87 protein-coding genes and 2 pseudogenes (2 of these 89 running past the window's edge) are annotated in these 115,343 nt (G+C 38.5%); 34 read left to right on the forward strand and 55 right to left on the reverse strand.

Annotation, left to right across the window (positions count from 1 at the left end; genetic code table 11):
* From N0B48_RS02615 to rpsA, 3 genes are all read right to left on the reverse strand, one after another.
* Positions 1-1,476: the 5' portion of a T9SS-dependent M36 family metallopeptidase gene (locus N0B48_RS02615; RefSeq protein ID WP_259836562.1), read on the reverse strand. The gene continues 1,122 nt to the left of window position 1, outside the view; only the first 1,476 of its 2,598 coding nucleotides appear in the window; the start codon lies at positions 1,474-1,476; the stop codon falls past the left edge of the window.
* Positions 1,477-1,658: 182 nt separating this feature from the next.
* Positions 1,659-3,083, reverse strand: coding sequence for a T9SS type A sorting domain-containing protein (locus N0B48_RS02620; RefSeq protein WP_259836564.1), 1,425 nt, complete (start codon positions 3,081-3,083; stop codon positions 1,659-1,661).
* 160 nt (positions 3,084-3,243) lie between these two features.
* On the reverse strand, positions 3,244-5,034 hold the full coding sequence (gene rpsA / locus N0B48_RS02625) for a 30S ribosomal protein S1 (RefSeq protein ID WP_259836565.1): 1,791 nt from the start codon (positions 5,032-5,034) through the stop codon (positions 3,244-3,246).
* Positions 5,035-5,462: 428 nt separating this feature from the next.
* On the opposite strand from rpsA, the gene N0B48_RS02630 reads away from it, so the two are divergent.
* A complete protein-coding gene (locus N0B48_RS02630) occupies positions 5,463-6,731 on the forward strand; it encodes a C45 family peptidase (RefSeq protein ID WP_259836566.1) in 1,269 nt (422 codons plus the stop codon).
* Positions 6,732-6,941: 210 nt separating this feature from the next.
* On the forward strand, positions 6,942-8,249 hold the full coding sequence (locus tag N0B48_RS02635; RefSeq protein WP_259836567.1) for a DEAD/DEAH box helicase: 1,308 nt from the start codon (positions 6,942-6,944) through the stop codon (positions 8,247-8,249).
* A gap of 77 nt (positions 8,250-8,326) precedes the next feature.
* Here the strand turns inward: N0B48_RS02635 and N0B48_RS02640 are convergent, their stop codons facing one another.
* From N0B48_RS02640 to N0B48_RS22905, 3 genes are all read right to left on the reverse strand, one after another.
* The gene (locus tag N0B48_RS02640; RefSeq protein ID WP_259836568.1) at positions 8,327-11,002 is read right to left on the reverse strand and encodes a reprolysin-like metallopeptidase; all 2,676 of its coding nucleotides are present in this window, start codon (positions 11,000-11,002) and stop codon (positions 8,327-8,329) included.
* A 410-nt stretch (positions 11,003-11,412) separates the two neighbouring features.
* Positions 11,413-12,306: an SMP-30/gluconolactonase/LRE family protein gene (locus tag N0B48_RS02645; protein ID WP_259836570.1), complete on the reverse strand. Its 894-nt coding sequence runs from the start codon at positions 12,304-12,306 to the stop codon at positions 11,413-11,415.
* Positions 12,307-12,378: 72 nt separating this feature from the next.
* Entirely contained in the window at positions 12,379-13,791 is a 1,413-nt protein-coding gene (locus N0B48_RS22905) for a S41 family peptidase (RefSeq protein ID WP_259836572.1), read from the reverse strand.
* Between the two features lie 350 nt (positions 13,792-14,141).
* On the opposite strand from N0B48_RS22905, the gene ccoG reads away from it, so the two are divergent.
* Complete coding sequence (ccoG, locus tag N0B48_RS02655) at positions 14,142-15,584, forward strand: cytochrome c oxidase accessory protein CcoG (protein ID WP_259836574.1); 1,443 nt, start codon at positions 14,142-14,144, stop codon at positions 15,582-15,584.
* Positions 15,585-15,700: 116 nt separating this feature from the next.
* On the opposite strand, the gene N0B48_RS02660 is transcribed toward ccoG, so the two are convergent.
* The gene (locus N0B48_RS02660; protein ID WP_259836575.1) at positions 15,701-16,582 is read right to left on the reverse strand and encodes an AraC family transcriptional regulator; all 882 of its coding nucleotides are present in this window, start codon (positions 16,580-16,582) and stop codon (positions 15,701-15,703) included.
* A gap of 120 nt (positions 16,583-16,702) precedes the next feature.
* Complete coding sequence (locus N0B48_RS02665; protein ID WP_259836576.1) at positions 16,703-19,360, reverse strand: reprolysin-like metallopeptidase; 2,658 nt, start codon at positions 19,358-19,360, stop codon at positions 16,703-16,705.
* 287 nt (positions 19,361-19,647) lie between these two features.
* On the opposite strand from N0B48_RS02665, the gene N0B48_RS02670 reads away from it, so the two are divergent.
* Together N0B48_RS02670 and N0B48_RS02675 are read left to right on the forward strand one after the other, a co-directional pair.
* Positions 19,648-19,992 carry a MerR family transcriptional regulator gene (locus N0B48_RS02670; protein WP_259836577.1) on the forward strand — a complete coding sequence of 115 codons (345 nt, stop codon included), beginning with the start codon at positions 19,648-19,650 and terminating at the stop codon, positions 19,990-19,992.
* 614 nt (positions 19,993-20,606) lie between these two features.
* On the forward strand, positions 20,607-21,875 hold the full coding sequence (locus N0B48_RS02675) for a ComEA family DNA-binding protein (RefSeq protein ID WP_349644518.1): 1,269 nt from the start codon (positions 20,607-20,609) through the stop codon (positions 21,873-21,875).
* Between the two features lie 435 nt (positions 21,876-22,310).
* Here the strand turns inward: N0B48_RS02675 and N0B48_RS02680 are convergent, their stop codons facing one another.
* The 8 genes from N0B48_RS02680 to N0B48_RS02715 form a co-directional block, all read right to left on the reverse strand.
* A complete protein-coding gene (locus N0B48_RS02680) occupies positions 22,311-23,531 on the reverse strand; it encodes a YncE family protein (RefSeq protein ID WP_259836579.1) in 1,221 nt (406 codons plus the stop codon).
* A 239-nt stretch (positions 23,532-23,770) separates the two neighbouring features.
* Positions 23,771-24,493, reverse strand: a complete 723-nt coding sequence (gene rluF, locus N0B48_RS02685; protein ID WP_259836581.1) for a 23S rRNA pseudouridine(2604) synthase RluF — start codon at positions 24,491-24,493, stop codon at positions 23,771-23,773.
* On the reverse strand, positions 24,493-25,071 hold the full coding sequence (locus tag N0B48_RS02690) for a hypothetical protein (RefSeq protein WP_259836582.1): 579 nt from the start codon (positions 25,069-25,071) through the stop codon (positions 24,493-24,495). Before N0B48_RS02690 ends, rluF begins: the two co-directional genes overlap by 1 nt.
* A complete protein-coding gene (gene truB, locus N0B48_RS02695; RefSeq protein WP_259836583.1) occupies positions 25,068-25,766 on the reverse strand; it encodes a tRNA pseudouridine(55) synthase TruB in 699 nt (232 codons plus the stop codon). The genes N0B48_RS02690 and truB overlap by 4 nt, the downstream gene beginning before the upstream one ends.
* A complete protein-coding gene (locus tag N0B48_RS02700; RefSeq protein WP_259836584.1) occupies positions 25,766-26,218 on the reverse strand; it encodes a hypothetical protein in 453 nt (150 codons plus the stop codon). The genes truB and N0B48_RS02700 overlap by 1 nt, the downstream gene beginning before the upstream one ends.
* Positions 26,219-26,222: 4 nt before the next feature.
* Entirely contained in the window at positions 26,223-27,041 is an 819-nt protein-coding gene (locus tag N0B48_RS02705) for an undecaprenyl-diphosphate phosphatase (RefSeq protein ID WP_259836585.1), read from the reverse strand.
* Positions 27,042-27,130: 89 nt separating this feature from the next.
* Positions 27,131-27,427 (reverse strand): DUF3098 domain-containing protein, encoded by a 297-nt coding sequence (locus N0B48_RS02710; protein WP_259836586.1) that lies wholly within the window; start codon positions 27,425-27,427, stop codon positions 27,131-27,133.
* Positions 27,428-27,429: 2 nt separating this feature from the next.
* Positions 27,430-28,329 (reverse strand): cell division protein FtsX, encoded by a 900-nt coding sequence (locus N0B48_RS02715; protein ID WP_259836587.1) that lies wholly within the window; start codon positions 28,327-28,329, stop codon positions 27,430-27,432.
* A gap of 91 nt (positions 28,330-28,420) precedes the next feature.
* Here N0B48_RS02715 and rsmA point away from each other — a divergent pair, with 91 nt between their 5' ends.
* Positions 28,421-29,191: a 16S rRNA (adenine(1518)-N(6)/adenine(1519)-N(6))-dimethyltransferase RsmA gene (gene rsmA, locus N0B48_RS02720; protein WP_259836588.1), complete on the forward strand. Its 771-nt coding sequence runs from the start codon at positions 28,421-28,423 to the stop codon at positions 29,189-29,191.
* Positions 29,192-29,273: 82 nt separating this feature from the next.
* On the opposite strand, the gene N0B48_RS02725 is transcribed toward rsmA, so the two are convergent.
* The 8 genes from N0B48_RS02725 to N0B48_RS02760 form a co-directional block, all read right to left on the reverse strand.
* Positions 29,274-31,640 carry a choice-of-anchor L domain-containing protein gene (locus tag N0B48_RS02725; protein WP_259836589.1) on the reverse strand — a complete coding sequence of 789 codons (2,367 nt, stop codon included), beginning with the start codon at positions 31,638-31,640 and terminating at the stop codon, positions 29,274-29,276.
* A 108-nt stretch (positions 31,641-31,748) separates the two neighbouring features.
* Positions 31,749-35,354: a choice-of-anchor L domain-containing protein gene (locus N0B48_RS02730; protein WP_259836590.1), complete on the reverse strand. Its 3,606-nt coding sequence runs from the start codon at positions 35,352-35,354 to the stop codon at positions 31,749-31,751.
* Positions 35,355-35,526: 172 nt separating this feature from the next.
* On the reverse strand, positions 35,527-37,893 hold the full coding sequence (locus N0B48_RS02735; RefSeq protein ID WP_259836591.1) for a choice-of-anchor L domain-containing protein: 2,367 nt from the start codon (positions 37,891-37,893) through the stop codon (positions 35,527-35,529).
* A gap of 248 nt (positions 37,894-38,141) precedes the next feature.
* The gene (locus N0B48_RS02740) at positions 38,142-38,705 is read right to left on the reverse strand and encodes a DUF1003 domain-containing protein (RefSeq protein ID WP_259836592.1); all 564 of its coding nucleotides are present in this window, start codon (positions 38,703-38,705) and stop codon (positions 38,142-38,144) included.
* Positions 38,706-38,717: 12 nt separating this feature from the next.
* A complete protein-coding gene (locus N0B48_RS02745) occupies positions 38,718-39,488 on the reverse strand; it encodes a TIGR02757 family protein (RefSeq protein ID WP_259836593.1) in 771 nt (256 codons plus the stop codon).
* Positions 39,489-39,494: 6 nt separating this feature from the next.
* The gene (locus N0B48_RS02750) at positions 39,495-40,409 is read right to left on the reverse strand and encodes a ribonuclease Z (protein WP_259836594.1); all 915 of its coding nucleotides are present in this window, start codon (positions 40,407-40,409) and stop codon (positions 39,495-39,497) included.
* 55 nt (positions 40,410-40,464) lie between these two features.
* Positions 40,465-41,040 carry an RdgB/HAM1 family non-canonical purine NTP pyrophosphatase gene (rdgB, locus tag N0B48_RS02755; protein WP_283950681.1) on the reverse strand — a complete coding sequence of 192 codons (576 nt, stop codon included), beginning with the start codon at positions 41,038-41,040 and terminating at the stop codon, positions 40,465-40,467.
* Positions 41,041-41,109: 69 nt separating this feature from the next.
* Positions 41,110-41,940: a CPBP family intramembrane glutamic endopeptidase gene (locus tag N0B48_RS02760; RefSeq protein ID WP_259836595.1), complete on the reverse strand. Its 831-nt coding sequence runs from the start codon at positions 41,938-41,940 to the stop codon at positions 41,110-41,112.
* Positions 41,941-42,049: 109 nt separating this feature from the next.
* On the opposite strand from N0B48_RS02760, the gene N0B48_RS02765 reads away from it, so the two are divergent.
* Both N0B48_RS02765 and N0B48_RS02770 read left to right on the forward strand, forming a co-directional pair.
* Positions 42,050-42,742, forward strand: coding sequence for a hypothetical protein (locus N0B48_RS02765; RefSeq protein WP_259836596.1), 693 nt, complete (start codon positions 42,050-42,052; stop codon positions 42,740-42,742).
* 163 nt (positions 42,743-42,905) lie between these two features.
* Positions 42,906-44,501 (forward strand): peptide chain release factor 3, encoded by a 1,596-nt coding sequence (locus N0B48_RS02770; RefSeq protein WP_259836597.1) that lies wholly within the window; start codon positions 42,906-42,908, stop codon positions 44,499-44,501.
* Positions 44,502-44,570: 69 nt separating this feature from the next.
* Here the strand turns inward: N0B48_RS02770 and N0B48_RS02775 are convergent, their stop codons facing one another.
* Positions 44,571-46,892 (reverse strand): reprolysin-like metallopeptidase, encoded by a 2,322-nt coding sequence (locus tag N0B48_RS02775; protein ID WP_259836598.1) that lies wholly within the window; start codon positions 46,890-46,892, stop codon positions 44,571-44,573.
* 18 nt (positions 46,893-46,910) lie between these two features.
* Positions 46,911-47,405: a hypothetical protein gene (locus tag N0B48_RS02780; RefSeq protein WP_259836599.1), complete on the reverse strand. Its 495-nt coding sequence runs from the start codon at positions 47,403-47,405 to the stop codon at positions 46,911-46,913.
* 474 nt (positions 47,406-47,879) lie between these two features.
* On the opposite strand from N0B48_RS02780, the gene N0B48_RS02785 reads away from it, so the two are divergent.
* On the forward strand, positions 47,880-48,836 hold the full coding sequence (locus tag N0B48_RS02785) for a DUF4349 domain-containing protein (RefSeq protein WP_259836600.1): 957 nt from the start codon (positions 47,880-47,882) through the stop codon (positions 48,834-48,836).
* Between the two features lie 236 nt (positions 48,837-49,072).
* Here N0B48_RS02785 and N0B48_RS02790 read toward each other — a convergent pair whose 3' ends face one another.
* Both N0B48_RS02790 and N0B48_RS02795 read right to left on the reverse strand, forming a co-directional pair.
* Positions 49,073-49,438 (reverse strand): hypothetical protein, encoded by a 366-nt coding sequence (locus N0B48_RS02790; protein WP_259836601.1) that lies wholly within the window; start codon positions 49,436-49,438, stop codon positions 49,073-49,075.
* A 21-nt stretch (positions 49,439-49,459) separates the two neighbouring features.
* Positions 49,460-50,599, reverse strand: coding sequence for an acyl-CoA dehydrogenase (locus tag N0B48_RS02795; protein ID WP_259836602.1), 1,140 nt, complete (start codon positions 50,597-50,599; stop codon positions 49,460-49,462).
* Between the two features lie 299 nt (positions 50,600-50,898).
* Here N0B48_RS02795 and N0B48_RS02800 point away from each other — a divergent pair, with 299 nt between their 5' ends.
* Positions 50,899-52,677 (forward strand): AMP-dependent synthetase/ligase, encoded by a 1,779-nt coding sequence (locus tag N0B48_RS02800; RefSeq protein WP_259836603.1) that lies wholly within the window; start codon positions 50,899-50,901, stop codon positions 52,675-52,677.
* A gap of 594 nt (positions 52,678-53,271) precedes the next feature.
* On the opposite strand, the gene N0B48_RS02805 is transcribed toward N0B48_RS02800, so the two are convergent.
* Complete coding sequence (locus N0B48_RS02805) at positions 53,272-54,048, reverse strand: zinc ribbon domain-containing protein (protein ID WP_259836604.1); 777 nt, start codon at positions 54,046-54,048, stop codon at positions 53,272-53,274.
* Positions 54,049-54,050: 2 nt separating this feature from the next.
* The gene (locus N0B48_RS02810) at positions 54,051-55,148 is read right to left on the reverse strand and encodes a Nif3-like dinuclear metal center hexameric protein (RefSeq protein WP_259836605.1); all 1,098 of its coding nucleotides are present in this window, start codon (positions 55,146-55,148) and stop codon (positions 54,051-54,053) included.
* 61 nt (positions 55,149-55,209) lie between these two features.
* Between N0B48_RS02810 and N0B48_RS02815 the strand changes: the two genes are divergently transcribed.
* Positions 55,210-56,037, forward strand: coding sequence for an ion transporter (locus tag N0B48_RS02815; RefSeq protein WP_259836607.1), 828 nt, complete (start codon positions 55,210-55,212; stop codon positions 56,035-56,037).
* 45 nt (positions 56,038-56,082) lie between these two features.
* Positions 56,083-56,241 carry a hypothetical protein gene (locus N0B48_RS02820; protein ID WP_259836608.1) on the forward strand — a complete coding sequence of 53 codons (159 nt, stop codon included), beginning with the start codon at positions 56,083-56,085 and terminating at the stop codon, positions 56,239-56,241.
* 196 nt (positions 56,242-56,437) lie between these two features.
* On the opposite strand, the gene N0B48_RS02825 is transcribed toward N0B48_RS02820, so the two are convergent.
* The 6 genes from N0B48_RS02825 to dnaE form a co-directional block, all read right to left on the reverse strand.
* Positions 56,438-58,030, reverse strand: a complete 1,593-nt coding sequence (locus tag N0B48_RS02825; RefSeq protein ID WP_259836611.1) for a GEVED domain-containing protein — start codon at positions 58,028-58,030, stop codon at positions 56,438-56,440.
* A 252-nt stretch (positions 58,031-58,282) separates the two neighbouring features.
* Positions 58,283-60,175, reverse strand: coding sequence for a T9SS-dependent choice-of-anchor J family protein (locus N0B48_RS02830; RefSeq protein ID WP_259836613.1), 1,893 nt, complete (start codon positions 60,173-60,175; stop codon positions 58,283-58,285).
* A gap of 294 nt (positions 60,176-60,469) precedes the next feature.
* On the reverse strand, positions 60,470-62,356 hold the full coding sequence (locus N0B48_RS02835; protein ID WP_259836614.1) for a T9SS-dependent choice-of-anchor J family protein: 1,887 nt from the start codon (positions 62,354-62,356) through the stop codon (positions 60,470-60,472).
* 291 nt (positions 62,357-62,647) lie between these two features.
* Positions 62,648-64,537: a T9SS-dependent choice-of-anchor J family protein gene (locus N0B48_RS02840; protein WP_259836616.1), complete on the reverse strand. Its 1,890-nt coding sequence runs from the start codon at positions 64,535-64,537 to the stop codon at positions 62,648-62,650.
* A 291-nt stretch (positions 64,538-64,828) separates the two neighbouring features.
* Positions 64,829-68,380 (reverse strand): T9SS type A sorting domain-containing protein, encoded by a 3,552-nt coding sequence (locus N0B48_RS02845; protein ID WP_259836617.1) that lies wholly within the window; start codon positions 68,378-68,380, stop codon positions 64,829-64,831.
* Between the two features lie 331 nt (positions 68,381-68,711).
* Entirely contained in the window at positions 68,712-73,379 is a 4,668-nt protein-coding gene (gene dnaE / locus N0B48_RS02850) for a DNA polymerase III subunit alpha (RefSeq protein WP_259836618.1), read from the reverse strand.
* Positions 73,380-73,955: 576 nt separating this feature from the next.
* On the opposite strand from dnaE, the gene N0B48_RS02855 reads away from it, so the two are divergent.
* Positions 73,956-76,028, forward strand: coding sequence for an alpha-ketoacid dehydrogenase subunit alpha/beta (locus tag N0B48_RS02855; RefSeq protein ID WP_259836619.1), 2,073 nt, complete (start codon positions 73,956-73,958; stop codon positions 76,026-76,028).
* 128 nt (positions 76,029-76,156) lie between these two features.
* Entirely contained in the window at positions 76,157-77,182 is a 1,026-nt protein-coding gene (locus N0B48_RS02860; protein ID WP_259836620.1) for a bestrophin family protein, read from the forward strand.
* A 1-nt stretch (position 77,183) separates the two neighbouring features.
* Here the strand turns inward: N0B48_RS02860 and N0B48_RS02865 are convergent, their stop codons facing one another.
* Positions 77,184-77,642, reverse strand: a complete 459-nt coding sequence (locus tag N0B48_RS02865) for an Lrp/AsnC family transcriptional regulator (protein WP_259836621.1) — start codon at positions 77,640-77,642, stop codon at positions 77,184-77,186.
* 158 nt (positions 77,643-77,800) lie between these two features.
* On the opposite strand from N0B48_RS02865, the gene N0B48_RS02870 reads away from it, so the two are divergent.
* Positions 77,801-79,027 carry an aminotransferase class I/II-fold pyridoxal phosphate-dependent enzyme gene (locus N0B48_RS02870; RefSeq protein WP_259836622.1) on the forward strand — a complete coding sequence of 409 codons (1,227 nt, stop codon included), beginning with the start codon at positions 77,801-77,803 and terminating at the stop codon, positions 79,025-79,027.
* A 431-nt stretch (positions 79,028-79,458) separates the two neighbouring features.
* On the opposite strand, the gene N0B48_RS02875 is transcribed toward N0B48_RS02870, so the two are convergent.
* Positions 79,459-80,463, reverse strand: a complete 1,005-nt coding sequence (locus N0B48_RS02875; protein WP_259836623.1) for a glycosyltransferase family 2 protein — start codon at positions 80,461-80,463, stop codon at positions 79,459-79,461.
* 188 nt (positions 80,464-80,651) lie between these two features.
* Here N0B48_RS02875 and N0B48_RS02880 point away from each other — a divergent pair, with 188 nt between their 5' ends.
* From N0B48_RS02880 to N0B48_RS02890, 3 genes are all read left to right on the forward strand, one after another.
* On the forward strand, positions 80,652-81,665 hold the full coding sequence (locus tag N0B48_RS02880) for an SDR family NAD(P)-dependent oxidoreductase (protein WP_259836624.1): 1,014 nt from the start codon (positions 80,652-80,654) through the stop codon (positions 81,663-81,665).
* Positions 81,666-81,704: 39 nt separating this feature from the next.
* On the forward strand, positions 81,705-82,520 hold the full coding sequence (locus tag N0B48_RS02885; protein ID WP_259836625.1) for an AraC family transcriptional regulator: 816 nt from the start codon (positions 81,705-81,707) through the stop codon (positions 82,518-82,520).
* Positions 82,521-82,678: 158 nt separating this feature from the next.
* On the forward strand, positions 82,679-83,602 hold the full coding sequence (locus N0B48_RS02890; protein WP_259836626.1) for a phage tail-like protein: 924 nt from the start codon (positions 82,679-82,681) through the stop codon (positions 83,600-83,602).
* Positions 83,603-83,891: 289 nt separating this feature from the next.
* Here N0B48_RS02890 and N0B48_RS02895 read toward each other — a convergent pair whose 3' ends face one another.
* On the reverse strand, positions 83,892-84,290 hold the full coding sequence (locus N0B48_RS02895; RefSeq protein ID WP_259836627.1) for a branched-chain amino acid ABC transporter substrate-binding protein: 399 nt from the start codon (positions 84,288-84,290) through the stop codon (positions 83,892-83,894).
* Positions 84,291-84,484: 194 nt separating this feature from the next.
* Positions 84,485-85,648: a THUMP domain-containing class I SAM-dependent RNA methyltransferase gene (locus N0B48_RS02900; RefSeq protein WP_259836628.1), complete on the reverse strand. Its 1,164-nt coding sequence runs from the start codon at positions 85,646-85,648 to the stop codon at positions 84,485-84,487.
* Positions 85,649-85,783: 135 nt separating this feature from the next.
* On the opposite strand from N0B48_RS02900, the gene N0B48_RS02905 reads away from it, so the two are divergent.
* Positions 85,784-86,512, forward strand: coding sequence for a class I SAM-dependent DNA methyltransferase (locus N0B48_RS02905; RefSeq protein WP_259836630.1), 729 nt, complete (start codon positions 85,784-85,786; stop codon positions 86,510-86,512).
* Positions 86,509-87,231 carry a ZIP family metal transporter gene (locus N0B48_RS02910; protein WP_259836632.1) on the forward strand — a complete coding sequence of 241 codons (723 nt, stop codon included), beginning with the start codon at positions 86,509-86,511 and terminating at the stop codon, positions 87,229-87,231. The genes N0B48_RS02905 and N0B48_RS02910 overlap by 4 nt, the downstream gene beginning before the upstream one ends.
* Before the next feature lie 91 nt (positions 87,232-87,322).
* Here N0B48_RS02910 and N0B48_RS02915 read toward each other — a convergent pair whose 3' ends face one another.
* Both N0B48_RS02915 and N0B48_RS02920 read right to left on the reverse strand, forming a co-directional pair.
* Positions 87,323-88,702: an OmpP1/FadL family transporter gene (locus N0B48_RS02915; protein ID WP_259836634.1), complete on the reverse strand. Its 1,380-nt coding sequence runs from the start codon at positions 88,700-88,702 to the stop codon at positions 87,323-87,325.
* Between the two features lie 53 nt (positions 88,703-88,755).
* Positions 88,756-89,883 (reverse strand): prolyl-tRNA synthetase, encoded by a 1,128-nt coding sequence (locus tag N0B48_RS02920; protein WP_259836636.1) that lies wholly within the window; start codon positions 89,881-89,883, stop codon positions 88,756-88,758.
* Positions 89,884-90,027: 144 nt separating this feature from the next.
* On the opposite strand from N0B48_RS02920, the gene proS reads away from it, so the two are divergent.
* From proS to N0B48_RS22985, 7 genes and pseudogenes are all read left to right on the forward strand, one after another.
* Positions 90,028-91,503, forward strand: a complete 1,476-nt coding sequence (gene proS, locus N0B48_RS02925) for a proline--tRNA ligase (RefSeq protein ID WP_259836638.1) — start codon at positions 90,028-90,030, stop codon at positions 91,501-91,503.
* A gap of 119 nt (positions 91,504-91,622) precedes the next feature.
* Positions 91,623-92,915, forward strand: a complete 1,293-nt coding sequence (locus N0B48_RS02930; protein ID WP_259836639.1) for an OmpA family protein — start codon at positions 91,623-91,625, stop codon at positions 92,913-92,915.
* Between the two features lie 112 nt (positions 92,916-93,027).
* Positions 93,028-94,356 carry an Nramp family divalent metal transporter gene (locus tag N0B48_RS02935; RefSeq protein WP_259836641.1) on the forward strand — a complete coding sequence of 443 codons (1,329 nt, stop codon included), beginning with the start codon at positions 93,028-93,030 and terminating at the stop codon, positions 94,354-94,356.
* A 398-nt stretch (positions 94,357-94,754) separates the two neighbouring features.
* A complete protein-coding gene (locus N0B48_RS02940) occupies positions 94,755-95,291 on the forward strand; it encodes a nucleotide exchange factor GrpE (protein WP_283950682.1) in 537 nt (178 codons plus the stop codon).
* A gap of 80 nt (positions 95,292-95,371) precedes the next feature.
* Positions 95,372-96,493: a molecular chaperone DnaJ gene (gene dnaJ, locus N0B48_RS02945; RefSeq protein ID WP_259836642.1), complete on the forward strand. Its 1,122-nt coding sequence runs from the start codon at positions 95,372-95,374 to the stop codon at positions 96,491-96,493.
* 258 nt (positions 96,494-96,751) lie between these two features.
* Positions 96,752-97,510: pseudogene (locus N0B48_RS02950) on the forward strand (alpha/beta fold hydrolase); the annotation flags it as partial.
* Positions 97,511-97,536: 26 nt separating this feature from the next.
* Positions 97,537-97,605, forward strand: a pseudogene (locus tag N0B48_RS22985) (hypothetical protein); the annotation flags it as partial.
* A 100-nt stretch (positions 97,606-97,705) separates the two neighbouring features.
* Here N0B48_RS22985 and N0B48_RS02955 read toward each other — a convergent pair.
* Positions 97,706-98,605 (reverse strand): DUF808 domain-containing protein, encoded by a 900-nt coding sequence (locus N0B48_RS02955; protein WP_259836643.1) that lies wholly within the window; start codon positions 98,603-98,605, stop codon positions 97,706-97,708.
* Between the two features lie 163 nt (positions 98,606-98,768).
* Between N0B48_RS02955 and N0B48_RS02960 the strand changes: the two genes are divergently transcribed.
* On the forward strand, positions 98,769-100,157 hold the full coding sequence (locus N0B48_RS02960; RefSeq protein WP_259836644.1) for a serine hydrolase: 1,389 nt from the start codon (positions 98,769-98,771) through the stop codon (positions 100,155-100,157).
* Positions 100,158-100,415: 258 nt separating this feature from the next.
* Positions 100,416-101,285 (forward strand): alpha/beta hydrolase, encoded by an 870-nt coding sequence (locus N0B48_RS02965; RefSeq protein WP_259836645.1) that lies wholly within the window; start codon positions 100,416-100,418, stop codon positions 101,283-101,285.
* A 41-nt stretch (positions 101,286-101,326) separates the two neighbouring features.
* Here the strand turns inward: N0B48_RS02965 and N0B48_RS02970 are convergent, their stop codons facing one another.
* Entirely contained in the window at positions 101,327-102,022 is a 696-nt protein-coding gene (locus tag N0B48_RS02970; RefSeq protein ID WP_034726522.1) for a DedA family protein, read from the reverse strand.
* Positions 102,023-102,109: 87 nt separating this feature from the next.
* Positions 102,110-103,222: a peptide chain release factor 2 gene (gene prfB / locus N0B48_RS02975; protein WP_259836646.1), complete on the reverse strand. Its 1,113-nt coding sequence runs from the start codon at positions 103,220-103,222 to the stop codon at positions 102,110-102,112.
* A 251-nt stretch (positions 103,223-103,473) separates the two neighbouring features.
* Between prfB and N0B48_RS02980 the strand changes: the two genes are divergently transcribed.
* Positions 103,474-103,755: a hypothetical protein gene (locus N0B48_RS02980; RefSeq protein WP_259836647.1), complete on the forward strand. Its 282-nt coding sequence runs from the start codon at positions 103,474-103,476 to the stop codon at positions 103,753-103,755.
* On the opposite strand, the gene N0B48_RS02985 is transcribed toward N0B48_RS02980, so the two are convergent.
* The 5 genes from N0B48_RS02985 to N0B48_RS03005 all read right to left on the reverse strand — a co-directional run bounded on the left by N0B48_RS02985 (position 103,756) and on the right by N0B48_RS03005 (position 108,665).
* Positions 103,756-104,061, reverse strand: coding sequence for a hypothetical protein (locus N0B48_RS02985; protein ID WP_259836649.1), 306 nt, complete (start codon positions 104,059-104,061; stop codon positions 103,756-103,758).
* A 142-nt stretch (positions 104,062-104,203) separates the two neighbouring features.
* On the reverse strand, positions 104,204-104,686 hold the full coding sequence (locus tag N0B48_RS02990) for a hypothetical protein (protein WP_259836650.1): 483 nt from the start codon (positions 104,684-104,686) through the stop codon (positions 104,204-104,206).
* 17 nt (positions 104,687-104,703) lie between these two features.
* Positions 104,704-105,807: an NAD(P)/FAD-dependent oxidoreductase gene (locus tag N0B48_RS02995; protein ID WP_259836652.1), complete on the reverse strand. Its 1,104-nt coding sequence runs from the start codon at positions 105,805-105,807 to the stop codon at positions 104,704-104,706.
* Between the two features lie 234 nt (positions 105,808-106,041).
* The gene (locus N0B48_RS03000) at positions 106,042-107,406 is read right to left on the reverse strand and encodes an AAA family ATPase (protein ID WP_259836654.1); all 1,365 of its coding nucleotides are present in this window, start codon (positions 107,404-107,406) and stop codon (positions 106,042-106,044) included.
* A 266-nt stretch (positions 107,407-107,672) separates the two neighbouring features.
* Positions 107,673-108,665: an alpha/beta hydrolase gene (locus N0B48_RS03005; RefSeq protein ID WP_259836656.1), complete on the reverse strand. Its 993-nt coding sequence runs from the start codon at positions 108,663-108,665 to the stop codon at positions 107,673-107,675.
* Positions 108,666-108,861: 196 nt separating this feature from the next.
* On the opposite strand from N0B48_RS03005, the gene N0B48_RS03010 reads away from it, so the two are divergent.
* From N0B48_RS03010 to N0B48_RS03025, 4 genes are all read left to right on the forward strand, one after another.
* Complete coding sequence (locus tag N0B48_RS03010; RefSeq protein WP_259836658.1) at positions 108,862-109,773, forward strand: ABC transporter ATP-binding protein; 912 nt, start codon at positions 108,862-108,864, stop codon at positions 109,771-109,773.
* The gene (locus N0B48_RS03015) at positions 109,766-110,611 is read left to right on the forward strand and encodes an ABC transporter permease (RefSeq protein WP_259836660.1); all 846 of its coding nucleotides are present in this window, start codon (positions 109,766-109,768) and stop codon (positions 110,609-110,611) included. The genes N0B48_RS03010 and N0B48_RS03015 overlap by 8 nt, the downstream gene beginning before the upstream one ends.
* A 161-nt stretch (positions 110,612-110,772) precedes the next feature.
* Positions 110,773-111,417, forward strand: coding sequence for a hypothetical protein (locus N0B48_RS03020; RefSeq protein ID WP_259836662.1), 645 nt, complete (start codon positions 110,773-110,775; stop codon positions 111,415-111,417).
* 76 nt (positions 111,418-111,493) lie between these two features.
* The gene (locus N0B48_RS03025) at positions 111,494-112,048 is read left to right on the forward strand and encodes a hypothetical protein (protein ID WP_259836663.1); all 555 of its coding nucleotides are present in this window, start codon (positions 111,494-111,496) and stop codon (positions 112,046-112,048) included.
* Between the two features lie 371 nt (positions 112,049-112,419).
* On the opposite strand, the gene msrB is transcribed toward N0B48_RS03025, so the two are convergent.
* The 5 genes from msrB to N0B48_RS03050 all read right to left on the reverse strand — a co-directional run.
* Positions 112,420-113,523, reverse strand: coding sequence for a peptide-methionine (R)-S-oxide reductase MsrB (gene msrB / locus N0B48_RS03030; RefSeq protein WP_371830615.1), 1,104 nt, complete (start codon positions 113,521-113,523; stop codon positions 112,420-112,422).
* 17 nt (positions 113,524-113,540) lie between these two features.
* Positions 113,541-113,990: a DUF417 family protein gene (locus N0B48_RS03035; RefSeq protein ID WP_259836665.1), complete on the reverse strand. Its 450-nt coding sequence runs from the start codon at positions 113,988-113,990 to the stop codon at positions 113,541-113,543.
* Positions 113,991-114,072: 82 nt separating this feature from the next.
* Positions 114,073-114,345 (reverse strand): hypothetical protein, encoded by a 273-nt coding sequence (locus N0B48_RS03040; protein WP_259836666.1) that lies wholly within the window; start codon positions 114,343-114,345, stop codon positions 114,073-114,075.
* 14 nt (positions 114,346-114,359) lie between these two features.
* The gene (locus N0B48_RS03045; protein ID WP_259836667.1) at positions 114,360-114,914 is read right to left on the reverse strand and encodes a sigma-70 family RNA polymerase sigma factor; all 555 of its coding nucleotides are present in this window, start codon (positions 114,912-114,914) and stop codon (positions 114,360-114,362) included.
* 77 nt (positions 114,915-114,991) lie between these two features.
* Positions 114,992-115,343, reverse strand: partial view of a gliding motility protein GldB-related protein gene (locus N0B48_RS03050; protein WP_259836668.1) — the final stretch only. It continues 569 nt past the right edge of the window; only the last 352 of its 921 coding nucleotides appear in the window; the start codon falls outside the window, past its right edge; the stop codon is at positions 114,992-114,994.

Consider the following 115,343-nt stretch of genomic DNA (forward strand, 5'->3'; position numbering starts at 1 on the left):
GATAATTGTTCCTATGGCGCCTGCATTCTGTGCATTTTTTGTTTTTACACTAAAACCGCATGTTCCACCTCTTTCAACCAAACCAATTTTTCCGGCCAATTCTCCGGCAGGTAAAGCTGTACAGCCGTCAATAACACTGGCAAGTTTAACATCTCCGCTTACTGCTATATCATTCACAGGACGACCGAACTGAGCTACTCCTGCATTCACAATACGGTTTACTGCATCAGATGGTGCATTGTAGAACAATTTACGGTTTGAAACCAACCACAGATACATCTGCATAACGGGGTTGTAATTATCCGGGCCAGAGGCAAAATTGGCATTATTGAAGCCACCTCCGTCTTGTGACTGTGCAAAGACCTCATCATCATCCAGACCTCCGTTTCCAAAATTATTGCTCTGGAAGTTTCTGGCAGATTCAGTAAATCCGAATTTATAGAAAATATCATGTACCATATTACTTATATAGAATAAGTTTGTGGTGGCTGCTGATAAATTAGTATAAGTGAAAGCTGTTGAGCTATAAGGAAAATCGAAGTTTCTGGCTGCTCCTCCATCCGGAGACACACCGAAAGTCTGTTCGTTGTTATCTTTATCATCATAAGCGTACACATTATTTCCTCTTGTGGTTGTATAATGGGTAGTTACATTAGAATGCCATCCTTCCGGTGAGGAAGCAAGAATCCATGGATTGTTTACAACGGCTCTGGATCCGAATGTTGGTGATTCTACAGGTAAAGGAAAAACATTATAAGAAGCATTGTCCGGCGCCAAAGTAACCAGGTTGCCGGTATTGAAACGATAAGCATTTTCAACCTGCGGTAATGAAGCCATTGTATTTTCGTCATGAGCATACGCTTCATTATGGAAATTACATGAAAGGTTTAAATTAAGCTTGCTTAAAATTTTTCCTGTATTGGCATCAACAAGTATATTCCAGTGGTTTGTAGTTTTCGGCTCGTGTAAAATGTATTCGTACGCAAGTCTAAGATTCTGGCTCTCATCTGTTGTATATACCAGTCTCTGCTTTGCTGCAGTAAGTTTATTAGCTCCTTTTTCGAAAAAAGCCATAATCGGCAGCTCCGAAATATTCTCAGTCCCCAAATCGGCAGCTATTTTCTGTAGTGCATCTTCTTTTGTAATTCCTGCTGCTACAGACGTAGATACCTTATAATCTTTCAGAAAGTTATCAGAATAATAAACGACTTTATTATCTTTAACCAACACTGTTCCTGCAGAACCGTAAACAGGTATTCCGTTGTAGGTTTGCTGGAACTTTACAACATTTCCGTTCATTGACTTTGAAGCATCAATATTGTCAATGACGAAATTGGTAAGATCGTTCTTTTTATATTCTCTGATCTTGTTTTGAGAAATATAATCCTTAACTAGCTTCTCGTTATCTTGTGAAAATAAAGTAGAAGGAAATACTGCGAATGCAGCAAATAAAAGAGGTAGAGTTGTCTTTTTCATTTTTACTAATAAAGGCGCTAATTTACAAATAATTCACAATTAACATCATTTTTTAATAAATTATTTTAAAAAATAAAATGTTTTAAGAAAAAGAATCTCACCACAGGGATTTTTATTAATTCTACAATGAAGTGATAGCAGGCTATACAAAAAAAGCTGCCTCGAAAGACAGCTTAATTTTTTTATTTTTTGATTATTTTCTCTGAATAGATTTCGTTCTTATCACTTATAACATTAACAATATAAACTCCTTCTTTTCGGGAACTGATATCAATGTCTATTTCTTTTTCATTACGCAATACTTTATTGTACACTGCATTTCCACTCAAATCTCTGATTTCCAATCTTCCTGATTCAAGTTTGTTTTTCAGGATCACCTTAAACAATCCGTTAGTAGGATTTGGTGTCAGTTTGAAGATCTTTTCTCCTGCCAATGGCTTCGCAGCTCTCGGCACATGGCAATCCATGTTGATATCATAATCAAAATATGGATAGTTATTCCAGCTGTAAGCAATCTTATATGATCCATTTTGAAGATACACCATACTCAATCTGAACTTCTGCTCTCCTGTTGCTCCATTACTTACCGGATAATTAAAATCCGACGGCTGAAAATAATAATTGAAAAAATTACCGGCTCCAAAGGAAGGATTAAATATTATTGGAAATACAGTTCCATCCTGTACACTTACGAGCTCCAGTTTAAAATTCACCAAAGTAGCTCCGGCAGGAAGGTTGTAATACCCACCAATACCAGATGTACTCTCTATACATTCTCCCGGTTCATATCTGAAATTCACAGTCGCTAAGTTACCCGGGTCACAAATATTGGTAGCCAACTCCTTCCAGTAATCTACTTCCGTCTGTCCTATAGAAAAGCCATTGGGTCTGTTATAATACAGTCTTGGCAAAACACCATTATCAGGATCTGCAATATTGGTTTCCAATGGTCCATTATATAAGCCGCCTGCACTGGAAATAGATGCTGCAGCCTGTAATGCCTGAGTATTTGTATTGGCATGAATCATTGTAAACTGTGCCTGATGGCCAATTTTAAACTTCACCACATTCTCAAATGCCAAAGGGCTATTTAAGCCTGTATTATTATAATTGACAAGATATGAATCGTGAGGGGTTCCTGAGTTCCTTTCTGCATCTGTAAACACGACAATCTTTAGAGGCTGCCCAAGATTTAAAGTATTCTGACTGCTTACAATATCCGGGGTAAAAGCTCCGTTGAAAGCAGTTCCAATCAGATCCAAGGATTCATTAAAATAATCCCCAAAATCCAGACGTCTTTTAAAGTTTTGTGCGGTGAAACTATCATTGGTAAAATCACTTTCAATATAAATTAAGGCTTTATTTACTCCGGCCGGATTTCCGTATATTCCTGCTCCGTATTGTACAACAGCCACTCTGTTTCTGGGATTGCAGGCTAAAAGTTGCTCTATTAGTTTAACTGCGCCGCGTTTCATGTGAGCATAGCTATCATTAGTCGTAGATCCTCCATTATCGAGCATGATAACATAATCTGAGGATTGCTGGGCATTAAGATTACTCAATGACATTATACATGCCACGATGAAAAATAAGAATGTTTTTTTCATGGTTAAAATTTATTCATTAGTTAGGCTAAAAATAGTATAATTTTCATTAACCAGTGAAATAATTAACATAAATCCTATTTATTCATGAGAAATTCTAAATGGCAGGCCACAAAAAAAGCCGCTCTTACGAGCGGCTTCATATATTCAAATGGGTTAAAGATTATTTACCTTCTTCCATTTTTCTTTTCAATTCTGCTAATGCATCGATATCTCCAAGAGTTGATCTTTCTTCGTTGTTTGAAGAAGAAGATACGTTTCTAGAAGAAGAGTCTTTCATATTTTTCTTCTCTTCGTCTCTGAAGATTCCAGTATGAGAAACTACTACTCTTTTGAACTCTTTGTTGAATTCGATTACTTTGAACTGAGCATCTTCACCTTTCTTGATTTTAGATCCATCTTCTTTCTCTAATAATCTTGATGGGCAGAAAGCTTCTACTTCTACGTCTTCGAACTGTACAGAAGCTCCTTTATCGTGAACTTCTACAGCTTTACCAGCGTGGATAGTACCTTCAGCATATTTCGTTTCGAATTTATCCCAAGGGTTTTCAGTTAACTGCTTGTGACCTAGAGATAATCTTCTAGCTTGGATATCCAATTCTAGAACGATAACGTCTAATTTATCACCTACTGCACAGAACTCAGATGGGTGCTTGATTTTCTTAGTCCAAGAAAGATCAGAGATGTAGATTAATCCGTCGATACCTTCTTCTAACTCTACGAATACACCAAAGTTAGTGAAGTTTCTTACAGTTCCTACATGCTTAGATCCTACCGGATACTTAGTTTCGATATTTTCCCATGGATCTTTAGACAATTGCTTGATACCAAGAGAGATTTTTCTGTCTTCTCTATCTAAAGTTAATACTTCAGCTTCAACTTCATCACCTACTTTCACGAAATCTCCTGCAGATCTTAAGTGAGTAGACCAAGACATTTCAGAAACGTGGATTAATCCTTCTACACCTGGAGCGATTTCTACGAATGCACCATAGTCAGCAAGAACTACTACTTTTCCTTTTACTTTATCTCCAACTTTCATGTCAGCAGAAAGAGCATCCCAAGGATGAGCTTCTAATTGCTTCATACCTAACTGGATTCTTGTTTTCTCATCATCGAAATCAAGGATAACAACTTTCACAGTCTGTCCGTCCTCAAGAATTTCAGATGGGTGGTTCACTCTAGACCAAGAAAGGTCTGTAATGTGGATCAATCCATCTACACCTCCTAAGTCAATGAATACACCGTAAGAAGTAATATTCTTAACAGTACCTTCAAGAACCTGACCTTTTTCAAGCTGAGCGATGATTTCTTTTTTCTGACCTTCGATATCTGCTTCGATCAATGCTTTGTGAGATACAACTACGTTTTTGAACTCAGGGTTGATTTTCACAACTTTGAACTCCATAGTTTTACCTACGAACTGATCGTAATCTTTGATTGGCTTAACATCAATCTGAGAACCTGGTAAGAATGCTTCGATTCCGTGTACATCAACGATCATACCTCCTTTAGTTCTAGACTTAACAAAACCGTTAACGATTTCTCCAGTTTCGTGAAGTTCGTTTACTCTATCCCAAGCTTTAAGCGTTCTGGCTTTTCTGTGAGATAACTGTAACTGTCCAGTTTTGTCTTCTCTTCTGTCTACCATTACTTCCACATCATCACCTACTTTTAGGCCTGGGTTGTAACGGAATTCGTTAAGAGAAATAACACCTTCAGATTTGAAATCGATATCAACGATAGCTTCTTTATCCGTTAATCTTACAACTTTACCAGTGATAACATCGTTATCGTTCAAGCTGCTAAGAGATCCGTTATAGATTTCTTCTAAATCGCTTTTTTCTTTTCTCGCATCTGCATCAAGACCTGATTCGAATGAATCCCAATCAAATTGTTCTGGTGCTACGTTTTGGTTTAATAAAACCTCTGCTGAATTTGTCTCTTTTGACATTTTCTAATAAAATTTGTATTCCTTCTTTTTTAGTGGTCTGAATAAATGTGGATCTAAAAAATACGGAAGTAATTAATTTTTAATATTTTACCTTTTCAAACCTTTCACACAAAAGTGGGTGCAAAGATATGAATTTTATTTTATATTAACAATGGATTTTATATGCGATTCGGGATTCAAGTATGAGTGTTGTAGTGTTGTAGTGTTGTAGTGTTGTAGTGTTGAAGTGTTGAAGTGTTGAAAATACAAATCTCCTTTTTAATCTCTCTCAATCTTTACTTCTTTCTAAAGTTAAAGTCTGAAATCTGATGTCCGATGTCTGGCATCTTGGCTCCTTATCCCAAACTCAGATAAATATATTTCCAAAAAAGACTTTAACAAAATCATTTTTTTGTAATCAAAACACCAACATTCCTAAAAACTAACCAATGTATAGATATTTCCTTTTCATTTTTATCAGCCTGATTTCGTCCGGTATGACCACGATAAAAGCCTGTACTATATTTTCATGTTCAAGAGGTGGAGAAACATTCGCTGCGGCTAATGAAGATGATATGACTCCTTTTACAAGAATCTGGTATAATCCTGCCACAAAAGACCGCTTTGGATCCATCAGCTTCGGAGCTCCGGATATGCAGACCGCCGCTGCCATGAACGAATACGGTCTGTTCTATGATTTTGCAGCAGCCAATTACGATCTGAGTAAACTGAACCTTAAAAATCCTTACCAGGGAGATCTGATGTGGGAAATATTAGGAAAATGCAAAACCGTAAAAGAAGCCATGGTCTTTTTAAAGAAATATGACTATGCCATCTCTGCCAAAGTTCTGCTAGCTGATAAAGAAGGAAATTCTATCGTGATCACACCCGGAAAAATCATAGAAAAGACCGGCGACTTTCAGGTGAATTCCAACTGCAATATGATCAATGGAAAACTGTCTTGCAGAAGACCGGACATCGCCAACGAAATGCTTGCCGCTTCTAAGGAAAATAATATCGGGTTTTTGAAAACCATTTTAGATAAGACCCATCAGGAAGGCGAACTGAACACTTTATATTCTACCATCTGCGATCTCAAAAAAGGGATTATCTACGTCTATCTTTTTCACGACTACAATACCGTCTATAAAATTGATTTAAAATCAGAACTCAAAAAAGGCTACCGTATAGAAAACCTGGCAGATCATTTTCCTGCTTCATTTGCTTATGAAAACTTCTACAAAAACCATTCTTTATATCTTAAAGAATCCATTTTCAAAGAAATACAAGATAAAGGCGCAGACATCACCATCGACCGTTATATCGCAGAAAGCGAAAAATCAGATCCCAAAAATAAAAATCTGGACCCAGCTCTTCTCGAAGTGGCTTTACAACTGATTAAATACTCATGGAACGAGCACAATAACGGCGCTATGTGGGATTATTGGTTCAGCAAACCTAACGGATATGACATCAAACCCTATAAAGACACCCGTCTGAATTCTGCTGAAAAACTTTTAAAATACCTCTCCACCAAAGAAGAAAAAGATCTCAAGCTCCGCAATTTTATGTACGAAATGTCAGGCTTCATCAATTTCACCCAGGGAAACGCCAGTATCGCCAAGGAATTTTACGAAAAGGCCATTTCCAAACCGGAGGAAGCTTATCCTGTTACTTTATTGAGGGGGAAAGAGATGTTGAGCAGGTTGGCGAGATAGATGCAAGAGCCAAGATGGAGCCATTAGATTTCAGACATCAGATTTCAGATTTCAGACTAAGGTTGAGGTAAAGGTTTAGACTGAGATTAAGAATATTATTGACTCCACATGTAACCCAAACCCTTCAACTCTAAAACCCGAATCCCGCACCCCGTAACTCTAAAACTTCCCCACTCCAAACTTGCCCTCTAAATTTACTACCTTTGCAAAATGGAATTAGAATCAATTTATCAAAAACTGCAGATTCAGGATATGAATCAGATGCAGAAATCTACATATAAGACTACTGAAAACAATACGGATGTTGTTTTGTTATCTCCTACAGGTTCAGGGAAAACGCTGGCATTTTTATTTCCGGTTCTTCGAAACCTTAAAAAAGATGTTCAGGGAATTCAGGCTTTGATCCTGGTTCCGGCAAGGGAACTGGCCTTGCAGATTGAGCAGGTTTTCAAATCCATGGGAACTGATTTTAAAGTTTCGGTGTGTTATGGTGGTCATGATAAAAAAATTGAGGTCAATAATTTAATTGAAGCTCCGGCAGTTTTGATTGGAACTCCCGGAAGAGTCACTTACCATTTAAGAAATAACAATTTTGATCCTAAAACGATTAAAACTTTGGTTCTGGATGAGTTTGACAAGGCTTTGGAACTCGGCTTTCATGAGGACATGGAATATATTTCAGGTTCACTGAGTGGTCTTTCCCAAAGAATTTTAACCTCAGCAACAGCGATGGATGAAATTCCAGCGTTTACAGGTTTAAACAATGAAAAGATTATTGATTTTCTAAAATTAAGCGAGGTAAAACCGGATATTCAGTTGAGAAAAGTGATGACTATTTCTGAAGAGAAACTGGATACGCTGTTTAATTTAATCTGTAAAATCGGAAATAAAAGAACATTAATTTTCTGTAATCACCGTGAGGCTGTAGACCGTATTTCGGATCTTCTGGCTGAAAAAGGAATCGACAGGGAAACTTTCCATGGCGGTATGGAGCAGGATGAAAGAGAACGTGCCCTTCTGAAATTCAGAAATGATTCTGCAAGGATCTTAATCACTACAGATCTGGCTTCCCGCGGTCTGGATGTTCCTGAAGTGGAATCTATCGTTCATTACCAGCTTCCTCCGAAGGAAGATGCTTTCATCCACAGAAACGGGCGTACAGCCAGAATGAATGCAAAAGGTTTTGCCTACCTGATCATGACTGAAGATGAAAACTTCCCGTTCATTAAAAACAATACACCGGAAGAAAGTGTAAAAGATTTTAATACAGTTCCGGAGAAAACTCCTTTCCAGACTATTTATATCAGTGCCGGAAAAAAAGATAAGGTCAATAAAGTGGATATTGTGGGCTATCTTATCAAAAAAGGAGAACTGCAGAAAGAAGACATCGGAATCATTGAAGTGAAAGACACCACTTCTTACGTCGCAGTTTCCAGAAATAAAGTCAGCTTTGTTTTAAAGAAATTAAATACTGAAAAGCTGAAGGGCAAGAAAGTAAAAATGGAGGTTGCTTATTAATCGAATTCAAACATTTGAAATAAAAATAGAGGTCAGTATTTTACTGGCCTCTATTCGTGTTATACTACTAAAATAATTTATTTAATGATAAGTTTCTGGTTGTATACCCCTTTTGGTGAGTTGATATTGATCATATAGACCCCTTTAGAAACATTTAAATTAAATTCTTTGGTGTGATCGCCATTGCTTTGGTAGAAATCGGATGAGATCAGTCTGCCTGCAGTATCAAACAGGGTCACCTTCATTTCTCCGTTAAAATTTCTTGATTTAATAAAGAACTTACCATCACTAGGGTTAGGATAAATTTTAATATCATCTGCCCCCGGGGAAGAGATTTCTTTAGTGCCCAGCAGCTGTGTCCTCTGTGTACATACTTCAAGAGACCATCCTGTAATGGTTCCGATGCTTCCCAGGGAATTGTCAGTTGCAAAAAGTTTCCATTCTCCCTGAGCTTTATGCCCCTTAAAAATAGCTAAAGATTCAAATGATTTAGTCTCACCCTGGACTGGTGAAGCACATACTACGGCATTTCCGGTATCACTGAATGAGGCTGTAATTCCTGAGCTGTTCGAGCAGCTTCTGCTCCATATTAAAGCCGAAGAACCTACCGGACTCTGGATACCAACCGCAAGATGTCTTATGTTAGGATGGGTGATGGATGGGGTAACTTTAACCCGGGTAATAGTTCCTGTATTATTAACCATTAAAGGAGCTTTAACTATAGGTGCAGAAACACTTCCCCCTCCAGGTCCGTCCGTAATGGCTACGGGACTTCCGCTGTAAGTATAGGTTGTACAGGCTTCATCATTTACAGCATAATCAATCACAAAACTAGGACTCACAGCATAGTAAATATTACCTACAGCTTCGATCATAATAAAAGCGTTTGTTGAAGAAGATCCTGCAGGAACTGTTATCTGTTCACTTCCGTCATTAGGGGTATTGGCGGCAATTGTGGTAAATGTCTGGCCTCCGTCTGTAGACAGTTTAATATTGACATTAGCTGTACTAATAGGTGCTGCATTGGTAGCAGCCACATCCCAGGTTACATTAAATGCTCCCCCTGAAGCCAATGACTGTCCGAATATAGGAGATGTCACCTGAAAAGGTCCAGTGGCAGCATCTACTGTAACCACCATTGCATCTTTACTCGTTTGTGGATCAACCGGATTATTCGTTCTGAGGGTAACCGTGAAATTAAGACTTCTGGCTACGCTGGATACAGACTCCCATCTGGTGGTTAAAACTCCGGCAAGCACTTTATTAAAGTCCGGAAAATAACGTCCCGGAACACTTACAGGCATTAAAGATCTGAAGTTAGGTCCTGCAGATTTTGTAAGGAAAGCTATAGAATTCGCACCTGTATCAGAGTTCCCTGCAAGATCCATCTGTTCCCATATGTAAGTATAAGAAGCGGCATTGGCATCTGTTGTCGATGCTTTTAACACAAATGGAGTAGATTTGGGAATGGTATAATCCAAACCTGCATTCACAACAGGTGCAGGATTTGCAAAAGGGGTATTTGCACCACAGGCCACAGTGTTTATTTTGGTCTTGATTTCCGCAACATTAACAGTATGAAAATAGTCATCGGAATTGAACTGAACATCGTAGCTACCCCCTATAATTCCTGTATAAGCCATAATCGTGGTCCCGCTGCCAGGCTCTACCTCAGTAGCCCCCGATCCGTTAAGACTCACAGAGTAGCTGTGATTAGCCCCAAGCTGATGCCCCATTTCATGAGCCACATAGTCGATGTCAAAAGTATCTCCTTCAGGAAAATTAGATGCAGTCCATCCTCTTGACTTTGTGTTATCAATACAAATATCGCCGGGTGCATATCCGTTTGCGTTTTCTTTGTCAAAAATATGTCCCATATCATAATTCGCGGAGCCGATGATATTTGTTATTGCTGTTTGCGCTTGTGTATCTTGCTCATCCAATGGATCATATGGATCATTGGCAGTATCTACATAAATTACGGCGTCATTATTGGCTACAAGGTTAAAATGAAGCGAAAGATCTTTCTCAAAAACGGCATTTAAGCGGGTCAAAGATGCATTAATGGCAGCAAGAATCACTGCTTTTTTCTGTGCTTCCGTTGCTGTTGCGGGAGTTCCGGCAGCATTAAGATGATATTCGGCATATTCTCCTGTACAGGTAATAGCTAGTCTGAAAACATTAAAACCAGCCGTTTTTTTACTGGCAGCTTCGTTTTTTTTTCCGGAATTCTTTACCCCTGGTTTTTCGGGAGTAGTACATTCAAAATACTCCTTCTCCTGACCTCTTTTTGCTTTTGAATCAAAGACTGCATAAACCGTTCTGTCTTCAGAATAAGGTTCAATAAATTCGGAAAGCCCCGACCTTGTGATCATGGATGAAAATCCTACCGGTGACAGGCTAAATCTTAAGTATACGGAAGGATCGTTCAGACTGGTTCCCACATATGATTTGATATCCGGATATTTTTTCTGAAGTTCCGGATCCATATTGGAAGATTCCCAGACCTGAAATTTTTCAATCTTTCCCAAGGCTGTAGGAAGGAAGATGATCACTCCTTTGGATCCTGAAAAACGTTCCGGAACATCTTTAAGTAAAATTCTGAGCTGATAAGCATCTAAATAATATAAAGCCGCATATTCCAGCTTCTCCTGAGATTTCTTAACTTTTTGAGCTCTCAGTTCTGTTCTTGTCCATTGTGATGATCCAAAAAACGGAATCATTACTATAGCAATAAGTAAATAAAATTTCATATCTGTATTTTTAAAGGTGGTTTATACATTTTAATGAAAGCATCTTTTGGTAATTTAAGTTTAGCATTGACTGGAGATCTTAAACACTTTCACTTGTTACAAAAAAATAAAAAAATTCAATACAAAACACACATTATCAATAATATACAACAAGGTTTACGAAGATTTTTATAATTAACATAAATCATTCATAATAAATGTAAATAGCTTGTTGATTATCAATCAATTTAATCACATACAGGAATGACATTCTCAACTACTTAAAACCGAAATATCTGTATCTGATTTCAAAAATAATTGATCATTTCAGGGGTTTAAAAATGGTAAAACAAAAGGAGGCTATTATTCATAGTCTCCTTTATTGTATAGTCCTGTATCAATTTTCAGGACGGAATTAAATGGTAAAAAAATTATCTGGTTCCTCTCACTTTAGTGGGTAAAGTGTATACCGATTTTGAAGCGGTAATAAATAAAACATCATTGTTTTGTCCCCCAAAAGTGACATTGGACGTCCAGTCTTCTGCGATGGGAATATGGTACAATTTCTTTCCGTGACGGTTAAAGATATGCACTCCTTTTCCTGTTAAATAGAGATTTCCATGCTTATCCAGAGTCATACCGTCTGAACCCATCTCGCAAAACAGCTTTCTTTCAGACAATTTCCCTTCTCCAAGGATATCGTACACATAGGTTTTTCCTGCATCAATATCTGAAATATATAACTTTTTAAATATCTCGCTCCCTACGATTCCGTTTGGCTGCACAAAGGTTTCCAGCTTAATGGTCTTTCCGTCCTTTGTTCTGTAATAAAGACTTTTATGGGCTATTTCCTGCTTAAAATCTATCCAGTAATCCCTTTTATACAAGGGATCTGTAAAATACATTCCGCCGGACGCATCATTCCAGACATCATTGGGCCCGTTGAGTCTTTTCCCTTCAAAACCTTTCAGGATGACTTCTACTTTTTTATCTTTTGAAATTTTCCAGATCTCTCCCTGATCGTCAGAACACGTGATGAGGTTTCCGTCTTTATCGAAGTGAGTTCCGTTGGCCCTACCCGTTTTTCCTAAAAATTCTATAACCTTATTGGTTTTCCAGTCCCAGTAGTAGATCTTGTCATTAGGCTGGTCGGTGAAATAAACATTTCCATGTTGATCCGAAGACGGTCCTTCTGTAAAACTAAATTGATCCGAAACCTTCTTCGGCTGTACATCTTCATAAAACATGGTGTTGTAATTTACTGATTGACAGCTTAACAATGCGAAAACCAAACCAATCATACTTATTCTGCATATATTTTCCATTCTTCTTTTTTAAGGCCTTCAAATTTACATTTTGTAAAGTAAGATATCCTTTGTTAGACGGTAAAAATGACCCTACTTTTTCACATTTGCTTTTAAATGGTTAATTCCAGCTTCAAGCTGAGAATCAAACTTCGCAGGATATAAGGTATCATTCAGATTTCTTTCTACAACAATATGCGGCTTAATTCCGACTCCTATAAATTCTTCACCATCCGGCAGGGTCACTTTTTTGGTACAGATGATGGCAGAGCCATTTCCCGGCAATTCTATCTGAAGAGGCTGGCCAGTACTTCCATTGGAATAGCCACCCACTCTGGTTATATTTTTCTGATTGTAGAGATAAATCAAAAAGTCTTCTGCAGCTGAAGCCGTTAAAACACTTGTCAGCACAACGGTAGGAACCCTCAGCTTTTCTACAGGCTCTATAACCTGAGGTTTGTACTCAAATTCATGAAACTTGCTTCCTAAATAGGCTTTAAACAAATCAGTGGTCTCCTGTTTTGAAAGACCCCATTCAGATTTTCCACTGATCGTATCTTTTGGTGTAAGAAAGGAACCAAGAGCTCTTTCCGTCGGAATGATCTTCCTGCTGTAGTTTTTTGCCCCGTAAATGGTATCTCCTTTGACAAAATATTTTGCAATATTTTTTGAATTTTTCGAACTGCCGCCGCCGTTATTTCTGATATCTAAAATAATTCCTTTTGCATTCTTAAGTTCAGGCAGCCTGGATTCAAAGTCTTTTACAACGGAGGAATTTTCAAAGCTACTGATCTTTACATACGCCATATTATCTTTCAGCCATTTGAATTCAAAAACCGACTGATTGGGCAATGCTTCGGGGTTTACAGCTGTTTCCGCTGTTTTTGAATGGGTAAGATGCAGCTTTTTCACTTCTCCTTTTGGAGTTTTGATTTCGACGTCGTAAGTATCTCCATTGACTCCTTCCAACAGATTCACACCCGCTTTAAAATTGAGATAACTCACAGTAGAAGAAGAAATATAAGGTTTAACGAATTTATCCTGATAATCCGCTGTAGACAGCCCGTTCACTTTTATGATCTCACTTCCCAACGGGATCTCTTTTTCTTTGCTTTTATTGGTCCCGATCACATAAATCTTTCCCTGTACATTCATCAGGAAAAGCCTGTATTCTCCAAACATAGAAACCATGATCTGATTCTGGATATCCTCAGGAAAATAAACCTGTGTATGTCCATCTTTTAAAACAGCACATAATTTTTGAAGTTCTTTATAATACTGGTAATCATTTTCTGTTTTCTGAATGTTTATAATGGCTTCCCTGTATGTCTTGTCCCATTTTAATTGGTCCGTTTTGTACATGTAAACAAAATTGTAATCCACATCGCTCCAGAATTTAGATAATCCGTAGATTTTCTCATTAAGCGTCAATTTATTTGGAATCTGGGCCGATAATGATGAACAAATGACCAACAGAAGGCATAGAATAGAAATTATATTTTTCACGGATATCTTTTTTAGTAAAACCCGCCAAAGTGGAAAAGATGTATAGAAAACACTATGTAAATCTGTCTTTCCGCGGGTACGCTAAACTACAAAAAAAAATTGAAAACCCTGTATTTCAACCACTTCTAAAATCAAAACAATTTCCAGAGCAGCTGTCTCTACAATAGAACACAATGTCCCAATTGTCCTATTTTTGAAGCAGATGGTATTAGTTAAAAAACAGTTTTATCCGGACCTTTGCCACGGTAAGATCAACACTCCTTTTTCCTTGGTAAAACTGACTGAAAAAACAGCTTGATCGGGTCTTCAATATGACCTTAATACTTTTTTAACTTAACAAAAGTACCGCAATGAGTGCAGAATCAGGCAACAGCCAATTTGTAGAAATAGAAAACGATACGTTCAGGAATTCGGTGGGAACCATGGACGAAATGGGAAAAAGAAAATGGGTCTTTCCACGAAAACCAAAAGGAAAATATACCAACTACAGGAATTACGCAAGTTACATCATGCTTGCTATATTTTTCGGACTGCCGTTTGTAAAGATCAATGGTAATCCATTTCTTCTGATCAATGTGATCGACAGGAGGTTTTTCATTCTGGGGCAGCCTTTCTATCTTCAGGATTTCTTTATCCTGGCGCTGGGAGCAGTCACCTCCGTGATCTTCGTAATGCTTTTCACCGTCGTTTTTGGAAGAATATTCTGCGGATGGTTATGTCCTCAGACCCTTTTTATGGAAATGGTATTCCGGAAAATTGAATATTTGATCGAAGGTGACCGAAACAAGCAGATGAAGCTGGACAGACAGGAATGGGATGCTGAAAAAATCAGAAAAAGACTCATAAAATGGTCTGTTTTTGCATTCATTTCAATGATTATAGCTCATTTCATGTTCATGTATATTGTAGGATATGAGGAATTATTCAGGATTATGAGTGAAGGCCCGCAGGAGCACCCTTTGAAATTCATTACCATGATATTTTTCACCATGACCTTCTACTTTGTTTTCGCATGGCTCCGCGAGCAGGTTTGCACACTGGTATGCCCATACGGAAGACTTCAGGGCGTACTGATCGACAAACAGACGATCAACGTATATTATGATTTTAAAAGAGGAGAAGGCCGTTCAAAATGGAGAAATAACGAAGACCGCAAAGCGGCAGGTAAAGGAGACTGTATCGACTGTCATCAGTGTGTCGTAGTCTGCCCAACCGGTATTGACATCAGAAACGGACAGCAGCTGGAATGCGTCAACTGTACAGCCTGTATAGATGCCTGTGATGAAGTAATGGAAAAAGTAGGACTTCCAAAAGGACTGGTCCGCTATGCTACAGAAGCAGAAATTGAAAACCAGGACAGTTTCAAATTCACCTCAAGAATGAAAGTTACGACGGTATTTTTAGCCCTGTTAATAGGATTTTTAGGCTTCTTAATGTATGACCGCGGATCTATGGAAGCAAAATTCATTAAACCGGCAGGTTCTACGTTCTTTATTAAAGACGGTAAGATTACCAATACGTTTATCTATACTCTTTTAAATAAATCCAACGAGAAAAAGACCCTGACCATTAAAGTAATGACTCCTGCCCATGCAGAAATCTCCTATTTCGGTTCTGAAAAGATCATTCTGAAAGGAGATCAAATTCTGAAAGGGAACATCAATATTACCTTCCCTGAAGAAGACATTAAACTCTCCAAACAGAATATGGTCATTGGTGTATTTGATGAAAAGGGAGAAATGCTGGATTCATTTGAGACAACGTTTGAGGGGCCATTTAAGCTTTTGCTATAGATGTCAGACGTCAGATTTCAGATGGCATATGTTAGACTGGAGATGTGAGATAAAGGATGAGTGAGCACATATCTTGTGTCTTATATCTGAAATCTGACGTCTAAAATCTAGCATTTTTAAACCTTGTATTTTCTCATAAACTGAGTAGGAGTCATTCCGGAGCTTTTCCGGAATACTCTTACAAAGTAGGAATATTCTTCATATCCGAGTCTGAACGCAATGTCCACAAGATTTTCATCAAGGTACATAAGCATTCTTTTGGCTTCCAGCACTACCCTTTCGGTAATGACATCGGTTGCCGTTTTCTGAACAACGGTTTGCGCAATCCTGTTCAGGTGCTTTGGCGTAATTCCCAATAAGGATGCATAATGAGATATCGATTTCTGAGCTGTAAAATGCTGCTCTATCAGATTTTCAAAATCCTGATAATGCTTAAAATAAGAAAGACTGGCGGATGAAGAACGCATATCAATATCTTTTGAAAACAGTCTTGTCGCATTGATGAAAACTTGTGACATCAGCGAAAGAATGAATCCTTCTTTCATCACAGACTGAGATTGATGCTCTTTTCCCAGCTCCTGAAATAAACAGTCAGTTTTCGTTAATTCTACTGCATCAAGCTGCAATTTTCTGGGAAATGATACGGAACCAAAAAAAGGAAAATTTCTCAGCTTCTGACTTACATAATGCATTTCGTAAAACTCCTGTGAGCAGAAAAATATATACCCGTCAATATCTTCTGAAAGTTCCCAGCTGTGGATCTGTCCCGGAGACAGGAAGAAAAGACTTCCTTCAGACACGTCATACTTCTGAAAATCGATTTCATGAGTTCCTTTTCCTTTGGTAAAGAGAACAGCCGCATAGAAGTCATGGCGGTGCGGCTTTTCAATATGGCGATGCCCCACAACCAGATGTTCTTTCATGGTATTGAAATAAAAATCTGAAGTATTCCTGCCGGACTGGAAAAGCTCGATATGAAGGACAGAGATAGAATTCATTACTGATAATAAGCGGATCGTTGTTATGGTATAAAAGTACAGCAAAAAGAGAGATAACGCAAATCTGCATAAAAAAAGGACCGGTTTTCACCAGTCCTTCATTCAGAAATTATCATTCTGTTATTTGATCACAAGCTTCGTATTATAAGCTCCTTTTGAAGAATTAATGCTGATTACATAAACCCCTTTCGGAACATTAACATTGAACTCTTTTGTACTGTTGCCTTCGCTCTTATAGGCAGATGAGTATACCAGTCTTCCGCTGGCGTCAAACATACCTACCTTTACTTCTCCTTTTAAGTTTCTGGATTTGATAAAGAAATTACCATCACTTGGATTAGGATAAATCTTGATATCATCTGCCAATGGAGAAGAAACGTCATGAGTTCCCAAAGTCTGGGTTTCTCTTGTACACACTTCCAGAGACCATGCTGTCACAGTTCCTGCACTTCCAGGGTTATTGTCTGTGGCAAAAAGTTTCCATTCTCCCTGAGCTTTATGCCCTTTAAATATAGCTAAGGATTCATTTGATTTCGTTTCTCCTGCAAGAGGTGATGCACACGCTACAGCATTACCCGCTTCACTGAATGACGCTGTAATTCCTGACTGCCCTGAGCATTGTCTGTTCCAGAACAGGGCTGAAGATCCTACAGGACTTTCAATTCCTATGGCCAGCTGGCTGATGTTCGGATGGGTAACGGATGGCGTCACTTTTATTTTAGTAATGGTTCCTGTATTGTTGACCATTAAAGGAATATTGATTCTAGGTGCTGAGATACCTCCGCCGCCAGGACTGTCTGTAATGGCTACAGCCGGTCCATTGTAAGTATACGTATTACAAGCTTCACCTGTTACGTTATAATCTATCACAAAACTTGGACTTACCGCATAATACACATTTCCTACTGCTTCTACTAAAATATAGGCATTGGCAGAGATAGATCCTGCCGGAATTGTTACCTGCTCACTTCCGTCATTAGCGGTATTGGCAGCTATTGTGGTAAAGGTCTGTCCACCGTCTTTAGATAATTTAATATTAACATTGGCTGTGCTTACAGGAGCCTGATTGGTATTGGCAACATCCCAGGTCACATTAATGGTTCCTCCTGAAGCTAATGACTGACCGAATATCGGAGCCGTCACCTGAAAAGGACCGGACGCTGCATCTACTGTTAACACTGTGGCATCTTTGGAAACCTGTGGTTGCGCCGGACTGTTGTTTCTTACCGTAGCTGCAAAATTAAGACTTCTTGCTACACTTGAAACCGATTCCCAACGGGTTGATAAAACACCCGCCAATACTTTATTGAAATCAGGAAAATATCTTACCGAAGAAGTTATCGGGGTAAAAGATCTGAAAGTAGGTCCCGTAGGTTTTGCAGGATAAGCTGACGAAATATCACCAGCCCCGATCTGAGCTGCCGCAGCCTGATCTGCCTGTTCCCATGTATAGGTATAAGAAGCTGTATTGGCATCAGATGAGGTCGCTTTTAAAACAAACGGGGTAGATTTTGGAATTGTATAATCCGCACCGGCATTGACATCAGGAGCAGGGTTTGCAAAAGGTGCATTAACACCACAAACAATACTGTTTATTTTATTTTTAATCTGGGTAACACTGTTGGCATGAAAATAATCATTGGAATTGAACTGAACATCAGAAGCCGTTGTAATCCCTGTGTATGCCATTATTGTGCTGCCACTTCCCGGCTCCACTCTCTGATCCGCTTGTGCAGATCTGTAGGTATAAGAGTGTCCTGCACCCAGCTGGTGCCCCATTTCATGAGCTACATAATCTATATCGAATTTATCTCCTTCCGGAAAATTATGGGCAGTCCATCCTGCTCCTTTTGAGTTGTTGTTGCAGATGACACCTACGCCAGCAGATCCGTTACCTCCTTTTTTATCAATTAAATGACCCATATCATAATCCTCAGCAGCGATTCTTGCGGAAATCTGGGCATGAGCCTCGTTCGGGCCACCGTTTGTATAAGGATCTCCAGCCGGATCTAAAAATATAATCGTTTCATTGTTGGCGATAAGGTTAAAATGAAAAGAAAGATCTTTTTCAAAAACACCGTTCAGCCTGGTTAATGAGGCATTCATAGCAGCAAGAATCACTGCTTTTTTCTCTGCGTCAGTTGCTGTGGCCGGAGTACCTGCAGCTGTTAAATGGTATTGTGCATATTCTCCCGTACAGGATAAGGCAAGTCTGAAAATATTGAAACCTGCTGTTTTCTTACTTACGCTTTCGCTTTTTTTTTCTGCATCCTCTATGACAGAGCACTCAAAAGGTTCTTTATCCTGGCCTCTTCTGGCATTGGAGTCAAAAACGGCATATACTGTTCTGTCTTCGCTGTAAGGTTCAATGAATTCTGAGAGACCGGATCTGGTGATCATGGATGAAAATCCTACCGGCGACATGCTGAATCTTAAATAAACGGAAGGGTCATCTACACCGCTTCCTACATAGGATTTGATATCCGGATATTTTTTCTGAAGGGCTGGATCCATATTGGAAGATTCCCAAACCTGAAATCTTTCGATCTTTCCACCTGCTGTAGGAAGTGATACAATCACTCCTTTTGATCCTGAAAAACGCTCGGGAGCATCTTTTAATGAAAGCTTAAGCTGATTGGTATCTAAGGAATACAGACCTGCATATTCCAGTTTCTCCTGAGAAGGCTTCACTTTCTGCGCCCTTAAGGAGGTTTTGGTCCATTGTGCATGTCCTAAGAAAGGAAGCAACATCATGGAAAGAAAGAAATAGTTTTTCATAGAATAATATATTTTTTAGTGTAGGCTAATTTAACAAAAAACAATAACATAAAAAGCTCATTTCATGACTATTATAAATCAAATCCTCAAAAAAACGCTTCCATTAATCATAATATTAAATTTTATAAAAAAAATACATACAATATTCACAATTAGAGAAATTAATACTTCAATTACTCAGCTTCATCTATTTTATGTAAAAAAATATTCCAGCTATAACTATTTACTCACGCATATTTGCATCAGAGTTTAAAAAATATTTATCTTTGGCTTTTAGGATTCATACAATGAAGATAAATTTACCTGACAAACTGTATTATTCAATAGGAGAAGTGGCAAAGGCTTTTGATGTAAACACCTCACTAATACGGTATTGGGAACAGGAATTCCCCATCATCAAGCCTAAAAAGAACAAAAAAGGGAACCGTTACTTCACTCCGGAAGACATTAAGAATCTTCAAATGATCTATCATCTGGTAAAAGAAAAAGGCTATACACTGGATGGCGCAAGAATCGCTCTGACGACCAACAGTAAGATTTCCGAAACGGTAACTATCATTGACCGTCTTGAATTTATAAAGGCTGAGCTTCAGAAACTGAAAGCTTCCCTAGCAGACCAAGATTCTGAATAAACATTATAGCATCATAAAAAGCATCTTTTTAAAGGATGCTTTTGTTTTTTACTGCCCTATCCAGGATCACGTTCAAAACTTATGGGTTTATTTTTCTAACGCAAAGAAAAGCAAAGAATTGTTTCAAATTCTTTAAAATAAGATAAACAAAGGCGTTTCACTTATTTCCGAAATACAGGGTTTTCACTGAAAATCGGAACCTCTGAATTTGTGAGGCTTTATAGTGTTTTTTTGTTTTACTCTTTTTAAATGAAATGCCTTTGTTTATCTTTATTAAAATTGTTTCATTTTCAAAAAACTTTGTTTGCCCTTGCGATTATTAAACGTTTGAAACGATATCAAAGTATCAACGTGAATCCTATCTTTTTCCAATGACACATATTTTTACTTTTGTTCACCTGCTCTATCTACATGATCTGCGAGAGCAATTAATTTTTATTGAGTCCACAACTTATGCGCCTCATCTCCCAACTTCTTCTTCATTTCTTCAAATAATTCTATCTGAAAAGCATTCAAATGTAAATTAGAAATCATTTGAAAGTATTTGCTGTACAAAACAATTCATTATGCTTTTTCCCATTGCCCCGATTTGTTTTTATTGATAAGTTTACGGGATGATGAGAAAAAATGATTACCGGAAACTGGCATTCATGGGAATCCTGATGATTGTCCTGCTTGCGTTTCAGACTTATACAGGCAGGGGAAAAGAAGATTTCCCTGCAGTTACATTTATTACAGAGAGCTTAGCTTCTCTGAACCTGACAGACTTTGATCCTAATGAACTGGATGCAAAACAGTGGAAACTTTTAGGATTTTCTGAAAAACAGGTTTCTACCCTTCTCAATTATAAAAAAATTGTGGGAGGTCAGTTTACTTCGAAAGCACAATTTAAAAAGTGCTACGCCGTTTCCACTGAAAAATTCACTGAACTTGAATCTTACCTGCTGCTTCCTGAAACGGGCAAAGACCATTCTTCCAGAAAGTTTAAAGGCTATGAAAAGAAAGAGATTATCATTTCCGGAAAGTTCAATCCGGACAAACTTTCTGCTGCTCAATGGGTGAAGATGGGTTTCAGTGAAAGGCAAGCCGAAGCCATTGTAAAATATAAAAATTATTTGGGTGGAAGCTTTGTCAGCAAAGAAAAATTCAAAGAATGCTTTATCATCTCTTCGGAGAATTACAGCAAAATGGAACCTTATTTACTGCTCCCGGCAAAAACACCAGACGATTTTAAAAATTCAACTAAAAATTATGTTGTAAAATCCAGAATTGAGTACCGCAATTTTGATCCGAATATAACGGATTTAGAAGGTTGGAAGGCTTTAGGATTTTCAGAAAGACAGGCTCAGACGATTGTCAACTATCGAGACAGAAATCTAAGAGGAAGCTTTAAAACACCGGAAGATCTGCAGAAGTGTTTTGTGATCTCTCCTGAGAAATTCCAGGAATTAAAACCATATATCAAACTCAATCCTACTGTAGACAAAAAACAGGAAACTGATTTTTCAAAAATTGATTTAAATATGATTACATTCAAGCAGTTGCAGGAATTTGGCCTGGATGAAAGAAGTGCCGGATCGATGATTGGCTTTAGAAAAAAACTGAGAGGTTTTGTCAATAAACAGCAAATTTTAGACACCTATAATATTGATAAAGATTTGGTTCAAAAATTAATTTCTATTGCTCCACTGGATGTTTCAAATGTTCCTAAATATACTTTAACGGAAGCTCCTGAAGAATGGCTGAAAGATCATCCCTACTTCAAATATTCTGCTGACAAAATTATATTCTACCGGACTACTTATCATGATGATAAGAAAATTCTGAAGCTTTTAAAATTAAAGCCCGAATATGAGGAAAGAATGAAATTATATTTAAAATAACCTGAGAGCGGGTTTTAGAGAGTTATGAGTTTTGAATTATGAATTATGAGATTTAGGGTGAGTTTGGTTTCGGGGTGCGAGTTTCGAGTTTGAGAGTTTGAGGGTTTGAGAGTTTCAGTTGCTAGTTTATAGATATATCATGTTTCGCATCTGTTTGTCTGAAATCTGATGTCGATGTCTAATATCTGATGTTTGGAATCTTGTTTCTTAGCTCTTTACTGAAATCAAAAGACCATAATTTCAACCTACAGCACAATCCCTACAACCTGCGACCTAATATCTGCCACCTAAAACTCACCATTCACTTGCGAAGCAAAATTCACCATTGACATTTTTATTCCCAGTTGAAAGTCTGATGTCTGATGTCCAATGTCTGATGTCTGATGTCTGATGTCTAAAAAAATATCTTATCCCGAACTCAGGCTATTTTACATTTTAGTGGTGCATATAACTGCCGGGACCATTGGTACCTTCAATTGATTCAGGCAATATTCCGTATTTTGTTCGTAAATCGACTGTCCCTAAAGTTTTCCCCGTCTGGATTTCAATGACACTAATGGTGCCGGAATTTAAGTTAGGAATATCCAACAGGTTATTTTGTACGGCTACCACTTCTTTTCCTTTTTTGGTTGTAAAGAAAACCATATGATGTGCTCCTTTATCTGCAGTAAGGGTTTTTAAAAGCTTTAGTTGAGGAAGATTACTTATATCAAAGACCAAAACTTTTCCAGGATCTGCAAAACTTACGTAGAGCTTGCTGTTATCATCAATGTACATTTCGAGTGCCCAGCCTAATCCCTGTGTGCTTCCGTCAAATATTTTACTAAAAGCATCATATTTCTTGGTTGCAGCATTGTATGGAGCAATCCAGATATCACCGCCCAGCATTGTCGTTGCAAGGGCATATTGTGGGAATTTTCCACGGAGTAACAGAACCTCGACAGGACTGGAAAGATCCGTTTGTGAGTCTGCTACCAGATAGGTCTCTTTTAATTCATAAGTATTCATATCTAATAAAGTACAAGTGTTTCCCATTCCGGTAGTAAGATCCGGGTGAATGGTTGAGGTGACCATCATTATTCCTTTTTCCTCATTAACAGAAATACCATGCGGATACATAATAAATTGATTGGGATTGGCTTGAATCGGAGCTTTAATAGTTTTGATAAGCTGGTTATTATTGGCATTAAAAACACCTACACTCCCATCCTTCGGTCCTCCTGCTCCTCCCATAAAAGTCATAAAATATCTTCCGTCATTGGTGAAAAATAAATTTTCGCCTACCGTATTCTCCCCTGTATTAATAGGTGTTGCACTAACTAGTTTTGGCTGTCCATTTTTGTCTTTTTCCGTTTTTATCTGGTAAAGATAGCTTCCTCCTAAAGCAGTCGTGTATAATTTGTTCGCACCCTGATTATAATAAAGATGATGAGGCAGGACACCAACGCCTAATTCAAGTTTGCTGCTGATATGTCCAAAATTCGGAGCTTCAGGATCGAGCTCAATGACAGCGACTCCATCCTGTAATCCTTTCAAGCTTCTGTAATCAATGTAAAATGAAGAATCGTGCGGAAGATCCGGATTATGGTTATCATTTTGACAATTTGAAAATGCCAACAAAATAACAAAGGAAAGTGGAATAAATTTTAATTTCATAGTTTTTAGTTCTTTAATAGTTACTATTATAAATATAACAGATTTTCACTAACGAACTAAAAATATTACACCAATGTGTGAATTTTATTAAAATACAACACTTTATGTATCTTTTCTATTGCTTTTATTCAGATAGATTATCTGGAGAAAGAAGTTCTAATTTGCCTGACCAAAAAGCAGGAATAAAAAAAAGCAGGAGAATATCCCCTGCTTACCATCTTATTATTTATGATATAATCTTAATCGATTGTTTTGGCAGAATCAGAAAGAAGGTTGTTAAGCGAACCAAGTTCTTCTTCTGTAAGCTCACGCCATTTTCCCACCGGAAGATCCAGTTTAATATTCATGATGCGGATACGCTTCAGCTTTTTTACGTCATAGCCGAGATATTCGCACATTCTTCGGATCTGTCTGTTTAGCCCCTGGGTAAGAATGATACGGAAAGTCATGTCATCGATTCTTTCCACGTCACATTTTTTAGTGACTGTATCCAGGATCGGAACTCCATTCCTCATTTTATCAAGGAATTTGGGTGACATAGGCTTATCAAGACGTACAATATATTCTTTTTCGTGGTTGTTTCTTGCTCTAAGAATTTTGTTGACGATATCGCCATCGCTGGTCAACAGGATCAGACCTTCACTCGGTTTGTCCAGTCTTCCGATCGGGAAAATTCTTTTCGGATAGTTGATGTAGTCTACGATATTGTTTTTTTCACGTTTGGTGTCTGTTGTGCAGACAATCCCCACGGGTTTGTTAAAAGCGATATAAACAGGCTTATCCTGCGGCTCACGGACAGGTCGGCCATCTACTTCCACAAGATCTTCATCAGAAACTTTTGTCCCCATCTCAGGAACCTTTCCATTAATTGTAATTCTTCCTTCCTCCAAAAGTTTATCTGCGGCTCTTCTTGAACAGTAACCTACTTCTGATAAATATTTATTGATGCGCGTTTTTTCCATTAGTCTTCTCCGTAACCTGTATAATTTTTATTGCTGAAAATGGTAATTCCATAGCTTAAGCCAATGAAAAAGCCATTTGATTTCCCGTTGAGCTGATGTCCTTCAAAAGTAATTCCACCTTCCTGGCTCAGCCTTTTTGAATAGGAAACCATCATTCCAAGCCTTGCTCCCCAAAATTCAGAATCTGAAATTGCTGAATGATTAAGCTGCTTCCCGTAATTTAAATCGATATAAAAAGGACGGTCGCCCGGGCTGAATATGATCTTCGGCTGGATCATCCAGTAAACCAGGTGATAATTGTCTTCTATAAAGCTGTATTTAAATCCGGTTCCGAGTGCAAAGTTAGGAAGAAAATTGTAACCTCCAATGGCTGTGATACCATATGTCATTTTACCCACCCGTTTCGGCTCAATATACTGTGAATTGCTGAACTGATTATCTTTAGTCTGAAGATTCAGGCCTATATTCAATGAAGGGTTCACATAGAAACCCATTTTTTCTTTCTTTGCCTCTGTTTCCTGCGAAAAAAATATTGCAAAAGATAAGAGTCCTAAAACAAGGAGGAAATTTTTTATCATAAGCCTTCAAATCTGTATTCGTTTTCCAGAAAATCAGTTGTTGCATTCTCAATGGTATAATCCCCGATCTTTGTCCGTCTGAGCTGGGTCAGATATGCGCCTACTCCCAATTCCTGTCCGATATCATGAGCCAGACTTCTGATATAAGTTCCCTTTGAACATCCTACTGTAAAACTGACCAAAGGAAGATCAATCTTAATATCATTGATATAGAAAATCGTTGTTTTTCTGGATTTCATTTCTACTTCTTCCCCTGCTCTTGCCAGATTGTAGGCTCTCTGTCCGTCTATCTTTATCGCTGAATACACGGGAGGTTTCTGCTCGATTTCTCCAACGAATTTCCCCAGTGCCTCATTGATCTGCTCTTCTGTAATGTGAGCAAAATCCTGCTGAAGGATCTCAGGTTTTTCCGTATCATAGGATTCTGTCTGAACGCCTATTTTGATCTCTGTCCAGTATTCTTTGGGAGCATCCTGGATTTCCGGAATTTTCTTGGTGAATTTTCCGCAGCAGACAATGAGAAGTCCCGTAGCTCTGGGATCCAGAGTTCCTGCGTGACCTATTTTAAATTTCTTGGGAAGATTAAACTCTCTTTTGAGCTTATATTTCATTTTATTGACAGCCTGGAAAGAAGTCCAGTCCAAAGGTTTATCCAATAAAAATACATATCCTGATTGCAGTTCTTCAGCTGTCATTATTCTGTAATTTCTGTGATACTTACTAAGCTCGGAAGCTTATTGACCCTTTGTTTGCAGTCGGGACCGTTTTCCACATTCACAAAGCATTTTTTGTCTCCCATGAAGTAGTAGATGTTATGAAACGGATATACAGAATTATTCGGAACAATATTTACGGTGTAATTTTCCGGTAAATTAAATTTATAGCTGGTCTTATTAATCGCTGTAATTTTCTGACTGTAGCATTTTCCTTCTTTGGAATATTCCATAAAAGCTTTGTGATCCAGTTTTTCGTCCGGAACAAGCTCTTTACAGATCAGTAAATCCTGGGCTGTAGTAATCTTCTCTTTAAGTTCAACAACAAATTCTATTCTTTCCTTCGTATTATTTTTTACGAACAGCGTATGGGCCGGAGCGCATGAAACGATTAAGCCTGAAAAAGCCAGTATTTTTAGAATATTAGTCTTCATATGCTTATTTAAAGAAATAAAAATAAATCAACAGAGCGATTCCTACGAAAATACGGTACCAGCCCCAAGGTTTGAAACCATATTTGTTCAGCACCCCAATGAATGCCTTGATAGCGATCAATGCAACAATAAATGCAACAATATTTCCAATCACAAAGATCATAATGTGATCCTGAGACGCCATGATCATTTCATATCCTTTCTGAGGATGAGCCGTTTCTTTACCCCATGTTTTCAGGAAAACGGAATAAACCGTCACTGCAAGCATGGTTGGAACCGCTAAAAAGAATGAGAATTCTGCCGCAGCCTTTCTCGTGAGCCCCTGTGACATTCCTCCGATGATGGAAGCTGCACTACGGCTGGTTCCCGGCATCATCGCAAGACACTGCCAGAAGCCAATGGTAATGGCACTTCTTATCGTAATCCCTTTTTCATCGTCAATTTTAGGATTCTTAAACCATTTGTCGGCAAAAAGTAGAATGACTCCTCCCAGTACCAGTACTGAGGAAATAGCGATCTGATTTCCGAGAATAGCTTCAATTTTATCATCAAATAAATATCCCAAAACCAATGCAGGAACAACGGCAAAAGCAAGTTTGTAATAGAACTGAATATTTTTAAGATCAAAGAACTTCTTCCAATAGGCCACCACCACAGACAAAATGGCTCCAAACTGAATGGAAACCTGAAACATTTTCAGAAATTCATCATCCTGCAGGCCCAAAAGATTAGCCGCAAATCCCATGTGTGCCGTTGAAGAGATAGGAAGATACTCTGTAAGTCCTTCAATAATAGCAATAATGATTGCTTTAATTAAATCCATAATATTGTAAAAATTAAAAGATTAAGAGATTTTGAAATTCAGATGTTTCCGAATTTCTTAATCTCTTAATCCTTAAATAAAGTTTATATTTATTTTCTTTTTAAAATAGCATACACTTCTATGACGAAGCCTATCACTATAAACAGTGGTGCAATTCTGATCCTGCGGATGGAAAAAATATCATCATTCCATGAATTAGGATCAAATTTACCGTCTACTGTGTTTGCATCCGGCCCCATCATCAGCAGGAATCCCACTACGATAAATGCCAGCCCTATCAGCATCCACTTGAAGTTCTGCTGCCCGAAGTAAAAGGTACTTTCCTGTGGTACTTCGGTTTCTTTGCCAAACTCTGAAGCGGCCAGTTTATTTATTTTTTTGCTCATTATTAAGAGTAATATAGATCGTCAACGTTTGATTTTAAGAATCTCCATGTAGCGAAGATCGTACTTAAGACGGAAATAAATACGCCTACTCCAAGTACTAAAATAACTAACCAGAAATACTGATTATTGTCCTGTACGAAAGCGGAACCAATCTGACTTGTGAAATAATACCATACGCCACCAAGCGCCAGAAGTCCAATTGCAGAACCGATAGCACCTAAAATTACAGCTTCGATGATAAACGGCTTAAGGATAAACCTTCTTTTTGCCCCTACCAGCTGCATGGTTTTGATGATAAATCTTTTAGAGAAGATTTTCAGTCTGATGGAGTTGTTGATCAATACAACAGCCAGGATCAGGAAGAGAACAGAGAATCCTAAGATCCACTTTAAAATCCTGCTCAGGTTGTTGTAAACATCCACCATCAGCGTACTGTCATTTTTCACATCCACAATACCCGGAACGGACTTGATTATTTTAATCGCACCGTCAATTTTTGCAGGGTCTACATATTCAGGCTTCAGTGCTATTTCGATAGATGAAGGGAAAATATTTTCTTCAAAAAGCGCATCGCTGTCTATCCCCATCGTTTTCTTGGCTTCTTTAGCTGCCATCTCTCTTGAGATATAGGTCGCTTTTTTTACAGGAGCTAAGGTCTGTACCTTTTTAAAAGTTTCTTCCTCCAGTTTTGCAATTTTTACAGAATCTTTCGCGTCATAGTTTTCATCAAAATAAGCATTCACTACCAGCTGTTCTTTGATATAGTCAGAATATTTTTGGGCATTGATTAAAATAAGCCCCATTAATCCTAACAAAAATAACACTAAGGCAATACTTATTACTACTGTAATATTGCTAGACCGAAGCCTTTTCTTATTAAACTCATCTACAGATTTAGCCATTAATATTAAAATTTTTGGCTAAATTAGAAAAAAACTTCCGAAATTTGGGGAGAAATAAAGAAAATCATTGTTAATAAAATCATAAAAAACTTTGAGTGTAAAAGCAAAAAAACATCTTGGACAGCACTTTCTGACAGATGAAAATATCGCGAGAAAAATCGTGGAAGGTCTTAGTTTTGAAGACTATAAAAACATCATGGAAGTAGGTCCCGGAATGGGAGTCCTCACCAAATATCTGCTCGAGAAGGATCAGACCATCTACCTTGCCGAGATCGATACAGAATCTATTGAATACCTGAAAAAGAACTATTCAAAGGTCACAGAAAATACTTTTGTAGGAGATTTTCTGAAACAGGACTTTAATTTTATCAATGGGGAGCAGATCGCTATTATTGGTAATTTCCCGTACAACATTTCTTCACAGATTCTGTTTAAAATTGTTGACTACTATGGGCAGGTTCCTGAAATGGTAGGAATGTTCCAGAAGGAAGTCGCACAAAGAACGGCCGCCGTACCCAGAACTAAAGAGTACGGTATCCTGTCTGTCCTGATTCAGGCGTATTATGATGTGACCTACCTGTTCACCGTGCATGAAAACGTATTCAATCCGCCTCCGAAAGTAAAATCAGGGGTGATCAGACTTACAAGAAATCCAAAAGAAGGTCTGGCTGGAAACGAGATTCTTTTTAAGCAGATCGTGAAAGCAGGATTTAATCAGAGACGAAAGAAATTATCAAATTCCCTGAAAATACTGAATATTCCAGAGGCTTTAAAAACCCATGAATTCTTAGACAAAAGAGCGGAAGAGCTCAGCATTCTGGATTTTATAGGCTTTGCCAATCTCTGGAAGCAGAATCAATAAGGGGTTTCAAAAAAACAAAAAAGCCTTTCAAGTTTTCTTGAAAGGCTTTTTCTGTATGCTTTATCTTCTGTATGTTGATCTCTTATTCTCTGTTCTTAAGCATGATCCATCCGGACCAGTTCATCTGAACTTTAGACTTAGGATATTCGAAATTAAACTTATACCAGTACGTAGCTGTAGAGAGTTTTTTACCTCCTACAGTTCCATCCCATACCGGTTTTTCTTTGGAGAATCTGAACATTTCCACCCCATATCTGTCGAAGACGGATCCTGTGAAATTATTGAATCCTACAAGTGCTTTAAGATCCAGTACATCATTGACTCCATCGTCATTAGGGGTAATGATATTGTTGATCTGCAAGGTGTAGAAATCAAATGTTCCTACACAATGAGTCCCTACTCTTCTCACCTGTACCGTATAATTCGTGTTGTCTAAAAGATTGGTAAAAACATTAGAGTCCTGCCATGAAATCCCATTGTTTATAGAATACTCTAAAGTGCTTGGAGTATTGTTCATCAAAGGGTTTTCAGCAATAATCGTCACTGTTTTTTTAGCACTTTCATAACTGATTGCTGTTACGAACGGCGTCGCTGCACCCCCTACTTTCGCAGTGAATATTTTTTTACAGAATCCGTTATCTATTTCTACCGTATAAACTCCCCAGCTGTCCACCGTTATAGTCTGTGTGGCAGCTCCCGTACTCCACAAATATTTATAATTTGGTCCTGCGCCGGCATCTAAAACGACACGGTCACCCAGACACATTTCTACATCTTTCAGAGGAGAGGTAAGCTCCGGTGTAACCTCTACTCTTATGGTAGCAGGGTTTAATGAACGGCATCCTTTTGCTCCCACCGCATAAACAGTGAATGTTGTGGTCTGATACAAAGTTACAGTTTGTGTATTCCCTGTTCCCGGGAAGTTGGACCATTGATAGGTTACCCCACCTTCGGCAGTCAGTGTAACGGCTTCTCCCGGACATATTTTTATTCTGGAAGATTTCACACCTGCTATTGGCGTGGTTTCTTTAAGCAATTTTAATTCTATAAGCCTACTACAGAAACCTCCGTTTGAAACTACGGTGTAAAGGATCTGACCGTCTGTACCATTATAATTTAAAATATTCTGGATATTATTGGTATTCTGAGCGATTGCATCGGCCTGATTAACATAGAATTTAAATACAGCACCTGGTGTCGGGCTGATGGACGGCATCGCATTCGTAAGGTCAAAAGTAGTGATATCAGGAGTTGCACAAAGCAGCAATGTGGCATCCTGTGCCTGCGGAGTAGTTCCCCCGTGGATTACTATAGTTGCTTTCCCCGGACAAGGATTTCCCGGAACACTTACTTCAATGGTATAGGTTCCCGGCTGTACGGCTGTCACAGTGTTTGTGGTAGCACCCGGGATAGCAACTCCATTCAGGAACCATTTGTATAATAAGTTAGGATCGCTTACTGAAGCTGTGATCACCTGCGGTACATTATCACAGACATTGATATCTGAAGGTAAGGTAGCTCCGCTTGGATCTAAAAGCTCTACGCCGATATTAAATGATCCTCCCTCCAGAAATACAGCAGAATCATACACGTGATCCGGAAAAGAATAAGGGGTATAATCTGCAATCACCATCTTAAAGTGATATTCCTGGCCTGCCACTACAGTAGCTGTAGCAGTAAGAGGAACCGTTCTTCCTTCAAAATTGGTTTCGATATTGGTCGTATTGTATCCTCCGAAATATTGTTCATTAACGGCCCCGCAGGTTGTCCCAATCGCAGGGTGGATATTGGTAACACTTACAGGTCCGGCACCTCCAGGGAGTATAGCCATATTCTGGTAAGGCCCACCCGATGTAGGTCTAAGGAGGATAGCAAAAGCATCAGCATATTGGCAAGGAAATGAGCTGTAATATTCTTCTGATGCCAGTATATAATTAAATTTAATCTGAGAGGTTGTAGGGACAAAGTCAAATTCAAGAAGGACAGCATCAGCAAGTGTTCCTGTACCCCCAATCACCTGGGCAAGATCTGAATCTGTTCCTCCACCGTTATCATCACCTAAGTTTGTTTCAGCGTTATTCCCTGCTCTCTTGGCTTGCCCGGTAGAAAGGATAATACCATCTTTAAAAGGAAAATTGGTAGTTCCTTTATGAAAATACCCCCAAGATCTGTCAGCATTGGTGACTGCATGGTTGGGTGTTATCTTTACATTGGTCACACTGGGAGTCACACAGGTATTGGTTCCTGAAGATATAAGAACATCCTTTACCAATTGTGTAATAGAATATCCGGATTCCGGATATGGTGGAACATTGACATCGATAAAAGCTCCGGCTTTACTTGTAGAAGGAATGGTTTCCTTGTGCGGAATCCTGGGCTTACCATTTTGTGAATATAAAAGAGTCGAGGCGACTAAAAAAAATAAAAAAATTAGGAGATTTCTTCGCATAATACTTTTGTTTCAACAAATTTAATTTATTTTCAAACATATCGTATATTTTTTACTTTTTTTTTAATACAAAAAAAACAAACCTTCCAAATATGGAAGGTTTGTCTGTTAGTTCCTATTTTTTAACAATATCCAACCCGAACGCTGTTCAAGTTTTTTACTGGCTGGGTTTTCCCATTGTACTTTATACCAGTAGGTCCCTGTAGCGAGGTTCATACCTTTCAGTGATCCTCTCCAGATAGCATCGGTTTTTGTTGCTCTGAACAATTCTGCCCCATAGCGGTCAAAAACTGATGCTGCAAAATTATTATAACCACTGATTCCAGAGAAGTTTATCGTATCATTGATACCATCCATATTCGGTGTAATGGCGTTGCTGATCACAAATGTGAAGTAATCCAATGATGTACTGCATTTAGCATCTTTTTCCCTTACCATCAGATGATAATTTGTATTATCCAGAACATTATTGAAAATATTGGACGTCTGCCAAACCACACCTCCGTCTATCGAAAACTCTAAAACAGCTCCCGTAGGATTGCTGGCCGTAAGCGTGAGCACATGATTTTCATATACAATATTCGTAAACTTAGGCAGCTCCGGATTTAACAGTTTCCCTGTGAAAACCTTAGAACACACCCCGTTGCTGATGGTAACAGTATATGTTCCCGGAACGTTGGTTGATATCGTTTGGGTAGTTGCTCCCGTGCTCCATAAATACGTGTAATTAGGACCTGCACCAGCATCTAAGATTCCGGTATCTCCTGCACAGACGTACACATCTTTTAAGGTAGAAACAATGGCAGGTACTACTTCAATCGTCACTTTCGCAGGAAGCAAAGAGCTACACCCATTCCCTCCAAGTGCAAAAACTGAGTATTCTGTAGTCACTGTCGGAGTAACTACCTGCGTGTTTCCGTTTCCTGGAAGTCCTACCCAATTATAGGTAAATCCTCCGGTAGCGGTAAGGGTTACAGATTCTCCGGCACATATTTTTAATTTGGATGCAGAGACACCGGCAGTTGGCGGGCCTACAACAACAGTAACCGTGGCTGGAGTTGCAGAAATACATCCGTTAGCTGCTACTGCGAATACTGTATATACAGTGGTCACCGTTGGAGAAACCACCTGGGTATTTCCATTTCCTGGAAGTCCTACCCAATTATAAGTCACCCCACCAGAAGCAGTCAATATTACAGATTCTCCCAAACATATTCTTGGTTGTGAAGACACTACTGAAGCTGTTGGCAGTGTTGTATTTTGTGTTACAGTCACCGAGGCCGTGTACGTACAGCTTAAATTACCCGGTTGAGAAATATTCGTAACGGTAAGCGTATACACTCCACCTGCATTCACTACAGGATTAAGGGTATTTGCTCCCGATACAATATTTCCACCTCCCGTCGCTGTCCACGTAATGGTAGATCCTGCAGGCACTACGGATGCCGAAGCGTTTAATGTCGTCTGAGGGGTTGTACAGGTAATTTCCTGTGGTGCCGCTATCGTCAGTGTTGTTTCAGCGGTTCTCAATAATTGAAGCTCAACCACATAATGGCATCCTCCGTTTTTCACTAAAACATATATTGTTTGATTTCCTGGTGGCGCATACGCTGCAGGTGTTGCAATAAAATTGGTATTACCTGCGAGAGCATCAGCCTGGAGGATATAATAAGTAAATGTTACTCCACCTCCTGCAGTGGTGATCTGGCTCTGAGCAGTGGTAAGATCATAAGTCAGTCCCGGAGCGTAGCATTTATGCAATATGGCATTTTGTACCGTGATCGGTTGTGAAACCTCAATCGTGATTGTAGCAGGGTTTTGAGATACACATCCATTAGCCCCAACAGCAGTCACCGTATAGGTAGTGGTAGTGGTAGGTGTTACTGTTTGTGTATTTCCGGTTCCCGGAAGTGCGGTCCAGTTGTATGTTACACCTCCTGATGCAGTTAAAGTAACAGATTCACCGTTACAGATCTGTATTTTGCTTGCTGTAAGTCCTGTTACGGGTGGCGCACTGTCTCCTGTAACGGTCATGTTGGCTACTCCTGTACACACTACATTGCCCGGCTGAAAGGTATTTGATATCGTTAAGGTGTAAGTTCCCGGCGCGTTGATAACCGGAGTTAATGTATTCCCTCCTGAAACTATATTTCCTCCTGTCGTAGCCCAGCTGAAAACAGATCCGGCCGGATATACCGAAGCCGAAGCATCTAAAGTAGTCTGCGAACTGGCACAAGTTAATACTGCCGGAGGTAAAACTGAAGGGGCTATCTCCTGAGCTTTTATCAGCTGAAGTTCAGCTACTTTGGCACAGAATCCGGTTTTGACTCTGACATATACTGTTTGTGCTCCAGGGCTTGAATAGGTGGCAGGACTTGGAATGGTGCTTGCATTTCCGGCAAGTGCATCGGCCTGATTCACATAGTAATCAAATGTTGCTCCAGGGGTTGTGCTTATAGAAGCCTGTGCTGAAGGTAAATTAAAAATTGCGTTTCCGGCAGCATAACAGGCTGTCAGTACTGCATTCTGAACGGTAGGAGATGCTCCTCCCACTACGGTAATAGTTGCCGTTCCCGGACAGCTATTTCCCTGAATCAATACCTGTACACTGTAGACACCCGGTTGTGTGGCAGTATAGCTGGGACCTGTTGCATTGGTAATAGGATTATTATTAAAAAACCACTGATAAGTAACATTCGGGGCTTGTACAGAAGCTGTAAATGTTTGTGGTGTATTGTCACACATAGTGATTGTAGCAGGAAGCTGTACTCCGGCAGGATCCAGGATTTTTACCCCGATATCGAATGATCCCGCTTCAAGAAAAACGCCTGAATCGAAATTGGAATCCGAGTAATCCGCTAAAACCATTTTAAAATGATAGGTCTGACCCGGAACAACGGTTGCTTTTGCAATTAATGGTACCGTACGTCCGTCAAAGTTGGTCTCAATCATAGGGTTATTATTGATCCCTGCAAAATATTGCTGATTTACAGGACCACAACCCGCTGAGCCTCCGGAAATTGTCGGGTGAATATTAGTCACACTTACCGGGCCTGCTCCGTTGGGAAGTACCGCGAGATTCGTATAGTTAGGATCCGTGGATTTCTTTAACAGTAAAGCAAATCCGTCTGATATGTTACAGGCAAACTGATGGGCTGTATCGTATTCTTTGGAAGCGAATAAATATCTGAATGTAATTTCGGTAGAAGTAGGAATAAAATCGAATTCAATATAGGTGGCGTCTCTAAGTGAAGTGTTGCTTACATTCAATGCTGCAGCAAGATCTACATCTCCGGCAGAAGGAAGAGGATCACTTAATGACGTCTCGAGGCTATTCCCCGCTTTTCTTGCAAATCCTGTTGTAAGAACAATTCCTTTCGCAAACGGGAAAGCAGTAGTTCCTTTGTTAAAAAATCCCCAGCTGCGGTTCGGATCATTCACAGATAAATTAGGAGAAACGTTAACGTTGCTTACGTTTGCCGTGGAACAGGCTCCTCCGGATATCAGTACATCTTTCACCAGCTGTGTAATGCTGTAATTGGATTCCGGATAATTGGGCGTATTGACATCTATAAAAGCGCCGGCTTTCATGGAAGCTGGGTGTATCTTTTTTTTAGTTACTGCTGTTCTGTCTCTGTTTTGAGCAAAAACAGAACTTCCCAAGAGTACAAAAAATAAGGCCAAAAATAAACTTCCAATCCTCCTATTTAACATTTTATAGTATTTGAAACAAAAATACTATTTTTTTTGATTGAAATTCAATTTAAGGCAATTTACATTATTACTAATACAAGTTTATTTATTTTACAATATAGACTTACTTTAATTAAAAATAATAAAAAAGACTGGCAAAAATACCAGTCTTTGTACATATTGTATAAAAAAATTATTCCATATTTTTAAGAAGGATCCATCCTGTTTTCACAGCCATCTCTTTACTGGCAGGGTCCTCATAGGTCACCTGATACCAATAAGATGAAGTAGGAAGGCGTTTTCCCTGGAAATACCCATCCCAGTAAGGTCTGGTTTTAGCCGCTTTAAACACTTCTCTTCCATAGCGGTCGAAAACAAGACCTTTAAAGTCTTTATAACTGCTTACTCCACTGAAATCAATGATATCATTTACTTTGTCTCCGTTGGGTGTGATGACATTCTTCATAACGAATGTAAAATATTCAAGAAATCCTACACAACTGGTATTCTTCACTTTGACACGGATCGAAATGATCGTATTTTTAGGAACATTGGAGAATACATTGGATGACTGCCATGTGAAACCGTTATCTACAGAATATTCTAATGTTCCGTTACTCGGGTTACTTGCGGTAAGAACCATCGTCCCGTTAACGCTATAATCTACTTTTATAATTTGAGGAACCACAGCACGGATCACCTGAGTTTTAAATTCCTGAGAACAGACACCATTGCTGATCTTTACAGTATATTCTCCCGGAGTTCCCACGGTAATAGCCTGAGTAGTCTCACCGGTATTCCATTCGTAGGTATATCCAGGTCCTGATCCGGCATCTAAAAGAATCATATCACCTACGCAAATCTGGCCTCCTTTCAGAGAAGATACAATGGCAGGAACAACATCAATCGTAATGGTAGCCGGCTGCAGAGATCTGCATCCCTGCGCACCTATAGCATATACCGTATAGGTTGTCGTTTGAGTCGGGCTCACGGTTCTCACGCCTCCATTAGTTGAAGTATCACTCCATTGGTAGGTTACCCCACCGGAAGCGGTTATGATCAGAGATTCACCGGCACAGATTCTCATTCTTGGAGCAGTGACCTGAGCAATTGGGGTTTCTTCTCTTCTTAATGTCAGAGTAACAATTTTGCTACAGAAGGCTCCGTTGGAAACCAGGACATAAATAACCTGATTGTCTGTACCGTTATAGGCAGTAGTGTTGGTAATAAAATTGTTATTTTGTGCCTGCGCGTCAGTCTGACTGGCGTAGAAGCGGAATACAGCTCCCGGAGTGGTACTGATCTGAGGTTTTGTACTGTCCAGATTAAAAGTACTTAAAGCCGGAGTCGCACAAAGTTTGAGTGTTGCACTCTGAGCAGTAGGAGAAGTTCCTCCAATGATCGTAATGCTTGCTTTCTGACATTCCGTTCCGCCCACAAAAGTTTTCACTTCATATACTCCCGGAGCAGTGGCTATATATATTGCATTCGTTGCAAAAGGAATTAATACTCCGTCTTTGTACCATTTGTAAGTCATTCCGGGAACGGCTGTTACCTGTGCTTTTAAAACCTGTGGAGTATTGTCACACATATTCAATGTTTCTCCCAGAGGGTTTCCATTATTGTCAACAATAGTCATTCCGATATCAAAAGATCCACCCTGTAAAAATACAGCGGAATCATAACTATTGTCTATAGCATCTCCTAAAACCATTTTAAAATGATAAGTCTGGCCCGGAATAACAGTGGCAACTGCTTTAAGAGGTATAGTTCTTCCTATAAAATTGGTTTCTATATTCAGCGTATTCAATCCTCCGAAATACTGTTCGTTTTTAATTTCTGCGGCGCTACACCCTACTCCTGCCGGAACGATATTCGTTACGCTCACAGGCCCGTCTCCGTTAGGTAGAATAGCCAGATTTTCATAGGTAGGATCTCCAACTTTTTTAAGAAGAAGCGCAAAACCGTCTGCAAAATCACCACATGGATACCCGCTGGTATACTCTTCCGAAGCAAATAAATAATTAAACTTCACCTGATTACTGTTCGGCACAAAATCAAATTCCAGGGACACTATGTCTTTAAGGTTACCCGGTGGATTAATGGCTGCCACAAGATCTGGATCATTCATACCGGCACCCGGCACGACATCACTTAATGCTCCAGGTCCTTCCAGGCCGTTTCCGGCTCTTCTCGCTTTTCCTGTTACCAGAAGAAGTCCGTCAGTAAAAGGGAAACTGGTCGTTCCTTTGTTGAAATATCCCCAGGCTCTTTCTGTATCCGTTGAAAGCTGATTGGGAGATATGGTTACATTGCTCACATTGGGTGCTGCGCAGACAGATCCTCCGGAAATCAGCACTTTTTTTACAAGATCTTCTATTGTATAGCCGGAAGGCAGGTAAGTGGGTACATTTACATCTATGAATGCACCTGCTTTCTTACTTGCTGCACTAAACTTTTCAGGCTTTGGCTTTCTGTCTGCTCTTTGGGAAAATACCAAAACAGAAGCCATCAGAAACAGGGTAACTAAAAAGTATTTGTTCAATCTATAACTTAACATTTTATTATTGTTTGTTCAAATGTAGCAAAAATATCAATCAAAAACACCCCTTTTTAGTATGTTATCATAATTCACCATAGGTATTCGTAATAAATTTATTTTATAATTATATATTCCACAAAATTAGTAGAGTTGCATTTTTAATTTAAAAATCAACATAAAAAAAGCAGACCGGATCATGTATAGCGGTCTGCTTTTGTATTTTTGAGGATCATTTAACTTTCTTCTGTTTTTAGATCCGATTTCTTTTATTTTTTCAACTGCTCGATTTCATCTTTAAGCTGACTGATGATATCTTTTAGCGCTTTAATTTCATTTTTGTTGGAGCTTACATTGCTTTTAAGAATTACATTCTTAGCTCTTTCGTTGTGATCTTCATCATCTTCATCCTCGTTGATCTCTTCAATATCTTCCTGGATATCTTCAATGTCTTCATTGATCTCCTCAATATCTTCACTGATCTCTTCAATGTCTTCGCTGATCTCTTCAATATCTTCCTGAATATCTTCAATATCTTCACTGATCTCCTCGATGTCCTCCTGAATATCTTCAATTTTCTCGTGACTTTTATTCACTGACATCTGAATGAAAATAGCCAGATAAATCGCTTCCAGAGAAACTACCGTAGTAAGAATCAAAAGCATTTTGTCGAACTCAACCAGATTGAGCATCGGTAAAAGAAATGAAGTGACAAAGAATAAGGTATGAACGATGAGTGACGGAATAGAACCGACCCACCACGTAATACCATTGGCTATTTTTTCTAAGATTTCCGTTTTTTCGATTTCTGTTTTTTCGGTTTCTTTTTTCATCCTTTCCTAATGTTATAAGAGTTCTTTGGTCACACCCAGTCCAAATAAGGCAAAATCATATTTAGCAGGATCGTTCTCATCAAATTTTCTGATAGCAATATCCAGTTCTTCCACCGTCTTCCAGTCATTCTGCGTTCTGGAAACCAAACCGAGCTTTCTCGACATATTTCCCGTATGAACATCTAACGGAATAGACAGGTGTTTCTGATCTATATTTTTCCAAATACCGAAATCCACCCCATGTTTATCTTTTCTCACCATCCAGCGCAGGAACATAATGATCCTTTTGGAGGAAGAATTTTTATACGGCGAGCTGACATGTTTATGACTTCTGTGCTTCTCCGTTTCCAGAAAACGGCTTCTGAATCTTTCAATAGCATGAAGAAAATTGGTTTCCTGATCTTTTACCAAGAATAAATTCTCAATGCTTTCATTTTCCCGGTAAATTTTATTGAATTGCCTGATAAAGTAAGCAAAATCCTGGCCGTTAAAAGTCCTGTGAATACTTTTGTCCTGAAGGGCTTCCAGATCTTTTTCGGAATAATTCAGTACAAAATCATACGGGGAATTTCCCATGACGTCAAGCATTTTCTCTGCGGATTTAATAATCGATTTCCGGTTTCCCCAGGAAATAGTTGCCGCCAGAAAACCTGCAATTTCCACGTCCTGCTTTAAAGAAAAACGGTGTGGAATCTGTATCGGGTCATCTTCAATAAAATCAAGGCTGTTGTACTGGTCTGCTTTTTCGTTCAAAAAGCTTTTTAATTCTTCAAAATTAAGCATACAGGTTTAAATTTTTACACTTTCCAGCGCTTTTGGAAGGAAGGTATTAGGAAAAATAGTTCTGGCCTCATCCGTAAATACCGTAAGGTCTCCATATCGGTTTGAAAAATGTCCCAGGATAAGTTTCCCCACTTCAGCTTTCTGAGCAATTGTTGCTGCTTCCAAAGCCGTTGAATGTCCGGTATAATCCGCCATCTCTTTCAGATCATGAAGGAAAGTAGATTCATGATATAGAACGGTTACATTTTTAATAATCGGCAACACCGTTTCAAGATAACGGGTATCACTGCAAAACGCATAAGAAACCGGAGGTGCCGGATCCAGGGTCAGTATTTCATTTTTAAGAACGTATCCGTCGCTCAGTACAAAGTCTTTTCCTGCTTTTATATTGTGGTAATCACAGCTTTCTATTTCGCTGTATTTGGCGATTTCCTTCATATTGAGATGTCTGTCTTTCGGTTTTTCTTTAAATAGATAACCGTTACAGTATATTCTGTGATCCAAAGGAATGGTATATACTTCTACCCTGCTGTCTTCATAGATCTTTTCGGAAGAGTCTTTATCCAGCTCGTGATAAATAACGTCAAAACCGCGATGCGTTTCTGTAATCGTAAAGATGGTTTCCAGCATTTTTTTAATGCCTTTCGGACCATAAACATGAATAGGAGTATCCCTTCCAAGCAAACGGAAAGACGCAATAAGCCCCGGCAAACCGAAACAATGGTCGCCGTGCAGGTGTGATATAAAGATATGATTGATCTTTGAAAATCTTGCTTTCGCTTTTCTCAGCTGTACCTGTGTTCCCTCTCCACAATCGATCAGGAAGTGTCTTTCTTCTATTTCCAGCAGCTGGGCTGTGGGTGAAGAATTGATGGTCGGAATAGCTGAGTTAAAGCCCAGTATCGTTAAATAAGTACTCAAATCAATAGTTTATTGAAACAAATGTACGAATGAAAATCTAAACATAGGTTTAGAATTAATCTTTTACTTTCAGAAACTCCAGGAACAGATCCAATGCCTGTTTACGGTGGCTGATTCTGTTTTTATCTTCCGGATTCATTTCCGCAAAAGTCATGTCATAACTTTCAGGAACGAAGATCGGATCATAGCCGAATCCTTTATGGCCTTTATTTTCCGTCAATAAATTTCCATGAGCTTTGCCCTCAAAATAGCGGGCTCCGTTTTCATCATAATAACATAAAACAGTAATGAAATAGGCTTTCCTGTTGTTTTCACCTTTCAATTCGCTTAAAACTTTTTCGATGTTTTTAGCAAAATCGTGGTCTCCGGCATAACGGGCGGAAAAAATTCCGGGTCTGCCGTCTAAAGCTTCCACTACAAGTCCGCTGTCGTCCCCCAAGCTGGGAATTCCGGTTTTCTCAAAACAGTACTTTGCTTTGATCAGGGCATTGGCATTGAAAGAATCGCCATCTTCTACGATTTCTTCGTGAATATTATAATCTGTAAGGCTTTTTACTGTAAAATCATTTCCCAGAATCTGCTGGATCTCTTCTTTTTTGTGTACGTTGTGCGTAGCAACCAATAATTCCATATCTATATTCATTTTTGCTCAATTCGTTTGTCCGTATGTTAGTTACGGCTCATTTACTCTTGTTATCCATTAAATTTCAGCGTAATGCACTTTATTCTTCTTCATAAAAAGGTAGTAGAATAATGAAAAAAGAACAATTCCGACGGCTAAAATAACCCATTCGGAAATTTTCAAAGCATCTGCAAAACTTTCGCTTTTGGTGTAAGTCACCAGCATTGAAGAACACAGGTTGTTAAATCCGTGCAGCAGCATCGGCAGCAACAGGGATTTTGTTTTATAATAGACTAATCCCAAAACACCGCCCAATAATACTGCCCCTACAAACTGCCATGGATTTCCGTGGATCACCCCAAAGATAACGGATGCATAAAAAATCGCTCTTTTAGGATCTACACCTTTATTCATTAAACCTTTCTGGATAATTCCTCTGAAAATAATCTCTTCAAAAATCGGGGCCATAATCACCGTCATGATGATCATAATGACAGGTTCAAAAGTAAGTTGCTCCATCAGCTGGGCAAAATATTCATAATACTTTCCCCAAAACGGTCCTGTGATAGGAATAAGTGAGGTGATAAATTCTGAGATAAACATCATCCCGAGCATCATAGGAAATATCAGGAGATAGGTGTAAAAATTGGTAGGCGAAAAGTTGAAATTCAGTTTTTTTCCTGTGCTTGGTCTCACAATAAAAAAATCAAAAAAAGCAATTGCTGTCAAAAAACCAACAGCGTTTGTCAGCATTAAAAACCAGTCTTTCAGTTCAAGGTTTTCTCTGAAAGCAATTTTCCAGAAACTCCCAAAAAAGGTAACAGCCATTGTTCCTATGAATAATCCTGCCACCAGGACAAGCCCACCGATCCATGTGAACGTAAACTTCGGATACCTGCTATTTTCCATGCTTTTCTCTGTAAAAAATTTATGAAAACAAAGATAATTTTTTTGAAAGCCTTAAGCAACTAAAAAAGGAAATACTTATTTTCGCCTATTCATCACAATCACAGCCAGAATGAACTCAGAAAAGTTTTTCCAAAGTTTAGAATCTAAAATCAGCACATTTCCGACATTCATACTTCAGACACTTCTTTATGGCGTATTGCTTTTCGGTTGTGGTTTTCTTATCCTTCTTCCCGCGTATGGAATTTACAAAAGAGGTATTGAAGTGATGCTTATTCCGGCATTAATCTGTTTCCCTATAGGATTTGGCATTTTAATTCCTTCTGTAAAGCATTATATCATCAAAAGAAATCTTACAGCAAGTAAAATTATCATTAATGAAACCGGAATTCTTTATTGTAATTCAAAAAATGAAGCTGTAAAAAAAATACTGTACGCCGATCTTGTTGCTTCCGGAAAAGAATTTGACATTTCATCACACAACACCCGAAATTCGGGAATCATTCCGCTGCTCGAAGTGTTCATAAAATCTGAAAAAGAAGCCCCAAATTCTTTATATGTTGAAATGGCTCTTCCACTCCATGTCATCAAAGACCGTTATACACTGTACGCTCGTTTTCTACAAGGAATCAGTATTTTCCGACCGGATCTGAAAATTGCTCCTCAGGTTTTTCATAGCTATTTCATTGACCCGGAAACATGGAAAATAGATCGAAAAAGTGAAGGTTTTACACTTCTGTTCGTTATATTAGCAGCCTTTTCAATCTGTGGACTTATACTCTGGCTGGTATTTTATTTTACTTAAAAAGAGAAGCCAAACTGAGGTTGAGACTAAGGTTTAGACAGTAGCTAAATATGTAAACCCTGAAACTCTAAAACTCGAATCCCGTACCCCCTCACCCATTTATTCAGTAAATTATTTGAAAACCTCGCAAAAAATCCCGATTTTTGCAACTTCAAAATACACTATGTCAGACTTAATCAAAGAAATACAAAAAAGAAAGACTTTCGGGATCATTTCCCACCCGGATGCCGGAAAAACAACCCTTACGGAAAAATTACTTCTTTTCGGGGGTGCTATTCAGGAAGCCGGTGCGGTAAAGTCCAACAAAATAAAAAAAGGAGCTACCTCCGACTTTATGGAAATCGAAAGACAGAGAGGGATCTCTGTAGCGACTTCCGTATTGGCTTTTGAATATAAAGACCACAAAATAAACATCCTGGATACACCGGGTCACAAAGATTTTGCTGAAGATACTTACAGAACTTTAACTGCCGTAGATTCCGTTATCGTTGTTATCGACGTTGCAAAAGGGGTTGAGGAACAGACTGAAAAATTGGTGAAGGTCTGCAGAATGAGAAACATCCCTATGCTTGTTTTCATTAATAAGCTTGACCGTGAAGGTAAGGATGCCTTTGATCTTTTGGATGAGGTGGAGCAGAAATTAGGATTAAGAGTGGTTCCATTATCCATTCCGATTGGGATGGGAAGTGACTTCCAGGGAATTTATAATATCTGGGAAAATAATATCCAGCTTTTCCTTGAAGAAAAGAAACAGAAAGTAGGTGAAACGATTAAGTTTGACGATATCAATGATCCTTCAATTGACGAGGTGATCGGAGAAAAAGCTGCTCAGAATCTAAGAGAAGAACTGGAACTTGTACAGTCTGTATATCCTGAGTTCAGCCGTGATGATTATATGGCAGGCGATCTGCAGCCGGTATTTTTCGGTTCTGCTTTGAATAATTTCGGAGTACGTGAGTTATTGGATGCATTTATTGAAATTGCCCCAATGCCTCAGCCTAAAGAAAGTGATACGCGTCTTGTAAAGCCTGAAGAAAGTACTTTTACAGGATTCGTTTTCAAGATCCACGCGAATATGGATCCGAAACATAGAGACCGATTGGCCTTTGTGAAAATTGTTTCGGGAACATTCAAAAGAAATGAAAATTATTTATTGGTAAGAGAAGGTAAAAAAATGAAGTTCTCTTCCCCGAATGCCTTCTTCGCCGACAAAAAGGAGGTTGTGGACGAAAGTTTCCCGGGAGATATTGTAGGCCTTCATGATACCGGAAGTTTCAGAATCGGTGATACCCTGACAGGAGGTGAAAAATTGAGCTTTAAAGGGGTTCCAAGCTTCTCTCCGGAGCATTTCCGTTATATCAACAACAGTGATCCACTTAAAGCTAAGCAACTGGCAAAAGGTATTGATCAGCTGATGGATGAGGGGGTTGCCCAGTTATTTACCCTGGAAATGAACAACAGAAAGATCATAGGAACAGTAGGTGCGCTTCAATACGAGGTTATTCAATACCGTCTGGAGCATGAGTACGGTGCAAAATGTACCTACGAACCTCTTTCCATGCATAAGGCATGTTGGGTGGAAGCTGATGAGAAATCTGATGAATTTAGAGAGTTTGCAAGACTGAAGCAGCGTTTCCTTGCCAGAGATAAATACGATCAGCTGGTATTCCTGGCAGATTCTTCATTTACAATTCATATGACACAGGAAAAATTCCCGAATGTGAAGCTGCATTTTATCAGTGAATTTAATAATGAGTAATATTAAACCCATAAAAAAGAAAAAACCGTTCATATGAACGGTTTTTTTTATTGAATCTATTGAGATGATTTACTTTGGTACCATCATTAATTTCTTGACAATTTTTTCTCCATCTACCTTAACATGAATCATGTAGGATTCGGTAGGTAAATGTTTTAAGTTAATCTGTTCCAGATCCTGGTCAAATATATATTTGGTCTTTTTAGGAACAACCAGTTTTCCATCCATTGAAAATATTTCGTAAGAAATAACATAAGGACGCAATGGAGCCTGTCTAGGGAAATCTGCTTTAATATAAACATAACCATCGTTGGAAGGCACAGGATATATCATCAGTCCCTGGTAAATTCTTGTAGGTATTATCGGATTTGTCGGATTTGGACCCGGATCTACTATAACAGCTGAATTAATTGTAAAATTTTGTGAATTAACATTTAAAAATACATTATCCACAGCTTTCACCATAATTCTGGCATTGTTCGAAACTGTTCCAAGACCGGCCGGAACAGTATAATTATAAGTTCCACTGTTAGGAGTACTTGCCACCAAAACAGTTGGGAAAGTAAGACCTCCGTCTTTTGACAACAGGATCGTTACATTAGGTGTGCTTACAGGTGCAGCTGTTGTATTGGCAACATCCCATGTAATGGCATATGACTGACCTTGAGTCCAAACAACTCCCGCAGCGTTTTGTGAAGTAACCACGAAAGGTCCCGCCGCATTGACAACGGTAAGTTTCACATCATCACGTCCTGTCTGCCCTCCCAGAGGATTATTATCTCTTACAAGAACTGAAAAATTAAGATCTCTTCCTGCGGAGGCAAGCTTCTCCCATGCTCTCACATCTGTAGGAGTTACAATGGCAGGGTTATAGCCGGAAACAATGGTTGACAGTCTGGGAAAGTATCTTGAAGGCGACGCTGTTGGCATTACAGACCTGAAAAGAGGTCCTACTGCATTGGTCGGTTGAGGCGGCTGAGTCGCAACCCCAAAATCAGTTTGTTCCCAGGTATAGGTAAGCGCATCATTATCTGCATCTGTAGCAGTTGCCGTTAACATGAACGGTGTACTCTTCGGTATACTTTTGTCCAAGCCAGCATTGGCAATGGGCTCTGTATTGGCAATAGGCGTTTTTACACCACAGTTAGAGGTTGTTCCTGAAGTTAATCTGTTATACATTTCTGCGATGCTTACTGCGTGAAAATAAGCATCACTATGAGGCTGTACATTGGGAGCACAAATACCCGCGTATCCCATAATAGAGCTGGCACTTCCCGGCTCTATGGATGTAGGTGTATTTCTGTTACAACCATTATTTTGCGTATGGTTGGCTCCAAACTGATGTCCCATTTCATGGGCTACGTAGTCTATTACAAAAGGATCTCCTACCGGAACCGCAGAACCTGTAACTCCACCCGCCTTGCTATTTCCACAAATTGAAGGAGTAGCTGCTAAGCCATTATCATTTCCTGCATTTGCCTGAAAGAACAAGTGTCCTATATCGTAGTTGGCAGCACCAATAATAGTATTGGTAACTGTGATATTTTCATTTAACATCTGGCCGGCATCCAGGGTATTAAAAGTATCTGTACTGATAAAGAATAAAGAATCTGTATTCGGAATAAGCTGCAATCTTACTGAAATATCTTTTTCAAAAACTTCATTTAATCTTGTTACAGCCAGGTTAACAGCCGCAAGAACTGCTGTTTTTTTCTGAGCATCCGTTCCTGAACCTACACCAGCCTGTCCTGCAATATAAGCCGTATATTCTGTTGTCGTTGTAATGGCCAGCCTGTACTTCCTGAGTAATCCATCAATAACTGTTTTCTGAACATTTAAAGCTGATTCATTCCGTTCATTATTTTCATTAAAAAGACATTCAAACTGATTGGGAGATGAAGCCTTTTTTCTGTCATAAAGTTTATAAACGTTATTATCTTTTGTATAGGAATCGATATAATAAATTCCCTGATTATTTCTGATCATACCATTAAATCCAAAATAAGGATCTATAGTAAACTTTAAAACTGCTGATTGGTCACCTTTTTTAAATCCAGTATAAGAACGGATCTCAGAATATCTGTTCTGAAGGTCTGGATGCATCGTTGATGATTCGAAAACCTCGTAGGTATCAAAGCCCCCTTCAAGGTTTGGAAAATTCAACAGCACTCCTTTTTGAGACAGATGGAGGTCACTGTCCGGCAAGTTTTTAAGTTGATTTTGAATCTCACTGACATTAAGTTTAAACAAAGTGAAATCAGTAATCTTTACATTACTTTCACGAATTTCACTGTTGCTCTTTGAGTCAGGTTTTTTCCAATAATTTTTTTGAGCAAACCCTACTGCTGAAAACATGAGTAAGGTTCCCAAAACCAGTAATTTTTTCTTCATCTATTTATTTTGTTTAAATTAAGAGGTTATTAGCTTAACACCTGAAGGAGTTTTCCCTTCTATTTTAAGAATCAGTATGGGATTCTTTTCTTTGTTCAATAAATATTCTTCGTTATTAATTTCTTTGTAATAAACATTTAAAACAGATTTCTCTACTTCTATCTTCTCTATTTCAATATCTCCGTATGGCTGTGTTTTCAATTTGGGTTTCAACACAAGCAGAAACTCACCTTCAGATAATGTCGGAATTGGCGCCGACCGGGAAAACCTCTTATCTTCCATTAAACGGTATAGTTTTATGGTTTCCTCAAAAGACTGTAAAATGGTATACTCTTTTAATGGTATATCTCTATTCAGTCTTCTTACTTCTGAAAATTGGAGTTCATTAGTATTTCTACTCATTACTGATTCTGTTTTAACCATGTTTTTTGTAGCAGAAACATTTGTACAACCTAACCCGCTACCAAATCCAAACAGAAGCAACAAAAAGATCAACAAAAATACTCTTTTCATTATCAAAATATTAATACACAAATGTAAATATTCAAAAGGTAAATTATAAATATTTTTGAAAAAACTATCAAATAACTATTAAATTAACCAAAAAATACAATAATGAGTTGTTAAAATTATACAATTATTTGAAAATAACTAATAATTTAAATAATAAAAGCAAATACCAACCTCGTACTTTTATAAAAATGCATCTGTAAACAGCTTGTTATACATATACCATATTGGTTAAAGACGAGCAGAAATCTATTCATCCGTTAAAAAGCATGCAATCCATTAAACTTTCCCATAGATTTTCTTATTTCTAACTGAAAACACACATGAGTTCACCTTCAAATTCTTTGTAAATCTTTTGTAAAATCAAAACAAAACACTGACAACAAGCTAATTACGATTTTACCAGCACAATACTTTTCATTTACAAAAGTTTGGGGCTTTTCACCGCTAATTTTACTTCATCAAAAAAATAACGTTATGAAAAAGTTCATATTACTCGTGGTGGTATCAGGCAGTTTTATTATGTGTAAAAAAGCAGAAGGTACCCAATCAAAAATAGAAGATACCTTACATGCAGCGGACAGTGCGACTGCGGCTGTAAATGAAACCGTTAATTCTATTAATAATACAGCAGATAAAGTTCTGGATTCAGCGAATGTCCGAATAAAGGATTTTGAAGATGCTAAAGGTGAAATTCAGCAGAAAATAGAAAACACTTCAAAAATAGTAGATTCATTGTCTGATAAAATTACATCTACGAAACTGGAATCTAAAATTGAGAAAAAAGATTCAGCAGAGAAAAAAAATGAAAAGATCGTTGTGAATGTTCCGGCTCCGAAGGTGATCAAAGAAACCAAAATCATATACAAGGACAAGCCGAAAAACGACAGCTACGAACTCAATGCGAAAAACAGAATGGTAAAAACCGGATTGCTATCAGTAAAGGCCGATAATGCCGATACCGTGAAAGAATTGGTGAGGGAAGAAACCGTAAGAAACAACGGGTACGTAAAAAGTGAAGAGCTTACCTATATTACCGCAGAGCCTGTCAGAAGGGAATCTTCCTACACGGAAAACACTCAGAGGGTATATTATATGGATATAAAAGTTCCGATTCAGAATTTCGACGGTTTAATGAATGATCTTAGTGATATCGGTGATATTGAAACCAAGAACATACAGGTGACCGGAAATAACTACGCAGACAATACCCTATGCACGATAACGGTAACACTTACCGATAAATCTGACATTGAAAAAGAACCTAAAACTTTCGGTGGAAAATCACTGGCAGCCATTTCATCCGGCTGGGGAGTAATCACATCTGCCTTTCTTTTCCTTCTGCCTCTATGGCCACTATTCATAATTGGCGGGATAGGATACTATTTCTACAAGAAGAAAAACAAAAAAACTACCGACGACCATCCTCAATAAAACAGAATCCATCGAAAGGTGGATTTTTTTAATATTTTTTTAATGAATAAAAAATTTAAACTCATTACTTCTTCCTATATTTATATTTACTAAGATAAGCATAGTAATATCCGGATATGAGATGTACATTCCGGTATAAATCAGGAAAAATAAGAATAATATCGCTTGAAAGAGCGCTTATATATTATTAAAGTAAGTGGTTTGTAAATGAAAGGCTCCCATATGGGAGCCTTTCGCTATTTCATGTTCACTACTTTGTCTACAACAAACTTTGTGTTTCCTCTCCACGGAAGTGATCCGTTGTATTCTTTGTAATGAAGATCAAAAGTTTTACCGCTGTTGGTTTCCAACTGTTTAAAAATCTCAGAATCTTCTACAGAAAATTCAAACTCGTAGCTTGTAATGGTTCCTGTTTTCCCTTTTCCAAAACCTTCCTGGATCAATTTTCCTTCATAGGTTTTGAAGACATAGCCTTTTTTCATGGCATAATTCAGGTAGCCGGACTTTACGCCCTCTCCAAAAACGAAAAAGTACTTGTACCATACAAAAACGCTTACCAGAAGAAGGACTACGCCCAGACTGATCCACAAAGTTTTTTTCATAAGCAGTGTGTTTTATATTTATTATTTTGCGATGCTTCTTGAAATCACAATTTTCTGGATTTCAGAAGTACCTTCGTAGATTTGCGTGATCTTCGCATCTCTCATCATTCTTTCTACGTGGTATTCTTTCACGTATCCGTATCCACCGTGGATCTGTACCGCTTCAATAGTGGTATCCATTGCTACCTGAGAAGCGTATAGTTTTGCCATAGCTCCACTTTCAGAAATATCTTTACCTGCATCTTTCTCACATGCAGCTTTGAAACATAACATTCTTGCAGCCGTGATCTGAGTAGCCATATCTGCTAGTTTAAACGCGATCGCCTGGTGATTGATGATCTCCGTTTTGAAAGCTTTTCTTGTTTTAGCATATTTTAAAGCCAATTCGTAAGCTCCTGAAGCAATTCCTAAAGCCTGAGAAGCAATACCTATTCTTCCTCCGTTCAATACTGCCATTGCAAAATTGAAGCCGAAACCGTCTTCCCCGATTCTGTTTTCTTTAGGCACTTTTACATTATTGAAGATCAAAGAGTGTGTATCACTTCCTCTGATTCCCAATTTGTCTTCTTTTACTCCTACTTCAAAACCTTCCCATCCTCTTTCTACGATGAAAGCGTTGATTCCTTTATGTTTTTTCTCAGGATCCGTTTGTGCAATTACAATATAGTAAGAAGCTGTTCCACCGTTAGTGATCCAGTTTTTAATACCGTTTAAAAGGTAGTAATCTCCTTTATCTTCTGCTGTTGTTTTTTGAGAAGTAGCATCAGAACCCGCTTCAGGCTCAGATAATGCGAAAGCTCCAATTACCTTTCCGCTTGCAAGAGGTGTAAGGTATTTCACTTTCTGTTCTTCGGAAGCAAATTTTTCAAGACCTGCACATACCAATGAGTTGTTTACAGACATTACCACAGCTGCAGAAGCATCTATTTTTGCGATCTCCTCCATTGCCAGGACGTAAGAAACACTGTCCATACCGGCACCTCCGTATTTAGGATCCACCATCATTCCTAAAAGTCCCATCTCTCCCATTTTCTTTACTTGCTCTGTAGGGAATTTCTGGTCGCGGTCTCTTTCGATAACTTCAGGAAATAGTTCATTTTGTGCAAAATCTCTTGCAGCCTGCTGAATCATCAGCTGTTCTTCCGATAAATTAAAGTCCATAAAAAATAATAATTAGATAGCCGTAAATTTACACTTTTTAACGAAATCTGAAAATAGAATTAGAAATTAGGGAGCAGGTGGCAGGGATTGGATAGCAGGGATCAGAGACAGAAGATAATACAAACCAAAATTAAGGGTAAGGTTAAATGATATATAGCATCGGTATTTTTTATATAATGATCATGAATTCTTTGTTTGTTATGGCAGGCATTCAATTAATTTTCAATTGGTGATTTCTGATTACTACAATTAAAAAAAATGCTTATATTTAAAATTCTTTAAAAATTGCTTAAAAAATCATGACGATCAAAAGATTATTCGATATTCCACACTACGCTTTAGAAAAATTTCCTAAAACGGATATGTTTGTTACCAAATATCAGGGCGAATGGAAAAAAACTTCAACGTTAGAGTTTATCAATCAAGGAAATAAAATATCCAGAGGCCTTTTGAAACTGGGTATAAAACCGGGAGATAAGATTGCTCTGATCACTACCAATTCACGTACAGAATGGGCGGTAATGGATTTCGGACTATCTCAGATCGGTGTAGTTTCTGTGCCTGTATATCCGAGTATTTCTGCTGAAGATTATGAATTTATCTTTAATAATGCTGAAATACAATATTGCTTTGTTTCTGATAAAGAACTTCTGACGAAAGTGATGAAGGTAAAACATAATATTCCCTCTTTACAGGGTATTTTCACTTTCGATGTAATAAGCGGAGCTGCTAACTGGCGGGAAATTCTGGATCTTGGAGAAGATGATTCTACCCAAATTGAAGTGGAAGATCTTTCCAATGCTATCAATTCTGAGGATCTGGCTACGATTATTTATACTTCAGGAACAACGGGAAGACCAAAAGGAGTTATGTTGACCCATCATAATATCGTTTCCAACGTTCTGGGTTCAATTCCAAGAATTCCTAAGCGAAAAAGCCTGGATTACAAGGATTCCAGAGCATTGAGCTTCCTTCCGATCTGTCATATTTTCGAAAGAATGCTTTTCTATCTGTATCAGTACAATGGATTCTCGATCTATTTCGCTGAAAGCATCGATAAAATGGGGGAAAACATCAAAGAAGTGAAACCTCACTATATGACTGTGGTGCCAAGACTGGTAGAAAAAGTATACGATAAAATCTACAATACAGGTTCTTCTGCGGGCGGGCTGAAATCTAAAATATTCTTTTGGGCATTAAATCTGATCAGCAAAAAGAAAACCATTTCGAAACCATCCGGATTGCAGGAAATCATTGCCGATAAGTTGGTATTTTCCAAGTGGAGAGAAGGTATGGGAGGCGAAATCATTACACTGGTTTCCGGTTCTGCTGCTTTGTCCACAAGACTAAATATGATGTTCCAGAATGCCGGAATTCCTATTCTGGAAGGCTACGGACTGACAGAAACTTCACCGGTAATAGCTGTCAACAGTTTTGAAAAAATGAAGGTTGGAACCGTGGGTGTACCTTTGGACAACTTACAGGTGAAGATCCAAGAAGATGGTGAAATTACAGTAAAAGGACCTTCTATTTTTAAAGGCTATTTTAAAGCTGAAGAAATGACCAGAGAAGCTTTTACAGAAGACGGATTCTTTAAAACAGGAGACATCGGGCATATTGATGCGGAAGGATTCCTTCAGATCACCGACCGTAAAAAAGAAATGTTCAAGACCTCAGGAGGGAAATACATCGCTCCACAAACTATTGAAAACCAAGCGAAAGCTTCAAAATTCATAGAGCAGATCATGGTGGTAGGTGATGGAGAAAAAATGCCGTGTGCTCTGGTACAGCCTGATTTTGAATTTGCTAAAAACTGGGCCATGAGAAACAACCTGAATATCGGTTCTACTCCGGCAGAAATTGCCAAAAGCCCTGAATTAAAAGAAAGAATTGAAAAAGAAATAGAAGGCATCAACGAGCATCTCGGAAACTGGGAAAAGATCAAAAGAATTGAGCTTACCCCGGAAGTCTGGGCCATCGAGACAGGACTTCTGACGCCTACTTTAAAGTTGAAAAGAAAAGCGGTCAAAGAGAAATTCATGGATCTGTACAATAAAATGTACGAGCATCACGATTAAAAATACGATGAGCTGTTTCAAATGAAGCAGCTTTTTTTATGTTTTGGCTAAAGCCTGGGATAAGGTATTAAATTGATGGAGGTAAACATGAACGGGCTAAAGCCCGTTCCTATTGAATTTTTGTAATGATTAAGCATTTATAAGGCTGTCGAAATAAATGGAAATTGTTTCTTTTTTCTGGGGTCATACAACGGGCTAAAGCCCGTTTCTATTGAATTTTTGTAATGATTTAGCGTTTATAAGGCTGTCGAAATAAATGGAATTTGCTTCGTCCCGTGATAAGACAACGGGCTAAAGCCCGTTCCTATTGAATTTTTGTAATGATTAAGCGTTTATAAGGTTGTCGAAATAAATGGAATTTGCTTCGTTTTGGGATGAGACAACGGGCTAAAGCCCATTTCTATTGAATTTTTGTAATGATTAAGCATTTATAAGGCTGCCGAAATAAATGGAATTTGCTTCGTCCCGTGATAAGACAACGGGCTAAAGCCCGTTTCTATTGAATATCTACCGTAATTCAATATTTCAAAGCATCCTATTAAACAAAAAAAGTGCTTCATTGCTGAAGCACTTTTTATATGGTTTGAATTGTAATTAAAATTTAATTACCGATTTCATTCTGTCGTTTTCTTCCATTACCAATTCGTCATCAACCAGGATTTTTCCTGAATGCTCATCGATAATAATTTTCTTTCTCTGAGCGATTTCCATCTGCTTCTGAGGAGGAATCGTGAAGAATGACCCTTTCGGTGCTCCTCTTTCCAATCCTACTACCGCAAGTCCGTTGATAGAGCTCTTTCTGATTCTGGTATATGAAGCCAACAATCTTTCGTCGATCTTACCTGCATACTCTTTAGACTGCTCTATTAAGTACTCTTCTTCTTTTTGAGTTTCAGATACAAGACCATCCAATTCTTCTTTTTTGAATTTTAAATGGTTTTTAAGATCATCTATTTTTCCGTTAAGTTCGCTTAAAGTTTCATTTTTGTGAGCAATTTTAACTCCAAATTCTTTAATTCTTTTTTCAGCAAGCTGAATTTCCAGATCCTGGAATTCCATTTCTTTTCCTAATGCTTCAAACTCTTTATTGTTTCTTACATTATCCTGCTGAGATTTGTATTTTTCAATTAAAGTTTTTGCATGGTTGATCACTTCATGCTTAGTTTTGATCTGGTCGTCCTGATCTTTGATGTCTGCATGAAATTTTTCAGCTCTTTTTTCAAGTCCTTCAATCTCAATTTCAAGATCTTCAACTTCAATTGGCAATTCTCCTCTGGTATTTCGGATTTCATCCAATCTTGAATCAATGATCTGCAAATCGTATAAAGCTCTTAATTTTTCTTCAACTGAAATATCGTTGGTTTTTGCCATATTTAAATGAAATAATTTACTGGGTTTGTTTTTTCAATAGATTTTGAAATTGCAAATGTACTAAATTTTTGTGATAAAATTTCAAATAATTGTTGAGTTACAAATTGTTCTGATTCATAATGGCCTATGTCACAAATCATCATTTTGGATTCTGCCAGAAAATAGTCGTGGTATTTAATATCTCCGGTAAGGTAAGCATCACATTTTTGGGATAATGCAGCCTTGATTCCACTTGCTCCTGATCCACCAAGAACGCCTACTCTTTTGATTTTTTTATTGGTAAAATCAGAATGTTTGATCAGTTCCAGTCCGAATTTTTCTTTCACGAATCTTAAAAAATCCTGTTCATCCATTCCTTCCTCCAAATCACCATACATTCCCAAACCTATATGCTGGTTCTCGTTCTCCAGCTGATACACCTGATAAGCCACTTCTTCATATGGATGCGCTGCCTTCAAAGCTGAAATAATTCTACCCTGTTTGTAGCTTTCAAAAATTACGGAAATCATATCTTCATCTGCATTTTCACGAACATCTTGCTGCCCTGAGAATGGATTGGAACCTTCTGTGGGTCTGAATGTCCCGTTTCCATTGAGCGTGAAGCTGCATTCGTCGTAAAACCCTATATTTCCTGCTCCTGCAGAGAAAAGAGCTTCTTTTACCTGTTCAGAATGATCTTTCGGGACAAAGACCGTCAGCTGTTTTAAATTATTTTTTTTAGGCTGAAGAATTTTCAGATTCTTTAATCCCAGCTGGCTGCAGATTCCATGATTTACACCAAAGAAATCGTTATCAAATGCAGTATGGATGGCGTAGATTGCAATTTTATTCTCAATCGCTTTTAGTACGGCTCTTTCCACATAATTCTTTCCGGTCAGCGATTTTAATCCTGAAAAAATAATGGGATGAAAACATACGATCAGATTGCAGTTTTTCTGAATAGCCTCATCCACAACATTCTCCAATGCATCGTGGCAGACCAGTATCCCGCTAACATTTCGATCCGGAGATCCGCACAGCAATCCTACATTGTCAAAATCTTCTGCCTGCTGCAGCGGAATACGGTGCTCTATTTTTGAAATTACTTCGCTTATTGTCATTTTATTCTGTATGTTTGCTACGAAAATAACGATAATTTGTTAATTTTAAAAAACATTAAAAATGGAAAGAGAACACAATCTTGTTCCTGAAGACAAGCTTTGGAAAAGGTTTCTTTACAGGGTCATTTACCGTGCCGACACCAAACTCGGGAAGTTATTTGACATTACATTATTATCTCTGATCCTTATAAGTACCGCCATTATTATGATGGAAAGCGTACCTCAACTCGATAAAAGGTTTCACAGAACCTTTCTGATCCTGGAATGGATTATTTCCATTTTCTTTACCGCCGAATACTGGATGCGTATCAGTGTAGTAAAGAATAAGAAAAACTATATTTTTAGTTTCTTCGGAATCATTGATTTTCTGGCATTGGTTCCTTTTTTCCTCAGCTTTTTCTTTCCCGTGACCAAATATTTCCTGATTTTCAGAATGCTGAGAATGCTGAGAGTTTTCAGAATTTTCAATCTTCTGGATTTTATGAATGACGGTTACCTCATCGTAAGAGCCTTAAAGCACAGTTCCAGAAAGATCTATATTTTCCTTTTATTTCTGATTATTTTCTCTGTGATCGTGGGCTCCCTGATGTTTATGGTGGAAGGCGGAAGGCCTGGTTTTGAAACCATTCCACAATCTATTTACTGGGCCGTGGTTACGGTAACGACTGTTGGTTACGGAGATGTCTCTCCTATTACACCGATGGGCAAGTTTTTTGCCGTTATTCTTATGCTTGCCGGTTATTCCATCATCGCAGTTCCTACTGGAATTGTGACTGCCGAAATGAGAAATAAAAGACAGAATCTGGAAAAGATCTGCGAGCAGTGCGGTAATGAAGATATCGATGACGACGCAAGATACTGCAAACAGTGTGGCAAGAAATTAGCTTAGTATTTGGTATTGATATGAATCTATTAACCAAATACCACAAAAATCATGGAACCACAAAAGAAAAATAAACCCAATAGTCTGGTCATTATCCTTTTTTCCTTAATTGTATTAATGATCGTCATCTATTTTATCCTTGTTCTGTTTTTCCCTACGATCTTTGAGCATATGAATACGGGAGATATACAGCCGGTACCCAATAAGTGATGAGTGATAAATGATGGGCAATGAGTGATATAAAAAGACGGCTGGTGCCGTCTTTTTTTTAGAGTGATGATTTTTTCTTTTTATTTCAGTTAATTATACCATACATGATCTAAAATTCCATTTTTCTATAAAAATATTTCTCACAAAAAAAAGACGGATAAAAATATCCGTCTTTACAATTTTCTATAATTTTAATTTATTTCTTAATGGCTTTAATGCTTTGCTTGGAACCGTCTTTCATATTCAATGTCACGAAATACAATCCCTGTTTCAGATCTCCCAGATGAAGTGCTGAAGAAGGATTATCGATGGTTTTCACCAATCTTCCTGATACATCGGAAACAGAAACTGATTTTACAAGATCTGCTTTTGAAATGTTCAATACATCTGTGAACGGATTCGGATATGCTTTAATCGTTTCTTTTACTCCTGCAACTTCAGATGTTGCCAGCGATGAAGATTCTACTTTGAAATTATCCACGAAGAACTGGTAGTCTTCCGGATCATTTACCGTTCCGTCAGAAGCATAGAATGCAAAAACCGTATTCGCTCCTGTGTAAGAAGTCAGATTATAAGAATAGGTAGTCGAAGTATTGGATGGTGCGTTTGCCGCATCCCATGTTTGCAGAACAGTCCAGGTAGTTCCTCCATCCCCGGATACAAGAAACTGAATGATATCATCAGATCCCATACCGGATGCAGTGGTGTCCAGAAACTCTGTAACTCCGTAATCAAATTTAACCTGATATCCACCTGCTGAAAGATTGAAAGGTACCGTCTTCAGCCATGCTGCGGTACCGGTGAAATAAAGATTAATCTTAGCAGAATTGTTACCATCTCCTGCATTCAGGAAGTCTCCGTCATTCCAAAATTCTTCTGTATCATTAGGTCCTGTGGAAGCATCTCCACCTGAAGCCTGTTCCCAGCAATTGCCCGGGAATGTTGTAAAATCATTGGTGTAAGTTACCGTAGGTACAATAACGGCACATTCGGTTGTAAATGATGTTCCTACAGACCATGCACTTTTATCGGTAGCGCTGCATACGGATCTTACCCATACATAATAATTAGTGGCGGGAGAAAGTGAAGATAATGATGCCGTAAGAGCAGATGCTCCTACACTTCCGGTGGCGGCAGTAGTACTTGTTGGTCCTGTACTTGTGTCAGAGTAATAATATTCATATCCTACGCCAACGGTGCTTGTAGGGGCTGTCCACGAAATAGAAGCTGAATTTGAAGTAATGGTACTTGAAGATAAATTCCCCGGTGAAAGGCAACTTGGAGCAGCTCCGATAGCTACAGTATAATCATGTGCTTCTCCGTACCCTGACGTATTACAAGGCTCTGGCTGACTGGAATAGCGATCTCCCACTCGCATTCTGTAAGTTCCGGGTGTAGCTGTTAAAGGAATACTGATGGTCCCGTTTGTCACCGAACTTGTGTCTGATCCGGTGCTGCTTGCTTCGGTCACCAACTCGGGTGCTACATCATCAAAGGTTCCGTTATTATCAAAATCAATCCAGACCCTAATATTCTGATTTTCATAACCATGGGTAATAGAAAAGGCGTAATTAACACCGGCATTCATGGTAATGGTCTGAGTGGTGTAATCTCCGTAAGCTCCCTGAGAACATCCTGTATCCAGGTGACTAAATCCGGCTGCCGGAATCGTAAAGCTGTTAATCACATCTCCTCCGGCGCACCCACTCGAAAATTCAGGGATACAATAGGTTTGCGCAAATGCTGACGCGCTAATCATTAACAGATTCGCAAGTAAAATCTTTTTCATGTAATATTATTTTATGGTATGGGCTAATTTAATAAAAAAAATACAACAATATGATTTTTTAAATTAAAAAATCATGGCTTTCATTCGTCCATTATTATGATCTGAATGATCGTTATTTTTGATAGCCCATTCGAAACAACGATTACTCCTATTTTCAAAATTTCTGAAACAGTAAATCTATGTCTGAGCCTACTAAATAAAAAAAACAGCAACTTTTCAGCTGCTGTTCTGTATTATATGGTTAATAAAATTTTATTTCTTAATGGCTTTAATGGTCTGTTTGGATCCGTCTTTCATGTTGAGGGTGACCAAATACATTCCTTGTTTCAAATCTCCTAACTGAAGGGCTGAAGAAGGATTATCTATGGTTTTTACCGCTCTCCCGGCCGGGTCAGTAATTGATACTGATTTCACTTTAGAAACATCAGAAATATGCAGTGTATCTTCAAAAGGATTCGGATAGATTGTAAGGCTGTTCTCTTTTTTAACGTCAGAAGTCCCCATTGTAACGCAATCCTGTGTCACAGAAATCGTATATCTTCCAAATTGAGCCGCAAAATAACCTGACAATAATACGTAATATGTGGTGCCCGCTGTAGCATTGAACGTTACAGTAGATGCATCATGAAGATTGGCACCAGCACATCCGCTGTCGGCATATCCAACTCCTGAAACGTTGCTTACACACGTCAGACCTGAACAGCTGCCTGAATACACTCTTAAATAACTGTCAAATTCAGACCCACAAGCATTTATAGTAACAGGCCCTGTTGCATTGGCTGTTACAGTATACCATACCCCTTTCAGATTTGCTGAACTGCTACCACAAGCACTGCCAGGTAAAGTGTCACTGGCAGCAAGCGCATTGTTACCTTCTACTGTTCCACCACATGGAATTGCTATTGCCGTATCACAGGTATCGTTAGCAGGGACTACCGGTGTTGTGACACAGATGCTGAAATTCGAAGTTGTCGTCGCTGTGTCTGTTTCAGAGTAAACTCTTACATAGTACACCTCGCCTACTGCTAAATTCTGTAATAAAACATTTGAATTGCCAGACCCTCCATATTTACACTCTACCGCTGTCAAACTTCCACAAGATCCTGAATACACCTGTACCGCTGTAGCATTATCCGTATAATTTATCGTTACCAAATGAGTTGTCGCAGTAGCTGTAAACGAATACCAGACATCATCATTAATTCCATAAGAAGCACATGTAGGAGCAGTTTCTGTACTTTGAGTAGCTCCGTTGGTTATACCATTTAAAGGATTCGTACAAACTTCTGTACTGCTTACTGGTAATGAAACTGCATTAGCACACTCATCATTAGCAGGTAACTGAGCCGTTGTAAAGGAAATTTCTGTACATCCCGAAGCCTCACCGATGGCATTATACGGAGTAACAGTCGCATAATAAGTAGTCGCTGCATTGAGTACTCCCGGTATATTAAAGGTAGCCACGTCTCCTGCATCACTGTTATTGACAATATCCGTTCCTCCGCTGGTTGTGCCTACTTTAATTTTATACCCTGTAGCGGAAGATAGGAGGTTCCAATTCAGCATACCATCTGAATTTACTCCTGTAGCTCCATTTGCAGGTTCGGTAATTGATGTACAGGGAGGTGGTATGGTAGGATATGCATCTACAGTAAAACTATCCGCCAAAATATAAAACTGGTTGGTGTCTGTTGCATGTATGGCAACATAAACGGTTTGTCCGGTATAGGTCAGTAAATTGAATGTTTTTTTGGTCCACTCGCCCGGTGCTTTTTCAGTGGTCTGAAGCACGGTGGTGAATGCACTCTGCGTTTGGTCTGTTGTTGAAAGCAGTACCTCATAATCTTCCAAAAACAAGTCAGATTTTATATAAAAAGAAATTTTTTCACTAATCCCTGCCTGGACATTAATAGCCTTGGTAATCAAATAATCATCATGGGCTGTATTATTATACGTAAGTCCGGCTACATTTGTCCCTGAATGCGCGGTACTAAAAAGGGGTACACGGACATCCCAGCCATTGCTGCTCCCGTTGTTGATGACTGCCCAGTCTACGGGAAGTGTAGTCCCTGAATCAAAATTCTCTGTCCACTGTCCAAAAATAAAAACAGGGAATACTATCATAAAGAATAAGAGTTTTCTCATAAGTAATTTTTTAAAATTAATGACATTAAAATACAAAATATCTTACCATTAATTTAACAAACAAAATCATTACATGAAAAATAACCAATCAGTTTATTTTTTATTACAAATATCACAATACCATTTTATAATTTAACGAGTATTTACAATTCTCCAAATTAAAAAACTGATCAAAACGTACTGCCACTAAAAATTTTTCCTCTATTATAAAAGGTCAGAAACGTAAAAATATCATCATTAAAAAAAACAGCAACTGAAAAGCTGCTGTTCTGTATGATAAGGATCAATAAAAATTTATTTTTTAATGGCCTTAATGATCTGTTTGGATCCGTCTTTCATATTCAAAGTGACCAGATACATTCCCTGTTTCAGATCTCCCAGCTGAAGAACTGAAGAAGGATGATCTATCATTTTTACTACCCTTCCTGCAGCATCAAGCACAGATACTGACTTCACTTTAGAAATATCCGAAATATTCAGTACGTCTTCAAAAGGATTTGGATGTGCCTTCAGACTGTTTTCTTTATTACTATCAGATGTGCCCATTGTAGAACAATACTGTGTCACAGAGATCGTATATTTTCCGAACTGTCCCGCCTCACGACCATTAAAAAACACATAATAAACAGTACCGGCAGTTGCATTAAAAGTTAGAGATGGAGCACTGGCAACATCTCCACATCCATCATTAGCATATCCGACTCCTGAGACATTACTTATACAAGTCAGACCTGAGCAGCTTCCAGTATACACTCTCAAATAACCGTCAAATTCAGATCCACATGCTGCTACCGTAATGGGCCCGGTAGCACCGGCTGTCACGGTATACCACACCCCTTTAAAGTTGGCTAAACCACCACAATTACCAGATAAAGTGTCATTGGCAGCAAGTGCATTATTTCCTTCTACGGTTCCACCGCAAGGAATTGCTATTGCAGTATCACACGTGTCATTAACAGGAACTACCGGTGTCGTGACACAGATGCTGAAATCTGAAGTTGTGGTTGGTGCAAGTGTTCTGGAGTAAATTCTGACATAATACACTTGACCAACTGCTAAATTCTTTAATAAAACATTTGAATTGCCATTTGATCCTGCATAACATATGATCGCCGTTAGAGCACTGCATGATCCGGAATATACTTGGGTTGCTGTAGCGCCGATACTACTATAATTCACTGTTACCAGATGATTCGCTGCCGTAGCTGTAAAAGAATACCACACATCATCATTGATGCCGGAAGGAGAACAGGTAGCAGCTGCTCCTGTACTTTGAGTTGCTCCATTGGTTGTCCCATTTTCAGGATATGAACAAAATTCTGTACTGCTTACGGCTAAAGAAATGGCATTAGCACAGTCATCATTAGGAGGTGACTGAGCTGTTGTAAAGGACATTTCTGTACACCCGGCTGCATTGCCAATGGCATTGTACGGAATAACAGTAGCATAATAAGTGGTTCCAGCATTGAGTAATCCCGGTATATTGTAGATAGACACATCTCCTGCATCAATATTATCCGCAATATCAGTTCCTCCACTGGTTGTCCCTACTTTAATCTTATATCCTGTAGCTGAAGATATCGTATTCCAACTCAGAACACCATCTGTGTTTACTCCTGTTCCTCCGTTTGCAGGTGAAGTTATGGCCGTGCAGGCCGGCACTGTAGAAGGGACCGTATCTACGCTAAAGCTATCCGCGTAAAGATAAGACTGGTTAGTGTCTGTTGCATGGATAGCCACATACACTGTTTGCCCGACATAGGCTGATAAACTGAATGTTTTTCTCGCCCATGTTTCTGGTGCGTTTTCAGTAGCCTGAAGAACGGTAGTGAATGCGCCCTGTGTTTGATTTGTTGATGAAAGTAATACCTCATAGTCTTCCAAAAGAAATGAATACTCGGATCTTATATAGAAAGAAATCCTATCACTAATCCCTGCCTGTACATAAATAGCTTTTGTAATCAGATAATCATTGTGAGCTGTATTATTATACGTAAGCCCAGCTATATTTGTACCAGAGTGCGCAACTGAATTTGTGACACGAATATTCCAACCATCTGGTCCCCCACTGTTGATGACCGCCCAACCCGCCGGAAGCGCAGTGCCGGAATCAAAATTTTCTGTCCACTGTCCAAAAATAAAAACAGGGAGTATCGTCATAAAAAATAAGAGTTTTTTCATAAGGGTGATATTTAAAATTAATGACAGAAAAATATAAAATATTCTACCATTAAATCAAAAAACAAAACAATTACATGAGAAATAAGCAACCAGTTTATTATTTAATATGAATACCATAATTCCCTTTCATCTTTTAACAAATATCTATAATTCCCCAAACTAAAAAAATCGGAGAAAACGTGTTGCATATCAAAATTCATCACATTTACACAAAACTGAAACGTAAAGAAGATAAATACAAAAAAAACAGCAGCTTTTCAGCTACTGTTCTGCAAAATATGGCACAAAAACTTATTTTTTGATAGCCTTAATGGTCTGCGTAGATCCATCTTTCATATTCAAATTCACCAAATACATTCCTTGTTTCAAGTCTCCTAACTGAAGGGCTGAAGAAGGGTTCTCTATGGTTTTTACCACTCTTCCTGTAGCATCAAGCACCGATACTGATTTCACTTTAGAAATTTCAGAAATATTCAGAATATCCTCAAAAGGATTTGGATGTGCCTTTAGACTGTTTTCTTTATTAATATCAGAGGTACCCATTGATGAACAATTCTGTGTTACCGAGATCTTATATTTCCCAAACTGTGCCACGTCACGGCTGGTCAGAAGCACATAATAAACAGAACCGGCCGCTGCATTAAAACTAACAGACGGAGCACTGGCAATATCTCCGCATCCGTCATTAGCATATCCAACTCCTGAAACGTTAAATACACAGGTCAGACCTGAGCAACCTCCGGTATACACTCTTAGATATCCGTCAAATTCAGAACCGCATGCAGCTATTGTAATAAACCCGGCAGTACCGGTGGTCACGGTATACCATACTCCTTTGAAATTTGATGAATTGCCACCACAAGCACTACCCGGTAAAGTATCATTGGCAGCGAGTGCATTGTTACCTTCTACGGTTCCACCGCAAGGAATAGGTATCGCAGTAGTACAGGTATCGTTAGCAGGAGCTGAAGGTGTAGTAATACAGATGCTGAAATCCGAATTTGTCGTTGATACAGCCGCTCTGGAGTAAACTCTTACATAATATACCTGACCAATTGCTAAATTCTGCAATAAAACATTTGAATTGCTATATGTTCCTGAATAACATGTGACTGCCGTAAGAGTCCCGCACGATCCTGAATACACCTGTGTTACTGTAGGAGCATTCGTATAATTCACCGTTACCAGATGAGTCGCTGCAGTAGCCGTAAAGGAATACCAGACGTCATCATTGATTCCGCCTGCACCACAAGTCGGGGTTGTTCCCGTACTTTGAGTTGCTCCATTGGTTGTCCCATTGACAGGAGTCGTACAAACATCTGTACTGCTTACAGCTAAAGAAATGGCATTAGCACAGTCATCATTAGCAGGTATCTCAGCTATTCTAAAGGAAATTTCTGTACATCCGGCAGCATCACCAAATGTATTATATGGAATAAGTGTCGCATAATACGTGGTTCCTGCAGTGAGTACTCCCGGTATATTGTAGGTAGCCAAATCTCCAATATCAACATTATTTACAATATCCGTTCCTCCGCTGGCTGTCCCTACTTTAATCTTATATCCTGTAGCTGAGGATATCGCATTCCAGTTGAGAATACCATCCGAATTTACTCCTGTTGCTCCGTTTACAGGTGAAGTAATGGCTGTACAAACCGGCACTGCAACAGGGGCTGTATCAACGCTGAAGCTATCCGCAAAAAGGTAAAGCTGGTCAGCGTCTGTTGCATGAATTGCCACATAAACCGTTTGCCCAACATAGGCTGATAAACTGAACGTTTTTCTTGTCCATGTTGCCGGTGCATTTTCAGTGGCCTGCAATACGGTAGTAAATGCACCCTGTGTTTGATTTGTTGTTGAAAGTAATACTTCATAATCTTCCAGATAAGATGCATTCTCAGACCGTACATAAAAAGACATTCTATCGCTAATCCCTGCCTGTACATTAATAGCCTTGGTAATCAAATAATCATTGTGGGCGGCACTGTTATAAGACAGCCCTGCTACTCTTGTTCCTGAGTGCGCACCTGAAGCGGGTACACGAATATCCCAGCCATTGTCGCCGCCACTGTTGATGACCGCCCACCCTGCCGGAAGCCCGGTGCCTGAATCGAAATTTTCTGTCCACTGCCCAAAAATAAAAACAGGAAGTATGGTAATAAAAAATAAGAGTTTTTTCATCAGATAAAATTTAAAATTAATGACAGAAAAGTATAAAATATTTTAGCATTAACTCGAAAAACAAAACTATTGCATAAAAAACAACCAACTAGTTTATTTTTTAATACTGATATCACAATTTCATCTCATCTTTTAACAAATACTATTAATTCCCCTAATTAAAAAACTTATCAAAACGAACTGTATCTCCAATTCATTACCATTTATATAAAACCAAAACGTAAAGAAGATAAATATCAAAAAAAAACAGCAGCTTTTCAGCTGCTGTTCTATAGTATGATTAATAAAATTTTATTTCTTAATCGCCTTAATAGTTTGTTTTGATCCGTCTTTCATATTCAGAGTCACCAGATACATTCCTTGTTTCAGGTCTCCCAACTGAAGGGCTGAAGAAGGATTATCTATGGTTTTTACCACTCTTCCGGCCAGATCAATAATGGATACTGACTTCACTTTAGAAATATCAGAAATATTCAGAACGTCTGCAAAAGGATTTGGATAGGCTTTAAGGTTATTTTCTTTTTTAACCTCAGAAGTACCCATGGTAGAGCAATCCTGTGTCACAGATATTGTATATTTTCCGAATCTCGCTGCAGTGTAACCGGTCAGCAATACATAATAGGTAGTACCGGCTGTAGCATTGAACGTTAAAGTAGATGAATCATTAAGATTGGCACCAGGACATCCGCCATCAGCATACCCAATTCCTGAAGTGTTACTCACACATGTAAGTGCGGCACAACTTCCTGAATACACTCTTAAGTAACTGTCAAATTCTGCTCCACAAGCACTTATGGTAATAGGCCCTGCTGCATGAGCTTTTACGGTATACCATACTCCTTTGTAGCTTGCTGTAGTGGTTGTACCGCCACAAGTATTGGCAGGTAAAGTTTCGTTGGCAGCAAGCGCGTTGTTGCCTTCTACTGTTCCACCGCAAGGAATTGCTATTGCCGTATCACAGGTATCGTTAGCTGGCGCTACCGGTGTAGTGATACAAATGCTGAAAGATGAAGCTATTGTAGCTGTACTTGATGAAGAATATACTCTTACGTAATATACCTGACCTGCTGTTAAGCTCTGCAACAGTACATTTGAATTACCAAAGGCTCCATCTGTACATGACACTGCTGTGAAACTTCCGCAAGATCCTGAATACACCTGTGTTGCTGTAGCGTTATCTGTATAATTAACTGTTACCAGATGAGTCGCTGCAGTTGCTGTAAACGAATACCAAACATCATCATTGATTCCGCTGGCAGCACAAGTTGGGGTTGTTCCAGTACTTTGAGTCGCACTGTAAGTAGAAGCGCTGACAGGATTCGTACAAGTTCCCGTACCGCTTACCGTTAATGAAGTTGCGTTTGCACAGTCATCATTTGCAGGAGGAGGAGGTAACGTACCGATACATACACTGAATGTATTGGCGTACACTGTTGTAGAAGTATTTGCACTGGAGTTATACACTCTTACATAGTAAGTTTCTCCGGCTGTAAGGCCTGTAAGTGCAGTATAGCTTGAATTTGAAGTGATACAGGTTTTGTTTACCAAAGCTCCACATCCTCCTGTGAATACCTGTGCATACAAGCTCGTAGATGAGCTGCTTCCTGCAGATACCACATTCTTTAACCAAATGGTATGTGCAGTACCTGTAGCAGTAAATGCATACCAGACATCATCGTCAGGAGTCCCTGAACAAGTACCTACCGGAACTGAAGAGTTGGTTGCTCCCAAAGTAGTTCCAGAAGTTACAGATCCACAGTTCATATCCGGATTCACAGTCAAGGTAGCTGCGCCTGAACACTCGTCATTTGCCGGAGGTGCAGGTAATGTTCCTATACATAGATCAAACGTATTGGCATACAATGAAGCCCCTGAGTTAGCATTTGAGTTATAAGCTCTTACGTAATAAGTCTCCCCTGCTGTCAGGTTAGATAAAACGGTATAGCTTGTATTTGAAGTAATACATGTAGTGCTGGTCAATGTACCGCAAGCCCCACTGAATACCTGAGCGTATAATGAAGTAGATGAAGATGTTCCTACTGAAACTACATTTTTCAGCCAGATCGTATGTTTTGTGCCGGTAGCAACAAATTTATACCAAACATCGTCATCCGGAGTACCTGAACAAGCACCTACAGAAACAGAAGAGTTGGTTCCTCCTGAAGTATTTCCTGAAGTTACAGATCCACAGTTCATATCAGCATTTACTGTAACTGTTACAGCGTTCGCACAATCGTCGTTTGCAGGCGGCGGCGGAGGTGTTGATACACAAATATTAAAGCTTGCATTGGTATTTGCACTGGATGAATATGTATAAACCCTTACATAATAGGTTTGTCCCGCAGTAAGTCCTGTCACCATATTGATGTCTGCATCAGAACACAATATGCTGGTCATTGTCCCACAACTTCCTCCAAGAACCTGGAAGTACATATCAGTATCTGAGCTCACACCCGTAGAAACTACATTAGAAATAGTAATCAGATGGCTGCTTCCGGTCGCTGTAAAGCTGTACCAAACATCATCTCCCGGGTTACCACTACAAGGCGTAGCTGCCATAGATAAACTAGCACCAAGGGTATTTCCCGGTGTTGTAGCCGTACATGTCAATCCAGAATTCACCGTTAATGAAACGGCTCCGGAACAATCATCATTAGCAGGAGGTAATGTGGCTCCTGTAGTGAAGTTTCTTTCCGTACATCCGGTAGAAGCAGCATTTGCAGTATAAGCTGTTATGGTGTAAAAATATTGGGTAGAAGGATTAAGCTGTTGTGCTGTAGTTAAAGTATACGTCAGAACATTTCCTACATCAAAATTACTCAACACATTATTCGCCCCTGCTGATGTTCCGATACTCAAACGGTACCCCTGCACTCCTGTTATGGCAGACCATGTAAATGTAGGTTTTACCGAAGTTCCCAGTATGGATGCTGCTGGAATACTCACAGAAGGACATCCCAACGAAACGGTAGTAAAGCTTCTTTCTGTACATCCGGTACTTGTTCCTACTGAGTTTAAAGCATTTACCGTGTAATAGTACTGAGTATTGAAGTTAAGAGCATTCGTAAATGCATAGCTGGTTACATTTCCCAAATCTACCATATTCATTACATCTGTACCCCCCGGTGTAGTTCCTACGCTCAACTTGTAAGAAGTTGCAGAGTTGGATCCTGCCCAGGTAATCGTAGGTAAAACAGACACACTGGTAGCATTCACTGCAGGAGCTGAAACAACCGGACAGAGCGGTGCCGCCGGAGAAAGTCCTAACAATGAAGTAATAGATTTGGTAGTTCCACGTGTTCCTGAAGGGGGAGCTGCAGGATCCGGGTTTATGGTATCACTTCTGTATCCCAATCCGGAATTGGAAGGTCCTGTATACGTGTAGAACTTATTGCTCGTACCCGTAAAATCTGCCGTATTTTCATCAATAGCGATAATCAGATTATCTGTATTGTTATAGGCAAATGGTGAACTGAAGTTGACTGTAACTTCATTACTTACTACACTCACCACTCCTGAAAATACCTGAGTCATACTGGCTAAAGGTACCCAGTCTGTACCAGAGCTAAAACTTGTTTTAGTGGTATGGCCTACATAAACCACCCAATCAACCGATTTAGAAATATCTGCATTATTCGGGAGAAAGAATTTAACGCCCGTAATATTGCCCGCTGCGGCTGTATTAATTTCAGTCTTGGTAAAAATCTGCTGACTGTAATTATAGCCGAAATTCACATCCACGGGCATATACCCGCCCTGTGCAGTTCCGCTGCCCAGAGTAATCTGGGCATTGATGAGTGTCGCCATTAAGAAAAATAAACACGACAATAGAGTTTTTTTCATACTAAGTAAAAATAAAAATTAGGGAGGTAAATGTAACCAATATTTTATTCTAATTCAAAAATTAACATAAAATATTAAATCAATAAGAGGTAAAAAGCTAATTTATTAATTAAAATTAAATATATGTTTAATTTTAACTTAAAATTCACAATCCTTAGATAAATAACACAGCATTGACTATCAACAGCTTATACTCAAATTTAAAATCACTTAAATAGGATAAATTTTAACTTAACATAAAATATTTTTTTTCATCTACTCCACTCATTTTCAATTCAAAACAAAAAAAAGCGACAAAATGCCGCTTTTATATTTTACCAGATCACCGTTATCAGTTCAGATAGAACTCATATTTATTGAGGAGCTGAATTTCTTTGATCAAATCCCCGTTCAAATCTACAGAATGTTTCATAGACTGAACTTCTATCTGAGAATCATCTTCAATATTTTTGATATAGAATTTAAGTTTCTGATTTCCTTTATTTCTGTCAAGAACAGTCCTGAAAAAGTCAAGATCTTCAGCACGTACATCCATGACATCCATCACGAGAGAAATACTTTTTGCAAACCGTTCAAAGGCTTCCTGCAGCTCTATGACATCATTTACATTCACGAAAACCCTACCGTCTTTCACCTGTGCAAATTTTATTTTAAAAATCACAAATCTCTGAACTTCCAGTTTTTCTTTCAAACGCATATAATCCCTGTCTCCAAGCCTGAAAGAATAGGATCCTGAATAATCTTCCAACGTCACAAAAGCCACTTTCTCACCACTTCTGAAACCATCCTGAACTTTGTATTCCGTGATCAGTCCGGCTACCGTGTACTCTTTTCCGCCACCGCCGTTTTCTCTTTCTTTCTGTAGTGTTTTCCAGTCTTTTTTCTTTTCTTCAAACAGTTCTTCCTGTTTATTGGAGAAAGCCTGCTCTTTGTAGGCATCCACCTCATCGAGGTTCAGGAACATAAAATTCCCTTTCGGTTCGGCTTTTTTCGTGACTTCTTCTATCACCTCTTCTTCTCCTATTGCCATTTCATCAGAAACAATTTCAATAAGATCCACCGTTTCATCCTGAGAATCTTTTTCTAAAATAGGAACCTCATCGGTTACCAACTTTTCTTCCTCATCTTTTTCCAGGACGCTCTTTTTAGATAACTGCCCTTGCATAAACTGGAAATGATATTTAAATTCATCCAGCGGATGCGCAGAAAGATAGAATCCAATGATCTCTTTTTCTTTATTAAGCTTATGCATATTCGGCCATTCCGGGCAAGGTGGCAGTTTTGGCTGCTCGATCTGGACTTCATCGGCAAAGTCTGCGAAAAGAGAATGTTCCATTTCGTTTTTACTTTCCTGGAAGCTCTGTCCGTATCTGATCAGTCTTTCCAGATTGGTTTTACCCGCCATATCGATATCAAAATACTGACCTCTGTGGTAAGATCCCAATTCATCGAAAGCGCCCGCCAGCACTAAACTTTCCGCCACTCTTTTATTCATCTGGGAAGGTAAAATTCTTTCGAAGAAATCATAAATATTCTTGAACCTTCCATTCGCTCTTTCTCTGGTAATCGCCTCACTCGGCCCTTCACCAATTCCTTTGATCGCTCCCAAACCAAAACGGATCTGACCTTTTTCGTTTACTGAGAATTTATATTGGGATTCATTCACATCCGGCCCCAAAACATCTACCCCGATACTCTTACAATCCTCCATAAACATGGTGATAGAGTCCGTATTGTTAATGTTATTACTCATTACACTCGCCATATATTCAGCCGGATAATTGGCTTTCAGATAGGCAGTATGGTAAGCAATCAACGCATAACAGGTGGAGTGAGATTTGTTGAAGGCATATTCTGCAAAGGCTTTCCAGTCATTCCAGATTTTCTCTAACCGTTCTTCGTTAAGGTTGTTTTTCCGTCCTCCTTCAATGAATTTAGGGTACATTTTATTAAGAACTTCAATCTGCTTTTTACCCATTGCTTTTCTCAAAGTATCAGCTTCACCTTTTGTAAAATTGGCCAATTTTTGAGACAAAAGCATTACCTGCTCCTGATAAACGGTAATTCCGTAGGTTTCTTTTAAATATTCTTCAGTTTCCGGTAAATCGTATACCACTTCTTCAATTCCATGTTTTCTATTAATAAAACTCGGAATATATTTTATTGGTCCCGGTCGGTACAACGCATTCATCGCAATCAAATCGGCAAAAACTGTCGGTTTCAGTTCTCTCATGTATTTTTGCATCCCCGGGCTTTCATACTGAAAAATCCCGATCGTCCTTCCTTCCTTAAACAGCTGATATGTTTTTGCATCATCCAGTGGAATCTCATCCGGATCAAGGTCTATATTATGCCTTTGCTTCACCAGTTTCATGGCATCTTTAATGATCGTCAGGGTACGAAGTCCCAGGAAGTCCATTTTCAGAAGTCCCGCACTTTCCGCCACCGAGTTGTCAAACTGGGAAACCAGAATATCGGCATCTTTCGCTGCAATGGTGATTGGAACCAGGTTACTTACATCCTCAGGAGTAATAATCACCCCGCAGGCATGGATTCCGGTATTTCTGATACAACCTTCCATTTTTTTGGCACTCGCCAATACATCGAACCGCGGATCATCAGGATTATCAAGCACCATCCTCATTTCATCTACCAGCATCTGCTCTTCAGGCTTTAGCTTGTCATATTTAGCCAAAGCTTTTGCAATGTTCATTCCGGGACTCGGAGGAATCAGTTTTGCAATATTGTTGGTATCAGGAATCGGAAGATCCAATACTCTTCCCGCATCTTTAATCGCAGATTTTCCACCTAGAACAGAATACGTAATAATCTGCGCTACCTGACTTTGTCCATATTTTTCAATTACCCATTTGATCACCCTGTCACGCCCTTCATCATCAAAATCAATATCAATATCAGGCATCGAAACCCTTTCCGGGTTCAGGAATCTCTCAAAAAGGAGATCATATTTAATAGGATCAACATTGGTGATCCCGATACAGTAAGCTACCGCAGAACCTGCTGCAGAACCCCTTCCCGGTCCTACCCAAACCCCCATATTACGGGCTTCATTACAGAAATCCTGTACAATAAGGAAATATCCCGGATAACCGGTGTTCGCGATTACATCAAGCTCAAAGTCCAGACGTTCTTTGATTTCGTCTGTAATTCCGGTTTCAACATATCTTTTTCTTGCCCCTTCATACGTTAAATGAGTAAGATAAGCCATCTCTCCTCTTTTCCCACCATCCGCAGCATCTTCAGCATGGATGAACTCTTCCGGAATGTCAAATTTAGGAAGGAGAACGTCTCTTTTTAAAGTATACGGACTGAATTTGCCGAGAAATTCCTCATAAGCATCGAAAGCATCCGGATAGGCCAGAAATGCTTCTTTAATTTCGTCACTATTTTTAATATAATATTCTCCTGTGGTAAGTCCTCTTCGTTTCCCGAAGCCTTTTCCTATAGGGGTCATTAGCTTTTCACCATCCTTGATACAGCTTATGATATCCTGAATATTGGCATCATCTTTCTGAGTATAAAAAGTTTCGTTCTGGGCAAGGATTTTAGTATCGTATTTATCTGCCAGATAAAGTAAAACTTCATTTAAATGCTCTTCTTCCGGCAGTTTATGGTTCTGAAGCTGTACATAGAAATCATCGCCGAAAGTATCTTTCCACCATTTAAAGAGCTCTTCCCCTTTCTGCTCCCCTGTATTAAGGATTGCGTCCGGAATATCTCCCAAAATACCTGAAGTCACAGCGATCAATCCTTCTTTGTATTCAGCGATCAATTCTCTGCTGATTCTCGGCACTCCGAAATAGAAGCCTTTTAAGAATCCTATACTCGAAAGCTTCGCCAGATTTTTGTATCCGTTAAAATCTTTCGCCAAAAGCACCATTTGGGTCCTTCTGTCCGGGTCATCTTTGGTAAACTGCTTCTGCTCGTAACGCGCTGATATGTAAAACTCGCAGCCCACAATTGGGATAAGCGGAGCCGAAACAGGCTCTTCTTCTGTAAATTCAGTTCCGTTTTCTTTAGCTTCCTCCTTTTTAGCAAGGAATTCTTTATGTTTTTTTGAACGGTCGGAATTCGTGGATTCTACTGCTGATACAAATTTAAAAGCACCCATCATATTTCCGGTATCCACCATTCCTACGGCAGGAAAGTTTTCATCAGAAGCTTTTTTGATCAGGTCATTAATACTGGAAGTCGCCATCAATGTAGAGAAAACACTGTGGCTGTTGAAATTGAAATATTTCCCGATATCAACTTCGTCAATATTTCGGGAGTCTGTATGTTTTTTCTTACTGTTAAAGTCAGCAACCTGCCTTCTGACAACAATCGGAAACGGCTTTATCGGATCCGGATATAGTCTTTTGAAATACTCAAGTTGATCTTCAGAGATCTTCAGTACTTCGGAAGGAATCACGCCAATTCTCATCATTTCGAAGAATACTCTGGCAGTTGCATTTACATCGGCAGCAGCGTTGTGGGCTTCGTCAAATTTGTGACCGTAAAGCTTTTCGTACAATTCTTCCAGTTTAGGAGACTTATATCTTCCTCCTCTTCCTCCGCCAAGCTTACAGTAGTCTGTTCCCAAAATCATGGTATCAGCTTTCGGCTTATCCTGAAGATTGTCTTTTATATTTTTTCTAAATAATTCAGCGCCTACGATATTGTAATCGAATTCCACGTTGTGTCCGGAAACGATCCTGACTCTGTCCAGCACTTTGGAAAATTCTTCCAGAATCTCCTGCAGATCCCGTCCTTCTTCATTGGCGATCTTGGTGGTAATCCCGTGAATCCTTGCGGCATTGAAGGGAATATCGTACCCTTCAGGTTTTATTATATAATCCTGATTTTCAATTAAATTACCATTATCATCATGCACCTGCCATGCGATCTGAACCATTCTTGGCCAGTTATCTGAGTCTGAAAGTGGTGCATTGAAATTCTTAGGTAAACCGGTTGTTTCTGTGTCAAAAATTAAATACATATAAGTTTCTAACTTTTTTAAAAAAAAGAGAATGTAAAGTTAGTCCATTTTTTTCAAAAATTCAGCAGTAAAATACAAAAGAAAGGCGAATAATTTTTCACAAAATGTACGTTGTATTTAAAAAATCAATTTTCAATTAAAAACCAATTAAAATTATCAATAATTAAGAAATAAAGATCATTAATTAAAATTAATATCAATAAAACAAACCGAATAATGATTTTTAATCAATATTTAATTGTTATTTAAAATACGATCTCCTATATTTGTTTTGAAAAGTTAACTGTATATTTTTTGAACATAGATTCATTAATTCATTCCTCGAAAATAAGTACCGGAAAAGTCAACCATTTTTAAAAAACTGATCATAAAAATAGCAAATCAACTTTTCATTCATTCCAGCCGTTTTCAATTTTTTTGAAAGCGGCTTCTTATGAAGAAGATTACCGTAAACAACACAGTCTTAATGGGCTTATCCCTCAAAAAGTAATCGGAGACTAAACCCTTACTCACAACAATCTCAACAAAACACTAACACTTGTTCGTATTTTGTTTTTTTGTGTATATTTGCTTCCTATGGAAAATACACTTCACGAAAAAGTTTCTCAGGATATTTTGCTAAAAGCGTACAATCACATGATGCTGGCTAAAGCAATGGCAGATATCTATGAAGAAAACAGAAATATCTGTAAATATGTTCATAGTACATCAAGAGGCCATGAAGCCATTCAGCTGGCAACCGCTTATCAGATGAAAAAAGAAGACTGGATTTCTCCTTATTACAGAGACGAAAGTATTCTTTTGGGAATCGGTTTCGAACCGTATGAACTGATGCTTCAATTGCTGGCAAAAGCTGAAGATCCTTTTTCAGGAGGAAGATCGTATTATTCTCACCCTTCAAGCAGGGATGAAAACAAACCGAAAATCATTCATCAGAGTTCTGCTACAGGGATGCAGACCATTCCTACTACGGGCGTAGCACAGGGAATAAAATATATTCAGGACTTCAATTTACAGACTTTTGAAAACAATCCTGTGGTGGTTTGTAGTCTTGGTGACAATTCCGTAACGGAAGGTGAAGTAAGTGAAGCTTTACAGTTTGCTGCCCTTCACCAGCTTCCTATTATATTTCTTGTACAGGATAATGAGTGGGGAATTTCCGTAACGAAAGAAGAAGCAAGAACGTGTGATGCTTACGATTTCGTAGCAGGATTTACAGGTCTTAGCAGAATGCGTGTAGACGGAACTGATTTTGTAGAAAGTTTCGAAGCTATGAAAAAGGCTGTAGATTTTGTAAGAAACGAAAGAAAGCCTTTGGTGGTTTGCGCTAAAACGGTACTTATCGGTCACCATACTTCCGGAGTAAGAAGAGAATTCTACAGAGACGAAGAAGATTTAACAAAACACAGAGCTAAAGATCCGGGCGAGATCCTTAGAAAACAACTTCTGGAATCGGGAGCTGACGAAGATCTTTTAAAGCAGATCACTAAAAAAGCACGTCTTGAGGCTGAAGAAGCTTTTGAAAGAGCTAAAAACGCAGAAGATCCAAAACCGGAAACAGTGATGCAACACGTTTTCGCCCCTACACCAATTACTGAGGAAACAGGAACACGTGAGCCCGCTGGCGGTGAAAAAATTGTTATGGTAGATGCTGCCATTCATGCGGTTCAGGAACTGATGTGGAAGCATCCTGAAGCTCTTCTTTACGGACAGGATGTAGGAGAAAGAATCGGTGGTGTTTTCAGAGAGACGGTGACTTTAGGAAAGAAATTCGGAAGCAAAAGAGTCTTCAATACGGCTATTCAGGAGGCTTATATTATCGGATCAACTGCCGGAATGAGCGCTGTAGGGTTAAAACCTATCGTAGAAGTTCAGTTCGCCGATTATATCTATCCGGGAATCAACCAGCTGATCACTGAAATTTCAAAATCAAGTTATTTAAGTCAGGGGAAGTTCCCTGTAAGCAATATCATCCGTGTCCCAATTGGTGCATACGGAGGCGGAGGACCTTACCACAGTGGAAGCGTTGAAAGCATTTTGGCCAACATTAAAGGAATCAAGATCGCTTATCCAAGTAACGCGGCCGATTTCAAAGGTCTATTAAAAGCAGCTTATTACGATCCAAACCCAGTGATCATGTTAGAGCACAAAGGTTTATACTGGAGTAAAGTTCCGGGAACTGAAGATGCTAAGACTATTGAACCGGCAGAAGATTACATCCTTCCTTTTGGAAAAGGTAAAGTAATCATTGAAGCTGATCAGAATGAAACGGAAAAAGGGAGAACTTTATTAGTTGTCACCTATGGAATGGGCGTTTACTGGGCCAAAGAAGCTGTGAAGAATTTCAATGGAAGAGTTGAAGTAATCGATCTGAGAACTATCATTCCTCTGGATGAAGAACTTGTGTTCGAAAGAGTGAAAGCTCACGGAAAATGTATCGTTCTTACGGAAGAGCAGCTGAATAATTCATTTGCCGAAGCATTCGCGTACCGTATCTCGAAAAACTGTTTCAAATATCTGGATGCACCTGTAGAAACCATGGGTTCTCTGGATGTTCCTGCTGTTCCTATCAATCTTGTACTGGAAAAAGAAATGCTTCCGAATGCTGAAAAACTCAGCAAAAAGATTGAAGAAATGTTGAAATATTAATCACCCCATATTAATTATACGAAACCTCTAATTTTTTTAGAGGTTTTTTTTATTACATTTATTAAAGCAAAAGACCGCCTTATTTTGGTATTTCTTTTGCTTATGCACACCCAACTTGATGAAACAATATGATCACCACCAAATATTTTAATTACAAACAGGTTCTCAATCTCGCAGGCGGACATATTATCTGGCTTACGGCCTGGTGTACTTTAGTGGCAGGCCTTTTTTATTTTTTTAAATGGAAATGGATGATCATTCCATGGGTACCTGTAGCCCTGATCGGTACTGCAGAAGCCTTTTATGTAGGTTTTAAAAATAACCAGGCTTACGACAGATTGTGGGAAGCCCGGAAAATCTGGGGTGGAATCGTGAATTCCAGCCGTTCTTTCGTTTCCATGCTGTATGCTTTTAATACTACAGGTGAAGGTAATAGTGAAACCGAAGGCATCAAAAAGAAAATTGCGTACCGACATATTGCGTGGCTGTATACTTTTCGTGAACAATTATTAGTGCCCACGGAATGGGAACACATGTCTCAGAAAAGACATTTCGGGGATATTAATATCAGAAGACACCGACTGATCAAAGCCGGATTTCCTGACTATGGAAGAACGCCTATTTTCCTTCATAAATACCTTTCGGAAAAGGAACTGGATCTTCAGCCGGAATATAAAAATTTCGCTACTTTTCTGATTTCAAAGCAGGCAAAAGATGTGAATGATCTGAAAAACTTCGGTGATATCTCAGATTTCAACCAGATGCAGCTTCAGGAGGCTCTCAATTTGTTTTATGACTATCAGGGACAGGCGGAAAGAATTAAAAAATTCCCTTCACCCAGACAGTTTGCGAGTACGGCCTTTATTTTTAATGTCATCTTCATTATGCTTCTTCCTTTGGGATTGGTGAATGAATTCGCCAAATTAGGAAACTGGGGAATATTGATCAGTGTTCCTTTCTGTGTCATTATCGGATGGATCTATATTGTGATGGAACTCGTTGGCGACTACTCAGAAAACCCGTTTGAAGGGATGATGTTTGACATTCCGATGCTTTCCATATGCCGGACCATTGAGATCGATGTCCTTCAAATGATTGGAGAACACGACGACCTTCCGGAACCTATCGCTTCAAAGAACGGAGTCCTCGTATAAATTACAGAACAATTGCCGTTGTATTTTTCACTTCAGAGATCATAAAAGAGCTGTGAGTGCTGGCTATGTGCTGAAGCGCCGTTAATTTACTGAGCATAAAATTACGGTAATCTTCCATGTCTTTCACCCCTATTTTAAGGATATAGTCGTAATCACCGCTTACATGGAAACATTCTGTCACTTCCTGCAGATTCATGACTTCCCTTTCAAACTGCAACACAAATTCTTTTTTGTGCTGGGTTAATTTGATATGGCATAGTACAATAAAATCCCGGTCTATTTTATGCCTATCCAGTAATGCGACATATTTTGAGATCACGCCAAGATTTTCAAGCTTTTTTACCCGTTCATAAACAGCCGTCACAGACAAACCAAGCTTGTAAGACAGTTCTTTGGTGGTCTGTTTGCAGTCTTCCTGAAGGAACAGGAGTAGTTTTTTATCAGTTTCATCAAAGTTCATAGATAATTTTTTGGATAAAGTTTAACAAAATCAAATATAACAAACATATTTTCTAATAAAAGCAAAAATTTCAGATTTATATTCTACATATTTAAATATCTCTTGTAATAATTCTGAAAACAGAGCATATTTAAACCGACAAATAAAATCTAAAGCTTATGGAAAATTTTAATGCAGCCAATGAGATCCAGGATCTGCAATATTTTGGCGAATTCGGAGGCGTGAATCCATCGATTTCTGACAGCTCTACCTATACCTTCCTTTCTGCAAAAACCATGTTTGATACTTTTGAAGGAAATGCTGAAGGATGTTATTTATATTCCAGACATTCATCCCCGATGAATCTGTACCTTGCTCAGGCATTGGCTAAAATGGAAAACACTGAAGCTGCAAACGTTACAGCATCCGGAATGGGAGCAATTACCTCTGTTTTAATGCAGGTTTGTAAAAGCGGTGACCATATCATTTCCAGCAGAACCATTTACGGTGGAACATATGCTTTCCTTAAAAATTTCCTACCTCCATTTCATATTGATACCACTTTTGTAGATATCAGCAATTTTGAATCTATAGAAAATGCAATAACACCCAATACGAAAGTTATCTATTGCGAAAGTGTAAGTAACCCGCTTCTTGAAGTGGCAGACCTTAGAAAACTTTCAGATATCTGTAAAAAACACAATCTGAAACTGATTGTTGACAATACCTTCTCTCCTCTTTCTGTTTCACCGACATTGTTAGGTGCTGATATCGTTATCCACAGTTTAACCAAATTCATCAACGGAAGCAGTGATACGGTAGGCGGTGTCTACTGCGGAACCCAGGAATTCATCAATGACACCAAAAACGTTAATAACGGAGCCTGCATGTTGCTGGGACCTACTATGGACAGCTTCAGATCTGCCAGCATCCTGAAAAACCTGAGAACACTTCACATCAGAATGAAACAGCACAGCCACAACGCGATGTATCTTGCGGAAAGGTTTGAAAAAGATGGACTGAAAGTTTCTTATCCGGGACTAAAATCCCATAAGGATCATGAACTGATGAAATCTATGATGTATGAGGAATACGGATTCGGAGGACTGCTTACGGTAGATGCCGGAACCACTGATAAAGCGAATGAGCTGATGGAAATGATGCAGCAGGAAAACCTGGGTTACCTGGCGGTAAGCTTAGGATTCTACAAAACTTTATTTTCGTGCTCGGGAAGTTCAACGTCATCGGAGATTCCTGAAGAAGAGCGTGAAGCAATGGGTATATCGGACGGATTGATCAGATTCTCCATCGGACTGGATCATGATATCGCCAGAACTTATGAAAAAATGCGGGAATGCATGCTAAAAACAGGCGTTCTCAACCATGAAACTATATTTACATCCTAATTTATTGTTATAAAAGCTGTCTGAATTTCTGGCAGCTTTTATTTTTTAATTAAAACCTGTTTAAATTTATATTTTTTGGATATGATACAAAATCCAGGGATTCAGCAAAATTTATATTTTTTTAATGTCCTTTTGTCTTGAAACAAAAGAACGAAAAGTTCAAGGCTGGAATCTTTCGCTAAAAATAAATTTTGTTCTCTAAAAATTCTAAACTCGCGCGAATTCAATATAGGTTATTCGATTCAACAATAGTTTCGCGCTTCGAACAGAAGAATTTTTTTAACGTTCACAATATTTATTTTTTTAACGCTACAGCTTCCGAGGCCGCTATGACAGTCTGCCATACAGAAAATGCTTTTTTATTTAAATATAATCGGACATGCATTTATCCAGCTGCTTAATCTAATAAATCTTTACGTAAAAAACATGATCTATTTTATATGGAAATGTTTCGGGAAAGCGTCTTCGGGTTTCATTCTGAAAATATTCAGGAGCACCCATGATTTCAGAAAACCGTAGCCGTAAGAAAACATCTGAATATAGGTAGAAATTACCGCCATTCCGGCAATGCTTATATTTTTCGTGACAATCATCGCGTGAAATAGCACAAGGAAAGTGTACAATCCGTAAAATGCCAGGATAATCCCTCTGCCTAAAACAAAATATTCTATAAAACCCAAAATGTATCCTAACATAAACAAGGTAGGAAATGCAAAAGAGATTTTTACATAATTGGGATGTCTCTGATTAAGAATCGGTCTTGCACAACCAAACTGATACACCTGCTTGGAAAATTTACCAAGGTCTACCCTTCTTTTGTGAAACACGGCGATATCATCAAAAAATGCAGTCGTAAAACCTTTTTCCCAAAGTGTCATGGACAGATCCGGATCTTCCCCGATTCTCATCTCGGAAAAACCGCCTACTTTTTCAAAAACTTCTTTATTCACTCCCATATTAAAACTTCTCGGCTGAAATCTGGAAACTGCTTTTTTACTTCCTCTGATTCCTCCCGTTGTAAAAACCGAGGTCATGGAATAGGAAATCGCTTTCTGCATCAGATTAAAACCTTTGTGGGCTTTGTCCGCTCCTCCAAACGCATCACATGGAATTGTTTCAATATCTTTTTTAATATTCCCGATATAGTCTTTTTCTACGATCACATCGCTGTCTACAAAAAGCAACCAGTCATTCTGAGCTCTCTTCGCACCGTAGTTTCTGCTGAGTCCGGGACCGGAATTGTCTTTTCTGAAGTATTTAACATCCAATATCTCATCAAAATTCTGAATGGTCGGATTAAGGTCAATAAGAGAACCATCGTCTACAATAATCACTTCAAACTCTTTATCTGTCTGAAAAGTCAAAGAATTCAGCAGTTCAAAAAGTTCGTCTTTTCGGTTGAAAATAGCAACGACAATGGAAATAGTAGGTCTCAAATTGAAAATTTTTCAAAATTACTTATTCGCTGAGGAATCTACAAACAGTTTAACAGCTTATTCAAAGAAATTAACTTTTCAAGAATAAAAAAAGTTTTGGAATTCTCAACACAGTAATTTGACATTTTGAACAAAATCATCATTATGAATAGCCCATACCTTTGCTGTAGAAATTTAAACAATAAAAAATGACACAGAATATCAATCCATTACAACAGCCTGTTCATTCAGGGTTTAATGCAGCATCAACTGCACAGGAAATTATCAAAGGAATTGATCTAACCGGAAAAACGGTAATCATTACGGGAGGCTACGCAGGAATTGGTCTTGAAACAACAAAAGTATTGGTATCCGCCGGAGCAACAGTGATTATTCCGGCAAGAGATATTGAAAAAGCAGGTAAAAACCTTACCGGTATTAGCAATATAGAACTGGAAACAATGGATCTGATGGATCCCGATTCTATTGATGCATTCAGTGAAAGATTTTTGGCATCCGGAAGAAAGCTTGACCTTCTAATCAATAATGCAGGAATTATGTGGGTTCCACTTCGAAGAGATGACAGAGGTATTGAATCTCAGCTGGCAACGAATTATCTTGGACAATTCCATTTGACCGCAAAACTTTGGCCAGCATTGAAAAAAGCTGGAAACGCCCGTGTTTTAAGTGTTTCTTCTTACGGACATCAGATGGCTCCGTTTGATTTTGAAGATCCGAATTTTATCAACAGAGAATACCAGACGCTTGCGGGTTATGGACAGTCGAAAACGGCATGTAATTTATTTTCCGTGGCATTGGATGAAAGGGGAAAGAAATTCAATATAAGAGCGTATTCATTACATCCGGGTTCTGTGTATGGAACAGATTTGGGGAGAGAAGAACCGATTGATCTTTATATCCAGATGGGAACGCATGACAAGGATGGAAAAATAAAGCCTGAAGTGGAAGCGAAATTAAAAACGATTCCGCAAGGTGCCGCTACAACGGTTTGGTGTGCAACGAGTCCTGCTCTTCAGAATATCGGAGGAGTCTATTGTGAAAATTGCGATATTGCAGAAATTGATCTCGGACAGATAGAGCACCGGTATGATGAACCGGCAACGATTCGTGGCGTGCAGCCTTATTCCATTGACAGAGCAAACGCGGAAAGATTATGGAAATTGAGTGAAGAAATGCTGGGCTTTACCTTTGATGCGGAATAATCACTTTTTAAATACATTTGTACTAATAAACTAAAGACGATGGATTTCCAGATACAGTACATCACCCCGGATATCAAGCTTTCAACCTATGATGATAAGCTCTTCAAAACGGAAACGGTTTTTGAATACCATATGCTGGTCTGGTTTATTTCCGGCGAAACCAAAATTATCCAGGCTGATAAAACCTATGTGTTCAAGGCAGGAGATATTTTTCTGATTCCCAGAAACCATCTCGCGACCATCATCAATTATCCCAAAGATGGACTTCCTCATAAAGCTGTAGTGATGCATCTTACCACGGAAAAGCTGAAACATTTTTATGCTTCCGTGGAATTGAAACACAAAACTAAGGGCCACGATTCTAAAATTTACAGTTTTCAAAGTCATCCTTTATTAAAAAGTTGTCTTGCGTCCCTGATTCCTTATTTTGAGGTGGAAGGACCTTTTCCTGAACATATTGCTTCACTAAAAATCACGGAAGCCATTAGCATTCTCAGAGAAATTGATCCGGATGTAGATGATATTCTGGCTGATTTTGAGGAACCGGGAAAAGCAGATCTGATTGGTTTTATGGAAAAAAATTATATGTTCAATATGCCTCTGGAAAGGTTCGGGTATCTTACAGGAAGAAGTCTTTCAACTTTTAACAGGGACTTCAGAAAGGTTTTTCAGACTACACCTCAGCGGTGGCTTACTCAAAAACGGCTTGAACTGGCTTATTATCATTTGAAGGAAAAACGTAAAAGGCCGTCGGATATATTCATGGAAGTTGGTTTTGAAGATTTCTCTCACTTCTCTTATGCTTTCAAAAAACAGTATGGACTTGTTCCGTCTGCCCTGAACTTATTGAATTAAAAAAAATCTAAAATTTATGATCATATCACCATAAAAAATTAATTGTAAATAAAATCAACAAGTAAAGACTTATCATTGAATAGATTTCAGTATTTTTGGCTAAGATCCAATCAATAAATATTCAGTTTAAAGATTATTTTTAACTACAATCACAATCTATGAAAGCAAAATTAACAGCTATTTCATTACTCCTCGGTATTTTTTCATACGCACAGGTTGGAGTAGGAACAAACAACCCAAGCGGAGCCTTCCATGTGGATGGAAATAAAGATAATGCAGCCTCTCCTACTGCTGCCCAGACTGCGAACGATTTTATTATAACTTCTGCAGGGTCTGCCGCTTTGGGAACTATAAGTGTGGATGCATCGGCCAAATTTCAGATCAATGCTACCGATAAAGGAATGCTTATTCCACGTGTTACTTTAACCGCTCCTAATGACGGAACAACTATTCCATCTCCCGCAAAAGGACTTATCGTTTATAACACGAACGTCACTACCAATATGGAAGAAGGCTTTTATACCAACTACGGAACCCCCACAGTTCCTCAATGGATCACTTATCAGCAGCGTGACAAAACAGCATGGAAACTCGATAACGTTTTTGATGTGACAGCCACAGCACCTATAGATCAGGTGGTAACGGCCACTACGGCAGTGAATAATGTTAATTTGGGTCTGAGTGTAACGATTACCATTCCTGCATTTACGCAGGCGAAACTGGTGACCACTTACAGCGTTCCGATGGGTACAACAGCGATAGCGACCAATTTCGGAGGCTATTATGGAGTCCGGTTTTTAAAGAACGGGGCTGAACTTCCGGCAGGTTCCAGAAAATATACTGTTCCTGCGGTTTCTTCAGGTGCCAGTTCAAGAATGGCCTCTGTAAATGCTACGGTAGGAGATACGGTTGTAAACAATACCGCTTCACCCGTGAGCGTTACTTACGCTCTGAATGGCTATGTGGAACCTACTGCAGATACGGCAACAATAAGGTTCAATATGTGGTCTACGGTAGATCCCAACTTCAACTGGGGAAGAGGATATATGTCTATCCAGATGTTTACGAAAACTACATTATAATCGAACAGATTAAAAGTACATATTGAATATTAAGCTCCTTCAAAGGGGCTTTTTTATTGAATACAAATGCCAACATTAGAGATTTGCTTAATGTGCGGTAAAATTATTTAACGTAAAGAAATTATTATTAATTCAGATTTGAGGTGGCAAAGAAGAGAATCAACCTTGTTGATTCGATGAAACGGATGTTTGTAAGGATAAATTATATAAATTTCACATAAAAATCTGTGCAATCCGCGGAATCTGCGGGGAAATATTTCACGCAAAACGATCAATATTAATCCAATATTTAAACAAACACTCCTGATTTGAAATAAACACAAAGTACAAGAGAAATAAAGAACAGGATGACCGAACCACTGAAAAGTAACAATTTAAAAAAGTTTTTAAAGTAATAAAGTTCCACTACATGCAAAAGAAAAAACAGAATGCCTGAAATGGCAGATCCTATGAGTGAAGCTACAATTAAAGTCTGGGTATAATTTTTTGCCGGCAGCGGATCCTTAAACACAAAAAAAAGTAAAACTCCAGCCACCGCTATAAAACCTGCACTTATTTTTTCGGTGACATACTTCGACTTTTTCTTTTTTGTACTTTTATCCTTGTAATTCAGTCTCATGGAAGATGAAGAATCATTGGCTAACACATCCAGTACATTTCCTAAAGTTTCAAGAAGATCCCACGCCATATTTAAAATTTGATTTGACGCAAAAATAAAAAAAAAATTGAAAAAACACCTAAATATTTCGAGGAAGGAAAGCTTGAAGAGGGAGAATGAACGTTAATACTCAGCTTCTCTTTTTCCTTCTATCTATTCTATCCCGTTTAAGTTTAAATACAAAAAAACCTCCCGGTGAAGGAAGGTTTCTATGTAGAATTTAATTATTCTTTTTCCAGTTTATGAAGTTTTTTCGTTCCCTCATACATTTCATACTGCAGGAATCTGGTTTCCAGTTTTCCGTTGAAAAGTTTGATTTTTCTTGAAGGACGAAGACCTATTTTCTTCACAGCTTCCAGATCGGAAGAGATTAGCCAGGCTAATGTATTCGGGTAACTTGTTTTGAATGTATCTCCTATTTTTTTGTAGAAATCATCATCATTAATAGAAATTCTCTCGTCATAAGGCGGATTAAATACCATCAGTAACGGGAAAAGTTCTTTTTTCGATTCGAAGAAATCCTGTGTTTTCACCTGGATGACATCTTCCATTTCGGCGGCTTCGATATTGGTTCTGGCTGCATTCAGCATTCTTCCATCAATATCATATCCTACGATCTTCCCAGTAAATTCTCTTACTCTGTTTACTCTTACTTCTTTGATTTTTGCGAAAAGATCAGCATCATAGTTAGCCCAGTTCTGGAAAGCAAATCTTCTTCTGAAGATTTGTGCAGGAAGATCCATAGCGATCATTGCTGCTTCCACAAGCAGTGTTCCTGAACCACACATCGGGTCCAGAAAGTTTCCTTTTCCGTCCCAACCTGCCAGCTGAAGCATTCCGCTTGCTAAAACTTCATTAATAGGCGCTTCACCCTGTTCTTTTCTATAGCCTCTTTTAAACAGAGGATCTCCTGAAGAATCCAAAGAAATAGTAACCAGTTCTCTGTCAATATGCAGGTGGAATTTGATGTCAGGACTTCTTGTCTCTACATCAGGACGTCTATTGAATTTTTCCTGGAAATAATCCACGATAGCATCTTTCATTTTCAACGTCACAAACTGTGAATGTTTGAATGTTTCAGAATTCACGGTAGAGTCAATTGCGAAAGACTGGTCTATACGCAAATAGTCTTCCCATGCAATAGCAGAAAGCTTATTGTAAAACTGATGTTGATTAAATGCTTTAAATTCAAAAACAGGAATTAATATTTTTAATGCTGTTCTTGCAGAGTAGTTAATTTTATAAAGAAAACCGAGGTCACCTTCACAATTGACCGCACGGTTTTTAATTTCTACGTTTTTCCCGCCTAATTTTTTGATCTCTTCAGCAAGGACCTGCTCCAGTCCGAAGAATGTCTTTATCTGAATTTTTAGATTTTCTGTGTCCATAAATTATAATTAAAAGATTTAATGATTTAATACTTAAAAGATTAGAGGTTCAATTTTGCTCTTAATTGAATCTTTCGATCTCTCAATATGTAAATACTTTGCTTTTAACCGCACAAATTTAGTTATTTTTGCATTATGGAATGGTTTGAATCTTGGTTTGATACACCTTATTATCATCTTCTCTATAGTAACAGGGACTATACGGAAGCCGAAAATTTCATTACAAAACTCACTGAAGACCTTCAGTTACCGCCTTCATCCAAGATTATTGATCTGGCATGCGGCAAAGGCAGACACTCTGTTTTTTTGAATAAATTAGGATATGATGTGTTGGGATTAGATCTTTCCAGACAGAGCATCGAATTCGATAAACAGTTTGAAACCCAGACTCTTTTATTCAACGTTCATGATATGCGAAACCCTATTGATGCTGATCCGATGGATGCCGTATTCAATCTATTTACCAGTTTCGGATATTTTGATAATGAAAGTGACGATAAAAAAGTTTTTCAGTCGGTTTATCATGTTTTAAAACCGGGAGGATATTTTGTTCTGGATTATCTGAATGAAGAGTACGTAAGAAAAAAAATAGTCCCTGAAACGACAATAACCCGCGGTGATATTGATTTTAAGATTCTGAAAAAGATTGAAGGAAGACATATCATCAAGGATATCCGTTTTGAAGCGGACGGAAAATCTTTTCATTTCTTTGAAAAAGTAAAACTTCATACTTTGGAAGCCATCAATTCATATGCATCAGACTGCGGTTTTGAAAGAGTAAAAATCTGGGGCGATTATCAGCTGAATGAATTTGACCGTGAAGTTTCTACACGCTGTATCAATTTATTTAAGAAAAAGGCATGATAACCGTCGTTTTACTGATCTTAAGCGTCATTACGGGAGTTTTTCTCGGCAAGCATTTCGGAAAAAAAGAAAAGCTGGCCAAAAATCTACTGGTCCTGAGTGCCGGATTTCTGATCACCATCTGTCTGAATGAAGTTTTTCCACAGGTCTACACTTCCAAAATCGGAAGCAGCCTGGGAATTTTCGTGATCGCGGGAGTTTTGCTTCAGATGATCCTTGAGGCTTTAACGAAAGGTTTCGAGCATGGGCATTTTCACCATCACAGTGAAAACAATATTCTTCCGATGGCACTGATGGTTGGCTTATTTATTCACGCTTTTATTGAGGGAATTCCATTGGCTAATGAGAAGCAACAGTTGTCTCCTTATCTTCTGGGAATCGTATTTCACAATCTTCCTATTTCATTTATTCTTGGTGCATTTTTGTTTAACCGAAAAAATGAGTCCAAAAATTCACCCTATCCTTCTATTCTGATTGTTGCCCTGTTTGCATTGGCCTCTCCGATGGGAATGCTGCTCGGAAATTATTTCAATCCTGACCTTCAGCCTTATTTTCTGGCTATCGTAGGTGGAATTTTCCTGCATATCTCATCAGTGATTATCTTTGAGAGCAATAAGAATCATAATATTGACTGGATCAAGATCGGACTTGTAATCCTGGGAGTTTCTTTGGCCCTGATCATGCATCTCTTCCATTCTCATCCTGCTGCAGGACATTAATCTTTCTTCTAATTAATTTAAACGAAATAAAAAAAGCTCCGGATCTTACGATCCGGAGCCTCAATTTAATCACTCATTACACAATCTGGAATTAGAACTTCCAGCCTAATGTAATAAAGAAGTTATTCCTGTTATTTTTAACTTCTGAAACGGCAAAGTAGTCGGAAGACATAATTCTGTTAGCAGAATAATAAGCAGTGTCAGTGTTTGGATTTCCTGTTTCAATACCTCTAAGATAAGGATTACTATAAGTAGACGTTATATACTGATAAGAGGCATCTATATAAAATGATTTGAAATCATATCCTAAACCGAAAGAGGCAAGATTTCTGTTATTAAGCATCATATCGTTATATGATCTGTCAGAAGTAGAGGCATCCGGGTTCACCTGACTTACCGTCAAAGCATCAAAAGGATTGGATGCATAAGAGTACCCTCCTCTTAATCTGAACTGTTTCAATCTGTACTCGGCTCCGATTCTTACTTCTGATACATTCTTATAATTATCTTTAAAGAAACTGTTCAGTTCGGTTTCAGCGCCTGTTACCACTTTATATTTAGGTCTTGTTAATCCCAATGAGTAATCTACATTCAGCGAGAAGTTTTTACTGGCAACAAATGCTGCACTCACTGTCGCTTTAAGCGGTGTGGTAAGATCTCTGGATTCAGTTCCTGTACCATCTCCATAGTTGGGATCGTTGTAGAAACTGTAATCTCTGTCTATACGCCAGAAGGTAGGTGTTTCTATAGCACCCCCGATTCTGAAATTAGGACTAAGCTTTCCAATCACCCCTACAGAAGCAGAAAAACCGGAAGATCTTTCAAACATAGGTGTATTTTGTCTGTCGAAATATTCAATAGAGCCGTCAGCCAGTGATTTAAAAGCTGCCGTATCATACTGATCGATCGATGCATTGAAAAAGTTTAAGGCAGCACCTACATATACATTGTGATTATAATTGGCACCTACCCCAAAACTGGTTTTGGAAAGGTTTCCGTATCTGTTATATGCATGACCTGACAAAGAAGCACTTTTATCTGTAAAATCCTTGATCACATCACTGCTTCCCGGAGATTCTATATAATTATCCAGTGACTGATTGGAATAATTGATCCCGATATTGATGAACTTCCATCCTGTTTCACTCATCAAAGGAAAAGTAATTACTGCGCCTACATTTCCAAGATCCGTATTGGTCTTGCTATAGTCAATAGTAGACCCCGCCCACGTACTTTTATTTTTATTTCCCGCGATGGCCAATGTTCCGGAAACTTCTCCGGAAATGGCAACTCCCAAACCTGCAGGGTTCGTAAGCATGGAATTGGCATCTCCTCCTAATGCCCCGTTAGCTCCAGCCATTGCATTAAATTTTGACGAACCCACCATCGGAGTACTGGAATAAACATCTACAGTATTTCTCAATATAGAAACATCCTGAGCCTGCGCAAAAAATGCAGCAGAAACACTCATTAATACTAAAGATTTTTTTAACATTATTTTTTTAATAGTTATTAAGTTTGAAATTATCTGCCACCTCTGAAGCCGCCTCCTCCGCCGCCGCCAGATCTGAAGCCACCGCCGCCACCGGAAGAACCGCCGCCTCTGAAACCACCACCGGAAGAACCTCCGCTTGATCTGAATCCTCCACTATCATTGGATCTGAATCCTCCGTTGTTGTTATTGTTATAGGTAGGCTGCGTATTATAATTAGGTCTTGGCTGAGAATTTGAATTACGGAATCCTCCAGACTGTTGTTGGTTGTTGTAACCTCCATTCGTATTTCCTTGTCTGAATCCTCCGTTATTTGAACTGCCGTTTCTGAAACCTCCACTTGAACTGTTTCTGAAGCCGCCGTTTGTACTGCCGTTTCTGAAGCCTCCATTGGATGAATTATTGAAACCACTACTGTTGCTGTTTCTGAAACCTCCGTTATACGTATTGTTTCTGTAAATATTATTGGTCAATCCAGGATTACTGAATCCGCCACCTCCACTTCTTCTGTAGATTGGTCTATAGCCATTACCCCAGTAGCCACCGTTCCAGCCCCAATATGGGTTACCGTAACCGCCACCCCAGAACGGGTCATAATATCCACCCCAATAAGGAGAATATCCATATCCCCAGTAAGGACTGCCCCAGCCCATAGAGCCTCCCCAGCCCCAGCCGAAGGATCCACCCCATCCCATTGAGCCTCCCCAACCGAATGAGCCACCCCAGCCCCAGCCACGGTTCATACCCCAATAAGGGCTATAACCACCATACCATCCCCAAGGAGAACCCCAGGAGTTGTCATAGTAATTGGTCTGAGATCCGGCAAACGCACCCCAGTCTGAGTCTGTAGCATTGGTATTCCAGTTGTTATCGCTCCATGTATTATATCTGTTGTCCTGTTCTCTGGAATTGTTCTGTGCATTCTGAATCACATTAGAGTCCTGGTAATAATCGTAATTTTCCCCCACTCTGTTTCCGCCATCATTGATGATCACCCCTTCAGGCAGCGTATCTTTATTGGGGTCATAGTATACCCCGTCGGTCTCTGTATAGCCACCCATTTGGGCGCCACAAGACACAAGCAGCAATCCGCCTGATATTGCTAAAATCCCTTTGGACTTTAACAGACCGAGCAAATTTTTATGTATATTTCTTTTCATGATAACGTAAAAATTTTTAATTTAAATTATATTTGCAATCTGTACCAAAAATGTACCAAAACACTGGTAAATAAATCTATCAAAAATAGATTTTTATTTTTAGATAACAATAATGTACAAAAGTTAAAAAAATTTTAAAAAATAATGGCAAAATTAACCTCAAGAAGCGAAGATTACAGCAAATGGTATAATGAGTTGGTGGTAAAAGCTGACTTAGCTGAAAACTCTGGAGTGCGAGGATGCATGGTGATCAAACCATACGGCTATGCAATCTGGGAAAAAATGCGTGATGAAATGGACAAAAGATTCAAAGAAACAGGTCACGTGAATGCTTATTTCCCGCTTTTTGTGCCCAAGAGCCTGTTTGAGGCAGAGGAGAAAAATGCAGAAGGTTTTGCTAAAGAATGTGCAGTAGTTACCCATTATAGATTAAAAACAGATCCGGACAATCCGCACAAGCTGATTGTAGATCCGGATGCCAAGCTTGAAGAAGAGCTTATCGTACGTCCTACTTCCGAAGCGATTATCTGGAATACATACAAAAACTGGATTCAGTCTTACAGAGACCTTCCGATATTGATCAACCAGTGGGCGAATGTTGTCCGTTGGGAAATGAGAACCCGTCTGTTCCTGAGAACGGCAGAATTCTTATGGCAGGAAGGCCACACTGCACACGCTACCAAAGATGAAGCAGTGGAAGAAGCTGAAAAAATGAATAATGTTTATGCAGATTTTGCAGAGAAATTCATGGCGATGCCTGTGATTATGGGATTAAAAACGCCGTCTGAAAGATTTGCAGGAGCTGACGAAACCTATTGTATCGAAGCTTTGATGCAGGACGGAAAAGCGCTTCAGGCAGGAACTTCTCACTTTTTGGGTCAGAATTTCGCGAAAGCATTCGATGTAAAATTCACCAATAAAGAAGGTAAGATTGAACATGCATGGGCTACATCATGGGGAACTTCAACACGTTTGATGGGAGCATTGATCATGACGCATTCCGATGATTTAGGACTGGTACTTCCTCCTACTCTGGCTCCAATCCAGGTGGTGATTGTTCCGATCTTCAAAGGAGAAGAGCAGTTGGCTCAGATCAGTGAAGTGGCACTGGATATCGTGGCTAAATTAAAAGCAAAAGGCATCTCTGTAAAATTTGATGACGATACGCATAACAAACCGGGCTGGAAATTTGCAGAATACGAATTAAAAGGTGTTCCTGTAAGAATCGCGATGGGACCAAGAGATCTTGAAAACAAGTCTGTAGAAATCGCGAGAAGAGACAACCTTACTAAAGAAGTTCGTTCTATAGAAGGAGTAGATGTTTATATCGAAGAATTATTGCAGACTATTCAGAAAGACCTTTACGAAAAAGCATTAAACTTCAGAAAAGATAACATCACAAGAGTAGATACTTACGAAGAATTCAAGAAAGTTCTTGAAGAAAAAGGCGGGTTCATCTACGCACATTGGGATGGAACGGCTGAAGAAGAAGAGCAAATAAAGGATGAAACGAAGGCTACCATCCGATGTATTCCTTTAGATGACGATATCGAAGAAGGTATTTCTATGGTAAGTGGAAAGCCGTCGAAAAGACGTGTATTATTCGCAAAAGCATACTAATAATTTTTGCTGATTTTCAAAAACATCGCGGGATATTAAATAAATATTCAAAAAAAAGTGACTTTTGGACAGATTTTTGTTTAAATTTATTCAACATTAATCTAAAAAAATAATTTATTATGTCTTTAAATGTCATTGATTTAATTAAAGGACAATTAGGTCCCGCTTTGGTTTCACAAGCAGCTTCTCAGTTTGGGGAAAGTGAATCCGGTATTTCAAAAGCAATTGGAGGTATACTTCCTGCAGTTGTAGGAGGATTAGCAAATAATTCCGATAACCCGGGAGTTTTGGATGCAATTACCAATGCCTCGTCGAGCGGAATTTTAGGAAATTTAATAGGTGGAGCATCCAGCAGCCCTGTTATTTCCAATCTGTTAACCTCTATTTTTGGAGATAAAATCGGCGGAATAGTGAATGCTATTGCTACTTATGCAGGTATCAGCAATAACTCTTCCAGTTCGTTACTGAATTTAGTAACAGGAGCTACGGTAGGTTCTATCGGAAAATATGCTACTGATAACAATTTAGACAAATCAGGTATTTCAAACCTGTTGGGTGAGCAAAAAGGAATTGTTTCTTCACTGCTGCCGGCAGGACTTTCTCTGGCATCTCTGAATTTAGGAAGCTGGTTTGGCGGAGGCTCTACCACTTCTCATACAGAAGCAGTTCCAAGAACAGAAGAACCAAAAATTGAAGTGACAAGAAGTACTACAGCTGCAGGAACCAATCCTGACAGAAATAATAATGAAGGCGGAGGTTCAATCTGGAAATGGTTGCTTCCGCTTTTACTTTTAATTGCCGCAGCTTATTTCCTTTGGAAACAGTGCGACAAGAAACAGACAACAACGACTACAACGATGACTGATTCTGCTGCATCAAAAACAGATTCAGCGGCTACCACAACTCCTGCGGATACTTCTGCAACACCTGTAGCTAAGACTGATGAAAACATCGATCTAAACGGGGTGATGCTGAAAGGTTACAAAGGAGGTATGGAAGATCAGATGATTACTTTCCTGAAATCAGGGAACTATAAAAATGCAGCTGATGATGCCACATTAAAAGATAAATGGTATGATTTTGACCATGTTAATTTCAAAATGGGAAGCTCTACTGAACTGGAAGCAGGTTCTCAGGGACAGCTTGACAATTTAGTAGCGATTTTAAAAGCGTTCCCGGATGCAAAAATCAAAATCGGAGGCTATACTGATAAGACAGGGAATGAAGCAAGCAATGTAAAATTGTCTAAAGCAAGAGCTGAATTTATCAAAGCCGCTTTAGTTAAAGTTGGAGTTGGAGGTCAGGTTTTAGAAGCAGATGGTTACGGAAGCAAATTTGCTAAAGTAGATGCTAAAGCTTCTGATGCAGAAAGAGCTGCAGACAGAAAAATGGCTGTAAGATTTGCAAAATAGATCTTAGAATCTTTAAAAATAGAATCCCGAAATTTAGTTTTCGGGATTTTTTTGTTACCGACTTTCGTATTTACATTTATTTAAGTAAATTTGTTAGTCATTTCTAACATTTATGAATTTCAATTTAAATAACGCCTGGCGTAAAGATAAAACTTCCCACTCATTACCAGAGGTATATTCCTCCATAAAAGTTCCCAGAAAAGGTTCTTTCTGGAGAAAATATCTCGCCTTTGCAGGTCCGGGACTGATGATTGCCGTAGGATATATGGATCCGGGAAACTGGGCTACCGATATTGCGGGAGGAGCTCAATTCGGGTATACACTGCTTTCGGTGATTCTTATTTCAAATATTTTCGCCATGGTTTTGCAGCATCTGTCCGTAAAACTGGGCGTTGTTGCGGAAAGGGATCTCGCGCAGGCCTGCCGTGACCACTTCAATCCTACCACCAATTTTATCTTGTGGGTTTTCTGTGAAATAGCCATTGCCGCCTGTGATCTCGCAGAGGTGATAGGTTCTGCTATTGCTCTAAATCTCTTATTCCACATTCCGCTGACCTGGGGAATTGTCATCACAACAGTAGATGTTCTGATTATTCTTTTACTTCAGGCTAAAGGTTTCCGATGGATAGAAAGTATTGTGGGTGGCCTTATTTTTATCATTCTGGCTTGTTTTATCTATGAAATTGTGATTTCACAACCTGCTTTCAACGAAATACTCGGAGGATTAGTTCCTCAGAAGGAAATCATTCAAAACCCGGCAATGCTCTATATCGCTATAGGAATTTTGGGCGCTACCGTTATGCCCCACAACTTATACCTGCACAGCAGTATCGTTCAGACCAGGGATTATCCACGGGACAGGGAAGGAAAAAAAGAAGCGATCAAATTCGCAACATTAGATAGTACCGTTTCTCTGATGCTGGCTTTCTTCATCAATGCCGCAATTCTTATTCTGGCGGCTGCCACTTTCCATACCACAGGAAATAAGCATGTAGCGGATATTCATGATGCCTACAAAATGCTGACTCCTATTCTGGGGGCTTCTATGGCAAGTATTGCTTTTGCGATTGCTTTGCTTGCATCCGGGCAAAACTCAACGCTTACCGGAACACTTGCTGGACAAATCGTTATGGAAGGATTTTTAAATATCCGTTTAAAACCATGGTTAAGAAGATTAATCACAAGGTTAATTGCTGTGATTCCGGCTTTAATAGTTGCGATCATCTATGGAGAGCAGGGAACTACAGACTTATTGGTTTTAAGCCAGGTAATTTTATCCATGCAACTGAGTTTTGCAGTAGTTCCTTTGGTGATGTTTACGAATGATAAAGCTAAAATGGGAGAATTCGTGAATAAACCTATTTTAAAAATCAGTGTTTGGATTATTTCTGTAGTGATTATTGTACTGAATTTATACCTATTGTATCAGACATTCGTATAGAGAAGTGAATGGTGAATTGTCAATAGTGAATTTTTCAAACCCGCGATAATTCACAATTCACTTGCGAAGCAAAATTGACTTTTCACAACAATAATGTGAATAGTGAATTGTCAATAGTGAATTTTTCAAACCCTCGATAATTCACAATTCACTTGCGTAGCAAAATTGACCTTTCACAACAATAATGTGAATGGTGAATCGGCAATCGTGAATTTTTCAAACTACGACAATTCACCATTGACTTGCGAAGCAAAATTGACTTTTCACAAATCCCTCCGGCTTTCCCAGCAAAATTGACCGTTCACAGTTAATTTCCCCTTTCCGTTTTCTGCCTTAATGTCCATATTTTGTATTTGGCAGGCTCTTTGTCAAACAACTATTTAAATAAATATTGAATTATGGAAAATCAGGATATTAACGAAGAAAGCATCAATAATCAGGAAGAGAACAATGTTCAGAACGAAGTGGTAGCTGAGGAAAATGTGACAGCAAAACCTTCTCCAGAGGAACTTTTGGCAGAAGAAAAAGACCGTTACATCAGATTATACGCTGAGTTTGAAAATTATAAAAAAAGAACGGCAAAAGAGAAGATGGAATTCTTCCAGTATGCCAATCAGGATTTGATGATTTCTATGCTGGGTATTCTGGATGATTTTGAAAGAGCATTGAAGGAAATTGCTAAAAACGGAAATTCATCAGACCTTCAGGGTGTAGAACTGATCTATCAGAAATTTAAGAACAGACTTACCGAAAAAGGCTTAAAAGCTATGGAAGTAAGAGCAGGTGATACATTCAATGTAGACTTCCACGAGGCGATTACTCAGATCCCTGCACCATCGGAAGATCTAAAAGGCAAAATCGTAGATGTTATTGAAACAGGATATACTTTAAGTGATAAAGTGATCCGTTTTGCAAAAGTAGTAACAGGAAACTAAAAATATCAATGATCAATGATGACTGATTACGATGGATTATCGCATCATTAATCAGTCATCAATAATCAATTATAAGCATTATGTCAAAAAGAGATTATTACGAAGTTCTTGAGATCAGTAAATCTGCATCGGCCGAAGAAATAAAGAAATCATACCGAAAAATGGCCATTAAATTTCACCCGGATAAAAATCCAGGCGACAAAGAGGCTGAGGAAAAATTTAAGGAAGCTGCAGAGGCCTATGAAGTACTGAGCGACGATCAGAAACGTGCAAGATACGACCAGTTCGGCCATGCCGGAATGAGCGGTAATGGAGGTTTCGGAGGCGGAGGCTTCGGAGGCGGTATGAACATGGAAGATATTTTCAGCCAGTTTGGAGATATTTTTGGTGGCGGAGGCTTCGGTGGTTTTGGAGGCGGTGGCGGAGGACGCCAGCAGGTGAAAGGTTCTAATTTAAGAATCAGAATCAGGCTGAACCTTGAGGAAATGGTAAACGGAACACAGAAAACCATCAAAGTAAAAAAAATGAAGATGGCCGAAGGTGCCACTTCAAAAATCTGTCCTACCTGTAACGGGTCTGGTGTTCAGCTTAAGGTTATGAATACAATGTTCGGACAGATGCAGACGCAGACTACCTGTGGAACCTGCCAGGGAATCGGGAAAGTAGCCGATAAAATTCCAGCAGGCGCTAATGCACAAGGACTGATCAAAGATGAGGAAGAAATCTCTATCAATATTCCGGCGGGTGCAAGAGACGGCATTCAGCTTAATGTAAGAGGGAAAGGAAATGATGCTCCATTCGGAGGAATTCCGGGTGATTTATTGGTGATCATTGAAGAGGAAGTAGATAAAACAATTAAGAGAGAAGGTGACAATCTTCACCAGGAATTATATATTTCATTTGCAGAAGCCGCTTTAGGAACCAAGAAAGAAGTACCAACCGTAGGTGGTAAAGTTAAAATTACCATTGATCCGGGGACACAGTCCGGAAAGATCCTGAGACTGGCTGGAAAAGGCCTTCCAAGCATCGACAGCTATGGAAAAGGCGATATGTTCATCCACATCAATGTATGGACACCGCAAAAACTGACAAAGGATCAGAAAGATTTCTTTGAAAAACAAATGTTAAGCGGAGAAATGGTTGCAGAACCTTCCGGAAAGGAAAAAACTTTCTTTGATAAAGTGAAAGATTTATTCAACTAAATATAGAGAGGCCTTATGAAGGGCCTCTTTTTTATTAAAGGCCACCAAAAAAATACATGTTTTCTATTTTCCTTATTTTAGTCCCTCGCTTTTACAATAAGGAAACTTCAGCTCATGAAATTTAAAAACAGTTTTTTAATAACATTTTCTTTTTTGGTGACTTTATTAATTCAGGGTCAGTCTCTGAAAAATGGCCATTATTCTGAAAAAATAGATGGACTTATGATCAGTTATCTTATTAAGGGATCCGGTCCTGTCATGCTGGTCGGAAATCCCAATTCAGGAAAAACAGGCTATGAACTGAGCTTACAACCTTTAGAAAAACATTTCACCATGGTCTACTATGATTCCCGCGGAACCGGAGAATCGGAAACACCCGATCACCTATCTGATTATAACAGCGACAACATGGTTGCAGAAATGGAAAACCTCAGAAAAAAACTGAATACGGATAAGATCTGGATCTTTGGACATTCGGACCAGAGTGCACTCGCTCTCCTTTACGCTCTGAAATATCAGAATCATATCGTTGGTATGATCCTGACTGGAACCTCTTTTGTCAAAAGTACTGAAGATCTGCAGAAGCGAAGAAAAAAATCGGAGGAAAAGAGGATAAATGAATCACCCTGGTTTGCACAAGTTGTAAAAGACTGGGATTATATGGAAATACACAAAACCAATACGAGCCAAGATGGTCGGGACCTATCTGCTGCAAAGACGAAATGGTGGTGCTATAATGAAGAATCCTCGCAAAAGGTAATCCCAATTTCAAATGCAGTTTCTAAAGCAGGTAAAAGAAGACCTATCCGTGGAAAAAATTATTACTCCCCCACCGACTTGGATAAATATGTGAAGATGCAGACATTTTTTTCTAATATCAAAACAAAAACTCTCATTATCAACGGAAAATATGACACCAACAATCCACCGGAATATGCAGAACAGCTTCATCAACTGCTTCCCAATTCAACATTTATATTAATTGAAAAAGCAGGACATTTTCCTTGGGCAGAAGACCCAGAAATTACTTTTAAAGCAATCGAGAAATGGTTGCAGAACCTTCCGGAAAGGAAAAAACTTTCTTTGATAAAGTGAAAGATTTATTCAACTAAAATATAAAAAGAGGCTTTTATTAGCCTCTTTTTTTGATTATAAACGACTCGGCGCGGCTTCAAAGAAGCCGCGCCGAGTCGTTTAAAATATTATCGATTCCTATTTTTTATTTACTAAAGAAAGAGCCCCTTTTCCCATCGTAAAAAGCGCTACAGCAAATAAACCGCCTATAAGTCCAAGAATAATTTCCTTTACAATAGTAAGCAACTCATTAGAAGACCACGAAGGTAAAACATGGTGAAGAAATTCTATTCTGTGTGCAAAAATACCACCGGCTACCATAATCAAAGCGATGGTACCTATAACTCCCAAGGCTTTAATAACAACCGGTAAAGCATTCACCAAAAAGTGCCCAAGCTTTCCAAAGAAGCCTTTGTCATTACTCTTTTTGATTAATTTAAATCCTGCATCATCCATTCTTACAATCAAAGCAACAATTCCGTATACGCCCACCGTTGCTATAAAAGCAACCAGACTCGTCACCAAAATCTGGGTAATGAAAGGATGACTTTCTTCCAAAACCGTTCCCAAAGCAATGATGACAATCTCAACAGATAAAATAAAATCTGTGGTGATGGCCGATTTTACCTTTGCTTTTTCTATTTCTTCATCACTTTTTTCGTCTTCTACAATTTCTTCTACCACTTCGTGACCTTTTTTATCCCGGTGAAAAAGAAATTCTATGATTTTTTCGACCCCTTCAAATGCCAGATATAATCCTCCCAAAATCAGCACATAGTTAATGGCAGGAGCATAGAGCCAGTTGAGAAGGAATACAACAGGAAGAATAATCAGTTTATTGATAAAGGAGCCTTTTGTAATGGCCCACAAAACCGGAATTTCCCTTGAAGAAAGAAAACCTGTAGCTTTCTCTGCATTCACAGCCAGGTCATCACCCAGAATACCAGCTGTTCTCTGTGTGGCTATTTTACTTGTAACGGCTACATCATCCATCAGCGCCGCGATATCATCTAAAATTGCAAAAAAACCAGATGCCATATTATTTTAATATTTTTTTAATATATGTTAAGTTGAGCAAAAATAATTATTAAAATCTATTTTTATTTGTTTCTGGATATTAATTTTAAATATTTTCTACGGACGAACCGTTGATGTGAGCAAAAGTCTGCTTACTTTTAACCGTTTTTTAAAACCAGATACCATGCGCCATCAATCTTATATTTTCGTTTTAGGATGTATGATTTTTATGTTGAGTACATTCTCCTCACCCTTAAAAGCTCAGACCCAAACTGATGTCACCGATATTAACCAGGAGCGGAAGAAAGAAGTAGACAGTATTATAAAAGCGTTTGCAGGTATTAATAAATTTAACGGAACGGCTTTGGTGCATTATCAGAATAAAACCATTTTCGAAAGGTCTTACGGCTGGCAAAATGCAGAGAAAAAGATACCCAATCAGGACAAAAGTATATATCAGATCGCTTCACTGACCAAATCTTTCACTGCCTTAACTATTGTAAAGCTAAACGAAGAAGGAAAACTCTCTTTTAAAGACCCGATCTCAAAGTTTATTCCCGATTATCCAAGAGGGAATGAAATAACCATTGAGCATCTCCTTACTCATTCCTCAGGAATTTATGAAGCGCTGCGAAATAAGGAGTACTTCCGCCTGCTTCACACCGGAGAGACCATTACCAAAAGTAAAGAACTCTCTTTTTTCAAAAATGAGCCGTTGGATTTTGAACCCGGGACTCAGTTCTCCTATACCAATTCGGGATATATTTTATTGGGTGTAATTATTGAAAAAGTAACGGGACTTTCTTATGAAGACGCTGTAAGAAAAATGATCTTAAATCCTCTGAAAATGACTCATACCGGCTTTGATTATCTAACTTTGAAAAGCCCGTACAAAACCGTTCCCTATTCCTATATTTCAAAAACAAAGCACGAGAAAATAGAAATCTGGAACCCTGCATTAACAGGCCCCGCAGGACAGATCTACAGTACTGCTGAAGATCTTTACAAGTATTATAAAGGCTTGAGGGACTACACCATTGTTTCCAAAGAGTCATTTAAAAAAGTAACAACACCATATCTGAGTGGCTACGCATATGGTTGGTTCATTGATGATCTTTATGGGAAAAAACTGATCAATCACGGAGGAAATATAGAAGGTTCCACCAGTTATTTTGCAATGCTTCCTGACGAAGATCTCTGCATTATACTGCTCAACAATATCACAAGTAAAAAACTGGAGAAGGCAGGAAATACTATTCTAGCGGCTATTTTAGGGCAACCTTACACGCTTCCGCAACCTAAGAAAGAAATAACTTTAAATGCTGATCTACTCAAAAAATATGTGGGTAATTATGCTCTTTCAGATGATCATGTTATTCATATTCTAAACGAAAACGGTCAGCTTTTTATTCAGAACGATAATGATCCTAAGGTAAGAATGCTGGCTGAAAAAGAGGATGTATTCTTCCTGCAGGATGATGATACAGAAATCACTTTCACTTTCAAAAAGGGTGAAAAAGATATTGTAATGATCAAAAAAGGACTTTCTTCTAAAACGGCGGAAAAGCTTTAAGCAAAAAAGGTGAATGGTCAATTTTGCTTTGCAAGTGAATGGTGAATTTTGGGGTAGATGTGAGATTTCAGACATCAGATTTCAGACTGAGATTAAGTAGATTATTTGAACTCTATCCTCAAACCCTACAACTTTCAAACCCGAATCCCGCACCCCGAAACTCTAAGACCCTCAAACGCTCCAACTCTAAAGCCCTCCCACACCCAAACTCTCAACCTCAAATTCGCCGAAACCGTAATTTTTTCGTAAATTTAAGTAATGAAAAAGCTCATTCTCAGATACCATTTTTTCATCATAGGATGCCTCAGTTTCCTGTTGCAGTCCTGCAATACAAAATTCAGGGTTTGGGTAGGTACCGGTGGTCAGCAGAAAATATACAACCTAAAATACGGCGAGCACAAAAGACAGAAAATGGACGTATTCCTTCCACTGGATTATGCTGAAGATACTCCCGTAGTCCTTATCGTGCATGGCGGAGCATGGACTCTTGGAAAGAAAGAACATATGATCAAAATTCAGAAAATGCTTTTTGAACATAAGATTCCAAGCATTAATATGAATTACAGACTGGTTTCAGAGCAAAAAAACATTACGTATAAGCAGCAGCTGGAAGATATTGGATATGCCATTGAAAAGTTTAATTCTTTGGCTGAAAAAGCAGAATTACAACCCAACAATTATATTCTTCTCGGGGAAAGTGCCGGCGGACATCTTGCCCTGCTCTACGGCTACAGACATCCTGAACAAATCAAAAAAATCATCTCCCTGAGCGGACCAACAGATTTTTACAGCCCGAAATACCTCAATTCATTCTATTCAAAATATACTTCTCCTACTTTTCAAAAGGTGGTAGGAGAGAAATTTGACCGGAAAAATATATCTGAAGCCTTTAAGGATGCCAGTCCGATAGCCAATATATCCAATGTTCCTACATTACTGTTTCAGGGAAATAATGATTTTCTGGTGAACCAACACCAAGGATTGTCTATGGATTCCGCCCTCACGAAGCAGAACATTCCCCATAAGCTGATCTTTATGAAAAGAACAGGCCACGTTCCAAGGTTTTTCAGCAGGATAAAAAGGGACAGCATCATCTACCCCAACATTCTGGAATGGATAAAAAAATAACCCGCCGTAAAGCAGGTTATTGATATGATTGTTTGATTTTCTTAATCTAAATCTTTGTTTTCGTATTTCGAATGGTCTTCTTTTTTACCAAATACAAATTTGATGATCACCGGAAGGGTTGTTACCAGAACGATGATAATAATGATCAGTTCCAGTTTTTCTTTTAAATTGATTCCAAACTGTTCCTGGAATAATTTATCTAAGTAATGTCCTGCAAAGATCAATACAAATGACCATAGAACAGCTCCGATAACATTATCTCTCAGAAATTCTCTCTTGTCCATTTTTACAATCCCCGCAACAATGGGCGTAAAGGTTCTCACTACCGGTAAAAATCTCGCCATAATGATGGCCAGTGCACCGTGTTTTTCAAAAAAGTCATGGGCCTGATAAAGATATTTCTTTTTAAACAGCATGGTATCTTGCTTTTTGTATAAAGCAGGACCTGTTTTCACTCCAAAATAATAGCCAACCTCGTTTCCAATAATGGCAGCGAGCGCTACACATGAAGCAAGAATAGTAGTATCTAATAAATCGCTCCCGGTAGAGCCAAAAGTCTCTTTGATGATATCAACGGCATAAATTCCTGATACGAAAAGTAAAGAATCTCCAGGCAGGAAAAATCCTACAAAAAGACCTGTTTCAGCAAAAACAATAAATAAAATAAGCCAAAACCCACCCATTTTAATGTAAAACTCGGGGTTCAGTAAATCTCTCCAGCTATTGAAATCTTCCATATATAACGATTAACAACAAAAGTAAGCGTAAAATGTCTTAAACAAAAATTAATTATAAGTTTTTAACTAAAATAGAGACATGATATTTTACAACTCCAGGTCATCGTCTGAAACAGCGGTACCATCGGCCATCAGGAAGGCTTTCAGGAATGGCGTGATATTTCCATTCATCACAGAATCCACATCTGAAGTTTCGTGCGCAGAACGAACGTCTTTTACCAATTTATAAGGATGCATTACGTAGTTTCTGATCTGACTTCCCCACTCTATTTTCATCTTGTTGGCTTCGATCTCCGTTCTGGCTTTCATACGCGCTTCAAGCTCCATTTCATATAGTCTGGAACGAAGGAGCTGCATGGCTTTTTCCTTGTTCTGAAGCTGGGAACGGGATTCGGAGTTTTCAATGATAATTCCGGTTGGTGCGTGACGAAGACGTACGGCAGTTTCTACCTTGTTGACGTTCTGTCCACCTGCTCCGGAAGATCTCATCGTTTCAAATGAAATATCTGCAGGATTAATGTTGATCTCGATCGTATCATCCACCAATGGATAAACATATACCGAAACGAAACTTGTATGTCGTTTTGCATTACTGTCAAAAGGTGAAATTCTTACCAACCGGTGAACTCCATTTTCGCCTTTCAGATATCCGAAGGCGTATTCACCATCAATTTCAAGGGTAACGGTTTTTACTCCGGCTACTTCACCTTCCTGATAGTTGAGCTCACGGATTTTATACCCTTGTTTTTCAGCCCACATCGTATACATTCTCATCAGCATTGAGGCCCAGTCACAACTTTCCGTACCTCCTGCTCCCGCAGTGATTTGAAGAACAGCAGACAGCTCATCCCCTTCATTGGAAAGCATATTTTTGAATTCAAGATCTTCTATTTTTTCTACAAGCTTTGGAAATGTTTCATCCAGTTCTTTTTCAGAGTCCGGATCTTCTTTGGCAAATTCAGCCAGTACCTGCAAATCCTCGAACTGGGTATTGATCTCTTCATAATCTTCCACCCATCTTTTTTTGGAACGAAGCTGCTTCAGAAAAACTTCTGCTTCCTTGGGAGCGTCCCAAAATTCGGGAGCGGCGGTTTTTTCATCATCATTCGCTATTTCTATCTTCTTTTTTTCGATCTGAAGGTATTTATGTAAGTCTGTAATTCTAGACTGAACTTCTTTTATCTGGTCGTTGTTGATCACGAAATTTTTATTTTATACAAAAATACGGAATTTTTCGGGTTTGTGAGTTTGAGTTTAAGGGTGGGAGGGTTTTAGAGTTGGAGCGTTTGGGGGTCTTAGAGTTTCGGGGTGCGGGATTCGGGTTTGAGCATTGTTGGGTTTGAGAATTTGAGGATATAGAGTTCAAATAATCATTTTAATCTGAAATCCGTTGTCTAAATATCAGATGTCCCATTTAAATCTATATTTGTAATACTTAAAAATGATATTGTATGGATATAAACGCTATAAATATTTTAATTAATGAGCACAACACAAATTTTGAGCAATTAAAAAAGCTCATTATATCAATGAATATAACCTCGGGAATGGATAAAAATTTCTGTGCCCATTTTGCAGAAAAAGTACTTCAGCAATTAGAAAAAGGAGCAGATAAGCCGAAAATACAGTGCATCATAGAATCAGAATTATGTGTGGGTTATGGTCTTTATCGGGAGGAATTTAATTCAGAAAAAATAACAAATGAAATTATGTACTGGTGGGAAAGCAGATGACTAGAAAAGTTCATCTCTTTTCAATAAAAAAAGAATAATCATGCAGATAATATGGATCCCTATAATAACAGGAAATGCTTTTTTAGCTGTAAATCTATCCAGCAGGAAGCCGTAGACAGGAAGTTGCAACAAGCCTATAATAATAAAAAGAAAAGAAATTCCTTCATTAAAGAGTGTTCCAAGCAGACCAAAGGGAAAAAATAGTAAAAGCAGAGAATAATTTCCGTGTCCTCCACCCGCAAAAAACACGCACAAAGCAGTCAAAGGAATTGTCAATACGGATAAAAAAATTGTGTATTTATACATTTTTAGCACTTCAACATTTCAGTTTATCTGTGAAATTTTAAATCAAACAGTCTTCTTAATCTCAGTCTAAACCTAGTCTGAAATATACTTAAATCATTAGCAAAGTATTGAACTGGTGGAAAAGTAATTAATTAATCTATATCTATTCAACTATTTCTGCCTCAAAGCTTTTCTTCAGAAATTCTTTTGATTTTTTACTTTCAGTTTTGAAGCCAAGCATCGTTAAACCATAGGCAAATAAAAGCATAAGTATGGGAATAAAAAGAACCATAGATATCTTTTTTTCTGCTGAACATACACCTACTAAGAAAAACAGAGTAAACCCACACCAAACCAGTAAAAAAGCAAATACCAACACATGTAATTTCATGGTGATCTCAATTTGAGTTCCGTAGTTATTTTTTTGAATGGTACCACTGATTTGAGGAAGAAAGGAATTTCTGTAATTGATAATTCTATTTATTTCAAAACGGTTATTATTAACAAATCCCTCATATTCTTTTTGAGTTGATGATTTACCCCAACTAAATTTTTTGGGTTCAACAAAACCTGAAAGCCTTGTTACTACTTCTTGCTCTGATAAATTTGTTTTATAAATGATACGTTCAAAAGGTAAATATTTCATTGCATCGGACTTTATTTTTAAATCATCTCAGCCACCATCTCCCCTATTTTCGGGGCTAGCGCTACTCCCATTCCGGAGAGTCTTACCGCGCAGAACTGTCGGTTTGAAAGCTGCTTTACGATTGGTGTTTTTTCGGAACCCATGGCCATAATGCCTGACCAGCGGAGAGAGATTTTGGCGTCTTGATTCGGCAGAATAACTTCTTTTAAAAACTGTTCTAAATGGTTCTGTAGAAATTCTGTGGTTTCAAAACTGGTGGTTTCTTCTGTTTTAAAATCCTGATTCCGGCCACCACCAAGCATAATTCTGTTTCCGAGATTTCTGAAATAATAGAATCCTTCATCATAGTGGAATGTTCCTCTGAGTTTTAAATCTTCAATCGGTTCTGTTAAAAGGATTTGTCCTCGCGCCGGAATGATTTCTTCTTTTTCAAGGAATTTCGAACTGAAAGCATTTGTACAGTAAATAATTTTCTCTGCCTTTACAGAAAGCGTTTCTGACAGTTGAATATCAATTTCTTCATCACTTTCATTTGCAGTTTTCACTTCTGTTCCGAAAAGGAATTCAACTTTCAATTCATAACATTTTTCCAAAAGCTTTTGCAAAAGTTTCCCGGAATGCAGACTTCCTTCACACGGATTTTCTATCAAAAATTCAGATTTTCCGAGTCCGAACTCTTTGATCTTTTCCTGATTTAGAACGTAGGTTTTATCGAGACCGGTTATTGCTTTTAGCTTTTCATTAACGATATCTAACTGTTGTAAAGGCTCGTCATTATTTAAAATTTCGTAACCTCCGTTCAGTTCAAAATCGATTTCACTATTAAAATATTTTCTGATTTTCTGAAGTCCTTCAAACCTCATCTTTACAAGTTCCAGTGTCTTCTCCCAACCCATTTTCCGAGAATCAGCGATGACTTCCGTAAGGCTTCCGAAGCAGGCAAATCCTGCATTACGGGTTGAAGCTCCCAGTGGAACTGTATTTCTTTCAATAATTAAAACCGATTTTTCAGGATATTTTTCCTTAATAGACACAGCCGTCCAAAGCCCGGAAAATCCGGACCCGATAATGACAATATCTCTTTTTCTGTAAAAGGTTTCAAGTTCCCAAACGCTGTTCATGAGTAATAAGTGATGAGTAATTTTTGTTTTTAGATACTAGATTTCAGACATCAGATTTCAGACTGAGGCAAAGGTTTAGATTGAGATTAAGATGATTATTTGAGGACAATCAAATGCTTAAGCTCTCAAACTCTCTTACCCTCAAACTCTCGAACTCGAATCACACCCCCCGAAACCCGTATCCAAGCTCTAAAACTCTCCCACTCTCAAACTCTCCCACTCTCAAAACACGTCTCACCCCTGTGCTCCACCATTTCCCTCTTCCCCATTATGATGGAACCCAATCTCTCTTCTCGGTTCTTCCACTACTTTGTAGGTTTCCAGTTCTTTTTTCAGGGCCTGAATTCTGAATTTGAATTCGTCAAAATTATTGATAATGGCATCTCCCAGGAATCTGGCCACCTGATCCAGATATTCTTCGGTAAGTTTTCCGCCTGCATCTCTCAAAGCTGCATTCAGAAGGACCTGATCGATCTTCAAGTTTTCGTTTTTGGTTCTCTGATATTGGTTTTTAAGACGTTTTTTAAGGCTTTGTGTAAAATCGATCAGCATGGTATTGCTGAATGCTTTCATTTTGGCCGAGATCTCGTGCCAGAACGGAACTTTATCTGCTTTGTTCTTTTTAAGAATTTTGTAGAGCAGAGAATTTTCTTCAAGTCCTCTCGTCATCGCATATAGAATAATTTCTGAACGTTCAACAGCATTGGGTGGAAATACCGGAATCATTACGTCAAATCTTCCTGGGGCAAGAATTTCTTCATCAACTTCTGAAACTGAATTGGCGGAACCCACCATCAACAGTTCTTCTTTTTCAAATTTTCCGATATAATGCAGGATGAGTTCCTGAGTTTCAAGATTACAGGAAGCCAGGTCTGTTTCTGCTTTTCGTTCCATCATAATTTCATCAAAATCATCGAGGAAAAGCAAAACTTTTTCTTCTTTCATCATGGTGACCAGAAAATCAGTAAAGTTGGTTGGGTTTCCATCAATGAACGATGTTCCCAGATAATGTTTTTTAACTTCTTTAAACTTATACCCGATAATTTCAGCAATTTTGGTTGCCCAGAAAATCTTTCCACTTCCCGGAGGTCCGTAAAGAATAATACCCGCAGGTTTATGAATTCCCCAGTCTTTGATCTGTTGTGGATTCAGGAATGGCTCCAAAACCGCCGATATATAAAAGAATAAATCTCTGTACCCGATAAAATCCCGATGCATCAGGCTGGTTTTATGCCCAAAATAATCGTAGACAAACTGATAGTTGCCACCGAGTTTATTATCAATGCCGTAACTTGAAATGGATGAACGGAAAAAACCGTTATCAAAAATATTAGGGTTAGTTTCCTTGATGGCTTCTTCTACTTTTTCCTTAGGCTGATTGATCACCTCAGCGATCTGTTCCAGAGTTTTATTTTTGTCCAGATCTTTTTCATAAATCTTTAAAAAATCCAGGTTTTCGCGGGCAAACTTCTCGAAATCTTCCTTCACTTCAAAATTGGTACTGATGCAGACTCCCAGCTCCAGATCAAAATCCTGGATAAACTGTTTGATAGATTCTGCCGAAACATTCAGCTCCTTCGCTAATTCAATTAACTTCATAAACAAACGATTAATTCTATCAAATTTAATATTTAAATCTTGAACATCTATTGAAAATGTGGTAAAATTGATGTTGTGGGTTTCGAGTTGCGTGATTCGAGTTCGAGAGTTTGAGAATGAGAGGGTTTGAGAGTTTGAGAGTTCTCAAATACTCATCTTAATCTCAATCTAAGCCTTTGCTTTTACCTCAGCCTGATGTCTGAAATCTCATATCTACTCAAAAATTCACCATTCACTTGCGAAGCAAAAGTGACCTTTCACATTTATTAATCTGTGACTTTTTTAACCATTTCATTCACAACTTCTTCTATGATCTTCGGTTGATCCTGATTGATATAATGACCGCTTGTAGGAACTACAATTTGTTTGCTGTCAGTGGATAAATTCAGTAAATCTTTCTGCATTTTATCCCATGCTCCAAGCATTTCGTTTTTTAATTTCTGCTCTTTAATGAAAGTATCATATCTTGTCTTATCTCCCGCCGTGATCACATACAAAGGAATCGAGCCAAAAGAATTAATAGCTGCGGCTTCTTTTTTAATAGATTTCATATGATCCTGCTCTTCCAGCGTAGCATCAGCACTTTTGTAAAGCAATGCAGGCATCAATGAATTTTGGTATTTATACTGTTCTCCTAACGGAAACATATTTTTAAACATCAGTCTCGCTGCTCCGAATGTATTCGCGAACTTCAAAAATCCACCAGGAAGACCCTGATTCACCATTTTATGCATTTCCGGGGAAAGAAATTTCTCATCAGCCGGATACTGACTGTCTACCAATATCACACCTGCAACATCCTGAGGATATTTTTTAACGAAAAACCTCGTCAGCATTCCACCGAAAGAATGTCCCACCAAAATATAGGGTTTCGGCACACCGGATTTTTCCAACAATGTATGAAGTTCTTCTGCTATTTTATCCCCTGTTTTAGGATTGGTTCCACGCTCGCTCCACAAAATTCCGGATCTGTCGTAGGAAAAAGTAGTGTAGGTTTTGGGAAGATCTTTCTGGATATGATACCATTGCAGATGACCTGCCGGATCAAAAGCCGTTTCAAAAACTACCGTCGGACCGCCCGTTCCTTCTTTAAGGTAATGCATTTTATGATTTTCCACTTCTGCAAACTCACCGTCCGGTTTGATTTTTTCAGCTCTTGCCCGGGATATCTTTTCGAAAGCAAATCCTGTAATCAACAATAAAATAATGACTAAAAGCAGCGCCATAAGAATACGCTTCGTCCATTTAATAATTTTCATAGTTATATTTTTTTTTGATGTGATGATTCTACAATAGGTCTGTATTCTCCAAAAATAGTTACATCCATAAAACAATGATACGGTGAATCTTGTTACATGGAATTTAATGATAATGAATAAAATATCTGTTAAAAAAAAATCAGATGCTGTAACATTCCGTTAATTACATAGACTACTACTATGTAAAACAAATTACATGGAAAAAATTTTGTCAGTAAAGAATTTGACTAAAAAATTCAAGAGAACGGTTGTCAATAATATCTCCTTTGATGTAGAAAGAGGAAATGTGTATGGCCTGCTTGGTCCCAATGGAAGCGGAAAATCTACTACATTTGGGATGCTGCTTTCTACCATCAACCCGACCAGCGGCGAATGGTACTGGTTTGGAAAGAAAGGAACTGAGCCTGATACATTGAAAAGAATTGGCGCCATCATTGAACAGCCCAATTTTTACCCATATCTGGATGCCGAAACGAATCTTAAAATTGTGGCTGAGATCAAAGAAACGCCCTATAGCAGAATCGCAGAAGTTCTGAAAACGGTAGGCCTTTTTGAAAGGAAAAATGATGCTTTCAAAACGTATTCTCTGGGAATGAAACAGCGTCTTTCCATCGCGTCAGCCATGCTGAACAATCCTGAGGTGATGATTCTGGACGAACCTACCAACGGCCTGGATCCTGAGGGAATTATTCAGATTCGTGAGATCATCAGTAATATCGCCAAACAAGGGATTACCATTATCATTGCCAGCCATCTTCTGGACGAGATTGAAAAGATCTGCAGCCATGTGATCGTATTGAAAGAAGGAAATTCAATCTATTGCGGACGAGTGGATGAAATGACCGCGAATAACGGATACTTTGAGCTAAAAGCAGACAATAATACTTTGCTGTTAAGCGCTCTGGAAGAACTTCAGTGGTTCAATACTGTGAAAGCTGATGGAGAGATCATCAAAGCCCAGATCCGGGAAGATGCCTCTATATCTGCCTCGGCTTTAAATCAAAAGCTTGCTGAAAAGGGAATTTTTCTGTCTCATTTGACGAAGAAAAAACTGTCTCTAGAATCTCAATTCCTTGAACTTGTAAAAAACACGAATACCCATGCTTAAACTATTAAAACTAGAATATTATAAAAATCTGAACTACAGACCGTTCAAGGTTTTTACCATCCTGTATTTTGCCATTCTCATCGCCCTTCTATTTATCGGACTGGTAGATCTGAATATTTTCGGAGGATCTGTCAACTTAAAGGATCAGGGAATTTATAATTTTCCGGAGATCTGGAATTTCACGACATGGATTGTGGCTTTGCTGAAGATATTCCTTGGATTGATCATTGTATTTTCAATTTCCCAGGAATTCACCAACAGGATGTTTAAACAAAATACGATTGACGGATTGAGCAGAAAGGAATTCATAGGATCAAAACTTCTGACGATCACAATTTTTACAACAGTTTCCACTCTTATTGTATTTATCATTGCTATGTTTTTGGGACATCAATACTCTAAGGTAACCGACGATTCAAAAACGTATGCGGAGGTTTATTTTATAGGAAACTATTTTGTAAAGCTGTTTACATTCTTCTCGTTCCTGATGTTCCTTTCCATATTACTGAGAAAATCTATGTTTGTATTCCTTGGTTTCTTTGCATACTGGGTAGTTGAAAAGATTTTAGCAGGTCTGGAAGCTTATCAGAAATTAACAGGAATGCAGGGTGAGCAAAGAAAAGCTGTACTGGAAAATGATTTTTTCGTGACCAATCTTTTACCGTTAGAGAGTATGTCAAATTTAATCCCTAATCCATTAATGCGACTGAATATGCTGAAAATTATGGGAGTGAAATATGAAGCTCATTATCCAACAGAAAGTATGATTGCATGCATCATCTGGTCTGTGATCTTTATTTTCGGATCTTACTGGATTCTGAGAAAAAGGGATTGGTAGATGATTAACATTTAAAAATTGAATGATATAAAAATTTAATTGATTTAAAAATGAAGTGGTCCTTGGGATCACTTTTTTTGTTTCTATGAGGTAAAATGTTAAAAATAGGGTTTGATCATTTGGTTAATCGATTTTTTATTAATTTTATCAAAATGACAGGAATGAAAAAAATATATTATTTGCCGGGACTGATCAGTGCAGTACTTATTCCGATACTGTTCTGGTATTACGGAAATCAGAGGGTACAGCCACAATACACCGTCCTGGAGTTTGCTCTTCCTTCCAAAAAAGCCTATAATGCGAAGGCAGATAATACATTTGAACCATATAGAAACTGGAATTATAAAAAGATCATTGTAAAACCTAATACATTCACCCAAAATCAAGAATATTATATTTCCGAATTAAAAAAGCTTCAGGAAAGAAATGGAAAAGAGACAGGTATTGAATTTGTCATTGATGATCACAATAATTATCAGGATTTTATTGCTTTGATCAATGCCATGAAACTCGCTGGACAAGATAGTTATGGGGTTGATATAGAAAAAACCAATCATTTTTTTGCCCTTCATTTTTATAAAGATGCGAATGTCGTTGAAAAAAACCACAGAATAAAATGTGGAACCGAGGATGCCACTGTTGTTTACAGGATGGATGATAATTATAAAGGTGTGGAAAAATTGAAATACCTACTCGACCTGCCTAAACAGTCATATTATATCATCTTCAGCTTTTTGCTTTTCCTGAATATTTCCATGTTCAGCGTTAAAGAAAATCTCCAGATCCAAAGAAAAGCAGTAACATGAAAAGATCTATTACTTTCCGGGATTGATCAGTGCAATACTTATTCCACTGCTTTTTTGGTATTATGGAAATCAGAGGGTGCAGCCACAATATACAGCTCTGGAGTTTGCACTTCCTTCTAAAAAAGCTTATAGTGCGGAGGCAGATAATACATTTGAACCATTTAGAAACTGGAATTATAAAAAAATAAAAGTAGCTCCCAATACAGCAAAGGAGAACACAAAGCTATACGTTGCTGAGATCCGGAATTTGCAGAAAAGAAATGAGAAAAACTCGGGTATTGAATTTATTTTGGATGACCGCAATAACTACGGTGATCTTATTGCATTACTTAATGACGTAGAACTTGCAGGTCAATTTACCTATACGCTTGATGTGGAAAAGACATGGCATTTTTTTGTTAGCCATGAATATAATGATCCAAACCCCAAAGAATTATTCGCTGCACTGAGTGACAAGTGCGGAAATATAGGCCGCGATTTTCCGGAAGAACATTATTTTAAAGGGTTTCAAAAGTTTCAATATCAGATAGCTCAACTTCCTAAAGAGGCATTTTACATCATGTTCGGGTTTTTATTTCTCGTGAATATTTCGATGCTTAGTATTAAAGAGAGATTTCAAATGCATTATTAAAAAGTATTGCTATCAACCAATTTTCAGCCTTTCTTCAATTTAAACTCTTGAGTTTATTGCAGTAATTTTATAACAATGAAACCTTATAGGTTTTTAAAACCTATAAGGTTTGGTGCGTAAATAATGTACAGAAATCTGCGTTATCCGTGAAATCTGCGTGATATTTTCAACATCCATTTATTATTTTGGTTTTTTGTTGGGAAACCGCAAAGACGTAAGGCATGACTGAAAATGAGAATATTTTAAGGCGCTAGAAAATCAAAGATTTTCAGCAAGGTTTTACTTCAAAACGTTTAATTATGATTAAATAAATTCATTGCTATTGTGTGGTAGAAACAAAAAAGACCGCCTTTCAGCGGTCTCTCTTCATATTACTTTTTATCCAACAGAGATAGATAATCTCCGTAGCCTTTTTTCTCCATTTCAGCTTTTGGGATAAACTTCAGCGAAGCACTGTTGATACAGTATCTAAGGCCTCCTTTATCTGTAGGACCATCAGTGAAAACGTGTCCAAGGTGAGCATCTCCCGTTTTACTTCTCACTTCAACTCTTACCATTCCGGCAGTTTTGTCCATTTTCTCATCAATCAGTTTCTTAGTGATCGGTTTTGAAAAACTTGGCCATCCACAACCGGATTCAAACTTGTCTGTTGAAATAAATAAAGGCTCACCAGTGGTGATATCTACATAGATTCCTTCGCGGGTTTCGTTCCAGTATTCATTTTGGAAAGGTCTTTCTGTGGCATTTTCCTGTGTTACATTATATTGTTCTGCAGTTAACTTTTCTTTCAAAGCTTTTTTATCCTGCTTCTGATATTTTGCTTTGGGAAGTGGGTTTGCATTTTTAGCCATTTCAAAAAGTCCCGGCTCGATATGACAGTAACCTCCCGGATTTTTATCCAGATAATCCTGATGATAATCCTCTGCTTTATAGAAATTTTTCAATGCTACGGTTTCCACAACTACTGGCTGAGAATAGTTTTTAGCCAGTTTCAGAACTTCATTTTTCACTAAATTTTCATCTTCTTTATTGCTGAAATAAATACCGGTTCTGTACTGATTTCCTCTGTCATTTCCCTGTTTATCCAGCGTTGTAGGGTCGATTGTTTTAAAATAAAGATCGATCAGCAGTTTAAGGTCAACCTGTTCAGGATCATATTTTACTTTTACCGTTTCTGCAAAACCTGTGGTATGACTTACCACTTCTTCATACGTTGGATTCTGGGTATTTCCGTTGGCATAGCCTACTTCAGTTCCCACAACTCCGCGGATTTGCTGAAAAAAGTGCTCAGTCCCCCAAAAACATCCGCCTGCAAAATAGATTTCTCTGACATTTTTATTATCCATAATTTCCTGATTTTCTTTTTCTTTTCCCTTTGTTAATTCTTTGGACTTAGCATTTTTAAAAAGCCCCGATCCTGCAGCAAAAACTGCTATACCCAAGATAATCCCGAGTACGATAAATATATTTTTCATTTTTTTCTTTTTATCCATTACTTTTTATTGTTTTGTACGATCATTAACCCGAATCCCAGCAACATCAGATCTTTCAGGATGAAAAAATCTGTGACAGGAACACCATCCACTATTTTCCAGATTCCGGGTGTTGTGAAAAGATAGCTCAGTGTTACCAGAAATGTCATGATCAGCCCGATTCCGGCATACTTTCTTAGAGATGCAAATTTCACACTAAATATCAGTAATAATGCAATGATAATTTCTATCGCTCCGATAGCATTTGACACCATTTGGACACTTGCTATTTTATATACGAAGAAAGTAAGAAAATGGTTTTCCACCAGTGGTTTAATAGCAGCTGCCTCGGTAGGTGTAAATTTGAATATTCCAATCCAGAGCAAAATCAATGCGGCTCCGAAAAGTGAAATATAATATCCCGACTGGTACGTTCCGGATTCGACGTTAAGTTTTGATGTTCCGTTCATGTCTTTAAGATTTTGAATGATACTTTATTATTGTTTTCAAAAGTATAGTCGGAAACATTTCAAAATCCTGACAATATTTACTCTAAAGATCTAATTTTTCTAAAACTTTATTTTTAAATCCCTGAATATCAGAATCATTAATTTCAGTATTTTCTTTTTGAGAAAGTTTTCTTCTTAAAATATCATCCAGAATCTTCAGTTTTTCTTCATATGCACGGCACCATTTACAGATCTTCAGGTGTATGGAAAGTTGCCAGTCTTCCTTCCGGGAGATGGCCTGTGCATTCCTTTTCTCCATTAGCATTGTGGCTTTGCTGCATGGCAGGAACAGAATATGAATCAATTTTCTCAACATTTTTTATGACATGGTTATAAGTTGGTAAACCAGTTGCTATCAAGACATTCCCTTAGCTGCATTCTACATCTTTGAAGGATCTTCCAAAGATTAGTCGCAGATATCTTCAATTCCTGACTCACTTCCGGCGCTTTTTTCTCCTGAAGATAATACATTTTCATCGGAATCTTCCATCTGGAGGGCAAATCCTCTATACAATCTTCAAGGGTTTTATTAAAATCATTATTGTCTAAAAGTTCCGGTTCTTTCTCTGAAATATTCCAGTCATTCAAAACACCGTCATTTTTCCAGGAACCGGTTTCATCAAAAAAATGATCCAGTCTGATCTCCGGATCCGATTTATACTTTTTTCGGTAAAAATCTGCAGCTTTTCTGTTTAAAATAGCTGTCAGCCAGGTCAGCGGCTGGCTTTTTCCTTCAAAAGAATCATAGGACGAAAATGCAGCTAAAAAAACATCCTGCACGATGTCTTCCGCTTCCACTTTATCTGAAAGCAGATAGGCTGCTCTTTTCAAAAGAGGCCCGGAATACTGCTCTACCCAACTTTTCAGCACTTCATTTTTCGTCATATACGGTGAGAATAATTAAAATCTCCAGAACTAAGATAAAAGAAATATTTTTAAAATTTCACAGCAAAATTACACATCTATTTCAAATAACCAGAATGATTAAAAAATGCATGATGTTCATTTTTCGAATAGTTGATGCTTATTATTTCATTGAGGGCTTTCTTTTTATCTTTGGCCTGATCATAATAGCTTTTACATATAGCATATCCTATAAAATAGGAAAGATCAGCGGGTCTGTCTTTAGAAGAACTTCCATTATACATCCATTTTTCTATATTATACAGATACATATCCTGTTGAAATTCTTTCCAAAGCTCTTTTTCATGCTGTCGTCCATATTCCAGATAAGCAACAGAAGGGAGTTTTCCTAATAGTTTTTCTGCTACAAAATCACAGGAGCCTTCCATTATTGCCCAACCTAATAAATCC

It is taken from the genome of Chryseobacterium herbae (genome assembly GCF_025154075.1).
Classification (GTDB): Bacteria; Bacteroidota; Bacteroidia; order Flavobacteriales; family Weeksellaceae; genus Chryseobacterium; species Chryseobacterium herbae.

Excerpts from the sequence above, each read along its gene's own strand:
- N0B48_RS02620 (WP_259836564.1), bottom strand. The coding sequence starts at position 3,083 with ATGAAAAAAACATTCTTATTTTTCATCGTGGCATGTATAATGTCATTG.
- rpsA (WP_259836565.1), bottom strand. The coding sequence starts at position 5,034 with ATGTCAAAAGAGACAAATTCAGCAGAGGTTTTATTAAACCAAAACGTA.
- N0B48_RS02630 (WP_259836566.1), top strand. The coding sequence starts at position 5,463 with ATGTATAGATATTTCCTTTTCATTTTTATCAGCCTGATTTCGTCCGGT.
- N0B48_RS02635 (WP_259836567.1), top strand. The coding sequence starts at position 6,942 with ATGGAATTAGAATCAATTTATCAAAAACTGCAGATTCAGGATATGAAT.
- N0B48_RS02640 (WP_259836568.1), bottom strand. The coding sequence starts at position 11,002 with ATGAAATTTTATTTACTTATTGCTATAGTAATGATTCCGTTTTTTGGA.
- N0B48_RS02645 (WP_259836570.1), bottom strand. The coding sequence starts at position 12,306 with ATGGAAAATATATGCAGAATAAGTATGATTGGTTTGGTTTTCGCATTG.
- ccoG (WP_259836574.1), top strand. The coding sequence starts at position 14,142 with ATGAGTGCAGAATCAGGCAACAGCCAATTTGTAGAAATAGAAAACGAT.
- N0B48_RS02660 (WP_259836575.1), bottom strand. The coding sequence starts at position 16,582 with ATGAATTCTATCTCTGTCCTTCATATCGAGCTTTTCCAGTCCGGCAGG.
- N0B48_RS02665 (WP_259836576.1), bottom strand. The coding sequence starts at position 19,360 with ATGAAAAACTATTTCTTTCTTTCCATGATGTTGCTTCCTTTCTTAGGA.
- N0B48_RS02670 (WP_259836577.1), top strand. The coding sequence starts at position 19,648 with ATGAAGATAAATTTACCTGACAAACTGTATTATTCAATAGGAGAAGTG.
- N0B48_RS02675 (WP_349644518.1), top strand. The coding sequence starts at position 20,607 with ATGATGAGAAAAAATGATTACCGGAAACTGGCATTCATGGGAATCCTG.
- N0B48_RS02680 (WP_259836579.1), bottom strand. The coding sequence starts at position 23,531 with ATGAAATTAAAATTTATTCCACTTTCCTTTGTTATTTTGTTGGCATTT.
- rluF (WP_259836581.1), bottom strand. The coding sequence starts at position 24,493 with ATGGAAAAAACGCGCATCAATAAATATTTATCAGAAGTAGGTTACTGT.
- N0B48_RS02690 (WP_259836582.1), bottom strand. The coding sequence starts at position 25,071 with ATGATAAAAAATTTCCTCCTTGTTTTAGGACTCTTATCTTTTGCAATA.
- truB (WP_259836583.1), bottom strand. The coding sequence starts at position 25,766 with ATGACAGCTGAAGAACTGCAATCAGGATATGTATTTTTATTGGATAAA.
- N0B48_RS02700 (WP_259836584.1), bottom strand. The coding sequence starts at position 26,218 with ATGAAGACTAATATTCTAAAAATACTGGCTTTTTCAGGCTTAATCGTT.
- N0B48_RS02705 (WP_259836585.1), bottom strand. The coding sequence starts at position 27,041 with ATGGATTTAATTAAAGCAATCATTATTGCTATTATTGAAGGACTTACA.
- N0B48_RS02710 (WP_259836586.1), bottom strand. The coding sequence starts at position 27,427 with ATGAGCAAAAAAATAAATAAACTGGCCGCTTCAGAGTTTGGCAAAGAA.
- N0B48_RS02715 (WP_259836587.1), bottom strand. The coding sequence starts at position 28,329 with ATGGCTAAATCTGTAGATGAGTTTAATAAGAAAAGGCTTCGGTCTAGC.
- N0B48_RS02725 (WP_259836589.1), bottom strand. The coding sequence starts at position 31,640 with ATGCGAAGAAATCTCCTAATTTTTTTATTTTTTTTAGTCGCCTCGACT.
- N0B48_RS02730 (WP_259836590.1), bottom strand. The coding sequence starts at position 35,354 with ATGTTAAATAGGAGGATTGGAAGTTTATTTTTGGCCTTATTTTTTGTA.
- N0B48_RS02735 (WP_259836591.1), bottom strand. The coding sequence starts at position 37,893 with ATGTTAAGTTATAGATTGAACAAATACTTTTTAGTTACCCTGTTTCTG.
- N0B48_RS02740 (WP_259836592.1), bottom strand. The coding sequence starts at position 38,705 with ATGAAAAAAGAAACCGAAAAAACAGAAATCGAAAAAACGGAAATCTTA.
- N0B48_RS02745 (WP_259836593.1), bottom strand. The coding sequence starts at position 39,488 with ATGCTTAATTTTGAAGAATTAAAAAGCTTTTTGAACGAAAAAGCAGAC.
- rdgB (WP_283950681.1), bottom strand. The coding sequence starts at position 41,040 with ATGGAATTATTGGTTGCTACGCACAACGTACACAAAAAAGAAGAGATC.
- N0B48_RS02760 (WP_259836595.1), bottom strand. The coding sequence starts at position 41,940 with ATGGAAAATAGCAGGTATCCGAAGTTTACGTTCACATGGATCGGTGGG.
- N0B48_RS02765 (WP_259836596.1), top strand. The coding sequence starts at position 42,050 with ATGAACTCAGAAAAGTTTTTCCAAAGTTTAGAATCTAAAATCAGCACA.
- N0B48_RS02770 (WP_259836597.1), top strand. The coding sequence starts at position 42,906 with ATGTCAGACTTAATCAAAGAAATACAAAAAAGAAAGACTTTCGGGATC.
- N0B48_RS02775 (WP_259836598.1), bottom strand. The coding sequence starts at position 46,892 with ATGAAGAAAAAATTACTGGTTTTGGGAACCTTACTCATGTTTTCAGCA.
- N0B48_RS02780 (WP_259836599.1), bottom strand. The coding sequence starts at position 47,405 with ATGAAAAGAGTATTTTTGTTGATCTTTTTGTTGCTTCTGTTTGGATTT.
- N0B48_RS02785 (WP_259836600.1), top strand. The coding sequence starts at position 47,880 with ATGAAAAAGTTCATATTACTCGTGGTGGTATCAGGCAGTTTTATTATG.
- N0B48_RS02790 (WP_259836601.1), bottom strand. The coding sequence starts at position 49,438 with ATGAAAAAAACTTTGTGGATCAGTCTGGGCGTAGTCCTTCTTCTGGTA.
- N0B48_RS02795 (WP_259836602.1), bottom strand. The coding sequence starts at position 50,599 with ATGGACTTTAATTTATCGGAAGAACAGCTGATGATTCAGCAGGCTGCA.
- N0B48_RS02800 (WP_259836603.1), top strand. The coding sequence starts at position 50,899 with ATGACGATCAAAAGATTATTCGATATTCCACACTACGCTTTAGAAAAA.
- N0B48_RS02805 (WP_259836604.1), bottom strand. The coding sequence starts at position 54,048 with ATGGCAAAAACCAACGATATTTCAGTTGAAGAAAAATTAAGAGCTTTA.
- N0B48_RS02810 (WP_259836605.1), bottom strand. The coding sequence starts at position 55,148 with ATGACAATAAGCGAAGTAATTTCAAAAATAGAGCACCGTATTCCGCTG.
- N0B48_RS02815 (WP_259836607.1), top strand. The coding sequence starts at position 55,210 with ATGGAAAGAGAACACAATCTTGTTCCTGAAGACAAGCTTTGGAAAAGG.
- N0B48_RS02820 (WP_259836608.1), top strand. The coding sequence starts at position 56,083 with ATGGAACCACAAAAGAAAAATAAACCCAATAGTCTGGTCATTATCCTT.
- N0B48_RS02825 (WP_259836611.1), bottom strand. The coding sequence starts at position 58,030 with ATGAAAAAGATTTTACTTGCGAATCTGTTAATGATTAGCGCGTCAGCA.
- N0B48_RS02830 (WP_259836613.1), bottom strand. The coding sequence starts at position 60,175 with ATGAGAAAACTCTTATTCTTTATGATAGTATTCCCTGTTTTTATTTTT.
- N0B48_RS02835 (WP_259836614.1), bottom strand. The coding sequence starts at position 62,356 with ATGAAAAAACTCTTATTTTTTATGACGATACTCCCTGTTTTTATTTTT.
- N0B48_RS02840 (WP_259836616.1), bottom strand. The coding sequence starts at position 64,537 with ATGAAAAAACTCTTATTTTTTATTACCATACTTCCTGTTTTTATTTTT.
- N0B48_RS02845 (WP_259836617.1), bottom strand. The coding sequence starts at position 68,380 with ATGAAAAAAACTCTATTGTCGTGTTTATTTTTCTTAATGGCGACACTC.
- dnaE (WP_259836618.1), bottom strand. The coding sequence starts at position 73,379 with ATGTATTTAATTTTTGACACAGAAACAACCGGTTTACCTAAGAATTTC.
- N0B48_RS02855 (WP_259836619.1), top strand. The coding sequence starts at position 73,956 with ATGGAAAATACACTTCACGAAAAAGTTTCTCAGGATATTTTGCTAAAA.
- N0B48_RS02860 (WP_259836620.1), top strand. The coding sequence starts at position 76,157 with ATGATCACCACCAAATATTTTAATTACAAACAGGTTCTCAATCTCGCA.
- N0B48_RS02865 (WP_259836621.1), bottom strand. The coding sequence starts at position 77,642 with ATGAACTTTGATGAAACTGATAAAAAACTACTCCTGTTCCTTCAGGAA.
- N0B48_RS02870 (WP_259836622.1), top strand. The coding sequence starts at position 77,801 with ATGGAAAATTTTAATGCAGCCAATGAGATCCAGGATCTGCAATATTTT.
- N0B48_RS02880 (WP_259836624.1), top strand. The coding sequence starts at position 80,652 with ATGACACAGAATATCAATCCATTACAACAGCCTGTTCATTCAGGGTTT.
- N0B48_RS02885 (WP_259836625.1), top strand. The coding sequence starts at position 81,705 with ATGGATTTCCAGATACAGTACATCACCCCGGATATCAAGCTTTCAACC.
- N0B48_RS02890 (WP_259836626.1), top strand. The coding sequence starts at position 82,679 with ATGAAAGCAAAATTAACAGCTATTTCATTACTCCTCGGTATTTTTTCA.
- N0B48_RS02895 (WP_259836627.1), bottom strand. The coding sequence starts at position 84,290 with ATGGCGTGGGATCTTCTTGAAACTTTAGGAAATGTACTGGATGTGTTA.
- N0B48_RS02900 (WP_259836628.1), bottom strand. The coding sequence starts at position 85,648 with ATGGACACAGAAAATCTAAAAATTCAGATAAAGACATTCTTCGGACTG.
- N0B48_RS02905 (WP_259836630.1), top strand. The coding sequence starts at position 85,784 with ATGGAATGGTTTGAATCTTGGTTTGATACACCTTATTATCATCTTCTC.
- N0B48_RS02910 (WP_259836632.1), top strand. The coding sequence starts at position 86,509 with ATGATAACCGTCGTTTTACTGATCTTAAGCGTCATTACGGGAGTTTTT.
- N0B48_RS02915 (WP_259836634.1), bottom strand. The coding sequence starts at position 88,702 with ATGAGTGTTTCTGCTGCATTTTTTGCGCAGGCTCAGGATGTTTCTATA.
- N0B48_RS02920 (WP_259836636.1), bottom strand. The coding sequence starts at position 89,883 with ATGAAAAGAAATATACATAAAAATTTGCTCGGTCTGTTAAAGTCCAAA.
- proS (WP_259836638.1), top strand. The coding sequence starts at position 90,028 with ATGGCAAAATTAACCTCAAGAAGCGAAGATTACAGCAAATGGTATAAT.
- N0B48_RS02930 (WP_259836639.1), top strand. The coding sequence starts at position 91,623 with ATGTCTTTAAATGTCATTGATTTAATTAAAGGACAATTAGGTCCCGCT.
- N0B48_RS02935 (WP_259836641.1), top strand. The coding sequence starts at position 93,028 with ATGAATTTCAATTTAAATAACGCCTGGCGTAAAGATAAAACTTCCCAC.
- N0B48_RS02940 (WP_283950682.1), top strand. The coding sequence starts at position 94,755 with ATGGAAAATCAGGATATTAACGAAGAAAGCATCAATAATCAGGAAGAG.
- dnaJ (WP_259836642.1), top strand. The coding sequence starts at position 95,372 with ATGTCAAAAAGAGATTATTACGAAGTTCTTGAGATCAGTAAATCTGCA.
- N0B48_RS02955 (WP_259836643.1), bottom strand. The coding sequence starts at position 98,605 with ATGGCATCTGGTTTTTTTGCAATTTTAGATGATATCGCGGCGCTGATG.
- N0B48_RS02960 (WP_259836644.1), top strand. The coding sequence starts at position 98,769 with ATGCGCCATCAATCTTATATTTTCGTTTTAGGATGTATGATTTTTATG.
- N0B48_RS02965 (WP_259836645.1), top strand. The coding sequence starts at position 100,416 with ATGAAAAAGCTCATTCTCAGATACCATTTTTTCATCATAGGATGCCTC.
- N0B48_RS02970 (WP_034726522.1), bottom strand. The coding sequence starts at position 102,022 with ATGGAAGATTTCAATAGCTGGAGAGATTTACTGAACCCCGAGTTTTAC.
- N0B48_RS02980 (WP_259836647.1), top strand. The coding sequence starts at position 103,474 with ATGGATATAAACGCTATAAATATTTTAATTAATGAGCACAACACAAAT.
- N0B48_RS02985 (WP_259836649.1), bottom strand. The coding sequence starts at position 104,061 with ATGTATAAATACACAATTTTTTTATCCGTATTGACAATTCCTTTGACT.
- N0B48_RS02990 (WP_259836650.1), bottom strand. The coding sequence starts at position 104,686 with ATGAAATATTTACCTTTTGAACGTATCATTTATAAAACAAATTTATCA.
- N0B48_RS02995 (WP_259836652.1), bottom strand. The coding sequence starts at position 105,807 with ATGAACAGCGTTTGGGAACTTGAAACCTTTTACAGAAAAAGAGATATT.
- N0B48_RS03000 (WP_259836654.1), bottom strand. The coding sequence starts at position 107,406 with ATGAAGTTAATTGAATTAGCGAAGGAGCTGAATGTTTCGGCAGAATCT.
- N0B48_RS03005 (WP_259836656.1), bottom strand. The coding sequence starts at position 108,665 with ATGAAAATTATTAAATGGACGAAGCGTATTCTTATGGCGCTGCTTTTA.
- N0B48_RS03010 (WP_259836658.1), top strand. The coding sequence starts at position 108,862 with ATGGAAAAAATTTTGTCAGTAAAGAATTTGACTAAAAAATTCAAGAGA.
- N0B48_RS03015 (WP_259836660.1), top strand. The coding sequence starts at position 109,766 with ATGCTTAAACTATTAAAACTAGAATATTATAAAAATCTGAACTACAGA.
- N0B48_RS03020 (WP_259836662.1), top strand. The coding sequence starts at position 110,773 with ATGAAAAAAATATATTATTTGCCGGGACTGATCAGTGCAGTACTTATT.
- msrB (WP_371830615.1), bottom strand. The coding sequence starts at position 113,523 with ATGAAAAATATATTTATCGTACTCGGGATTATCTTGGGTATAGCAGTT.
- N0B48_RS03035 (WP_259836665.1), bottom strand. The coding sequence starts at position 113,990 with ATGAACGGAACATCAAAACTTAACGTCGAATCCGGAACGTACCAGTCG.
- N0B48_RS03040 (WP_259836666.1), bottom strand. The coding sequence starts at position 114,345 with ATGTTGAGAAAATTGATTCATATTCTGTTCCTGCCATGCAGCAAAGCC.
- N0B48_RS03045 (WP_259836667.1), bottom strand. The coding sequence starts at position 114,914 with ATGACGAAAAATGAAGTGCTGAAAAGTTGGGTAGAGCAGTATTCCGGG.